This window comes from Roseixanthobacter finlandensis, assembly GCF_043195105.2.
Lineage (GTDB): Bacteria > Pseudomonadota > Alphaproteobacteria > Rhizobiales > Xanthobacteraceae > NCEH01.
On the sequence record NZ_CM195536.1, the window covers coordinates 3,347,936 to 3,463,278 of the forward strand.

The 115,343-nt window shown below is 66.6% G+C and carries 93 protein-coding genes and 2 pseudogenes (2 of these 95 running past the window's edge); 52 read left to right on the plus strand and 43 right to left on the minus strand.

Features of this window, described 5'->3' with window-relative positions; all coding sequences use genetic code 11:
- Positions 1 to 381: the 5' portion of a hypothetical protein gene (locus V5G24_RS15945; protein WP_394081235.1), read on the minus strand. 99 nt of this gene lie to the left of the window's left edge; 381 of the gene's 480 nt are visible here — the first part of the coding sequence; it begins with the start codon at positions 379 to 381; the stop codon falls past the left edge of the window.
- 285 nt (positions 382 to 666) lie between these two features.
- Between V5G24_RS15945 and V5G24_RS15950 the strand changes: the two genes are divergently transcribed.
- Together V5G24_RS15950 and grxD are read left to right on the plus strand one after the other, a co-directional pair.
- Positions 667 to 900: a BolA/IbaG family iron-sulfur metabolism protein gene (locus V5G24_RS15950; protein WP_348844609.1), complete on the plus strand. Its 234-nt coding sequence runs from the start codon at positions 667 to 669 to the stop codon at positions 898 to 900.
- Positions 901 to 948: 48 nt separating this feature from the next.
- The gene (gene grxD, locus V5G24_RS15955; RefSeq protein WP_394081233.1) at positions 949 to 1,284 is read left to right on the plus strand and encodes a Grx4 family monothiol glutaredoxin; all 336 of its coding nucleotides are present in this window, start codon (positions 949 to 951) and stop codon (positions 1,282 to 1,284) included.
- A 60-nt stretch (positions 1,285 to 1,344) separates the two neighbouring features.
- On the opposite strand, the gene V5G24_RS15960 is transcribed toward grxD, so the two are convergent.
- The 4 genes from V5G24_RS15960 to V5G24_RS15975 all read right to left on the minus strand — a co-directional run bounded on the left by V5G24_RS15960 (position 1,345) and on the right by V5G24_RS15975 (position 4,636).
- Positions 1,345 to 2,058 (minus strand): ankyrin repeat domain-containing protein, encoded by a 714-nt coding sequence (locus tag V5G24_RS15960; protein ID WP_394082084.1) that lies wholly within the window; start codon positions 2,056 to 2,058, stop codon positions 1,345 to 1,347.
- A 68-nt stretch (positions 2,059 to 2,126) separates the two neighbouring features.
- Positions 2,127 to 3,758: a nitroreductase family protein gene (locus V5G24_RS15965; RefSeq protein WP_394081231.1), complete on the minus strand. Its 1,632-nt coding sequence runs from the start codon at positions 3,756 to 3,758 to the stop codon at positions 2,127 to 2,129.
- Positions 3,755 to 4,192 carry an ArsC/Spx/MgsR family protein gene (locus tag V5G24_RS15970; protein WP_394081229.1) on the minus strand — a complete coding sequence of 146 codons (438 nt, stop codon included), beginning with the start codon at positions 4,190 to 4,192 and terminating at the stop codon, positions 3,755 to 3,757. Before V5G24_RS15970 ends, V5G24_RS15965 begins: the two co-directional genes overlap by 4 nt.
- Positions 4,193 to 4,201: 9 nt before the next feature.
- Positions 4,202 to 4,636 (minus strand): response regulator, encoded by a 435-nt coding sequence (locus V5G24_RS15975; RefSeq protein ID WP_394081227.1) that lies wholly within the window; start codon positions 4,634 to 4,636, stop codon positions 4,202 to 4,204.
- Between the two features lie 422 nt (positions 4,637 to 5,058).
- Here V5G24_RS15975 and nifH point away from each other — a divergent pair, with 422 nt between their 5' ends.
- The 13 genes from nifH to V5G24_RS16040 all read left to right on the plus strand — a co-directional run bounded on the left by nifH (position 5,059) and on the right by V5G24_RS16040 (position 18,900).
- Entirely contained in the window at positions 5,059 to 5,949 is an 891-nt protein-coding gene (gene nifH / locus V5G24_RS15980; RefSeq protein WP_394081225.1) for a nitrogenase iron protein, read from the plus strand.
- Between the two features lie 199 nt (positions 5,950 to 6,148).
- Positions 6,149 to 6,841 (plus strand): nitrogen fixation protein NifQ, encoded by a 693-nt coding sequence (locus V5G24_RS15985; RefSeq protein WP_394082082.1) that lies wholly within the window; start codon positions 6,149 to 6,151, stop codon positions 6,839 to 6,841.
- A gap of 83 nt (positions 6,842 to 6,924) precedes the next feature.
- Positions 6,925 to 7,359 (plus strand): Fur family transcriptional regulator Irr, encoded by a 435-nt coding sequence (gene irr / locus V5G24_RS15990; protein WP_394082080.1) that lies wholly within the window; start codon positions 6,925 to 6,927, stop codon positions 7,357 to 7,359.
- Between the two features lie 209 nt (positions 7,360 to 7,568).
- Entirely contained in the window at positions 7,569 to 7,919 is a 351-nt protein-coding gene (gene nifW / locus V5G24_RS15995; RefSeq protein WP_394081223.1) for a nitrogenase stabilizing/protective protein NifW, read from the plus strand.
- Between the two features lie 335 nt (positions 7,920 to 8,254).
- Positions 8,255 to 9,100, plus strand: a complete 846-nt coding sequence (locus tag V5G24_RS16000; protein ID WP_394081221.1) for an electron transfer flavoprotein subunit beta/FixA family protein — start codon at positions 8,255 to 8,257, stop codon at positions 9,098 to 9,100.
- A 24-nt stretch (positions 9,101 to 9,124) separates the two neighbouring features.
- Positions 9,125 to 10,231 carry an electron transfer flavoprotein subunit alpha/FixB family protein gene (locus V5G24_RS16005; RefSeq protein ID WP_394081219.1) on the plus strand — a complete coding sequence of 369 codons (1,107 nt, stop codon included), beginning with the start codon at positions 9,125 to 9,127 and terminating at the stop codon, positions 10,229 to 10,231.
- A 14-nt stretch (positions 10,232 to 10,245) separates the two neighbouring features.
- A complete protein-coding gene (locus tag V5G24_RS16010) occupies positions 10,246 to 11,553 on the plus strand; it encodes an FAD-dependent oxidoreductase (protein ID WP_394041233.1) in 1,308 nt (435 codons plus the stop codon).
- Positions 11,554 to 11,643: 90 nt separating this feature from the next.
- Positions 11,644 to 11,937, plus strand: a complete 294-nt coding sequence (locus V5G24_RS16015; RefSeq protein ID WP_394066023.1) for a ferredoxin family protein — start codon at positions 11,644 to 11,646, stop codon at positions 11,935 to 11,937.
- Between the two features lie 750 nt (positions 11,938 to 12,687).
- On the plus strand, positions 12,688 to 13,161 hold the full coding sequence (locus V5G24_RS16020; protein WP_394081217.1) for a formate dehydrogenase subunit gamma: 474 nt from the start codon (positions 12,688 to 12,690) through the stop codon (positions 13,159 to 13,161).
- A complete protein-coding gene (locus tag V5G24_RS16025) occupies positions 13,158 to 14,720 on the plus strand; it encodes a formate dehydrogenase beta subunit (protein WP_394081215.1) in 1,563 nt (520 codons plus the stop codon). The genes V5G24_RS16020 and V5G24_RS16025 overlap by 4 nt, the downstream gene beginning before the upstream one ends.
- 10 nt (positions 14,721 to 14,730) lie before the next feature.
- Entirely contained in the window at positions 14,731 to 17,568 is a 2,838-nt protein-coding gene (fdhF, locus tag V5G24_RS16030; RefSeq protein ID WP_394081213.1) for a formate dehydrogenase subunit alpha, read from the plus strand.
- 248 nt (positions 17,569 to 17,816) lie between these two features.
- The gene (gene fdhD, locus V5G24_RS16035; protein WP_394081211.1) at positions 17,817 to 18,671 is read left to right on the plus strand and encodes a formate dehydrogenase accessory sulfurtransferase FdhD; all 855 of its coding nucleotides are present in this window, start codon (positions 17,817 to 17,819) and stop codon (positions 18,669 to 18,671) included.
- Positions 18,661 to 18,900, plus strand: a complete 240-nt coding sequence (locus tag V5G24_RS16040) for a formate dehydrogenase subunit delta (protein WP_394081209.1) — start codon at positions 18,661 to 18,663, stop codon at positions 18,898 to 18,900. The genes fdhD and V5G24_RS16040 overlap by 11 nt, the downstream gene beginning before the upstream one ends.
- Before the next feature lie 3 nt (positions 18,901 to 18,903).
- On the opposite strand, the gene V5G24_RS16045 is transcribed toward V5G24_RS16040, so the two are convergent.
- From V5G24_RS16045 to V5G24_RS16075, 7 genes are all read right to left on the minus strand, one after another.
- Positions 18,904 to 20,337, minus strand: coding sequence for an FAD-binding oxidoreductase (locus V5G24_RS16045; RefSeq protein WP_394081207.1), 1,434 nt, complete (start codon positions 20,335 to 20,337; stop codon positions 18,904 to 18,906).
- Between the two features lie 52 nt (positions 20,338 to 20,389).
- A complete protein-coding gene (locus V5G24_RS16050) occupies positions 20,390 to 21,592 on the minus strand; it encodes a cation diffusion facilitator family transporter (protein WP_394081205.1) in 1,203 nt (400 codons plus the stop codon).
- A 97-nt stretch (positions 21,593 to 21,689) separates the two neighbouring features.
- Positions 21,690 to 22,469 carry a 3-oxoadipate enol-lactonase gene (pcaD, locus tag V5G24_RS16055; RefSeq protein WP_394081203.1) on the minus strand — a complete coding sequence of 260 codons (780 nt, stop codon included), beginning with the start codon at positions 22,467 to 22,469 and terminating at the stop codon, positions 21,690 to 21,692.
- A gap of 170 nt (positions 22,470 to 22,639) precedes the next feature.
- Entirely contained in the window at positions 22,640 to 22,849 is a 210-nt protein-coding gene (locus V5G24_RS16060) for a DUF3126 family protein (RefSeq protein ID WP_348847713.1), read from the minus strand.
- Between the two features lie 78 nt (positions 22,850 to 22,927).
- Positions 22,928 to 23,797, minus strand: coding sequence for a serine O-acetyltransferase (cysE, locus tag V5G24_RS16065; protein WP_394081201.1), 870 nt, complete (start codon positions 23,795 to 23,797; stop codon positions 22,928 to 22,930).
- 76 nt (positions 23,798 to 23,873) lie between these two features.
- Positions 23,874 to 24,626, minus strand: coding sequence for an alpha/beta fold hydrolase (locus V5G24_RS16070; RefSeq protein ID WP_394081199.1), 753 nt, complete (start codon positions 24,624 to 24,626; stop codon positions 23,874 to 23,876).
- A gap of 149 nt (positions 24,627 to 24,775) precedes the next feature.
- Positions 24,776 to 25,984 (minus strand): hypothetical protein, encoded by a 1,209-nt coding sequence (locus V5G24_RS16075; RefSeq protein ID WP_394081197.1) that lies wholly within the window; start codon positions 25,982 to 25,984, stop codon positions 24,776 to 24,778.
- A 128-nt stretch (positions 25,985 to 26,112) separates the two neighbouring features.
- Between V5G24_RS16075 and V5G24_RS16080 the strand changes: the two genes are divergently transcribed.
- Positions 26,113 to 26,736, plus strand: a complete 624-nt coding sequence (locus V5G24_RS16080) for a DUF2239 family protein (protein ID WP_394081195.1) — start codon at positions 26,113 to 26,115, stop codon at positions 26,734 to 26,736.
- Positions 26,737 to 26,797: 61 nt separating this feature from the next.
- On the opposite strand, the gene V5G24_RS16085 is transcribed toward V5G24_RS16080, so the two are convergent.
- From V5G24_RS16085 to V5G24_RS16095, 3 genes are all read right to left on the minus strand, one after another.
- Positions 26,798 to 27,577: a TerC family protein gene (locus V5G24_RS16085; protein WP_394081193.1), complete on the minus strand. Its 780-nt coding sequence runs from the start codon at positions 27,575 to 27,577 to the stop codon at positions 26,798 to 26,800.
- Positions 27,578 to 28,094: 517 nt separating this feature from the next.
- Positions 28,095 to 29,117, minus strand: coding sequence for a Tim44 domain-containing protein (locus V5G24_RS16090; RefSeq protein WP_394081191.1), 1,023 nt, complete (start codon positions 29,115 to 29,117; stop codon positions 28,095 to 28,097).
- Positions 29,118 to 29,264: 147 nt separating this feature from the next.
- Positions 29,265 to 31,082: an ABC transporter ATP-binding protein gene (locus tag V5G24_RS16095; RefSeq protein ID WP_394081189.1), complete on the minus strand. Its 1,818-nt coding sequence runs from the start codon at positions 31,080 to 31,082 to the stop codon at positions 29,265 to 29,267.
- Positions 31,083 to 31,509: 427 nt separating this feature from the next.
- Here V5G24_RS16095 and V5G24_RS16100 point away from each other — a divergent pair, with 427 nt between their 5' ends.
- Together V5G24_RS16100 and V5G24_RS16105 are read left to right on the plus strand one after the other, a co-directional pair.
- Positions 31,510 to 31,761, plus strand: a complete 252-nt coding sequence (locus tag V5G24_RS16100) for a zinc-finger domain-containing protein (RefSeq protein WP_394081187.1) — start codon at positions 31,510 to 31,512, stop codon at positions 31,759 to 31,761.
- A 6-nt stretch (positions 31,762 to 31,767) separates the two neighbouring features.
- Positions 31,768 to 32,931 carry an FAD-dependent monooxygenase gene (locus V5G24_RS16105; protein WP_394081185.1) on the plus strand — a complete coding sequence of 388 codons (1,164 nt, stop codon included), beginning with the start codon at positions 31,768 to 31,770 and terminating at the stop codon, positions 32,929 to 32,931.
- On the opposite strand, the gene treZ is transcribed toward V5G24_RS16105, so the two are convergent.
- A complete protein-coding gene (gene treZ / locus V5G24_RS16110; protein WP_394081183.1) occupies positions 32,919 to 34,757 on the minus strand; it encodes a malto-oligosyltrehalose trehalohydrolase in 1,839 nt (612 codons plus the stop codon). The two genes, V5G24_RS16105 and treZ, sit on opposite strands and share 13 nt — an antisense overlap.
- Before the next feature lie 225 nt (positions 34,758 to 34,982).
- On the opposite strand from treZ, the gene V5G24_RS16115 reads away from it, so the two are divergent.
- Entirely contained in the window at positions 34,983 to 36,854 is a 1,872-nt protein-coding gene (locus tag V5G24_RS16115; protein ID WP_394081181.1) for an ABC-F family ATP-binding cassette domain-containing protein, read from the plus strand.
- 24 nt (positions 36,855 to 36,878) lie between these two features.
- On the opposite strand, the gene V5G24_RS16120 is transcribed toward V5G24_RS16115, so the two are convergent.
- The gene (locus V5G24_RS16120) at positions 36,879 to 38,519 is read right to left on the minus strand and encodes an alpha-amylase family glycosyl hydrolase (protein WP_394081179.1); all 1,641 of its coding nucleotides are present in this window, start codon (positions 38,517 to 38,519) and stop codon (positions 36,879 to 36,881) included.
- 290 nt (positions 38,520 to 38,809) lie between these two features.
- On the opposite strand from V5G24_RS16120, the gene V5G24_RS16125 reads away from it, so the two are divergent.
- From V5G24_RS16125 to V5G24_RS16155, 7 genes are all read left to right on the plus strand, one after another.
- Positions 38,810 to 42,094 carry a maltotransferase domain-containing protein gene (locus V5G24_RS16125; protein WP_509292325.1) on the plus strand — a complete coding sequence of 1,095 codons (3,285 nt, stop codon included), beginning with the start codon at positions 38,810 to 38,812 and terminating at the stop codon, positions 42,092 to 42,094.
- On the plus strand, positions 42,095 to 45,406 hold the full coding sequence (treS, locus tag V5G24_RS16130; protein ID WP_394081174.1) for a maltose alpha-D-glucosyltransferase: 3,312 nt from the start codon (positions 42,095 to 42,097) through the stop codon (positions 45,404 to 45,406). It abuts the gene before it with no gap.
- Positions 45,407 to 45,438: 32 nt separating this feature from the next.
- On the plus strand, positions 45,439 to 47,679 hold the full coding sequence (gene glgB / locus V5G24_RS16135; RefSeq protein WP_394081172.1) for a 1,4-alpha-glucan branching protein GlgB: 2,241 nt from the start codon (positions 45,439 to 45,441) through the stop codon (positions 47,677 to 47,679).
- The gene (gene glgX, locus V5G24_RS16140; protein ID WP_394081170.1) at positions 47,676 to 49,805 is read left to right on the plus strand and encodes a glycogen debranching protein GlgX; all 2,130 of its coding nucleotides are present in this window, start codon (positions 47,676 to 47,678) and stop codon (positions 49,803 to 49,805) included. The genes glgB and glgX overlap by 4 nt, the downstream gene beginning before the upstream one ends.
- 59 nt (positions 49,806 to 49,864) lie before the next feature.
- Positions 49,865 to 51,931: a 4-alpha-glucanotransferase gene (malQ, locus tag V5G24_RS16145; RefSeq protein ID WP_394081168.1), complete on the plus strand. Its 2,067-nt coding sequence runs from the start codon at positions 49,865 to 49,867 to the stop codon at positions 51,929 to 51,931.
- Positions 51,928 to 54,711: a malto-oligosyltrehalose synthase gene (treY, locus tag V5G24_RS16150; protein WP_394081166.1), complete on the plus strand. Its 2,784-nt coding sequence runs from the start codon at positions 51,928 to 51,930 to the stop codon at positions 54,709 to 54,711. The genes malQ and treY overlap by 4 nt, the downstream gene beginning before the upstream one ends.
- A gap of 108 nt (positions 54,712 to 54,819) precedes the next feature.
- On the plus strand, positions 54,820 to 55,122 hold the full coding sequence (locus tag V5G24_RS16155; protein WP_394081164.1) for a hypothetical protein: 303 nt from the start codon (positions 54,820 to 54,822) through the stop codon (positions 55,120 to 55,122).
- A 160-nt stretch (positions 55,123 to 55,282) separates the two neighbouring features.
- Here the strand turns inward: V5G24_RS16155 and V5G24_RS16160 are convergent, their stop codons facing one another.
- Complete coding sequence (locus V5G24_RS16160) at positions 55,283 to 55,663, minus strand: DUF6481 family protein (protein WP_394081162.1); 381 nt, start codon at positions 55,661 to 55,663, stop codon at positions 55,283 to 55,285.
- Positions 55,664 to 55,869: 206 nt separating this feature from the next.
- Between V5G24_RS16160 and V5G24_RS16165 the strand changes: the two genes are divergently transcribed.
- From V5G24_RS16165 to V5G24_RS16180, 4 genes are all read left to right on the plus strand, one after another.
- A complete protein-coding gene (locus tag V5G24_RS16165) occupies positions 55,870 to 59,490 on the plus strand; it encodes a response regulator (RefSeq protein ID WP_394081160.1) in 3,621 nt (1,206 codons plus the stop codon).
- Entirely contained in the window at positions 59,472 to 60,326 is an 855-nt protein-coding gene (locus tag V5G24_RS16170) for a CheR family methyltransferase (RefSeq protein WP_509292246.1), read from the plus strand. Before V5G24_RS16165 ends, V5G24_RS16170 begins: the two co-directional genes overlap by 19 nt.
- 65 nt (positions 60,327 to 60,391) lie before the next feature.
- Positions 60,392 to 60,895 (plus strand): chemotaxis protein CheB, encoded by a 504-nt coding sequence (locus V5G24_RS16175; RefSeq protein ID WP_509292247.1) that lies wholly within the window; start codon positions 60,392 to 60,394, stop codon positions 60,893 to 60,895.
- The gene (locus V5G24_RS16180) at positions 60,892 to 61,938 is read left to right on the plus strand and encodes a two-component system response regulator (RefSeq protein ID WP_394081154.1); all 1,047 of its coding nucleotides are present in this window, start codon (positions 60,892 to 60,894) and stop codon (positions 61,936 to 61,938) included. The genes V5G24_RS16175 and V5G24_RS16180 overlap by 4 nt, the downstream gene beginning before the upstream one ends.
- Positions 61,939 to 61,949: 11 nt before the next feature.
- Here V5G24_RS16180 and V5G24_RS16185 read toward each other — a convergent pair whose 3' ends face one another.
- The 4 genes from V5G24_RS16185 to V5G24_RS16200 form a co-directional block, all read right to left on the minus strand.
- Positions 61,950 to 62,198 (minus strand): hypothetical protein, encoded by a 249-nt coding sequence (locus V5G24_RS16185; protein ID WP_394081152.1) that lies wholly within the window; start codon positions 62,196 to 62,198, stop codon positions 61,950 to 61,952.
- Positions 62,199 to 62,219: 21 nt separating this feature from the next.
- On the minus strand, positions 62,220 to 62,936 hold the full coding sequence (locus V5G24_RS16190; RefSeq protein WP_394081150.1) for an adenosylcobinamide amidohydrolase: 717 nt from the start codon (positions 62,934 to 62,936) through the stop codon (positions 62,220 to 62,222).
- Between the two features lie 161 nt (positions 62,937 to 63,097).
- Positions 63,098 to 63,322 (minus strand): alkylphosphonate utilization protein, encoded by a 225-nt coding sequence (locus V5G24_RS16195; RefSeq protein WP_394066062.1) that lies wholly within the window; start codon positions 63,320 to 63,322, stop codon positions 63,098 to 63,100.
- Positions 63,323 to 63,595: 273 nt separating this feature from the next.
- A complete protein-coding gene (locus V5G24_RS16200) occupies positions 63,596 to 64,633 on the minus strand; it encodes a DUF4434 domain-containing protein (RefSeq protein WP_394081148.1) in 1,038 nt (345 codons plus the stop codon).
- A gap of 200 nt (positions 64,634 to 64,833) precedes the next feature.
- Here V5G24_RS16200 and wecB point away from each other — a divergent pair, with 200 nt between their 5' ends.
- From wecB to V5G24_RS16215, 3 genes are all read left to right on the plus strand, one after another.
- Positions 64,834 to 65,922: a non-hydrolyzing UDP-N-acetylglucosamine 2-epimerase gene (gene wecB / locus V5G24_RS16205; protein ID WP_509292248.1), complete on the plus strand. Its 1,089-nt coding sequence runs from the start codon at positions 64,834 to 64,836 to the stop codon at positions 65,920 to 65,922.
- A gap of 168 nt (positions 65,923 to 66,090) precedes the next feature.
- A complete protein-coding gene (locus tag V5G24_RS16210; protein ID WP_394081144.1) occupies positions 66,091 to 68,364 on the plus strand; it encodes a hypothetical protein in 2,274 nt (757 codons plus the stop codon).
- Between the two features lie 598 nt (positions 68,365 to 68,962).
- Positions 68,963 to 71,278 (plus strand): Tex family protein, encoded by a 2,316-nt coding sequence (locus tag V5G24_RS16215; RefSeq protein ID WP_394081142.1) that lies wholly within the window; start codon positions 68,963 to 68,965, stop codon positions 71,276 to 71,278.
- Between the two features lie 410 nt (positions 71,279 to 71,688).
- Here the strand turns inward: V5G24_RS16215 and V5G24_RS16220 are convergent, their stop codons facing one another.
- Entirely contained in the window at positions 71,689 to 72,630 is a 942-nt protein-coding gene (locus V5G24_RS16220; protein WP_394081140.1) for a LysR substrate-binding domain-containing protein, read from the minus strand.
- A gap of 116 nt (positions 72,631 to 72,746) precedes the next feature.
- On the opposite strand from V5G24_RS16220, the gene V5G24_RS16225 reads away from it, so the two are divergent.
- Positions 72,747 to 73,763 carry an aldo/keto reductase gene (locus V5G24_RS16225; protein WP_394081138.1) on the plus strand — a complete coding sequence of 339 codons (1,017 nt, stop codon included), beginning with the start codon at positions 72,747 to 72,749 and terminating at the stop codon, positions 73,761 to 73,763.
- Positions 73,764 to 73,805: 42 nt separating this feature from the next.
- Positions 73,806 to 74,708 (plus strand): annotated as a pseudogene (locus tag V5G24_RS16230) (NAD(P)-dependent oxidoreductase); the annotation flags it as partial.
- Between the two features lie 314 nt (positions 74,709 to 75,022).
- Here V5G24_RS16230 and V5G24_RS16235 read toward each other — a convergent pair.
- Positions 75,023 to 76,990 (minus strand): endonuclease NucS domain-containing protein, encoded by a 1,968-nt coding sequence (locus V5G24_RS16235; RefSeq protein WP_394081136.1) that lies wholly within the window; start codon positions 76,988 to 76,990, stop codon positions 75,023 to 75,025.
- A gap of 260 nt (positions 76,991 to 77,250) precedes the next feature.
- Between V5G24_RS16235 and V5G24_RS16240 the strand changes: the two are divergent.
- Positions 77,251 to 77,424 (plus strand): annotated as a pseudogene (locus V5G24_RS16240) (transposase); the annotation flags it as partial.
- A 196-nt stretch (positions 77,425 to 77,620) separates the two neighbouring features.
- Here the strand turns inward: V5G24_RS16240 and V5G24_RS16245 are convergent.
- Positions 77,621 to 81,133, minus strand: coding sequence for a Calx-beta domain-containing protein (locus V5G24_RS16245; RefSeq protein ID WP_394081134.1), 3,513 nt, complete (start codon positions 81,131 to 81,133; stop codon positions 77,621 to 77,623).
- Positions 81,134 to 81,372: 239 nt separating this feature from the next.
- Here V5G24_RS16245 and V5G24_RS16250 point away from each other — a divergent pair, with 239 nt between their 5' ends.
- Both V5G24_RS16250 and V5G24_RS16255 read left to right on the plus strand, forming a co-directional pair.
- Positions 81,373 to 82,482, plus strand: coding sequence for a sensor histidine kinase (locus tag V5G24_RS16250; RefSeq protein WP_394081132.1), 1,110 nt, complete (start codon positions 81,373 to 81,375; stop codon positions 82,480 to 82,482).
- Positions 82,476 to 83,252 (plus strand): LytR/AlgR family response regulator transcription factor, encoded by a 777-nt coding sequence (locus V5G24_RS16255; protein WP_394081130.1) that lies wholly within the window; start codon positions 82,476 to 82,478, stop codon positions 83,250 to 83,252. Before V5G24_RS16250 ends, V5G24_RS16255 begins: the two co-directional genes overlap by 7 nt.
- Positions 83,253 to 83,261: 9 nt before the next feature.
- On the opposite strand, the gene ugpE is transcribed toward V5G24_RS16255, so the two are convergent.
- From ugpE to V5G24_RS16270, 3 genes are all read right to left on the minus strand, one after another.
- Positions 83,262 to 84,113, minus strand: a complete 852-nt coding sequence (gene ugpE / locus V5G24_RS16260; RefSeq protein ID WP_394081128.1) for a sn-glycerol-3-phosphate ABC transporter permease UgpE — start codon at positions 84,111 to 84,113, stop codon at positions 83,262 to 83,264.
- Positions 84,113 to 84,997: a sn-glycerol-3-phosphate ABC transporter permease UgpA gene (gene ugpA / locus V5G24_RS16265; protein ID WP_394081126.1), complete on the minus strand. Its 885-nt coding sequence runs from the start codon at positions 84,995 to 84,997 to the stop codon at positions 84,113 to 84,115. Before ugpA ends, ugpE begins: the two co-directional genes overlap by 1 nt.
- Before the next feature lie 142 nt (positions 84,998 to 85,139).
- Positions 85,140 to 86,390 carry an Hsp70 family protein gene (locus tag V5G24_RS16270; RefSeq protein WP_394081124.1) on the minus strand — a complete coding sequence of 417 codons (1,251 nt, stop codon included), beginning with the start codon at positions 86,388 to 86,390 and terminating at the stop codon, positions 85,140 to 85,142.
- A gap of 253 nt (positions 86,391 to 86,643) precedes the next feature.
- On the opposite strand from V5G24_RS16270, the gene V5G24_RS16275 reads away from it, so the two are divergent.
- Positions 86,644 to 88,383: a hypothetical protein gene (locus V5G24_RS16275; protein WP_394081122.1), complete on the plus strand. Its 1,740-nt coding sequence runs from the start codon at positions 86,644 to 86,646 to the stop codon at positions 88,381 to 88,383.
- Positions 88,384 to 88,399: 16 nt separating this feature from the next.
- Here the strand turns inward: V5G24_RS16275 and V5G24_RS16280 are convergent, their stop codons facing one another.
- Positions 88,400 to 89,029: a YcgN family cysteine cluster protein gene (locus tag V5G24_RS16280; protein ID WP_394081120.1), complete on the minus strand. Its 630-nt coding sequence runs from the start codon at positions 89,027 to 89,029 to the stop codon at positions 88,400 to 88,402.
- A gap of 297 nt (positions 89,030 to 89,326) precedes the next feature.
- Between V5G24_RS16280 and V5G24_RS16285 the strand changes: the two genes are divergently transcribed.
- The 3 genes from V5G24_RS16285 to V5G24_RS16295 all read left to right on the plus strand — a co-directional run bounded on the left by V5G24_RS16285 (position 89,327) and on the right by V5G24_RS16295 (position 92,836).
- Positions 89,327 to 91,507, plus strand: coding sequence for a transglycosylase domain-containing protein (locus V5G24_RS16285; protein ID WP_394081118.1), 2,181 nt, complete (start codon positions 89,327 to 89,329; stop codon positions 91,505 to 91,507).
- 109 nt (positions 91,508 to 91,616) lie between these two features.
- Positions 91,617 to 92,192, plus strand: a complete 576-nt coding sequence (locus V5G24_RS16290; RefSeq protein WP_394081116.1) for a DUF1214 domain-containing protein — start codon at positions 91,617 to 91,619, stop codon at positions 92,190 to 92,192.
- Between the two features lie 134 nt (positions 92,193 to 92,326).
- Positions 92,327 to 92,836: a DUF1254 domain-containing protein gene (locus V5G24_RS16295; RefSeq protein ID WP_394082078.1), complete on the plus strand. Its 510-nt coding sequence runs from the start codon at positions 92,327 to 92,329 to the stop codon at positions 92,834 to 92,836.
- Between the two features lie 277 nt (positions 92,837 to 93,113).
- Here V5G24_RS16295 and V5G24_RS16300 read toward each other — a convergent pair whose 3' ends face one another.
- On the minus strand, positions 93,114 to 93,335 hold the full coding sequence (locus V5G24_RS16300; RefSeq protein ID WP_394081114.1) for a hypothetical protein: 222 nt from the start codon (positions 93,333 to 93,335) through the stop codon (positions 93,114 to 93,116).
- A gap of 192 nt (positions 93,336 to 93,527) precedes the next feature.
- Between V5G24_RS16300 and V5G24_RS16305 the strand changes: the two genes are divergently transcribed.
- Complete coding sequence (locus V5G24_RS16305) at positions 93,528 to 94,277, plus strand: sulfotransferase (RefSeq protein ID WP_394081112.1); 750 nt, start codon at positions 93,528 to 93,530, stop codon at positions 94,275 to 94,277.
- 51 nt (positions 94,278 to 94,328) lie between these two features.
- Here the strand turns inward: V5G24_RS16305 and V5G24_RS16310 are convergent, their stop codons facing one another.
- Genes V5G24_RS16310 through V5G24_RS16320 form a run of 3 tightly spaced genes read right to left on the minus strand, consistent with a single transcriptional unit; the run spans position 94,329 to position 96,926 of the window.
- Positions 94,329 to 94,673: a DUF1491 family protein gene (locus V5G24_RS16310; RefSeq protein ID WP_394081110.1), complete on the minus strand. Its 345-nt coding sequence runs from the start codon at positions 94,671 to 94,673 to the stop codon at positions 94,329 to 94,331.
- Position 94,674: 1 nt separating this feature from the next.
- Positions 94,675 to 95,499 carry a peptidoglycan-binding domain-containing protein gene (locus V5G24_RS16315; RefSeq protein ID WP_394081108.1) on the minus strand — a complete coding sequence of 275 codons (825 nt, stop codon included), beginning with the start codon at positions 95,497 to 95,499 and terminating at the stop codon, positions 94,675 to 94,677.
- Positions 95,496 to 96,926 (minus strand): sensor histidine kinase, encoded by a 1,431-nt coding sequence (locus tag V5G24_RS16320; RefSeq protein WP_394081106.1) that lies wholly within the window; start codon positions 96,924 to 96,926, stop codon positions 95,496 to 95,498. The genes V5G24_RS16315 and V5G24_RS16320 overlap by 4 nt, the downstream gene beginning before the upstream one ends.
- A 299-nt stretch (positions 96,927 to 97,225) precedes the next feature.
- Here V5G24_RS16320 and V5G24_RS16325 point away from each other — a divergent pair, with 299 nt between their 5' ends.
- Positions 97,226 to 97,621 (plus strand): DUF5330 domain-containing protein, encoded by a 396-nt coding sequence (locus tag V5G24_RS16325; RefSeq protein ID WP_394081104.1) that lies wholly within the window; start codon positions 97,226 to 97,228, stop codon positions 97,619 to 97,621.
- 191 nt (positions 97,622 to 97,812) lie between these two features.
- Positions 97,813 to 98,247 carry a SufE family protein gene (locus tag V5G24_RS16330; RefSeq protein ID WP_394081102.1) on the plus strand — a complete coding sequence of 145 codons (435 nt, stop codon included), beginning with the start codon at positions 97,813 to 97,815 and terminating at the stop codon, positions 98,245 to 98,247.
- Between the two features lie 34 nt (positions 98,248 to 98,281).
- Here the strand turns inward: V5G24_RS16330 and V5G24_RS16335 are convergent, their stop codons facing one another.
- The 3 genes from V5G24_RS16335 to V5G24_RS16345 form a co-directional block, all read right to left on the minus strand.
- A complete protein-coding gene (locus V5G24_RS16335) occupies positions 98,282 to 98,719 on the minus strand; it encodes a DUF805 domain-containing protein (RefSeq protein WP_394081100.1) in 438 nt (145 codons plus the stop codon).
- A gap of 202 nt (positions 98,720 to 98,921) precedes the next feature.
- Positions 98,922 to 99,515 carry a DUF6456 domain-containing protein gene (locus V5G24_RS16340; RefSeq protein WP_394081098.1) on the minus strand — a complete coding sequence of 198 codons (594 nt, stop codon included), beginning with the start codon at positions 99,513 to 99,515 and terminating at the stop codon, positions 98,922 to 98,924.
- Positions 99,512 to 99,910: a helix-turn-helix domain-containing protein gene (locus V5G24_RS16345; protein WP_394081096.1), complete on the minus strand. Its 399-nt coding sequence runs from the start codon at positions 99,908 to 99,910 to the stop codon at positions 99,512 to 99,514. Before V5G24_RS16345 ends, V5G24_RS16340 begins: the two co-directional genes overlap by 4 nt.
- 296 nt (positions 99,911 to 100,206) lie before the next feature.
- On the opposite strand from V5G24_RS16345, the gene V5G24_RS16350 reads away from it, so the two are divergent.
- Positions 100,207 to 100,560 carry a hypothetical protein gene (locus tag V5G24_RS16350; RefSeq protein WP_509292249.1) on the plus strand — a complete coding sequence of 118 codons (354 nt, stop codon included), beginning with the start codon at positions 100,207 to 100,209 and terminating at the stop codon, positions 100,558 to 100,560.
- Positions 100,561 to 100,741: 181 nt separating this feature from the next.
- Here the strand turns inward: V5G24_RS16350 and V5G24_RS16355 are convergent, their stop codons facing one another.
- Positions 100,742 to 101,158 (minus strand): Ros/MucR family transcriptional regulator, encoded by a 417-nt coding sequence (locus V5G24_RS16355; protein ID WP_394066120.1) that lies wholly within the window; start codon positions 101,156 to 101,158, stop codon positions 100,742 to 100,744.
- A 412-nt stretch (positions 101,159 to 101,570) separates the two neighbouring features.
- Between V5G24_RS16355 and msrB the strand changes: the two genes are divergently transcribed.
- Together msrB and V5G24_RS16365 are read left to right on the plus strand one after the other, a co-directional pair.
- Positions 101,571 to 102,005, plus strand: a complete 435-nt coding sequence (gene msrB / locus V5G24_RS16360; RefSeq protein WP_394082076.1) for a peptide-methionine (R)-S-oxide reductase MsrB — start codon at positions 101,571 to 101,573, stop codon at positions 102,003 to 102,005.
- On the plus strand, positions 101,995 to 104,094 hold the full coding sequence (locus tag V5G24_RS16365) for a S9 family peptidase (protein WP_394081092.1): 2,100 nt from the start codon (positions 101,995 to 101,997) through the stop codon (positions 104,092 to 104,094). The genes msrB and V5G24_RS16365 overlap by 11 nt, the downstream gene beginning before the upstream one ends.
- An 81-nt stretch (positions 104,095 to 104,175) precedes the next feature.
- On the opposite strand, the gene V5G24_RS16370 is transcribed toward V5G24_RS16365, so the two are convergent.
- Positions 104,176 to 104,919, minus strand: a complete 744-nt coding sequence (locus tag V5G24_RS16370) for a carbonic anhydrase (protein ID WP_394081090.1) — start codon at positions 104,917 to 104,919, stop codon at positions 104,176 to 104,178.
- A 305-nt stretch (positions 104,920 to 105,224) separates the two neighbouring features.
- Complete coding sequence (locus V5G24_RS16375; RefSeq protein ID WP_394081088.1) at positions 105,225 to 106,463, minus strand: hypothetical protein; 1,239 nt, start codon at positions 106,461 to 106,463, stop codon at positions 105,225 to 105,227.
- A gap of 193 nt (positions 106,464 to 106,656) precedes the next feature.
- Between V5G24_RS16375 and V5G24_RS16380 the strand changes: the two genes are divergently transcribed.
- Together V5G24_RS16380 and V5G24_RS16385 are read left to right on the plus strand one after the other, a co-directional pair.
- Positions 106,657 to 107,253, plus strand: a complete 597-nt coding sequence (locus V5G24_RS16380; RefSeq protein ID WP_394081086.1) for a superoxide dismutase — start codon at positions 106,657 to 106,659, stop codon at positions 107,251 to 107,253.
- A gap of 394 nt (positions 107,254 to 107,647) precedes the next feature.
- Positions 107,648 to 109,228 (plus strand): ArnT family glycosyltransferase, encoded by a 1,581-nt coding sequence (locus tag V5G24_RS16385; protein ID WP_394081084.1) that lies wholly within the window; start codon positions 107,648 to 107,650, stop codon positions 109,226 to 109,228.
- A 201-nt stretch (positions 109,229 to 109,429) separates the two neighbouring features.
- Here V5G24_RS16385 and V5G24_RS16390 read toward each other — a convergent pair whose 3' ends face one another.
- From V5G24_RS16390 to V5G24_RS16405, 4 genes are all read right to left on the minus strand, one after another.
- Positions 109,430 to 110,413 (minus strand): zinc transporter ZntB, encoded by a 984-nt coding sequence (locus tag V5G24_RS16390; protein WP_394081082.1) that lies wholly within the window; start codon positions 110,411 to 110,413, stop codon positions 109,430 to 109,432.
- Between the two features lie 70 nt (positions 110,414 to 110,483).
- Complete coding sequence (locus V5G24_RS16395; RefSeq protein WP_394081080.1) at positions 110,484 to 111,866, minus strand: M20/M25/M40 family metallo-hydrolase; 1,383 nt, start codon at positions 111,864 to 111,866, stop codon at positions 110,484 to 110,486.
- 246 nt (positions 111,867 to 112,112) lie between these two features.
- Positions 112,113 to 112,550: an ANTAR domain-containing protein gene (locus tag V5G24_RS16400; protein WP_394081078.1), complete on the minus strand. Its 438-nt coding sequence runs from the start codon at positions 112,548 to 112,550 to the stop codon at positions 112,113 to 112,115.
- Positions 112,551 to 112,697: 147 nt separating this feature from the next.
- The gene (locus V5G24_RS16405) at positions 112,698 to 114,269 is read right to left on the minus strand and encodes a helicase HerA-like domain-containing protein (RefSeq protein ID WP_394081076.1); all 1,572 of its coding nucleotides are present in this window, start codon (positions 114,267 to 114,269) and stop codon (positions 112,698 to 112,700) included.
- A 152-nt stretch (positions 114,270 to 114,421) separates the two neighbouring features.
- Between V5G24_RS16405 and V5G24_RS16410 the strand changes: the two genes are divergently transcribed.
- Positions 114,422 to 114,802, plus strand: coding sequence for a DUF2267 domain-containing protein (locus V5G24_RS16410; protein ID WP_394081074.1), 381 nt, complete (start codon positions 114,422 to 114,424; stop codon positions 114,800 to 114,802).
- A gap of 38 nt (positions 114,803 to 114,840) precedes the next feature.
- Positions 114,841 to 115,343 carry the 5' portion of a dihydropteroate synthase gene (gene folP / locus V5G24_RS16415; protein WP_394081072.1) on the plus strand. The gene runs 337 nt beyond the window's last position, so only the first 503 of its 840 coding nucleotides appear in the window; the start codon lies at positions 114,841 to 114,843; its stop codon lies beyond the right edge, outside the window.

Below are 115,343 nucleotides of genomic sequence, written 5' to 3' on the forward strand. Positions count from 1 at the left end.
CGGCTGGTTCTGCCGCAGATGGATGAAGGCGAGCGCCTTCAGCGTATAGAGCGCGAACCGGCCGGCGCCCTCGGGCAGGTTCTGCTGGGGCCGCCATCGGCGCCAGTCGGCATCCCATCCCGCCTGCCGCGCCGCCTCGCGCAATCCGATCTCGGCCACGGCCTGGGCCTCGTCCAGGTTTCCTTGATAGGTGTGGATCTTGTAGAGGCAGAAATAGATCGGCAATTCGCCGGGCGCCGCCGCAAGAGCCTGGCGGAACAGGCCATCGGCCCGCGCATGATCCTGCCGATACGCGGCGACGCCCTGCTGGAGCAGGGCATTGATCTCCGCCGGCAGGTCGCCGAAATTGATGGGGTCGGGGTCTCGGAAAAGCTCGATCATCGGCGGCTCGCTCAAGCGGACGTGACCGGATCGCCCAGCCGATGCCCGCACAGGTTCCTCCCTCCAAGCAAGAGCCGGGCCGTCGCCGAACCATGCCGGCCCTTGATTTGGACGCCGCGTGCCCCTGTCGGCAATGCGACATGGCCCACACATTCTGTCCGCCGCGCGCCAGAGCCGCTTCGCTACTCGGCCGGAAATCGAAGTATTTCTGGGCCCGCCTCAGGTTTCGCGCGGGTGGTTTGAACCTTGCAGAGGCAAGGCGGTGACATCTGGAGAGCGACGACGATGGCAATGGTCGGGTCCGACATCGAGCGCCTCATCAAGGAGGCATTTCCCGAAGCGCAGGTCATCATCGTTGACCTCGCGGGCGACGGCGATCATTTCGCCGCCCGCGTGACGAGCGAGACCTTCCGGGGAAAGAGCCGGGTGCAGCAACACAAGATGGTCTACGACGCGCTTCAGGGGCATATGGGCGGAACGCTGCATGCGCTCGCCCTCGAAACCATCGTGCCCGCCTGACGCGCCTGCAGGGCGGTTCAATTCATCTGATCGTGAAGGGGAAAAGTGATGGCAAGTTCCACCGCAGAGCGCATCGCCGGCATCGTCGCCGCAAACGATGTGGTGCTTTTCATGAAGGGCATTCCGGCCGCGCCCCAATGCGGCTTCTCGGCCACCGTGGTACAGATCCTCGCGCGGCTTGAAGTGCCGTTCGAGAGCGTGGACGTGCTGGCGGATTTCGAGATCCGCGAAGGCATCAAGGCCTTCTCCAGCTGGCCGACGATCCCCCAGCTCTACGTCAAGGGCGAGTTCATCGGCGGCTGCGACATCGTCCGCGAAATGTTCCAGGCCGGCGAACTTTCCACGGTTCTGACCGAAAAGGGCGTGGCCGTCGCCGCGCTCTGAGGGCATACGGGTTTGCGCCCCGCCGCGTCCACGCGGCGGGGCGCAAACCGTTCCAAAGACTCATGCCACCACAGCCTGCCTCCGGCTCACCCGGCGCAGCAGGGTGAGGCATTCGACATTTCCCGCAAGATCCAGCGCCGTGAAGCCGTCCAGGGTCTCGGGGCGGATATCCGCCCCGCGCTCCAGCAGGCGCGCCACCACATCGGCGAGCCCGGCGGACGAGGCATACATCAGCGCGGTGGCGCCATTGTCGTTGGCGGTGTCGAGATCGATCCCGCCCTCCACCAGCAGGTCGATCATGTCGAAGTGCCGACCGACGCAGGCGAGCCAGAGGGCGGTGTTGCCGTCGGCATTGCGGGCATTGAGCCGCGCCCCCGCTGCGATCAGCGCCCCCGCCATGGCCAGTGCACCCGTGTGGGCCGCTTTCATAAGGGGAGTCGTGCCATTGGCGATGGCGCCTTCCACCGCGCCGGGCGCAAATCCTTGCGCCTGGAGCCATGCGTCCAGCACGGCCGGAAGCGCTGGTGCGCCGGCCGGACGCCGCCGCCACGCCTCGAACCCGCCGTCGAGGCTATAGATCTGCGAGAAGCCGAAATCGGAGAAGGCCTGCGCATATTCCTGACTGGCATTGCCGTGATAGCAATAAATCAGGATCGGCTGATCTTTCGGTGTGCCGGCGAGCGTCGGGCCGAGATCGGAAAACGAAACCCGCACCGCGCCATCGATCCGGGCCTCCCCAAAGGACGTCGGATCGCGCGTGTCCAGGATCAGCAGATTGCCACCCAGCAGGGCCTCGGCCTCTTCGATGCCGATGCGGCGGAACGGAACGCGCTGTCGCATATCTATCCTCGTGCGGAAAGCATCGGCCGGCCTTCATAGGCGGGCAAGGTGGAGATCCGGTCGTCGCTGAGCGGGCGCCCGACGGTGAAATGGTAAAGGGTCTGGAATTCCAGCGACGCGAGGCCCAGCAGCTCGTGCAGGGCGTCGTCGAAAAAGCAGCCTATGCCGGTGCCGCGCAGCCCCGCGGCCTCCGCTTCCAGATAAAGCACATGGCCCAGTAGGCCGGCTTCCCAATGCAGCTGGCGATACCGCGCGGGATCGGCCCGGATCGGCGCTTCGAATTGTACCAGCATGCTCATGGCAAAACAGCTGTCGCTGGCGATGGCCTGGTGACAGCTGAGGGTGCGCGCGACGCCCCGGCAATCGGTCTGCACCAGACGCACGAGAGGTAGGTGCGCGGGCGCGCCTTCCACCGGCTCCCATGCGAAATCGGCCCGCAATGCCGCCCGCAGCACCGAGCCGGCGGTCTCGCAGCGCGGAAGGGCATAGAGGCCCGGCGCCAACCCCTCAACCCGATGGACGAACAGGACGGGGTGCAGGCCCGGCATACGTTCCCAGATATCCCACGGCGCGGCGGCGCGGGGCAGCAGTGCGTCCAGCATCCTGAAAAAGGCGGCGCGCGGCATTTCAAACCGGCTGTCGAAGCGCTGGGCGCTGCGCCGTCCGATCAGGATCTCGGCCGCCCGCCCTTCGCCGCTGCCAGCCAGGGCGGGAAGCGGGGGCAAAGCCGCGGGTGCGAATGGAGCCGCCGTCGTCCGCGTCGCCCGGCTCACTTCGGCGATGATCGGCCAGCGATACAGCGGGTGCGGGTCCAGCAGGCTCGCGCGGCCCGTCCATTCACCCTCCGCAAGGTCGCGGGGGATGAGGTCTTCGGCATCAAGACGCGGCATCGTGCCCGGCTCGATGGCCACGAGCACGTCCGCGTCTTCCTGTTCCACGCCGGAGAAATCCGCTGGACGGTCGAGCCCCATCAGCGCCGCCAATGTCGCGGCATCGCAGCCTTCCACGACGCGGGCGCTCCAGCCGAGCGCGCCCGCCGCATAGCGCAGCGCGCCGAGGGCGTGGCCGATGTCGAGCTGACAATAGCGGAAGGCGCGCTCACCATATTTCCACGCCTCGCGCCAATGGACGGAACTGAGGCCGATCCACAGACGCGGCGCATCGCCGGGCCGCGTCGGCGCCCGGCAACGCTGCTCCAGCACATGATCGCGGCTGACATAATGATGAACCCCGTCGGCAAGGCCCGCCACTTGGGCGGTGAGCGCATAGACCTCGGTCGGGTGAAGATTGCCGCTGGAGGGATTGCAGCGCAACGCCCAGCGATCCGGCCCCAACTCCTTCCAGGCCGCGAGCCCGAACGACAATTCCAGCAGCAGCGCGAGGCCGTCCGCGTTCAGGATGGCGGGGCGCGGCGGGCCATCGTGGATCTGGGCGAAGCGCGTTTCCAGCTTGTGCGCGGCGAGCGGCAGAGCCACGCGCGGGGCGCCTGCGAACACGCGAAACGGATCCGGCTGGGCATCCCAATCCAATGTTTCCGGCCCCGGCGCATAACGCGCCAGGGTGTGCTTGGTCCGCGCATGATAGGCGAGGACCGTATCGACGGCGCTCAGGGCCTCCGGGGCGGCGATATTCATGCCTCGGCAGCCGGCGGTTCCGGCGCCGGACACCCCCCTGGCGCCTCCGGCCGGGTGCAGCCCTGGACGGCCTTCAGCGCATCCCCATCGCGCAGCCAGGAGGTGACGGGCTCGCGATCGAACCCCGCGCAGCGCGCGGTGCCGCGCTCCACCAGCGGCCGGCGGATCAGCAGCGGATCGGCGATCATCAGCGCCAGCGCGGATACCGCATCCAGCCGTTCCGGCAAGATCTCGCCGGACTTCACCCGCGGCGCCGCGGGGTTGAACCAGTTCGTGACCGGCGTATCGCCGAAGAAGCCGAGCAGGCGCTCGGGCGTCCAGGGCTCGCTCAACAGGTTGCGCGCGTCCACGCGATAGCCCGCGCGCTCCAGCATCGCGATCTGGCGCGCATTGGTGCCGCAGCCCGGCTTTTGAAAGAACACGATCGCGGTCAAGACCGCCCCCTATCGCATGAAGCCGAGCTGTACGATCGGCTGCGCCCCGCCCCGCCCGAGGATCGTGTCCACCTTCTTGCGCACAGCCTCCAGCGTCAGCGGCTTGACCAGCGCGCCATGGGCGCCGGCCTTGATGCCGTCCACCGCCGTGGCTTCCTGCGCCTTTTCGCAGACGATGAGAATGCGCACCCCGGGAAATTTGGCATTGAGATCGTCCACGAGCTTCGTGCCGCGCTCGCTGAGAAAGGAAACGCCGAGCAGCACCACGTCTGGCTTCAGCCAGCCGACGCCTTTCTCATAAGCTTCTTCGGGAGTGGCGAGTTCATGCGTCTCGATTTCATCGTGCAGCATGAATTGCAGGGCGGCGCGCGTGATTTCATCCTGATCGACAACAAACACGCGCCGCTGATCCACGGCCTTTGATGTTTCGACACCAATCTGCATGTCACCCTCGCTGGCGTGTCGCGGTACTCTGCCCGTCCGCGCTCCATAGCGCTCGAAGCAAGTTCCGTTCCGCGCGCGAAACGCAAGTATTGGCGAGGGTTCGCACAGGTTTTGCGGACCGGCGCCGCCCCTGCCCGCTTGTTTCGTTTGTGACAGCGCAGCGCCCGCTGTCCGATTCAAGACACAGCGACCGACAAGCAAAACGCGAGATTTTTCGTTTATAAATCAGCGAATTACTGAATATCGCAATCTGGCACGCGGTTTGCTGAAGAAATCCTGCACGGCGAGTGAGGGCTGAGTGCACGCAGACGCGACGACGAGCGATGCGCTCCTTCCCGTAACCGGCGAGCCTGTTTGTGAGCGAGGAACATTCACGCCCTGCGCGTGGTGGTCATTGGCAATCGGTTCGAAGGAAACCAATCATGTCGTCACTACGACAAATCGCATTTTACGGTAAGGGGGGTATCGGCAAGTCGACCACCTCCCAGAATACGCTGGCGGCCTTGGCCGAGATGGGACATCGCATCCTCATCGTCGGTTGCGATCCCAAGGCGGATTCCACGCGTCTGATCCTGCACGCCAAGGCGCAGGACACCATCCTCAGCCTCGCGGCCGCCGCCGGCAGCGTCGAGGATCTGGAACTCGAAGAAGTGATGAAGGTCGGCTACCGCGACATCCGTTGCGTCGAGTCCGGCGGTCCCGAGCCCGGCGTCGGCTGCGCCGGCCGCGGCGTCATCACCTCCATCAACTTCCTGGAAGAAAACGGCGCCTACGAGGACATCGACTATGTGTCCTACGACGTGCTCGGCGACGTGGTGTGCGGCGGTTTCGCCATGCCCATCCGCGAGAACAAGGCCCAGGAAATCTACATCGTCATGTCCGGCGAGATGATGGCCATGTATGCGGCCAACAACATCTCCAAGGGCATTCTCAAATACGCCAATTCCGGCGGCGTGCGGTTGGGCGGGCTCGTCTGCAACGAGCGCCAGACCGACAAGGAGCTGGAACTGGCGGAAGCCATGGCGAAGAAGCTCGGCACCCACCTGATCTACTTCGTGCCGCGCGACAACATCGTGCAGCACGCCGAGCTGCGCCGCATGACCGTGCTCGAATACGCTCCGGAGTCGGTGCAGGCGGGCCATTACCGCTCGCTGGCGACCAAGATCCATGCGAACGGCGGCAAGGGCATCATCCCGACCCCGATCACCATGGACGAGTTGGAAGACATGCTCATGGAGCACGGCATCATGAAGGCCGTCGACGAGACCGTCGTCGGCAAGACTGCCGCCGAACTGGCCGCGATGTCCGCCTGAGGCCAGAACGTCTTAGCGAATACGATGCCGGCCCACGGGCCGGCATCTCCCCTAAATATCATGAGCCGGCGAAAACAATCGCCGCAACCGGGCCGGAGACAACCACAGGCGGGCTGCACGACGGCCTTTGGAGCGCAACGTGACCCTGACCGCGACACGAGAGGATAGGATCGACCCGGCCCTCAGCTTCCTGCGGCCCCTGTCGCAGCTTGGGAGGGCGCGCGATCAGGCCGAACATCCCGGAATCGCGGCGTACCGTGTGCTCACCGGTGTTACCCCCGACACGGTCGTGGCCGACGAGGACATCGCCTTCGACCGGCACGTGTTGGCGTCGATCCTGGCGGTGGCCGCAATGGAGGGCACGCCGGTCGCGGAACGGGTGGGCCTTACGCCGTGTGAGCTCTCCGAACTCATCGACCAATGGTTTCCGCTGGCGCGCGCGCAAACCGCGACCTGGATCGCGCAGGCCGCAACGCCCGTCGAGGAGGAGGTTGCCATGGTGCGCGACCTCCTGCGCGCCAAATGCTCCTCGCACGGAGACACTGGCCGCTGGCTTGCCGCCATGATCGCCCGCCGGGCCATGGAGCCGAACCATCTTTGGGAAGACCTCGGGCTGCGCGAGCGCGCCGAACTCTCCCGCCTCATCGCCCGTCATTTCGCCCCGCTCGCCGCGCGCAACACCAACAACATGCGCTGGAAGCGACTGTTCTATCGCATGCTGTGCGAAGACGACGGCTTCGTGATGTGTTCCACCCCGGTCTGCACCCAATGCAATGATTTCGCCCTCTGCTTCGGCGACGAGAGCGGCGAAAGCCGGATGGCCGACCGGCGCCGCACGCTGGCCCTCGGGGCCGCATCCGAAGGCGATCTCGCCTCCCCACAACCCTCCTGATCATGGTGCGCCCGATGGAAGACATGCACGCTCACCAGTCCTTTGAACCCGCTGACGCCGACCTGGACCTGGAACTCCGGTTGATGTGGCGGCGGAGCAAGCAGGAAGATCGGAACTGGGTCGATTGCGGCGGCATGCTGCGTCGCGCCGGCCTGCGGCCCACCCGCCAGCGGATCGTGCTCGGCCGCCTGCTGTTCTCCAAGGGCCACCGGCACATCACCGCCGGCATCCTGCACGAAGAGACACAGAAGGCCCGCGTGCCCATGTCTCTCGCCACCGTCTACAACACGCTGAACCATTTCACCGAAGCCGGCCTGCTGCGCCGGATCGGCATCGACGGCGCCACCGCCTTCTACGATACCAACCCGAGCCAGCATCACCATTTCTATATCGAGGACGAGAACATGCTGTGCGACATCCCCGCGGACAGCGTGGTGATCGACCGGCTGCCGGAGATTCCGGAAGGATTTGAAGTGTCCGGTATCGATGTGGTGGTGCGGCTACGCCGCCGGTTGTGAGCGCGGCCGTGTTCGGCCGACACGGCCGGACGGGTCGGCATTGTCGCAAGCCCGACATCGCACGACGTTTTGAAAACTTCTAAAAATCATGGACTTGCGCGACCCTGGCCGAATGGCACGCCGGTTGCCTTTTCAACCCCGGCACCGAGCGCCCCGGCGGGGCGCCGCCACCGCGCCGCGATGGCTCAACACGTGCGAAGGAGACAGCGATGAGCAGTTCCGCAGGATCGGCGAGCAATGCGCCGCGCGTGCTCGAACAATTGAACAAGGCGTCTTCCGCCGAAGATTTCTTCACGCTGCTCGGGGTCGAATATGATCCGCTGGTGGTCAATGTGGCGCGCCTGCACATTCTGCGCCGCATGGGGCAATATCTCGTCAGCGAGGATTTCTCCGGCCTGGGCGAGGAGGCCGTGACGGAGCGCTGCAAGGCGGTGCTCGAACAGGCCTATGCGGACTTCGTCTCCTCCTCCCCCATCGATCAGCGGGTGTTCAAGGTGCTGAAGGATGCGGTCGCGCCGGCCAAGCCGAAGGCCATGGTTCAGCTGAACGTGCTCAAGTAATCGAATCCTCCAATACCGTTTCCACGAGTATCGGCCGGCCACCTCCTCCGCATAAGGGATGGGGCGGCCGTTTGCATATCCATGACCACCAAGGCCGCTCCGGCGCATCGGGTCAAATTGGCGATCCCACACTTGTCGTCCGGTCTCGCCGCCGGGCTGTCGCATTCCCGACGCGTTCGGCCTGCTTTTGTCAGCGCGGAGGGATCGGCGCCGGGCCGCGCACACATCCCGACCAGCAACCATCTGAATTCGATCGACAATTTATTTCTTTTCCCACTTGGTACGACACTTGCGTTTGTCTTCTTCGAGCTGTCAGACATGCTCGGAGCAACCGAATGCACATCGTCGTCTGCATCAAGCAGGTCCCCGACTCGGCGCAGATCCGCGTCCACCCCGTGACGAACACGATCATGCGTCAGGGCGTGCCGACCATCATCAATCCCTACGATCTGTTCGCGCTCGAAGCGGCGCTCGCCCTGCGCGATCAGTTCGGCGGCGAGGTGACCGTCCTCACCATGGGCCCGCCCTCGGCGGAAGACAGCCTGCGCAAGGCGCTCACCTTCGGCGCGGACCGCGCCGTGCTGCTGACCGACCGCTTCTTCGCCGGCGCCGATACGCTCGCCACCACCTATGCGCTAGCGACCGCCGTGCGCAAGATCGGCGAAACCTTCGCCGCGCCCGACCTGATCTTCACCGGCAAGCAGACCATCGACGGCGACACCGCCCAGGTCGGCCCCGGCATCGCCAAGCGGCTCGGGCTGTTGCAACTCACCTATGTGGCGAAGATCAATACGCTGGATCTGGACGCCCGCACGATCGAGGCCGAGCGGCGCTCGGAAGGCGGCGTGCAGGTGCTGAAGACCCGGCTGCCGTGCCTCATCACCATGCTGGAAGCGACCAACGAAATCCGGCGCGGCGGCATGGAAGACGCCCTGCGGGCGGCCCGCGCCACCATCGTGAAATGGAGCGCGCAGGATGCCGGCGTGGAAGACATCACCAAGTGTGGCCTGCGCGGCTCGCCGACCATCGTGAAGCGCGTGTTCGCCCCCCCGCCGCGCGCGGAAAAGGTGGCGATGGTGGACGTATCCAGCCGCCCGCCCGCGGAAGCCCTGATCGAGGACATCTTCAAGCGTCAGCCCAAGCTCGAAGCCGAGCTTGCGACCTTGGCGCGCGGCTATTGAGCGAAGGACGAGGGAACCAAGGCGATGAGCGAACCAACCAAAGCGCCCGCCCCGGCCGCAGGCCGCGCGGCAACCAAGAAGGAGCTCCCCGAGCACTTCAAGGCCTATAAGCATGTGTGGGTGTTCATCGAGCAGGAGCGCGGCGTCGTCCATCCGGTCTCCTGGGAATTGCTGGGCGCGGGCCGCATTCTCGCCGATAAGCTCAAGGTCGAGCTGGCGGCGGTGGTGATCGGTCCCGAGGGCGAGGCCACCCGCAACGCCGCCGCGGAATCCTTCTGCTACGGCGCCGACCTCGCCTATGTGGTGGCGGACGACCTCCTCGCCGATTATCGCAACGAGGCCTATACCAAGGCGCTCACCGATGTGGTGAACACCTATAAGCCGGAAATTCTGCTGCTGGGCGCGACCACGCTCGGCCGCGACCTCGCCGGCTCGGTGGCGACCACGCTGCTCACCGGCCTCACCGCCGACTGCACCGACTTGGACGTGGACACCGACGGCTCGCTCGCCGCGACCCGGCCGACGTTCGGCGGCTCGCTGCTGTGCACCATCTATACCCTCAATTATCGCCCGCAGATGGCGACGATCCGCCCGCGCGTCATGTCCATGCCGGAGCGCGTGGAGAAGATGGCGGGCCGCATCATTTCCCACCCCCTGGGCATGATCGAGGACGACATCGTCACCAAGGTCCTCGCCTTCATGCCGGACCGCGATTCCGCGAAATCCAACCTCGCCTATGCGGACGTGGTGGTGGCGGGCGGGCTCGGCCTGGGCTCGCCGGAGAATTTCCAGCTGGTGCGCCAGCTCGCCGGTGTGCTCGGGGCGGAATATGGCTGCTCGCGCCCGCTGGTGCAGAAGGGTTGGGTTACCTCCGACCGGCAGATCGGCCAGACCGGCAAGACCATCCGGCCGAAGCTCTATATCGCCGCCGGGATTTCCGGCGCGATCCAGCATCGCGTCGGCGTGGAGGGTGCGGACATGATCGTCGCCATTAACACCGACCCCAACGCGCCGATCTTCCAATTCGCCCATGTGGGCATCGTCACCGACGCGATCCGGCTCCTGCCGGCGCTGACCGAGGCCTTTCGTGCCCGCCTGTCGCCCCATTCGCGCGACCGGATCGCAAGCTGAAGGAGGAGCGTGCCATGATCGAGGAAAAATTTGACGCGATCGTCGTTGGCGCGGGCATGGCGGGCAATGCCGCCGCCCTCACCCTCGCCCAGCGTGGATTGAAGGTGCTGCAACTGGAGCGCGGGGAATATTCCGGCTCCAAGAATGTACAGGGCGCCATTCTCTATGCGGATATGCTGGAGAAGCTGATCCCGGAATTCCGCGAGGAAGCACCGCTGGAGCGCCACCTGGTGGAACAGCGCTTCTGGATGATGGACGACCGCTCGCACACCGGCCTTCACTACAAGTCGGACGAGTTCAACGAGGAAAAGCCGAACCGCTACACCATCATCCGCGCCCAGTTCGACAAATGGTTCTCCTCCAAGGTGAAGGAGGCCGGCGCCGTCGTGCTGTGTGAGACCACGGTGACGGAGCTGGTCCAGGATGCCTATGGCAAGGTGATCGGCGTGCGCACCGACCGGAAGGGCGGGCAGATCCATGCCGACGTGGTGGTGCTGGCCGAGGGCGTGAACGGCCTGCTCGGCACGCGCTCCGGCCTGCGCGAGCGTCCCAAGCCCGACAATGTTGCGCTTGCAGTGAAGGAAATGCACTTCCTGCCGCGCGAGACCATCGAGGCGCGCTTCAACCTGAAGGGCGACGAAGGCACGGTGATCGAGGCCGTCGGCACGATTTCCCGCGGCATGACGGGCATGGGCTTCATCTATGCCAACAAGGAATGCGTCTCGCTGGGCATCGGATGCCTGGTGGCGGATTTCCAGAAATCCGGCGAGACGCCCTACGGCCTTCTGGAGCGCTTCAAGAGCCATCCCTCGGTGGCACCGCTGATCGAGGGGTCGGAAGTGAAGGAATATTCCGCCCATCTCATTCCCGAGGGCGGATACAAGGCGATTCCGAAGCTCTATGGCGACGGCTGGGTGGTGGTGGGCGATGCGGCCCAGCTCAACAACGCCATCCATCGCGAAGGCTCGAACCTCGCCATGACCTCGGGCCGCATCGCGGCGGAAGCGATCTTCCAGATCAAGTCGCGACGCGAGCCCATGACGGCGAAGAACCTCGCGCTCTACAAGACGCTTCTGGATGATTCCTTCGTCATCAAGGATCTGAAAAAGTACAAGGACATGCCGGCGCTGATGCATGTCCAGTCGCAGAACTTCTTCCTCACCTATCCCCAGCTCGTCTCGAAAGCGATGCAGAACTTCGTGCGCGTCGATGGCACGCCGAAGATCGAGAAGGAAAAGATGACGCTGCGCTCGTTCGTGGCGGCCCGCTCCTGGGCCGGCCTGTTCGGCGACGCGTTCCGCTTCGCCCGCGCCTGGCGCTGAAGATTGCGGCACGGGGCGGGGGCATTCTGGCCCGCGCCCCATGCCCGGCCTCAAACCGCACCGACACCCTCAAACCTCGGAGTTGGAACGATGAGCGATCCGTCCGTCCGCGTCGAAGACAAGCTGTTCTACAATCGCTATCTGGTGGATGCTGGCCGCGCCCATATCAAGGTGCGTCCCCATACCGTGCCGCCGGCGCCGCTGCTGGCCCTGCTGAAGGCCTGCCCGGCGCGCTGCTATGACCTCACCGAAAGCGGCCAAGTGGAAGTGACCGTGGACGGTTGCGTGGAATGCGGCACCTGCCGCGTCATCGCCGAGCCCACCGGCGATATCGAATGGAGCTATCCGCGCGGTGGCTACGGGGTTCTGTTCAAGTTCGGCTGAAGCGCCTTGGCCCGTCGCGCAGGCATTTAACCGGCCGCACCTGCACGCGGCCGGCGCGGAAGGACATGGACCGTTGCTCCGACGGCTTTGGTTGCAGTCGGGTCAGCGGGTTTCGGCGCCGCTTGTGTCGGCGACAAGATCAGCCGAAATGGGTGATCTTGATCGTGACGTTGCCGAGCGCGCCGCAGTTGAGATTGGCGCCGGTCGGCTGGCGGGACGTCCGTTGCCCCGAGACAGCCAGACATTCAGTGCCGGCTTGAACTCAGGCCGCGTTTGCCTGGCCTCGTGCAAATCCCGGACATACGCCCGCGGTCGCCAGGCGCGGAAGAGGCCTTTGCTGCCGCACCAATCCGCATCGTCCAAATAAAATAATGCAAATTCAGTTCGTTAGGCCGTTCCTCGGATGTCAGGAAACGGGGAGACGCGCCAATTGCGGGCATCTCGCCGGCGCCGCACAGGTCATTCCTGTCATGCTGCATCGCACCACACCCGCCCCCAGCCGGCGGCGCGTCACTGGCTTAAGATAGAGAACTGCAATCAATATACCAAAAACAAACCGGCTCTGCGGACGGAAGCGCGAGTCATAATTGAGCGTTTGCAACATCCCGCCGGTTTTCACAGGGCGCCGACGATAGAGATGTTCTATCGCAACATCCCACAGCTCGCTTGATATGCCGCGACAACGTGCCATTCTTTCTGGAATCGTAACAAGGAAACCGCCTCCAGCGGACCAGGGAAGGGTATTTGCCGATGGTCGGCTACGAATCGTGGAGCGCGGAACGCGCGTCCGAGATCATCTCCTCGCACCGGCATATGGACGGCGCCGCCATGCCCATCCTGCATGCCATTCAGGAGACGTTCGGCTTCGTGCCCGAGCCCGTCGTTCCGATGATCGCGGAAAGCCTGAACCTCTCGCGCGCCGAAGTGCACGGCGTCGTCACCTTCTATCATGATTTTCGCCGTGAGCCGCCGGGCCGCCATGTGATCAAGCTCTGCGCGGCGGAAGCCTGCCAGTCCATGGGCTCGGACAAGCTCGCCGAATATGCCCAGGAACGCCTCGGTGTCGCCATGGGCGAAACCTCGCCCGACGGCCGCGTGACGCTGGAGCCGATCTATTGCCTCGGCCTGTGCGCCTGCGCGCCCTCGGCCGTGATCGACGGCCGCCTTGTGGGCCGCCTCGACCGCGAAACCATTGACGAACTGGTCGCGGAGACCGACCGATGAGCAGCCCCCGCATTTTCGTCCCCAACGACGCCACCGCAATCGCCTGCGGCGCCGACCGCATCGCCCGTAAGCTGCAGGACGCCTTCGCGGCGCGCGGCCTCTCGGTGGAGATCGTGCGCAACGGCTCGCGCGGCCTGTTCTGGCTGGAGCCCCTGCTGGAGGTGGAGACCCCCGCCGGCCGCGTCGGCTATGGCCCGGTGAAGCCGTCCGAGGTGGAAGCCTTGCTGGATGCCGGCCTGCTCGAGGGCGCCGCCCACCCGCTCAATTTGGGGCTGGTGGAAGAGATTCCCTATCTCAAGAAGCAGACCCGCCTCACCTTCGCCCGCTGCGGCATCATCGATCCGCTCTCGCTGGAGGATTACAAGGCCCACGGCGGCTATCGCGGCTTGGCTCGGGCGGCGGAGATCGGGCCGTCCGCGACGGTGGAGGAAGTCTTCCTCTCCGGCCTGCGCGGGCGCGGCGGTGCCGGCTTCCCCACCGGCATCAAATGGCGCACGGTCGCCGCGGCCCCGGCCGACCAGCGCTATATCGTCTGTAATGCGGACGAGGGCGACAGCGGCACCTTCGCCGACCGCCTGATCATGGAAGCCGACCCCTTCTGCCTGATCGAGGGCATGACCATCGCCGGCCTCGCCGTGGGCGCCACGAAGGGCTTCGTCTATTGCCGTTCGGAATATCCGCTGTCGCTGGTGGTGATGGAGAAGGCCATCGCCATCGCCCGCGCCAACGGGCTGCTCGGCAAGAATGTCGCCGGATCGGGATATGATTTCGACATGGAAATGCGCATGGGCGCCGGTGCCTATGTGTGCGGCGAGGAAACTGCGCTGCTGGACAGCCTGGAAGGCAAGCGCGGCGTGGTGCGTGCCAAGCCGCCGCTGCCGGCCCACAAGGGCCTGTTCGGCAAGCCCACCGTCATCAACAATCTGATCTCGCTCGCCACCGTCCCGGTGATCCTGGACAAGGGCGGCCAGTTCTATCGCGACTTCGGAATGGGCCGCTCGCGCGGCACGATGCCGATCCAGCTCGCGGGCAACATCAAGTTCGGCGGCATCTTCGAGACCGCGTTCGGCATCTCGCTCGGCGAATTGGTGAACGACATCGGCGGCGGCACGGCCTCGGGACGTCCGGTGCGCGCGGTGCAGGCGGGCGGCCCGCTCGGCGCCTATATGCCGGTGTCGCAGTTCGACACGCCGTTCGACTATGAAGCCTTCGCGGCCAAGGATGCATTGATCGGCCATGGCGGCATCGTGGTGTTCGACGACACGGTGGACATGGCCCACATGGCGAAGTTCGCCATGGAATTCTGCTCGCACGAGAGCTGCGGCAAGTGCACGCCCTGCCGCATCGGCTCGACGCGCGGCGTGGAGACCCTCGACAAGATCATCAAGGGCGACCGGCGCGACGCCAATCTCGCCATTCTGACCGACCTTTGCCACACGATGAAGCTCGGCTCGCTCTGCGCCCTCGGCGGGTTCACGCCCTATCCCGTGATCAGCGCGCTCACCCATTTCCCGGAAGATTTCGGCGTGTCGCCGAAATTGCCCGCGGCTGCGGAATAGGAGGAACTCAATGTCCCTCGTGCATGAAATCGACTACGGCACGCCCCGGTCCAAGTCCGAGAAGCTGGTTTCGCTCGTCATCGACGGCATGAAGGTGGAAGTGCCGGAAGGCACCTCCATCATGCGCGCCGCGATGGAGATCGGGAACCAGATCCCCAAGCTCTGCGCCACCGACATGCTGGACGCCTTCGGCTCCTGCCGGCTCTGCCTGGTGGAGATCGAGGGCCGCAACGGCACCCCCGCTTCCTGCACCACGCCGGTGGCGGAAGGCATCGTGGTGAAGACCCAGACCGAGCGGCTGAAGCAGATCCGCAAGGGCGTGATGGAGCTCTATATCTCCGACCATCCGCTGGACTGCCTGACCTGCTCCGCCAATGGCGATTGCGAGCTGCAGGACATGGCCGGCGTGGTCGGCCTGCGCGACGTGCGCTACGGCTATGAGGGCGAGAACCACACCAAGCTAGGCAAGGACGAGTCCAACCCCTATTTCACCTACGAACAGTCGAAGTGCATCGTCTGCAACCGCTGCGTGCGCGCCTGCGAGGAAGTGCAGGGTACGTTCGCGCTGACGATTTCCGGCCGCGGCTTCGGTTCGCGCGTGTCGCCGGGCATGAACGAGACCTTCCTTTCGTCCGAGTGCGTGTCGTGCGGCGCCTGCGTGCAGGCCTGCCCCACCGCGACGCTGAACGAAAAAGCCATGTACGACATCGGCACCCCCGAGCATTCGCTGGTGACGACCTGCGCCTATTGCGGTGTCGGCTGCACCTTCAAGGCGGAGATGCGCGGCGACGAGCTGGTGCGCATGGTGCCCTATAAGGACGGCAAGGCGAACCGCGGCCATTCCTGCGTGAAGGGCCGTTTCGCTTATGGCTATGCGACCCACAAGGAACGCATCCTTAAGCCCATGATCCGGTCCTCCATCCACGAGCCGTGGAAGGAAGTCAGCTATGAGGAGGCGATCGCCTACACCGCCTCCGAGTTCAAGCGCATCCAGGAGAAGTACGGCCGCCGCTCGGTGGGCGGCATCACCTCCTCGCGCTGCACCAATGAAGAGACCTATCTGGTCCAGAAGCTGATCCGCGGCGCTTTCGGCAACAACAATGTCGACACCTGCGCCCGCGTCTGCCACTCGCCCACGGGCTATGGCCTCTCCCAGACCTACGGCACCTCCGCCGGCACGCAGGACTTCGATTCCATCGAAGAGACCGACGTGATCCTGGTGATCGGCGCCAACCCGACCGACGGCCACCCGGTGTTCGGCTCGCGCATGAAGAAGCGCTTGCGCGAGGGTGCCAAGCTGATCATCGCCGACCCGCGCAAGATCGACCTCGTCCGCACCCCGCATGTGGAGGCGGACTATCATCTGCCGCTGCGCCCGGGCACGAACGTCGCCTTGGTCACCGCGCTGGCCCATGTGGTGGTCACCGAAGGGCTGATGGACGAAAACTTCATCCGCGAGCGCTGCGACTGGGACGAGTTCCAGGAATGGGCGGCTTTCGTCGCCGATGAGCGCCACAGCCCCGAGGCGGTGGCCAAGTACACTGGCGTCGACCCGCAGGACGTGCGCAAGGCGGCGCGCCTCTATGCCACCGGCGGCAATGCGGCGATCTATTACGGCCTCGGCGTGACCGAGCATTCCCAGGGCTCCACCACCGTGATGGCGATCGCCAATCTCGCCATGGCGACCGGCAATGTCGGCCGCAACGGCGTGGGCGTGAACCCGCTGCGCGGCCAGAACAACGTGCAGGGCGCCTGCGACATGGGCTCCTTCCCCCATGAGCTGTCCGGCTATCGCCACGTCTCCGACGACGCCACCCGCGCCCTGTTCGAGAGCCTGTGGGGCGTGAAGCTGGACGCCGAACCCGGCCTGCGCATCCCCAACATGTTCGACGCCGCCGTCGATGGTACCTTCAAGGGCATGTATGTGCAGGGCGAGGACATTCTTCAGTCCGACCCCGACACGCGCCATGTCTCGGCCGGCCTCGGCGCTCTGGAATGCCTCGTGGTGCAGGACCTGTTCCTCAACGAGACGGCGAACTATGCGCACGTCTTCCTGCCCGGCTGCTCGTTCCTGGAGAAGGACGGTACATTCACCAATGCGGAGCGCCGCATCCAGCGCATCCGCAAGGTGATGGCCCCCAAGAACGGCTATGCCGACTGGGAAGTCACCGTCATGCTGTCCGAGGCGCTGGGCTATCCCATGGACTACAGCCATCCTGGCGAGATCATGGACGAGATCGCCCGCCTCACGCCCACCTTCACGGGCGTCAGCTATAAGAAGCTGGACGAGTTGGGCTCGGTGCAGTGGCCGTGCAATGACAAGGCGCCGGAAGGCACCCCCATCATGCACATCGGCGGCTTCGTGCGCGGCAAGGGCAAGTTCGTGCTCACCGAATACGTGCCCACCGACGAGCGCACCGGCCCGCTATTCCCGCTGCTGCTCACCACCGGCCGCATCCTGTCGCAATACAATGTCGGCGCGCAGACCCGCCGCACGGAGAATGTCGCCTGGCATCCGGAAGACGTGCTGGAGATCCACCCGCACGACGCAGAGAACCGCGGCATCCGCGACGGCGACTTCGTGAAGCTGGAAAGCCGCGCGGGCGGCACCTCCCTGCGCGCGGTGATCAGCGAGCGCATGCAGCCCGGCGTGGTCTACACCACCTTCCACCATCCGGTGACGCAGGCGAACGTGGTGACCACGGACTTCTCCGACTGGGCCACCAATTGCCCGGAATACAAGGTGACGGCCGTGCAGGTCGCCCCCTCCAACGGGCCGAGCGCGTGGCAGGAAGAGTATGAAGAGCTCTCCCGCCAGAGCCGCCGCATCGCCGAAGCGGCGGAGTGAGATGAAGGCCGGCGCCGCGACGCGCCCGCCCCGCCTGGACCCAGGCCCCTCTCCCGCATGCGGGAGAGGGCCGGGAAAGGGGACATCGGGTGTGGGGTTCGGGGCGTTAGCAGCGTCTTGCGCGTTTGCCGGCCTTTCCTTCCTTGCTCTCCGCGACAGCCGGGAAAAGCAGCCCATCGCACGCCCGCACTTGAATGCGGGCGCGTTCGGCACAACCTTGGTGGCAGCAACACCCGGTGGCGCGCATCATGGATGAGACGTCCGAAATCCCCGATTTTCCCGAGCCGGTGCGGCGCGTCAGCCGCGACGTGTGGCGCCTGGATGGCGTCACCGTCTCCGAACGCGCGGTGCCGGAAGAAACGCCGGTCGCCCTCACCTATAATGGCACCACCCATGCCGTGATGATGGCAAGTCCCATCGACATCGCCGATTTCGCCCTCGGCTTCTCCCTCACCGAGGGGATCATCTCCAGCCCGACGGATATCCTCAGCCTCGATGTGATCGCGGTGGAGGATGGCATCGAGGCGCGGATGTGGATCGCCGAGGAGAAGGCGGCCGTGCTCGGCGCCCGCCGTCGCGCCATGGCCGGGCCCACCGGCTGCGGCCTGTGCGGGGTGGAAAGCCTTGCCGAGGCCATCAAGCCCGCCGCGCAGGTCACCGCACGGCCGGTGTTTCCCGCTTCCCTCATATTAGAAGCCATGGCCACGCTGGCGCCCGCACAGACCCTCAACCACGAGACCCGCGCGGTGCATGCCGCCGGCTATTTCGAGCCGGGACGCGGCCTGCTCGCGGTGTGCGAGGATGTCGGCCGCCACAATGCCTTGGACAAGCTGGTGGGCAAGGTGGTGAAGCTCGACGCCGATCCCGCCCGCGGCATGGTTTTGCTCACAAGCCGCGTGTCCATCGAGATGGTGCAGAAGGCCGCCGTGCTGGGCACCCCGCTCATCGCCGCCGTCTCGGCCCCCACATCCCTCGCCATCCGTACCGCGCAGGCGGCCGGCATCACGCTGGCCGCGATCGTGCGCGGCGACGGATTTGAACTCTTCACCCATCCCGAGCGCATCGACCTCGGGTCATCCCCACGGCACGCACATGTCGCATAGCACCAGCACCAACGACCGCCTCGTCTATATGGCGAACCAGATCGCGACCGCCTTTTCCACCCAGCAACATGCGGCGGCGATCGCCTCCACGCGCGAGCACATCCACAAATTCTGGGATCCGCGCATGCGCTCGAAGATTTTCGAGCATCTGGACCATGGCGGCGAAGGCCTCTCCCCCATCGCTAAGGAAGCCCTGGAAGGCCTGCGCGGCACGTCCGTCGCGGCCTGAGCCTCAGGCCGAAGGGTCCCGCGCGGGATCGACCATGGCGCCGGCATTCATCAGGCCGGCAGGGTCGAAAGCGGCCTTCACCCGGCCCATGAGTGCACGGCGGACAGGGTCGCCATAGCGCTCCAGCAGGTCCCGCTTCAGCCGTCCGATACCATATTCGGCGCTGAAACTGCCGCCGAGCGTGGCGGCGATGGCATAAAGCTCATGGGCAAGACCCGCCTCGATGCGGCGGGTGAAGCCGAGCCGGTCCTCGCCCGGCGGCACCACGATATTGTAGTGAATGTTGCCGTCGCCCACATGGCCGTACACCGACAGCATAAGCGCGGGATCATAGGCCGCCACCGCCGCCCCGCCCTGCTCCAGGAACGCATCGAGGGCGGAGATCGGCACCGAGATATCGTGCTTCACCGATCCGCCGGCGTGCTTCTCGCCCTCGGGAACGGTCTCGCGCACCGCCCACATGTCGGCGCGCTGGCGCTCGGACTGGGCGAGCAGCGCATCCTCCACCCACCCCTTCTCCATCAAGGCTTCGAGCGTCCCCATGAGGATCTCGTCCAGCGGCACCCGGTGCGATGAGGCGGAGACCTCCAGCAGCACCGCCCCGCCGCTGCCGGTGGTCAGATTAACCTCGCCCGGCTTCAGCGCCGCCACCAGCGCCACCGAATTGGCGGTGATGAACTCGAACGAGGAGACGAGGTCCGCCGTTTCGCGCCGCACCTGGGCGAGCATCTGCGGCAGCGGCGCGCCCTTGGCCAGTTGCAGCCAGGCGGTGGCGGTCAGCACCTGTTCAGGACACAGCTTCAGCACCACGCCGGTGACGATGCCGAGCGTGCCCTCGCCGCCGATGAACATCTGCTTGAGATCGTAGCCCACATTATTCTTGCGCAGGGCGCGCATGTCGCCGAGCAGGCTGCCGTCGGGCAGCACCGCTTCGAGCCCCAGCACCAGATCGCGCGTCATGCCATAGCGCAGCACGGAAAGGCCGCCGGCATTGGTGCCGATATTGCCGCCGAGCCGGCAGCTGCCCTCCGAACCGAGGCTGAGCGGCAGCATGAGGCCCACGGCTTGAGCCGCCGCCTGCGCATCGGCGAGGATCACGCCCGCGTCGGCGGAGAGGGTGAAGCCGAGCGGGTCCACGGCCCGAATGCGGTTCATGCGCTCCAGGCTCACCACCAATTGGCGGCCGCTTTCGTCCGGCGTCGCCCCGCCCACATAGCTGGTGTTCCCGCCCTGAGGGACGAGGCCGAAGCCGAACTGCGCGGCAAGGCGCACCACGCCTTGCACCTCTTGCGTGGAGCGCGGCCGCAGTACAGCGGGCGTGGTGCCGCGGATCAGCTGGCGATGATCCACCACATAGGGCGCGATGAAATCCGGCGCGGTCATCACGCCGGCTTCACCGAGCAGCGCGCGGAATGCGGCGAGCGCATCACTGGTCATGGGTCCGCCTTTCCGGCTGGTCTTGTCGATCCGCCCTCCCCGAGAGGCGGGCTCAGATCACGTGGGCAGGAGCGAGGGCGCAGGGAACGGTGCCGTTCTCCACCTGGATTGCCGCATGGCCGATCTTGAAGCGCGCCTTCAGCGCGGCGCAGGTCTCCGCGAGGAAGGCATCGTCCAGCGGGGCGCCGGGGCGCACCAGATGAACGGTGAGGGCGGAATCGGTGGTGCTAAGCGCCCAGATGTGCAGGTCATGCACCTCGCTGACACCGGGGCGCGCCGCGAGGAAGGCGGCCACGGCGTCATGGTCGATGCCGCTCGGCACCACATCCATAGCGAGGTTCACGCTGTCGCGCAGCAGGGCCCAGGTGCCGGCGATGATCGCGGCCGCGATGACAAGGCTCACCACCGGATCCAGCCACAGCCAACCGGTCACCGCGATCACCGCCGCCGCGAGAACCACGCCCAGCGACACCGCCGCATCCGCGATCAGATGCACGAAGGCGCCGCGCACGTTCAGGTCATTCTTGCGGTCGGCCATGAACAGCAAAGCGGTGCCGAAATTCACCCCGATGCCGACCAGCGCGACGATCATGACCACACCGGTCTGGATCGGGGCGGGATCGCCGAAGCGTCCGATCGCCTCGATGATGATGCCGCCGGTGCCCAGCAGCAGGATCATGGCATTGGCGAGCGCCGCGAGGATCGAGGAGCGGCCATAGCCGAAGGTGCGGCGCGGGCTCGGCGCGCGGCGCGAGAGCCATGCGGCGCCCCACGCCAGGAGCAGGCCGAGCACGTCGGAAAGATTGTGGCCGGCATCGGCCAGCAAAGCGAGCGAACCCGACAGCAAGCCGAAGACCGCCTCGATGATCACGAAGCCGAAATTGACCGAGGCGCCGATGGCGAACGCCCGCAGCGAGCTCGGCACCGCGTGGGCATGATTGTGCCCGCCATGGCCGTGCCCGGAATGATCGTGGCCCGAATGATCGTGGCCGGAATGACTGCCCTCGGCCTCGCCATGGTCGTGGTCATCATGGCCATGGTCGTCATGCGGCGCGTGGTCGTCATGCGCACTTTCCGCACGCTTCGCCGCCGGCGTGGCATGGGCATGGCCGGTGCCATGGTCGTGGCCGGCATGATTGTGGCTGGCGTGATTGTGGTTTTCGTGCCCGGGTGGGAAGGCGGGTTGGGATGCCCCTTCCGATGCCGCGTCCGGAGCGGGTTTGCCGTCGTGCTGGTCGTGCCCCTGTGCCGCCATGGTGGGCTCCTTGCCGCGATCGCGAAACTGACGGCCGCCTAGATACCATCGCGCGGCATTTCGCGCGCGTCCCGCAGGGGAAAAATCGCGTCGGGCGTCAGCTGAAGAAGCCGAGCACCTCGCGCGCGAAATCCGCCGGCAGCTCGATGGCGGACATATGCCCCGCATCGAGCTTCACCAGCTCCGCGCCAGGGATATGGGCTGCGATCAGCTCGCCCCATTCGGGCGGGGTGGAGCGATCCTGAAGGCCGACGATCACCAGGCAGGGCGTCTTGATGTGCGGCAGGCCATGGCGGAAATCCATGTCGCGCATGGCGCAGCTCGTGCCCATGTAGCCGCCGGGCGCGGTGCGCACGATCATCTCGCGCACTTTCGCGACCTGGTCGGGATGGGCGGCGCGGAATTTCGGCGTGAACCAGCTGTCGATCACGGCATCGGCGATGGGCGCAGTGCCGGCGCGGCGCACGGCCTTGATGCGCCCTTCCCACATGCGATGGGGGCCGGCATGGGCGGTGGTGTTGGCGAGCACGGCGCGCTTCAGGCGCTGCGGGGCGTTGAGCGCCAGCCATTGGCCGAGCATGCCGCCGAGCGAAAGGCCGCAATAATCCACCGGGCCGGAAATGCCGAGACGGTCGAGAATATTGAGCAGATCGCGGCCGAAATCGCCCATGGAATAGACCGCATCCGGCGCGCTGGACTGGCCGTGGCCGCGCGCGTCATAGCGGATGACGCGAAAATGGGGCGTGAGATGGGGCATCAGCGCGTCCCACATCTCCAGCGTGGTGCCCAGCGAATGGGCGAGGACCAGGGGCGGCGCGCCCTCCTTGCCCTCCACCTGAACCCGGAAATGCTCACCTGCAATGTCGAGGATGGACACGTGACCCCCGGTCGGCATTCTGTATACGACGCCGGTTTAAAGCCTTGCCGGCAATTGGCAAGATCGATCGGCGGGAAAGTGCCCGGATCGCGCCGGAAACACCCTCCAGCCGGGCCGGAGGGTGGCAGAACCGATCTCAAGGGATCGGCCGGACAGATCCGCGCAAAAAATCAGTCGAGGTCGGCTTCCAGGATGGCCATCTGGAAATTGTAGGAGAGGTCGCCGTCCTCCTCGTCCTTGAACAGGACGCCGATGAATTCCTCGCCAAGATAGACTTCGGCCGAATCGGTCTTCTTCGGGCGCGCTGTCACCTTGATCTGCGGATTGCCGAACAGGGTGCGCATGTAGCGCTGCACGCGCTCGAGTTCCGTTTTATCCAAGTGTTGTCCTCCAAGGGTCGAATGGCCGCCCGCGGACGGCCACGAAAGCGCGGAATGCGCGTGAAGTCGAAGGGCGGCTCAGATGTCCGCACCGGCGAAAATATTGTCGTCGAACATCTGGTCCATGGCGCGCGAGGGCTCCGCGCAGCCGGCCTCGCCCACCACCTTGGCCGGCACGCCGGCCACCGTGGTCTTGGGCGGCACCGGCTTCAGCACCACCGATCCGGCGGCGACGCGGGCGCAATGGCCGACCTCGATATTGCCCAGCACCTTGGCGCCGGCGCCCAGCAACACGCCGCGGCGGATCTTGGGATGCCGATCGCCGGTCTCCTTGCCCGTGCCGCCCAGCGTGACGCCCTGGAGGATGGAGACGTCATCCTCGATCACCGCCGTCGCGCCGATCACGATGCCGGTGGCATGGTCGAGGAAGATGCCGCGGCCCACCGGCACCGCCGGATGGATGTCCACGGCGAACACCGAGGACGCGCGGCTTTGCAGGTAGAGCGCGAAGTCGCGCTGGCTGTGGGTCCACAGCCAATGGGACAGACGGTGCGTCTGGAGCGCGTGGAAGCCCTTGAAATAAAGCACCGGCTCCAGCGCGCGGGTGGTTGCGGGGTCGCGGTCCACCACCGCCATGATGTCGGCGCGCACCGCCTGGGCGATGGTGCGGTCCTGCGACACGGCCTCATGATAGGCGGCGCGGATCGCCGAGCCGGGAAGCTCCGCATGGTCGAGGCGGGCGGCGATGCGCTCGCCGATCACGGCTTCCAGGCTGCCCTGCCCCAGCACGGCCCCGATGAGAAAGCCGGCCAGCAGCGGCTCGCGCTCGGCGGCGAGGTCCGCTTCATTGCGGATGCGCGCCCAGACCGGATCGACCACGTCCTGGAAGCGTTCCGTATTGATGCGCGCCAGCGGCTGATGCGGCGCCTTGAACAAAGACTGGGGCATTCCTGCCTCCCGGTGGATCACGTTTCGACGCATTTCTAGCACAAGCCGGCCGCCGTTCCGAGCCGGCTCGCGCACATCACCCATGCCGGGCGAAGAAGTCGAGCGCGCCCTGCTTGAACACCTTGTCGCCAACCGCGGGATTGTGATCGCGGCCGGGGATGTCCAGCACCTCGCCCCGGGGCAGAAGCGCCGCCAATTCCTGGGCGCTGCCCGCGATCAGATCGCGCGTGCCCACGGCCACTAGGGCCGGCTGGTCGATATCGGCCACCTGCTGGCGCGTCAGGGTCTGCCGCGAGCCGCGGATGCACGCCGCGAGCGCTTTCAGATCCGCCTTGTTGGCATCGGCGAAGGCGCGGAACATGCGGCCGAGGGGGTCGGTCACATCGGCCAGGCTCGGCGCCTCCAGCGCCGCCGCCACCTCTTGCGGCAGGCCGTCGCCTTCCACCAGATGGATGCCGAGCCCGCCCATGATGAGGCTGTTGAGCCGGTCGCGCTCGGCGAGGGCGAATTGCGCGGCCACCCGCGCGCCCATGGAATAGCCGATGATGTCGATGCGCGGAATGCCGAGATGGTCCAGCAAGCGCCGCGCGTCCTGCGCCATCAGGCGGGTGTCGTAGAGCTCGGCATCATACAGCTTGCTGGAGGCGCCGTGCCCGCGATGATCGAAGGCGATCACGCGATATCCGGCCTCCATGAGTGTCTTGAACCAGCCGGTATGGACCCAGTTGATCTCCTTGGTGGAACCGAAGCCGTGGATCAGCAGGATCGGCGCGCCGGAACCCTCGTCCAGATAAGCGATGTCCAGGCCGTCGGCGGAAAGGAGGGGCATAAGCGGATCCCGAAGCGATGTTTCGGGCCGGACCCTAATTCGCCCCGGCGCGGAGCGGAAGCGAAAGCTTCCACCGCCCGCGCCGCCTCAGCTCAAGCCACTGGACGGAAACGGTCTTCTTCCTGTTGACGGCAGGCAGGCCACGCCACTCAGACGGGGGAGAGTGCGGTCGCCTCCCGCGCCGCCCGCTCGAAACGGGCGATGACCTGCGCCGCGTCGGACGCATTATTATAGGCGCCAGGGTGCTCGATTTGCTCGCGGCGGGCGGATACGGGCGGCAGCGGCGCACGGCCAGGACCGGCGGCCGGCGCCTTGCGCCCGCGCACCCGCTTGCGGCGCCAGATGGGCCGTACCAGCTCCACGCAGAAGCGGTTGAAGGAGGCGACAAGGCCGAACAGCCAGAGCACCGCAACCAATCCCCACCATACCAATTTGAGCAGCGCAGACCCCATCACCAGCGCGCCGCGCCCCAGCGTCTTCAGAATTGCCAGCGTCTGCCCGCCCTTGGCTTCGGCAAGCCGCGCGAGGCGAGAGAGGTCCTTGCCGTTCTCCGCCACCGAAAGCCCGGCGACCGCGGCGCGCGAGCCGGCCTTGGCCTGCACCGTGCCGAGATCGCCCATCAGCCGAGCAAGCGGTTTCAGGCCATCGGCGCGCACCACGCCTTTCAGGGCGGTGGCATCCAGGCTCGCGCCGGCCCGGCGCAGGGCCGCGAAGTCCACGGTCTCGTTAACCGCGCGGGTCAGCAGGCGGACCATCCCCACCGAGAGGCGACCGGTGCGCTTGGCGATCTTCACCGCGCTCACCCCGGCCCGCACCGGCAGGCCGGCGCCGAACGTGGCATAGGTGCCGGCGGTGAGCGCCAGCCCGGCCACCGAAAGGCCTAGGATCAGCGGGTCCACCGCTTCCCCATTGGCATATTTCCAGCCCTCGCGGCTCGCATCGCGCAAATCGCCCCAGGCGGTGAGATCGCCAGCAGCGGCCCCCGCAAATCCCGCCAGATCCTCCGGCGTGCCAGTGAAGAAGCCGTAGCCGAAATGCTTCGCGGAGCGCCAGGCGGCCGCCACGCCATCGTTGGCCGCGCGGACACGGGCGCGCAGGGTCGCGGGAAGCGCAAGCCCGCGCGCATCGGCGAGTTCGAGATAGGAGGCGGCGAGTTCCCCATCATCATCCGCCAGCGCGCGCTCGATCTCCCGGCCGGCATCGGCGGCGGTGAAGGATTGCAGCGCGAGGTCGGAGAGCAGGGCGGGATCGTCCCGCGCTTCGATCAGGCGCACGCCCCCCTTCGCCAAGGGCGCCGCCCAGGGCAAAACACCCGCGAAGGCCGCCAGAAGGCCAAACAGGGCAAGAATGCGCGCCATTTTCTTCTCCATCCAGAGAAGTAAACGCCGTTTGTGGCGAACCGGTGCCCGTGGGAGAGGGTTTTTATCCGGATTTAATTGACGCACTAATTATATCCGGGTATTAAGCGGCAAGAAAGGACTTCGCCATGACCCCACAAGCCGTGCCGCCTGCTTCGACCTCCACCCCCGCCCTGCCCTTCCCCGGCCCATTCATCGCCTTTGCCGGGCCGCGCCGACTCGCGGAAGGCGCCGCCGCCGAGGTCGCGGCCGCGGTCAGGCGCATGCTGATCGAGGACGAGACGCAGCAGGTGCTGGTGTTCGATCTGGAGAGCGCGCATCCGGTGGATTTCGATCTGCGCGGCACGCCGGAGGAGGTCGCGGCGCGCTATGCCTCAGCTCCGCCCGCACCGCCGGAAGCGGAGCCGGCGCGTGGGCCCGGTCGCCCCAAGCTCGGGGTCGTGGCGCGCGAGGTCACTTTGCTGCCGCGCCATTGGGACTGGCTCGCGGCCCAACCCGGCGGCGCTTCCGTCGCGCTGCGCAAGCTGGTGGAAGCCGCCCGGCGCGACCAGAGCGCGCCCGCCCGCCGCCGCGCGGCCCAGGAGGCCGCCTATCGCTTCATGAGCGCGCTGGCGGGCAATCTCACGGCCTTCGAGGAGGCGTTGCGCGCCTTTTACGCGGGCGATGCGGCGGGCTTCGCCAAGCTGACCGCCGCCTGGCCGGAGGATATCCGCGCCCATGCCCACCGCCTGGCGGCACCGGCGTTCGAATGAATGCGGCGGCCCGCCTCCTCAGAGAGCCGGGCCGCCCTGCTTTCGCGCCGATCGGCGCCGATCAATGGCGGCTCACGCCGCCTTCGGCGTGGCCGTTGTCGGCCCCGTTTGACTTCGTCTTGGCGCGCCGGGCGAGCATGTTCAACGCCTCCACGCCGGTGGAAAAGGCCATGGCGGCGTAGACATAGCCCTTGGGCACGTGGGCGCCGAAGCCGTCCGCGATCAGCGTCATGCCGATCATGATGAGGAAGCCCAGGGCCAGCATCACAACCGTGGGGTTGGCCTCGATGAAATGGGCCAGCGGGTCGGCCGCGAGCATCATCACGCTCACCGCCACGATCACCGCGATGATCATGATGGGGATATGGTCGGTCATGCCCACCGCCGTGATGATGCTATCGACGGAGAACACGATGTCGAGAATCAGGATCTGCGCGATGGCGGCGGCGAACCCGATGCTCGCCTTGCTGGTGCCGAACATGTCGTCATGGGGCGCAGGATCGACCGTGTGATGGATCTCCTTGGTCGCCTTCCACACCAGGAACAGGCCACCGGCGATCAGGATCATGTCGCGCCAGGAAAAGCCCTGGCCGAAGACCGAGAATACCGGCTCGGTCAGCTGCACGATGATCGCCACCGTCCCCAGCAAGGCGAGGCGCAGCACCAGGGCAAGGCTGATGCCGATGCGCCTGGCCTTGGAGCGGTGCACCTCCGGCAGCTTGTTGGTGAGGATGGAGATGAAGACCAGATTGTCGATGCCGAGCACGACTTCCATCGCCACCAGGGTGATGAGGGCCACCCAGGCCGCGGGGTCGGCTGCCAGTTGCGCGAGATAGTCCATGGATCACTCACCTGCCTTCGACGGATGAAAAATGCGGGGCGGCGCGCCGCGAAGGGCGACGACGCTTGCGAACGGGGAAACAACGCATTCGCGCACCGAGGCGCCGGCACGGGCGGACATAGCGCAAGACAAAGCCGCCCCGTGCCCGCGGCGATGTGGATCGCGGCAGGCGGGAGCGGCGGCGAAAATGCGCGCGCGAAAATGCGTCAGGGGGTCGATACAGGGCATTGGGCCTCTCGCCGGCAGAAATGTCGGAAGAGATCCGACATCACGCACGCATTTTCATGCACGCGCCAGAGGGGCCCGGATCGATAGGCTACAGCTAGGGAGCGGAATGCCGCAGAACCAGACCAGGGCATGCGCGGCAGGATGTCGCGGCGCCCGGCGCGGCACCGGAAAATATCGCGGACGCGGGTCTCTCAGATGAAACGGCCGGACAAGAAAAGGGCCCGGACATAGAAACGGCCGGGACTGGCCCGGCCGTTCGCCTTGATCTGAAGTGCGGAAGCGTGTGCCGTCACACGTCCTGGATCGCCGAGAGCTTCCATTGCCCGCCCTTGGGGCGCACGAAGGTCCACACCTCGGTGGTCTCGCTGACGGCATCGGTGCTGCCGGCGGCCAGCGCCCCGGTCGCGCGGTCGCGCATCAGGTCGCGGATCGCATAGCGCATGGCAACCGTCGCATATTCCAGATTGCCTTCGCGCCAGGCCTCGGAGAGGTCGCCCTGGAGCAGCTTCACGTCGCTCACCTCGTTGCGCACGCCGCGCGCCGCGTTGTCGCGCAATTCCTCGGAGAACACGGCGAGCACCTCAGGCGTCGCGCGATCGGCGAGCGCCCCATGATCCTCGCGGGAAAAGGCGGCCTGAATTTCGGTGAGCAGGTGCTCGAACGCGTCGAGATCCTGGGGGCCGATGCCGAGCTCGTCCTTGACGCGGCCGGCTGGGGCCGGCTGCTGCGGAACCGGGCCGGGCGCGCCGCCCGTTCCACCGAGACCGCCGAGCGCGCTGCGCCCGCCGGTCGGCGTGGCGGGAGACGACCCACCGCCGAACATGTTGTCACGCGACAGCGGACCGGGGAAAGGCGCACCTGCGCCCGCCGGCCGGGACTGCTGGCGGCGGCTCGCGAAGAAGCGCATGGCCAGGAACACGAGGCCGCCCACCAGGGCCACCTGGAGCAGCAGGCCAAGGAAGCCCGACAGGCCGCCGAGGCCGCCGCCAAACAGCATGCCCACGAGGCCGCCGATCAGCAGGCCACGCATCAGCGCGCCGCCGAAGCCGCTGCCGAACATGCCGCCTGGACGCGCTGCATTGGCCGCGCCAGCGGTGTTCATGCCGGGCTGGGGTTGCGGGGTCACGGAGCGCTGAATGGGCGCCGCGCCCGGTGCCGTATTGGTGCTGGCGGGCGCCTGATAGGTGCGTCCGCCCCGGCTGCCGAAGCCGCCGCCTTGGCGCGCGTCGGCATGATCCACCATGGTCAATGTCACCGCCGAGGCGAGGGCGAGAACGCCCATCAGAACCGGCATGCGCTTGAAAATCTTCATTTTCACCCTCGAAAGGAACCACCCGCATCCACCATGCCCCCTCCGCTTGCGCAAGAGGTGACCTAACGGCAGATAGGTGGGATATGGGGATAGATTTGTGGCTTTGTCAGGGGGTGGCGCGCGGCCACCCCGTTATTTTTGCCGTCCTCAGGCGGCCAGCCCCTTCACGAGGTCCAGCGCCTGACGTTCGAACAGCCGGCGATAAAGGCCGTTCTCGCGCGCGACGAGGGCATCATGGTCGCCCTCCTCCACGATCCGCCCCTTGTCGAACACCAGCAGCCGGTCGAGCGAACGCACCGTGGACAAACGGTGCGCGATCACCAGCGTGGTGCGCCCCACCATGAGGCGCTCCATCGCCTCCTGGATCAGCGCCTCGGATTCTGAATCGAGGCTGGAGGTGGCCTCGTCCAGGATCAGGATGCGCGCATCGGCGAGGAACGCGCGGGCGATGGCGATGCGCTGGCGCTCGCCGCCGGAGAGCTTCACGCCCCGCTCGCCCACCAACGTGCCATAGCCGCGCGGCAGGCGCTCGATGAAGCCGCTGGCATTGGCCAGGGCCGCCGCCCGCTCGATCTCGGCGCGCGTGGCGTCGGGCCGGCCATAGGCGATGTTCTCGGCCAGCGAGCGATGGAACAGGATCGGCTCCTGCGCCACCACCGCGATGGACCGCCGCAGCGAACCCTGCTGCACGTCGCGCACATCCTGCCCGTCCACCAGCACCCGCCCGCCGGTCACGTCGTGCAGCCGCTGGATGAGCTTCACGAACGTGGTCTTGCCGGAGCCGGAATGGCCCACGAGGCCCACCCGCTCACCCGCATCGATGGAGAGCGAGAGGTTGTCGTAGAGCGGCTTCTCATGGCCCTGGTAATGGAAGCGCACGGCCTCGAAGGCGATGGCGCCCCGCTCCACCCGCGCCGGCACCGCGCCCGGCTTGTCGGCGATGGCGATCGGAGTCTGATGCAATTCCACCAGTTCCTCCATCTCGTTGACGGAGCGCTGGAGATTGTGGACATGCATGCCCACCTCGCGCAGATAGCCGTGCACCACGAATTCGGTGGTCAGCACATAAGCGACGTCGCCGGGGCTCGCCTGTCCGTTCCACCACAGCAGCAGCGCGGTGCCGATGATGCCGGTCTGCAAGGCCAGCAGCGCGACCAGTTGCGCCGTGCCGCTCCAGGTGGCAGCACGCCAGGTGCGAGTGGTGCGGGCGTTCCATTTGGCGAGCACGCCGGCAAGCCGCGCGTCCTCGCGCGCCTCGGTGCCGAAGCCCTTCACCACCGCGTTGCAGCTCACCGCGTCGGCGAGCGTGCCGCCCACCTTGGTGTCCCAGGCATTGGACAGCCGCGCCGCCGGAGCGACATAAGCGGTGGAGAGCAGCAGCGTCATGGCCACATAGAGCACCGCCCCGGTGCCTACCAGCAGCCCCATCACTGGCCAATAGAGCCCAAGCACCAGCGCCGAGCCCGCCAGCACCACCAGCGAGGGCAGAAGCGCCATTACGATGGTGTCGTTCAGCAGGTCGAGCGACCACATGCCCCGCGAGATCTTCCGCACGGTCGAGCCGGCGAAGGCGTTGGCGTGCCAATCGGAGGAGAAGCGCTGCACGCGGGCAAAGGCGTCGGCGGCGATGTCCGGCATCATGCGCAGGGTCAGGGTGACAATGCCCATGAAGGCGAAATGGCGCACCAGCACCGTCACCGCGCCGAGCGCGAGGATCGCCAGAAATGCGTTCAGCGCCACGGCACGCGCGACGAGGCGCGCGGCCTCCGCTCCGCCCTGCGCGGTGGACAGGGCATCCACGAGGCGGCCGACGAAAATCGGCACCAGCACCTCGCCAAGGGTCGCCACCAGCATGCCCGTCATGATGGCGGCGAGCAGCGTCGGGCGGCGGCGCCAATGGCCCCAAAGAAATGCGAAGACGGTGCGGAAGGTATCCGCGCGCTTGTGCGAACCGAAAAACGACATGGCAGACTTCCGGCCGCGCGAGCGCGCAGGACCGGCCTCCGGTGAAAGCAAGGAATGGACGACATGCGCCGGCACGGGCGCATGTCGCAAAATCCGATGGGGAGAGGGGGCCCGCTGGCGGGCGGGGAAACGAGGCTAGCGGAACGAGGTCCGGGCGGTCGTTTCGGGGATCGGCGAACGGCGGCCGAGCGCAATAAACTGCTTCATTCTGGGCCTCCCTGTTCGCGGTTGAGCGAGTGCTACGCTAGAGAAGCGGCATAAAAAGGGCAAGGCTCGCACCTGTTTCACGGCCAGCGATACCTTAGCGGCAGCGCCGCAATTTGTGTCGCGCCGCCGCATCCAGCGCGCCCCTTTCCCCTTGGAGGGGCCGGGACGAAGCGCTAATGTCGCGCGGATTCAGGCCGGCGATGACGGACAAGGCACAGCCATGGCAGCCCATAGCATTCCCCATTTCTGCAACGATCTCGGCGTGACCGTGGTCGAGGTCGGCGCGAAAGAATTCATGTGCATCGGCGCCCGACCGCCGTTCGACCATCCCCATATCTTCATCGACATGGGCGATGAGACGGAAGCGGTGTGCTCCTATTGCTCCACCCTCTATCGCTATAATCCGGCGCTCCACGCCGACGAGGCCAAGCCCGAGGGCTGCGTATGGGAGCAGCGGCCGGTCGCCGCCTGATCGCCCATGACATCCCCTGTCGCGCGCAGCGCCATCATCGTCGGTGCAGGAATCGGCGGGCTGACCTGCGCCATTGCCTTGCGGCGCGCGGGGTTGTCCGTGCGCGTGCTGGAGCAGGCCGAAGTGCTGGAGGAAGTCGGCGCGGGCCTCCAGCTCACGCCCAATGCCACACGCGTCCTGCGCGATCTCGATCTGTTGCCGGCCCTGGAAGCGGTGGCGATCGCCCCCGATGCGCTGGAGGTGCGCGACGGGCGCAGCGATTCGGTCATCGCCCATTGTGCCTATGACGCCGCCACCGCCCGCTTCGGCGCGCCGTTCCTGGTGGTGCATCGCGCCGATTTGCACCGCGTGCTGAGCGAGGCCGCGCGCGCGGCCGGTGCCGAAATCCTGCTGGGGGCCCGGCTCGAAGGCGTGGAGGCCGGCGACAGCCAGGTTTCGGCGGTGGCGAACCGCGCCGGCGATCCGGTGCCGCTCGAAGCCGACCTGTTGGTGGGCGCGGATGGCATCCGCTCGGTGGTGCGGCCGCAGATCGGGCTTTCGGCGGTGCCCGTGTTTGCGCAGCGCGTGGCCTATCGGGCCACAGTGCCCGTGGAGCAGGGGCGCGCGCCGAACGTGGTGCAATTGTTCCTCGGCGCCGAGGCCCACCTCGTCACCTATCCCGTGCGGTCCGGCCGCGCCATCAATGTGGTGGCGGTGGTGCAGGAATCGCGGCCGGTCACCCGCTGGAGCGAGGAAGGCGACGCGAGCCGCGTTCATGCCGCCTTCGCCGAATGGGCCGAGCCGGTGCGCCGGCTGCTCGCCGCCGCGCCCGCGTTCCGATGCTGGGGCCTGTATGATCTCGATCCCCTGCCGCGCTGGGGCTCAGGACGCGTCACGCTGCTGGGCGATGCCGCTCACGCCATGCTGCCGTTCCTCGCCCAGGGAGCCGCCCAGGCGATCGAGGATGCCGCCGCGCTCGCCGCCGAGTTGCACCGCGCCTCCAGCGTGGCCGCCGCGCTGCGCGCCTATGAGACCGCCCGCCAGCCGCGCACCGCGCGCATCCAGCGCGACGCGCGCACCAATGGCACGGTCTATCATCTCTCCGGCCCCGCCAAATTCGCCCGCGACGCGCTGCTGCGCATCACCGCGGATCGGCTCATCGACCATTATGGGTGGATCTACGGCGCCTGAACGCCCTCAACGTTCCAGCGCACGGACCAGGGCGCCGCGCGACCGTCCTCGAACGCGCCCTCGGTCCATAAAGCAAGACCCGCCTGGGGGCGGAAGCCGTCCTGCGCGTCGGCGGCGAGATTGGCGGCGAGGCACAGCCGGCGGCCATCCTCCAGGGTCCACGCCACCTCGACCGCCGCCGGGCCGACCACCCGCGTGGCGGACAGGCGCCCCGTCAAGAGCGGCAGGAGCGGCCACACGTGCTCGCGCCGCGCGGCGATGACGTGGCGATACCAGTCCAGCCAGTCCAGGTGCTCCGCGCGGTCGCGGTCCGACCATTCAAGCTTGGAGGCGAGAAAAGTGGATTGCGCGACCGGATCGGGAATGCGCGCGCGCATGTCCGGATCTTGGAAGGCGGGAAAGCGGGCGAACTCCGCCCGCCGCCCGGCGCGCACCGCCTCGGCCAGATCCCCCTCGAAGCCGCAGAAGAATAGGAACGGCTGGGCCGCCGCCCATTCCTCCCCCATGAACAACATGGGAATCTGCGGCCCGAGCAGATAGATCGCCGCCGCCGCCCGCACGGCTTCGCGCGGCGCCAAAGCAGTGATGCGCTCGCCGAATGCCCGGTTGCCGATCTGGTCGTGGTTCTGCAGGAACGCCACGAAGGCGATGGAGGCCAGGTGCGCGCTCGGCTCGCCCCGCGCGGCGCCGCGATAGGGCATGTGTTCGCCCTGGAAAACGAACCCCTCCGCCAGCGCCCGCCCGAGCTTTTCCGCATCGCCCGCATAATCGGCGTAATAGCCTTGCGCCTCGCCGGTGATGGCGACGTGCAGCGCATGGTGCAGATCATCGTTCCACTGGGCGGTGAAGCGGGTTGCCGGGTCGCCCTCCAGAAGATGGGCCTCGTTCGCCTCGTTCTCGACGATCAGATGCACCTGCCGGCCCTGGCAGGCGGCGCGCACGCGCCGTTCCAGTTCGTTCAGGAAGCGGTCGGTGCTGTCGTCCAAAATGGCGTGCACGGCGTCGAGTCGCAGCCCGTCCATATGGAATTCCTCAAGCCAATACAGGGCATTGTGGATCATGAAGTCGCGCACGACGGCACTGTTGGGACCGTCGAAATTCAGCCCGGCGCCCCAGGGCGTCTGGTGGCGGTCGGTGAAGAAGCACGGCGCATAGGCGTGCAGGTAATTTCCGTCCGGGCCGAAATGATTATAGACCACGTCCAGGATCACCATGAGCCCGCGGGCATGGGCGGCATCCACGAAGGCGCGCAGGTCCTCCGGCCGGCCATAGGAACTGTCCGGCGCATAGAGCAGCACGCCGTCATAGCCCCAATTGCGCCCACCGGGAAAATCCGCCACCGGCATGATCTCGACGGCAGTGACACCGAGTTCCACCAGATCGTCGAGCCGCTCCGTCGCGGCACGAAAAGTGCCCTCGGAGGTGAAGGCGCCGATGTGCAATTCGTAAAGGATCGCCTCGTGCCAGGGGCGGCCGTGCCAGTCCGTATCGCGCCAGCCGTAGCGCGCGGGGTCGATAACCTCGCTCGGGCCGTGAGCATCCTCCGGCTGGTGGCGGGAGGCGGGGTCCGGCACCAGCAGGCCATCTTCCAGCTGGAAGCGATAGCGCGTGCCCGCGCCGGCCGCGGGGGTCACGCATTGGTGCCAGCCGTCGGGGGTGCGATGCATCGGCAAGGCGCGGATTTCATCGAGCACCAGCGTCACACGCTGCTGCGCCGGCGCAAACAGGCGGAACCGCACCGCGCCCGCCTCGATCTGCGCGCCGAACGGCATGGCATGGCCGCGGGGGGCATCCGAAGCGACGTCTGGGGGAACGAAACTGTTCATGCTGGTCATACCCGGACGGTTCGGGAGGTTCTGCGGGCGCTGCACCCGCCTTGCCTGTTCAACCGTCGCCGCACGGCGAAGGTTCCGATCTACCGTGCCGCCACGGAGCACGATACCTGCCCGCACGCGGTTTTGCGCGGGTCGCTGCGTTTCCCTGGCGCTTTTTCGTGTTCTCCGGCGCTTTTTCTTGCCCTTCGCCTTCGCGCCTGCGAGAAGGCGGGCATCATGATCGTTCTTGACGATATTTCGCTCCGTGTCGCGGGGCGCCTGCTCATTGACCACGCGTCCGCGGCCATCCCCGAGAACGCGCGCGTGGGCGTGGTCGGCCGCAACGGCACGGGCAAGACCACCCTGTTCAAGGCGCTGGTCGGCGAGCTGGAGCTGGAGAGCGGCGTGGTGCGCCTGCCCAACCGCACCCGCATCGGCCGCGTGGCGCAGGAAGCCCCCTCCGGTCCCGACAGCCTGCTTGAGCGCGTGCTCGCCGCCGATATCGAGCGCGCCGCTTTGCTGGAAGAGAGCAAGACCGCCACCGACCCGCACCGGATCGCCGAAATCGAAATCCGCCTGGTGGATATCGACGCCCATTCCGCGCCGTCCCGCGCCGCGCGCATCCTGGCCGGCCTCGGCTTCGACGAGAGCGCGCAGGCGCGCCCCTGCTCGGAATTCTCCGGCGGCTGGCGCATGCGCGTCGCGCTCGCGGCGCTGCTGTTCACCGAGCCGGACCTGCTGCTGCTGGACGAGCCGACCAATTATCTCGATCTGGAAGGCACACTGTGGCTTCAGGATTATCTCGCGAATTATCCGCGCACGGTCATCCTCATCAGCCATGACCGCGACCTGCTCGACACCAGCGTCGATCACATCCTGCATTTCTTCAACGGCAAGCTGACGCTTTATCGCGGCGGCTTCACCTCGTTTGATCGCCAGCGCCGGGAACGGCTGCTGCTGGACCAGAAGGCCCGCAAGAAGCAGGAGGGCCAGCGCGCCCATATGGAAGCGTTCGTCGCCCGCTTCCGCGCCAAGGCCTCCAAGGCCAAGCAGGCGCAGTCGCGCATGAAGGCGCTCGCCAAGATGGAGCCGCTCGCCGCCGAAGTCGGCGAGACCCAGGCCGCCATCTCCATCCGCCATCCCGAGAAGCTGCTCTCCCCGCCGATCGTGGTGCTGGACCGGGTCGAGGTCGGCTATGTGGAAAACAAGCCGATCCTGCGCAATCTCGACCTGCGCATCGACGAGGACGACCGCATCGCGCTGCTCGGGCCGAACGGCAACGGCAAATCCACCTTCGCCAAGCTGCTGGCCGGCCGCCTCGCCCCCCAGAAGGGCAATGTGGTGCGCGCCGACAAGCTGGAGGTCGCCTATCTCGCCCAGCACCAGCTGGACGAGCTGATCCCCGGCGACAGCGCCGCCCAGCATGTGCGCAAGCTGATGCCCGACGCGCCGGAGGCGAGGGTGCGTGCGCGCGCCGCCGAAATGGGCTTTTCCGGCGCGGCGGCGGATACTAAGGTGTCATCGCTTTCGGGTGGCGAGAAGGCGCGCCTGCTGCTCGGCCTCGCGGCCTTCAACGGCCCGCACATGCTGATCCTCGACGAGCCCACCAACCATCTGGACATCCAGGCGCGCGAGGCGCTGATCAACGCCATCAACGATTTTCCCGGCGCCGTGATCCTGGTCTCGCACGACCGGCATCTGCTGGAAGCCTGCGCGGAACGGCTCTGGGTGGTCGGCGGCGGCACGGTGAAGCCCTATGATGGCGACCTTGACCAATATCGCCGTGAGGTTTTGAGCAAATCCAACGGCCGCATGACTGGCGACGGCAAGAAAGAGCGCATCGACGGCGAGGCGCCGGCCGAGGAAGCGGCGGAGCTTGGCCCCTTGCGCAAGCGCCTCAAGGATGTCGAAGCGCAGGTGGCGAAGATCGAAAAGGATATCGCCGCCGTGGACAAGCGCCTGGCTGATCCGAAAATCGAGAAATTCCCCAATGACGCCGCCCGCCTGAACAAGCAGCGCGGCGATCTGGTGGACGCCTTGGCGCAGGCGGAAGAGGAATGGATCGCCGTCAGCGCCGATCTGGAAGCCATGGCGCAGGCCGCGGAATAAGCGCGCTCGCGCCGCGCGGGGCTCTCACGCGGGTAGCACAGCCCCATCCGCCAGGGCCACCATCAATCCCTCATTGGCGCGCAGCGCGATTTCGCCGGATATCCGCTCCTCCTCGCGATCGCAGAAGGTGGAGAGCAACACCTCGCCCGCAAGACCCGGCAAGGTCGCGGCCAGCGGCTCCGCGCCGAGGTTCAGCGCCACCAGCACCCGCACCGCACCGTCGAGCGCGCGGACATAAAGCAGCAGATCGCCTTGCGCCGCGAGGGCGTGATAGGCGCCCAGCATCAGCTCCGCCCGCCCGCGCCGCACCTCGATGAGGCGCCGCACCAGGGTCAGCATGGAATGGCCATTGCCGCGCTGGGCGGCGACGTTCACCTCGGGAAAATCCGCCGCCAGGGGCAACCAGGGCTCGACGGTGGAGAAGCCGGCGAACGGGCCGTCGTCCCATTGCATGGGCGTGCGCACACCGTCGCGGCCAAGGCCGAGGCCCGGGACGTTTTTCTCATAAGGGTCCTGCACCCGCTCGGGCGGAATGGGCACGTTGGCCATGCCGATTTCATCGCCATAATAGAGCGTTGGCGTACCGCGCAGGGTCAAAAGCAGCATGGCCGCGACCCGCGCCTGGTCCGGCCCGACGCGGCTCGCGATGCGCGGGCGATCATGATTGCCCAGCACCCAATTGGGCCATCCGCCGGCCGGCAATGCGGCTTCATAATCGGCGATGAGCCGGTCCAGCGCCCGGGCATTCCAGGGCGTCTCGAGTAGTGCGAAATTGAACGGCAGGTGCACGCCCTTCAGCTCCGCCCCGTAATAGGCGACGAGCCGCGCAACGGGCAGATAGATTTCCCCGATCAGCAGCCGCTCGGGAAATTCATCCACGACGGCGCGCAGACCGGCGATCACATCCTGAACCTCGGAGAGGTCCGTGGTGTGCAGCGGCTGGAGGCGGGCATAGGGGTTCATTCCCGTGGCGAAGGCGGGGTTCTCCGGATTATCGCGGAATTCCAGGTCCTTCATCAGGTGCCAGATCACATCGACCCGAAAGCCGTCGACGCCGCGCCGCATCCAGATGCGCATGACGTCGTGGATCGCCGCGACCACCTGCGGATTGCGCCAGTTTAGATCCGGCTGGCGGTCCAGAAAGGCGTGGTAATAATATTGCCCGCTCGCCGCATCGAACGCCCAGGCGCTGCCGCCAAATTCGGACAGCCAATTGTTGGGCGGCCCGCCGTCGGGCGCCGGGTCGCGCCAGATGTACCAGTCGCGCTTGGGATTTTCGCGCGACGCGCGGGCCTCCTGAAACCAGGGATGCGCATCTGAGGTGTGATTGGGCACCAGATCCAGCAGCAGCTTCATGCCCCGCTCGTGCACCGCCGCCACCAGCCGGTCGAAATCCGCGAGGGTCCCGAACAGCGGGTCGATGCCCACGTAATCGCTGACGTCATAGCCGAAATCGGCCATGGGCGAGGGGAAGATGGGCGAAATCCAGATGGCATCGACGCCGAGGTCGGCGAGATAATCCAGCCGCGCGAGCAGGCCCGGCAGATCGCCCACGCCATCGCCCGAACCATCCTGGAACGAGCGCGGATAGACTTGGTAAATCACCGCCGTCTGCCACCAGGACGCCGGGGGCCGGAGCGCTCCGGTCTCTTTTTCCGCATCCATGGATGGTCCTTCCCCTGGCTTTTGGCGCCGCGTCGCAACCATTCAAGCAGCCCGGCGCGACCAGCGCATTACGCTTCGCCCCCGTCTGGCACGTGCGGCGGCGCGATCGTCATAACGGAAGGCGCGCCGCGCTGGTTCCCGCCCGCCCCTTCGGTTCGTCCTGCTTCGCCCCAATGGCCTGCGAAAGAAGGGGAACCGCCGCCGCTTTGGCGCGTTGCCTCCCTGACGGGCTCAGCCGGCCGTTCGCCGGACGAGAGCCGTTCGCCTTCTCCCGCCGCAGTGACGAGCCCATGCTGATCCTCTCCGAACCGCGCGCCAGCCATCAAAGTTCCGTTTCGGGCCGCCGGGCGCCCCGGCTGTATTTTCTCGATCCGATGCCGCAGCCGGCCTTTGCCCGGGCCTGCGTGCATGCGGGCGCCCTCGGGTTTGACGCCATCCTGCTCGCCCCCCCCTTCGCCACCGGCCGCGACAAAAACGTGTTCCTCAGCGCCGATCACGACCGGCTGAATGCGCGCTTCGACCGGCCCGGCGATGCGCTCGACGCCGTCGCGGCATTGGCCGATGAGGCGCGCCAGCAGGGGCTCGACCTGTTCCTGGACCTGGTGGTGGACCGCATGGCGCCGGACGGCCTGCTGCCGGCCATGGAACCCTCATGGTTCCTGCCCCGGGATGCCGAACCGACGGTTCCCGATCCCCGCCGCCCGCCGACGCGCGAAGGGGCGCAGGTGAATTTCACCGATGCAGGGGTCGCTGGCGCGGTCGCGGCCTATTTCGCCGATCTGGTCGGCGCCTTGGTGGATTGCGGCGTCGCCGGCTTTCGCTGCGATGCCCCACAGAGGGTGCCAACCGAGGTGTGGGGAAAAATCATCACCGCCGGGCGGGAAGCCGACGCCGCAGTCCGGTTTCTCGCCTGGACGCCGGGCCTCACACATGCGCAAATCGAAGCCTTGCTGCCGGCCGGCTTCAACGGCGGCTTTTCCTCGCTCGCATGGTGGGATGTCCGCAAGCCCTGGATCGCGCAAGAAATGGCGCTGCTGAACCGGCTCGGGCCTGTCATCGCATTTCCCGAGGCGCCCTTCGCCGCGCGACTGGCGCCCAGGCCGGATGTTGGCGATCCCTCCCGCGCCCATCGGCGGGCGCTCGCGCTCGCGGCCGCTCTGGGCGACGGGCTGCTGGTGCCGGCTGGCTTTGAATTCGGCGCGCGCGATCCCCTCGATCCCACGGGTGCGCTTGCCACCGATCTGACCCAATTAAGGGAGGCGGCCGCCTTCGATCTTTCGCCCGCCATCGCCGTGGCCAATGACGCCATGGCGCAGCGCGCCGTCCGTGGCGCAAGCGGCCCCTGGCGGCTGATCTCGCCGCCCGCCGCCCCGCTCGCCGTGCTGATCCGGGACTGCGAGGACGGGGATGTGGCGGACCTTGTGATCGCCAATGCCAGCCTTGAGCGCGAGAGCCACGCCAGCGGCGCCGCCTTGATGCCGCGCACCGACGGCTTCGCCCGGTTCGAGGAGCCGGACGGAACCGTCTTCGACACCACATCCAGCCTTTCCGTGCCGCCCGGCGGGGTGATGCGCCTGCACGGCCGGCGGCCCCAGCCCGTTCTGTTGGAAGAGCATGGCCGCAAGGGCGCCCTCAGTGCCGCGCGAGCCCAGCGCCTCGCCATCGAAGCGGTGAGCCCCGCCGTGGACGACGGCGCCTTTCCGGTGCGGCGCATGGTCGGCGAGCGCATTTCCGTCGAGGCGGATGTAGTGAGCGACGGGCATGATTCCATCGCGGTGGCCTTGCTCTGGCGGCCCGCCGACGATGCCGGCTGGCGCGAAGTGCGCATGGCGCCGCTCGACAATGATCGCTATCGCGCCGAATTCCCCCTGGAACGCCTGGGGCGTCATCTCTTCACCATCGAGGCGTGGCGCGACCCCTATGACAGCTTCCACCACGCCTTTTCCGCCAAGGTGAATGCGGGGCTCGACGTGGCGCTGGAGATCGAGGAAGGCCGGACCCTGGTGGCCAGCGCCTCCGGCACCGGGGAGGCCGGCGCCCGCATCGCCGAACTCGGCTTGGCGCTGGCGCGGGCGGACGCGACGGCGGCGCGCGACCTGCTTTTGAGCCCGCGGACGCAGGAGATTCTCGCGGAAAGCGACGTGCGGCCGTTTGCGGTGCGCCATCCGCGCCTGTTCCCGGTGGATGCCGAGCGTGAGCGCGCCGCCTTCGCCGCCTGGTATGAAATTTTCCCCCGTTCCACCTCGGGCGATGCGACCCGCCACGGCACCTTCGACGACGTGATCGCCGATTTGCCCCGCATCCGCGACATGGGGTTCGACGTGCTCTATTTCCCGCCGATCCATCCCATCGGCGAGAAGAACCGCAAGGGGCGGGACAACACCCTCACCCCCGGCCCGGACGATCCCGGAAGCCCCTATGCCATCGGCTCGCACGAGGGCGGGCACGATGCGGTGCACCCCCAATTGGGCACGCCCGCCGACTTCCGCCGCATGCTGGCAGCCGCGAAGGACCATGGGCTTGAGATCGCGCTGGATTTCGCCATCCAGTGCGCCCCCGACCATCCCTGGCTCGCCGCGCATCCCGGCTGGTTCGACTGGCGGCCCGACGGCAGCATCAAATATGCGGAAAATCCGCCGAAGAAATATCAGGACATCGTCAATGTGGACTTCTTCGCGAAGGATGCCGTGCCCGACCTGTGGCTGGCCCTGCGCGACGTGGTGCTGCACTGGATTGACCAGGGGGTGCGCCTGTTCCGGGTGGACAATCCCCACACCAAGCCTTTCCCCTTCTGGGAATGGCTGATCAGCGACATCCGCGCGCAGCATCCCGACGCGGTGTTCCTGGCAGAGGCCTTCACCCGGCCGAAAATCATGCACCGGCTGGCGAAGATCGGCTTTTCGCAATCCTATACCTATTTCACTTGGCGCAACACGAAGGCGGAACTCATTGAATACATGACCGAGCTGACGGCTCCGCCGGTCAGCGAGTTTTATCGGCCGCATTTCTTCGTCAATACGCCCGACATCAATCCCTATTACCTCCAGACCTCGGGCCGCCCCGGCTTCCTGGCCCGCGCCGCCCTCGCCGCCACCCTCTCCGGGCTGTGGGGCATGTTCTCCGGCTTCGAATTGTGCGAGGCTGACCCGGTTCCGGGTAAGGAGGAATACAAGTCCTCCGACAAATATGAGATTCGGGCCCGAAATTACGGTTCAGAGGGCGGCATAGGTGCTGAGATCACCCTTCTCAACCGCATTCGTCGGGAGAACCCGGCGCTACGCACGCATCTCGGCCTGCTGTTCCTCAATGCCTGGAACGACCAGGTGCTGGCGTTTGCTAAATTCACCCCCGACCGTGACAACCTTTTGGTAATCCTCGTGAATCTTGATCCGTACGCGGCCCAGGGGTGTGACTTCGAGATTCCGCTGTGGGAACTCGGCCTGCCCGACCATGCCACCCTCCATGTGGAAAATCTCATTCATGATCAATCTTTTAGCTGGAGCGGCAAGATCCAGCACCAGCATCTCGACCCGGCCCTTCCGTTTGCGATCTACCGCCTGTCCGGGGAGGCCTGAATGAGCGAACCGGCCGTCGGCAATCCTAATCCTTATTGGTACAAAGATGCTGTTATTTATCAAGTCCATGTAAAATCATTCTTCGATTCCAACAATGATGGAATCGGAGATTTCCCGGGATTGCTCTCAAAGCTGGATTATATTGCGGATCTCGGCGTGGATACGATATGGCTCCTGCCATTCTATCCCTCTCCACGACGCGATGACGGCTATGATATCTCGCTATACGAAGGCGTTTCACCCGATTACGGGACGATGGAGGATGCCCGCCGTTTCATAGAGGCGGCTCACGCACGCGGTATCCGCGTCATCACGGAACTGGTCATCAACCATACTTCCGATCAACACCCCTGGTTTCAGGCCGCAAGATCCGCACCGAAAGGATCGCCTGAGCGTAATTATTATGTATGGGCAGATGATGACCACGGATATTCCGGAACACGCATCATCTTTCTTGACACCGAAAAATCAAATTGGACTTACGATCCCGTTGCAGGTCAATATTTTTGGCACCGATTTTATTCGCATCAACCCGATTTGAACTTCGATAATCCGGAGGTCCTGGAGCGGGTTCTCTCTGTCATGCGCTTCTGGCTGGACATGGGAGTGGACGGGCTGCGGCTTGATGCCGTCCCCTATCTGATCGAGCGTGAGGGAACGTCAAACGAAAATTTGGACGAGACCCACACCATTCTCAAGAATATCCGCGCCCACCTCGATGAGAATTACACCGGGCGCATGCTGCTCGCCGAAGCTAATATGTGGCCGGAAGATACCCAGCAATATTTCGGAGCGGAGGGAGATGAATGCCATATGGCCTTCCACTTCCCGCTCATGCCGCGCATGTACATGGCGATTGCCAAGGAGGACCGCTTCCCGATAACCGATATCTTACGGCAAACGCCGGCGATTCCTGAAAACTGCCAATGGGCGATTTTCCTGCGCAACCACGATGAGCTGACGCTGGAAATGGTGACGGATTCCGAGCGCGACTATCTCTGGAGCGTATACGCCGCCGACCGCCGCGCCCGCATCAATCTGGGAATTCGTCGCCGTCTTGCGCCCTTGCTTGAGCGCGACCGCCGACGCATCGAATTGATGAATGCGTTATTGTTCACTATGCCGGGAACGCCAGTCATTTACTATGGTGACGAAATCGGAATGGGGGACAATATTCACCTCGGCGACCGCGACGGCGTGCGCACGCCCATGCAATGGTCGCCGGACCGCAACGGCGGCTTCTCCCGCGCCGACCCGGAAAGCCTTGTCCTGCCGCCAATTCAGGATCCGCTGTATGGCTATTATGCGCTGAATGTGGAAGCGCAATTGCGTGACCCCCATTCGCTGCTGAACTGGACGCGGCGCGTGCTGGCAATCCGCAAACGGCACAGCGCATTTGGCCGCGGCACCTTCCGCCTGCTCTATCCTGGAAACCGAAAAATACTTGCGTACCTGCGTGAATACCAGGATGAGACCATAGTGTGCGTGGCGAATTTGTCGCAGACATTGCAGGCGGTCGAGCTTGATATTGTGGAGTTCGAACATCGCGTCCCGGTCGAGATGGTGGGCGGAACGCCCTTTCCCCCCGTCGGCCGCCTGCCCTATCTGCTCACTTTGCCAGCTTACGGCTTTTATGCCTTTTACCTCTCGAAGGAGGTCGCGGAGCCCAGTTGGCACGCACCGCCGCCCGAGCAACTGCCTGAATTCGTTACGCTGGTGCTCCGCTCGGGCTTGCCGGAGGTCGGCCGAGACCGCCACAAGGCGCTGTTGGAGAGCGAGGCTTTGCCCGCCTATATCGGCCGCCGCCGCTGGTTCGCCTCCAAGAATGAGAAGCTTGGCGCGGTCCGCATCGCCTGGTCCCTGCCGCTTCCGGCCGGCGCCGACCGTTCGGAACTGCTGCTTGCCGCCATCGATGTGGAGGTGGGCGGGCGCACCGAGCAATATATGATGCCGCTCGCCATTGCGTGGGAAGACCAGCAGCCCGCGCCGCTGGTCACCCAGCTCGCCCTCTCACGGGTGCGCCAGGGCCGCCGGGTGGGGTATCTCACCGACGCACTGACCCTTGACGTCATGCCCCACGCGGTGATCGCCGCGCTGCGCAAGGAAATCGCCCTGCCCATCCCCGATGGCGGGGACCTGCGCTTCGTGCCGACCGCGCGGCTCGCCGCGATGGAGATCCCGCCCGAAACGCCGGTGCTGCGCATCGCGGCAGAACAGTCCAACTCCACCATCATCATCGAGGATCTGGCGGTGTTGAAGGTGGTGCGTCGCACGGTGTTCGGCATACACCCGGAATCCGAGATGGCGCGTCACCTCACCGAACAGGATTATGCCAACACGGCGCCACTGCTCGGGGAAGTGGTGCGCTTCGATGGCGAGAGCCGGCCCGCGGTGGTCGCGCTGCTGCTGGGCCATGTGCGCAACCAGGGCGACGGCTGGACCTGGATGATCGAGCAATTGCGGCGCGCGCTCGGTGCCACGACCCCGGCCGACGAAGAAAAGGGCGCGGCGTTCGACGAGCAGATCAACGGCCTCACCCCGTTCATCCGGGCCACCGGGCGCAGGCTGGCCGAGCTGCACGCGGTCCTGGCCCGCCCGAGCGACGACCCCGCCTTCGCCCCGTCCATCGCTGAAGCCGAGGATGTCGCCGCATGGGGCAGGCAGGCGGAGGCGGAGCTTTCCCACGCTCTGGATATCCTGGCCGCGCACGGCCCGTTCGAGGATGCGGAGACAGACGCGCGCGTGCGCGCCCTTCTCGATAGTCGCACCGCTTTGCTGCGGGCGGTGGATGCCCTCGCGCAGACCTCCGTGGGGGCGTTGATGACGCGCATTCACGGGGATTTCCATCTCGGGCAGATCCTGGTGTCCGGCGGCGATGCCTATATCATCGATTTCGAGGGCGAGCCCCGGCGTACCATCGCCGAACGTCGCGCCAAGACCAGTCCGTGGCGCGACGTGGCGGGCCTCATGCGCTCGCTGGATTACGTGCGCGCCGCCATCGATGCGCCCGCAAGCGAAATCCGCGCATGGGAAACCGCGGCGGAGCGCCAGGCCCTTCTGGAGCGCTTCCGAAGCCGAGCCGAACGCAGCTTCCTCGGTGGTTATACCGAAGGTGGTGGGCCCTCCGCGAGCATAGACCGGCGGCTACTCGATCTCTTCCTGCTGGAAAAAGCCGCTTACGAGGTGGCGTACGAGGCGGCCAACCGGCCGGCCTGGATCGGCTTCGCGGTGCGCGGCCTGCATGACCTTGCCGTGCGGCTCGCCGGTGCGGCCGAAGTGGAACGCGAACCAAGCCTGGAGGATGCCCATTGAACATTCTCCCGCGCCAGCCAGGAGGACCTGCGATGACCATCGCTGAGCGCATCGAGACCGACCTGACGCTCGACCCCGCCGCCGTTGAGGCATTGGTTGAGGGGCGCGACGGTGATCCCTTCGCCTTGCTCGGTCCCCATCGGATCGGGCAGGATGTCGTGCTGCGGACCTTTCAGCCGGGGGCCCGCGAGGTGGAGGCCGTGGACCCGGTCACCGGCGCACCCCTCGCCACGCTCTCGCAGGTGCATCCCGCCGGGCTGTTTTCCGGCAAACTCGCATCGGCCGATGGTTCGCGCGACGGGGACGCGCCGCGCTACCGTTTGCGGATCCGCTGGGGCGACGGCGACATGCAGGAGAGCGAAGACCCCTACGCCTTTCCACCTTTGCTGGGCGATCTCGACCTCTATTTGCTGGGCGAAGGCACCCACCTCGATCTCTCCGACGTGCTGGGCGCCCATGTGGCGAGCGTGGATGGCATCAGCGGCGTGCGATTTGCGGTTTGGGCGCCCAACGCGCGCCGGGCGTCGGTGGTGGGCGATTTCAACGGCTGGGACGGGCGCCGCAATCCCATGCGACTGCGCCATTCCGCCGGCATCTGGGAGATCTTCATCCCCCGTCTCGGCGCCGGGGCGCGCTACAAGTTCGAACTGCTGGGGGCGGATGGCAACCTTTTGCCGCTGAAGGCGGATCCGGTGGCGCGCGCGGCGGAACTGGCGCCCGCAACCGCCTCCATCGTCGCCGATCCCGCGCCGTTCCACTGGTCCGACACCGACTGGATGGAGCAGCGCCACGCACGCCAGGATGCGCAGGCGCCGATCTCCATCTACGAGCTGCATCCGGGCTCCTGGATGCGCCATCTGGACGACGGCGGAAGCTTCACCTGGGAGGAACTGGGGGACCGCCTCATTCCCTACGTGGCCGACATGGGCTTTTCCCATATCGAGCTGATGCCGGTGATGGAGCATCCTTTCGGCGGCTCATGGGGATACCAGCCCCTGGGGCTGTTCGCGCCAACCGCGCGCTTCGGCCCGCCCCATGCCTTTGCCCGCTTCGTGGATCGCTGCCATGCCGCCGGCATCGGCGTGCTGCTGGACTGGGTGCCAGCGCATTTTCCGAGTGACGCCCACGGCCTCGCCCGGTTTGACGGTACCGCGCTCTATGAGCATGCCGATCCGCGCGAGGGGTTCCATCACGACTGGAACACGCTGATCTATAATTTCGGCCGCTCGGAAGTCTCCGGCTTCCTCGTCGCCAGCGCGCTCGAATGGCTGCGGCACTTCCATGTGGATGGGCTGCGCGTCGATGCGGTGGCCTCCATGCTGTACCGCGACTATTCCCGCAAGCCGGGCGAATGGGTGCCCAACATCCATGGCGGACGGGAGAATCTGGAAGCGGTCGCCTTCCTGCGGCGGCTGAACGAGACGGTGCACGCCGAGGCGCCCGGCGCCATCATGGTGGCCGAGGAATCCACCGCGTGGCCGGGCGTCACCGCGCCCGTGGCGCTGGGCGGGCTCGGCTTCGATTTCAAATGGAACATGGGGTGGATGCACGACACCCTGCGCTATATCGGCCATGCGCCGATCCACCGGCGCTACCACCATCACGACATGACGTTCGCGCTCGTCTATGCCTTCTCGGAGCGCTTCGTCCTGCCGATTTCCCATGACGAAGTGGTGCACGGCAAGGGGTCCCTGCTCGGCCGCATGCCGGGCGATACATGGCAGCGCATGGCCAATCTGCGGGCCTATCTCGGCTTCATGTTCGGCCATCCCGGCAAGAAGCTTCTGTTCATGGGCTGCGAGTTTGGCCAGACGGGCGAGTGGAACCATGATGCGGAGCTGCCCTGGTCTCTCCTGGACGATCCGTTCCATCGCGGCGTGCAGAAGCTGGTGCGCGATCTGAACGCGCTCTATCGCGCCGTGCCTGCCCTGCATGCCCGCGATACCACACCGGACGGCTTCGCCTGGATCGTTGGGGACGACGTGGATAATTCGGTATTCGCCTTCTTCCGCTTCGCCGATAGCGGCGGGCCGGTCCTGGTGGTCGCGAACATGACGCCGGTCCCGCGCCACGGGTATCGGATCGGCGTGCCGCAGGGCGGTCCATGGGAGGAGATGCTGAATACGGATGCCACCGAATACGGCGGCTCCGGCATCGGCAATCTCGGTGCGGTCGAGGCGGTGGGCGGCGAGAGCCACGGCCAGCCCTTTTCGGTGAGCCTCAGCCTTCCGCCGCTCGGCGCGTTGTTCCTGCGGCCGAAGGAAACGCCATGACGCTGCCGCCGCTCCCCGATCGTCTCGAGGCGGGGCGGCCCTATCCCCTTGGCGCGGTGCCGAATGGCCTCGGCACCAATTTCGCCGTGTTTTCCGCCAATGCGGAAAAGGTGGAACTGTGCCTGTTCGAGCCGTCCGGCCGGCGCGAGGTGGCCCGCTTCACCCTGCCCGAATGCACGGACGAGGTCTGGCACGGCTATCTTCCGGGCGCCTTCGAGGGTCTGGTCTACGGCTATCGCGCCCACGGCCCGTTCGATCCCGCACGGGGGCATCGCTTCAATCCCGCCAAGCTGCTGCTCGATCCCTATGCACGGCAGATCACCGGTGCCCTGCGCTGGTCGGACGCCCTGTTCGGCTATCGCATCCATGGCGGGCGGGCCGACCTTTCGCTAGACCGCCGCGACAGTGCGGCCGCCATGCCGAAAGCCGTCGTCGTGGGCGAGGCGACGGACTGGGGCGACGAGCGCGCGCCCAATGTGCCGTGGGAAGACACGGTCATCTATGAAGCCCATGTGCGCGGCCTTTCCATGGGGCGCACCGACATTCGCGCGCACGAGCGCGGCACCTTCGCGGCCCTGACCCATCCGCGCTTTATCGAGCATCTGCAAAGGCTCGGCATTACCGCGATCGAGCTGATGCCGGTCCACGCCTTCCTTCAGGACCGCTTTCTGCTGGAACGGGGGCTACGCAATTACTGGGGCTATTCCACCCTCGCCTTCTTCGCGCCGGAACCAAGCTTCCTGTCCACCGGCTCGCTGCATGAGATGCGCGCCGCCATCCGCCGCCTGCATGCAGCGGGCATCGAGGTGATCCTCGACGTGGTGTATAACCACACCTGCGAGGGCAACGAGCTTGGCCCGACCCTCTCGTTCCGCGGCCTCGACAATGCCAGCTATTACCGTCTCGTGCCCGGCGACGAGCGCTATTACATCAACGACACCGGCTGCGGAAACACGGTCAATCTCAGCCATCCACGCGTGCTGCAAATGGTGATGGATTCGCTGCGCTATTGGGCCACCGCCTTCCGCATCGACGGCTTCCGCTTTGATCTCGGGGTCACCCTGGGGCGTGAGGGCACGGGGTTCGATCCCGGCTCCGGCTTCTTCGATGCGGTGCGGCAGGATCCGATACTCGCGCGCTGCAAGCTGATCGCCGAGCCCTGGGACATCGGGCCGGACGGCTACCAGCTCGGCTGCATGCCGCCGGGCTTCGCGGAATGGAACGATGCCTTCCGGGACGGCGTGCGGCGGTTCTGGAGCCGCGAGCCGGGACGGCGCGGCGATCTCGCGGCACGCGTCTCCGGCTCCGGCGACACCTTCGACCGCCGCTTCCGCAAGCCCTCGGCCTCGATCAATTACGTCGCCTCCCACGACGGCTTCACCCTCGCGGATCTCGTGTCCTACGCACGCAAGCACAATGCCGCCAATGGCGAGGACCAGCGGGACGGACACGACGCCAACCACAGCGCCAATTGGGGCGTGGAGGGGCCGACCGTCGATCCCGCAATCCTGGAAACCCGGGCGCGGGTGATGCGGGCCATGCTGGCGACGGTGATGTTCGCACAGGGCACGCCCATGCTGCTGGCCGGCGACGAGTTCGGCCGCAGCCAGAAAGGCAATAATAATGCCTATTGCCAAGACAACGAGGTGTCCTGGATCGATTGGGAGCGCGCTCGCGCGCCCGACGGCCGGGCGCTCACCGCCTTCTTTGCGCGCCTCGCCGAGATCCGCCGCCGTTTCGCCATCCTGCGTGCCCCCCATTTCCTGCATGGGCTGGCGGAACTCGCGCCGGGCCTTCGGGATATCGGCTGGTTCGACGAGACCGGCGCCGAACTGCATGGCGATGCGTGGCATGCGGACGGCGGACACACGCTCGCCCTGCGGCGGGCGGGACCCGCGACGGTCGTGGGCGATGTACCGCCCGGCCGGCTCGACGTGCTTCTGCTGCTGATGAACGCCCAGGACCGCCCGGTGGTGTTCCGCCTGCCCGCGCCCGCGGTGACATGGCGCACGCTGGTGGACAGCGCCGCCGGTCTGGTCTCCGAGCAGCGCCCGGTGGAAGATGAAACGCTAGTTTCCGCGCTCAGCATTCGCCTGCTTGCCGCCCATCTGGACCCGCAGTCATGAGCCTGCCGGCCCATTCCGCGCGAGCTGCCGCGCACATTTTTTTCTGAAGGCCATTTTTCATGGACGATGCCCTGCTCGATCTCGCCCGGCTTGCTGGGATCTCGCCGTTCTGGACCGACGCCTTCGGCCGGCCCCAGGCGGTGCCCCATGAGGTTCTGCGCGCCCTGCTGCGGGCGCTCGATCTGCCCGCCGATACGCCCGGCGACATCGCCGACAGCCGCGCGCGCCAGCGCGGCGGCACGGTGGATGGCCTTGCGCCCCTCCTGACATTGGATGCGGGCTGCGCGATCCGCATTCCAGCCGCCAAAGGGGCGCTGCGCATGCGCTATCGGGTGACGCTGGAAGGCGGCGGCCTGGTGGAGGGCGAAGCGGACGTGGAGGATGGTGCTATTGCCCTTCCGGCGATCGACATGCCCGGCTACCACCGGCTGGAGCTGGGGGACGCCCAAACAACCCTTGCGGTGGCGCCGGCTCGTGCGTTCGCGCTCGCAGATGTGACGGGGCGGGAAGACCCGCGCCTTTGGGGCCTCGCGGTGCAACTCTACGCGCTGCGGCGCGACGGCGATGGCGGCATCGGCGATTTCTCGGCGCTCGCCCAATTGTCGGTGAAAGCCGCCAATGCCGGCGCCTCGGCCTTGGTGCTGAGCCCGGTTCATGCGCCATTCGCCGCCGATCCCGCCCATTTCAGCCCTTACTCTCCCTCAAGCCGCCTGTTCCTCAATCCGCTGCATGCCGACCCGGCGCTGATTTTCGGCGGCCCGGCCGTGGATGCGGCGGTGGCCGCGCTCGATCTTGGCCCGCTGCGCACCTCGCTTGAAGCCTCCGATCTGGTGCAATGGGACAAGGCCGGCGCGGCCAAGATCGCGCTGCTGCGCCATCTGTTCGAGACCGTCCTGCCGCACGAGCCGGAGTTGATGGCCGCGTTCCAGGCGTTCCGCGCCGCGGGCGGGCAAAATCTGGCGGACCATGCGGTGTTCGAGGCCCTCCACCAGCGCCAGTTCGGCGAGGGGCGCGGGCAATGGAACTGGCGCGGCTGGCCGGAAGGGTTTCGCGAGTCGCGCGGCGCCGCCGTCGCAGGCTTTGCCCGCCGCCACCCGCAGGAGGTGAGCTTTCACGCCTTCCTGCAATGGGTCGCCGACAAGGGATTGGCGCAGGCGCAGGATTCCGCCCGTTCCGCCGGCATGGGCATCGGCCTCATCTCCGACCTGGCCGTGGGCGCGGATGGGGGTGGAAGCCAGGCGTGGAGCCGCCAGGACGAGATGCTCATCGGCTGCTCCATAGGTGCGCCGCCGGACCTTTTGAATTCGGTCGGCCAGACCTGGGGGCTCACGGCCTTCTCGCCGCGCGCCTTCGCCGCCAGCGGCTTCGCAAGCTTTCTCGACATGCTCCGCGCAGCGATGGCCCATGCGGGCGGCGTGCGCATCGATCACATCATGGGCCTGTCGCGCCTATGGATGGTGCCGGATGGCGCGCCCCCCGCGCACGGCGCCTATCTCACCTATCCGTTCGACGATCTGGCGCGGCTCGTGACGCTGGAATCCCACCGCCACCGTGCCATCGTCATCGGCGAGGATCTCGGCACCGTGCCCGAAGGCTTCCGCGAACGCCTCGCCGCGCGCGGCATTCTCGGCATGCGGGTCTTGTGGTTCGAGCGCGAGGGCGCGCAGTTCAAGCCGGCCGGCGCCTATTCCCCCGATGCCATCGCCGTCACCGGAACGCACGATTTGCCCACGGTGACCGGCTGGTGGAGCGGGCGCGACATCGATTGGCGCAGCCCCGCCGGCCTATTGGCGGAAGGCAATACCGAGGAGACCGAGCGCAGTGGCCGCGCCGAGGATCGCGCGCATCTGTGGGCCGCCATCGGCGAGGACGGCCTTCCACCACCCGACCAAAGCGAAGCCGTATTGGATGCCGCCTTGCGGTTTCTGGCTGGCACGCCGAGCCCGCTGGTGGTGGTGCCGATGGAAGATGCGCTCGCTTTGCCCGAGCAACCCAACCTGCCCGGCACGGTGGAAGAGCATCCCAACTGGCGCCGGCGCCTCGCTGCCCAGGCGGCTCACATATTGGAGGAGCCGGCCGTACAGCGGCGGCTTCATCTGCTGGACACCGCAAGGAGCAAGGGATGACCGCGCCGCGCGCCACCGTGCGCCTCCAGTTCCATCGCGAATTCCCGCTCGATGCTGCGATCCCGCTGGTGGATTATTTCGCCGATCTCGGCATCAGCCACATCTATTCCTCCCCGCTCCTCACCTCTCGGCCCGGCTCGCGCCACGGCTATGACACGGTCGACCACGGCACGCTCGATCCCGAACTGGGCGGGGAAGCGGCCCTGCGCCGGCTCGTGGCGGCGCTGCGGGCGCGGAGCATGGGGCTGATCCTCGATATCGTGCCCAACCACATGGGCGTCGGCGGGGCCGATAATCCGGTCTGGCTCGACGTGCTCGAATGGGGACGCGAAAGCAGCTATCGCGAGTTCTTCGACATCGACTGGACCCCGGCGGACACGCGGCTTTCGGGAAAAGTCATGGCGCCCTTCCTCGACCGCCCCTATGGCGAGGCACTGAAGGCCGGCGCCATCCGCCTCGGCCATGATGCCGCGCGCGGCACCTTCCATTTTAGCCACCATGATCACGTCTTCCCCCTGTGCCCCCGCCACTATGGGGACGTGCTTGGTGCGGCGAGCCGGGATATCGGCGGCATTCTCGGCACCGACCTCGCCACGTTGGAAGACCCCGCGACGGCAAAAGTCGACGTCCAGGCGGCGAAGGAGCGCCTTGCGCTGGCATTGACGCGCGAGGGCGCGCAGATCGTCGCCGACGCGCTCGATGCCTTCGATCCAGGCGGCGAAGACGGGCCGGCGCGGCTGCATGCGCTGCTGGAGAAGCAGAATTTTCGCCTCACCTGGTGGCGCGCGGCGAACGACGAGCTCAATTGGCGCCGCTTCTTCGATATCACCGGCCTCGCGGGCGTGAAGGTAGAGCGCCGCGAGGTGTTCGACACCGTGCACGCCCTCGTCTTCCAGCTCTACGCCGACGGGCTCATCGACGGGCTGCGGATCGACCATGTGGACGGCATCGCCGATCCCGGCGCCTATTGCCGCCAACTTCGGCGCAAGCTTGGGACGCTGGATATCCAACGGCCGCCGGATACGCCCGCGGGCGGCTATGTGGTGGTGGAGAAGATCCTCCATGCCGGCGAGACGATGCCCGCCGCCTGGCAGATGGACGGGACCACCGGCTATGACTTCATGGACGAGGTGTCATCGGTGCTCCACGACGGCAGCGCCGACGATGCGCTGGAAAAAATCTGGAGCCAGGCCACCCAGGACGCCAGCACCTATGCCGTCCAAATGGAGGCCGCGCGACGCCAGATCCTGCGCGAAGGCTTCGGCACCGAGATGAACACTGCCGCCCGCGCCCTGCATGACGTGGCGCAGCAGGATCTTGATACCCGCGACATCACCCTTGCCTCCATCCGCCGGTCCCTGAGGGAGCTGGTGGTGGCCTTTCCAGTCTATCGTACCTATGTCGATGCGAGCGGGCGCTCGGCGCAGGACTGGACCTATTTTTCTCAAGCTCTCGCCCAGGCCCGGCGACGCCTTGCCCCCATCGACCATCCGGTCCTCGATCTTTTGGACCGCTGGCTCGGCGGGGAAGCGCCGCGTGCGCTCGGTGGCGACATGGAGCATGCCGGCACCCGCGCCTATGCCATCGCGAAATTCCAGCAGCTTACCGCACCCATCGCCGCGAAGGCGGTGGAGGATACCGTATTCTATCGCTACGGACGGCTGCTCTCGCGCAATGAGGTCGGCTCCGATCCGGGGCAACTGGCTTTGCCGGTGCGCGCCTTCCACGCGCTGGCGGAGGCACGCGGCGCGCAGTTTCCCGACGCCATGCTCGCCACCGCCACCCACGACCATAAGCGCGGCGAGGACAGCCGCATGCGGCTCGCGGTGCTCAGCGAAATTCCGCAGGAATGGTCGGTGGCGCTGGCGGACCTCCTGGCGGCGGCACAGCCTCTGCGCGAGGCGCTGGGCGCCCTGCCCCCGCCAACCCCCGCCGACGAAGTAATGCTCTATCAAACCCTGATCGGCGCCTGGCCGCTGGATCTCGGCCCGGAAGACGGCGGGCGCCTGCACGGCCTGCTGGAACGCGTCGCCTCCTGGCAGATCAAGGCGTTGAGGGAAGCCAAGCGACATACCAACTGGGTTTTTCCCAATACCGACTATGAGGCGGGCTGCGACAGCTTTCTGCGCCTGACCCTTAGCGACGGGCGGGGCAAGGCGGTACGGGCGGCCCTCGCCGCGCTCGTGCAGCGCCTCGCCCCCGCCGGCGCGCTGAATGCGCTGGCACAGATCACGCTCAAATATACCGTTCCCGGCGTGCCGGATCTCTATCAAGGCACGGAGTTCTGGGACTTCAGCCTGGTGGACCCGGACAATCGCCGGCCCGTGGATTATCGTGTCCACGCTGCCGCCCTTACGCACCTCGGCGCGCCGGCCGAATGCCTGCCCCACTGGCGCGACGGGCGGATGAAGCAGAGCCTGATCGCGACACTTCTGCAGGCGCGGGCGGCCCATCCGGACCTGTTCGCGCACGGCAGCTATCTGCCGCTGGAGGTGAGCGGGCCGGCGGCCAATCAGGCGATCGCCTTCGCCCGCCAGCATGGCGAACTCAAGCTGGTGGTGGTGGCAAACCGTCTGTGCGCCGGATTGATGGATCCGGCCGCCGACCAGCCGCTGGTTCCCGGCGTAAAGCTCAAGGGTACCGGGCTCCTGGTGCCAGCTGAGCTTACGGGCGCCTATTTCGATCTTGCGGCCGGGCGCACCGTCTCGCTCGCGGAGACCACGCCGCTCGCGACCCTCCTGGAGCACATGCCGGTCGCGGTGTTGCTGACGGCGCCCTGAGGAACCAGAATCGCCGCTGACGCGTTGTGCTTGAGCGTAACTACGGCGAGGGGTGCTCCGTCGTCGACGGAGTGACACCGGCGGCGGTATCAAGCGATGGAGGCGAACATGGGCAAGCCGACCGGCGCGGGCCAGGGCCCGCAGACCGACAAGAAGCTGGATCAAGCCCTCGAAGACAGCTTCCCGGCCAGCGATCCACCCGCTGTCGCAGGCCCGCGCGGCATCACCGGCGCCAAAGCCGCCGCTGCGCCGCCGGAGACCGAGGCCGAATGCCAGGCGGAATCCGACGCCCTCGATGAGGCGCTGGAGGAGAGCTTTCCCGCCAGCGACCCGCCAGCTCAGAATGTGAAGCGCGGTGCCGATGATGCGGCGCCGGAAGAGCTGTGCCCTCCGACGCCGGCCAAGCGCTGAAGCAACGGGACGCGAGTTGCGTCCCGCAGCCCCGAGCGCGCCTGCATGTCCCCGGACACCGTCCGGCGGAGCTGCGCTTTCCTCGGAGCAGTGGCTTCTTAGCGCGCGCTTTTCTGGCGCGCGTTTCCTGGTTCAGCGCTCCCGGCTCAGCGCTCCCGGCTCAGCGCTTCTTGGCCTTGCGCGCCGCATAGCGTGCATCCCGCGCGGCCTTCTGTTCGGCCCGCAGCCGCTCTTCCTCAGCTTCCGCTTCCGCCTTCAGGCGCTCGGCTTCCGCTTCGGCTTCCGCTTCGGCGCGAATGCGCTCGGCCTCGCGCTGTTCCTTCTCACGCGCGTCCTGCTCCGCGCGGGCCGCCTGCTCACGCTCGCGCTCCGCAGCGCGGGCCGCACGGGCCGCCGCCTGCTCCGCGCGGGCGGCGCGCCGCGCCACCGCTTCGGGGTCGTCTTCCTTCGCACGGGCACTGAACTTCTCAAGCATCGCCGCGCGCGCCTTCGCCTGCGCTTCCAACCGATCGTTCAACCCGGCCTTCTTCACACCCTTCATGTCCCATCCATCGTCTTGCGGTCCAACGCCCCCCTCATATAGGCAAATCGTCATCCGCGCAGCACGACGCGGAGCCGGCGCGCCAATTTATCCGCGAAACGCTTGAAATGGGCACCGGCAGGGGTCCGAGGCCCGACGTCCGAATATGAAAATTCATCAATTGGCTCTATGTATTTCACCATTGGGATGGTGCGCAGGGGGAGCCCATGGCGGGGGCACAGTCAAAAAGCGGATGGCTGCAAAATCTGTCCGTCCAAAGTAAAATCGTAGGCATCATCGCCCTGCTGCTGGCGTGTTTCCTGGTTTCGCTCGGCGTCACCCGCATGACGGTGTGGCGGATCGACGAGCAGCGGGCCAGCGCTGAACAGCTGAACGCGTTCATCAAGGAGGTCAACGCCAGCGCCCGGGCCATCAATCGCCGCCAGATCGCATTGATGCGCGCTGCCTTTTCACCCACCGAGCTCAATCTCAAACATTACCATACCACCGACGAAGCCTTCTCCGAACAGCTGCAACAGGTGAGGAAGCTGGCGGGCAAGGACCCGATCCTTGTCGGCCAGTTCGAGCGCGTGCATCTCCTCAATACCTCCTGGAAAGAGCAGGTCGCGGGCCCCGTGGTGGCGATTGTGTCACGCTCCCTCGGCTCCTCCCTTCCCGGCGCGGAACTGAACAGCGCGCTCGGGAGCTTCCTGTCGACCGAAGTCACCGATGTCGGCAGCCGAGCCATCGCGGCCGGCCTAGACCAGATGCTGGCGACCTCCTCCGCACGCCTGGAAGCGGCGCAGGACAACCTTGAGAGTGGCGAGCGGCTGCTCGGGGTCATCAATCTGTCTGCACTTCTCGCAGCGTGTTGCACGGCGGCGGGGGCGATCTTCATGATGTCCCGCCTGCTGTCGACGCCCCTGCGGCAGGTGGCGCTGCTCATGGAACGTCTCGCGGCCCATGATCATTCGATCGTCGTCACGTATCTCGACCGGCGCGACGAGGTAGGCACCATCAGCCGCGCCCTTCAAGTCTTCAAGGCGATGGCAATCGAGACCTACGATAACAATTGGGTCAAGACGGAACTCGCCGGCCTTTCGCGCAAGCTCCAGGAGGCAAAAGAGTCGCAGGAGTTCGCGCAGACCTTGGTCAGCGCGGTGTCGGGCCTTGTCGGCGCCGGCGTCGGGGTATTCTACAGCTTCGATCCGGACAACGGCCTGCTCAGATTACGCGGCAGCTATGGCTATAAGGATCGCCGCCATGTCAGTCCGGAATATCGGCTCGGCGAGGGGCTGGTGGGCCAGTGCGCGCTGGAGCGCAGCACCATCATCCTGAGCCCGGTGCCAGAGGATTATGTCCGCATCCACTCCGGTACGGGCGAGGCTTCGCCGCGTGCAGTCATTGTTCTGCCCATCGTCTCAAAGGACCAGTTACTGGGCGTGCTGGAACTCGCCAGCTTCGAGCCGTTGGAAGGCCGTCGTCTCGCCCTCGTGGAGGAATTGGCGCCGCTCGCGGCCATCAGCTTCGACAATCTGGTGCGCGCCCGCCGCACCCTCGCCCTGCTGAAGCAGACCCAGGAACAGACCGCGGAACTGCGCGCCGCCGAAGAGGAATTGCGCAGCCAGCAGGAAGAATTGCGCACCACCAACGAGCAGATTCACGCCCAGTCCCAGCGCCTCGTCGCCTCCGAGGAGGAATTGCGGGTCCAGGCGCAGGAATTGCAGCAGGCCAACGATATTCTGCGGCGCAATGCCGAGGAACTGGAAAAGCAGAAATCCCACCTCGCCGAGCTCCAGGCGGAAACCCAGACCAAGGCGGACGATCTTTCGCGCGCCAATCAATACAAGTCGCAATTCCTCGCCAACATGTCGCACGAGCTGCGCACGCCGCTGAACTCCCTGCTGATCCTCGCCCAAGATCTGGCGGAAAACCGCGGCGGCAATCTGGACGAGGACCAGATCGAGGCGGTGTCCATCATTCACGACAGCGGCGCCAACCTGCTGCGGCTCATCAATGAGATTCTCGACCTGTCCAAGGTCGAAGCCGGCAAGATGGAGCTGGTGCGCGAGCCGCTGCGGGTGGCCGATTTTGCGCGCCGCATGGAGCGCAATTTCCGTCACATGGCGGACGAGAAAGGGCTTGCCTTCACCATCGACGTGGCGCCGGACGTGCCCCCCGTCATTGTCACCGACGACGGCAAGCTGGAACAGATCACCAACAATCTGCTGGGCAACGCCTTCAAATTCACCGCCAGCGGCAGCGTCACGGTGGCATTCACCGCCTGCGCGGACCTGGCGGGCGGCGGCTTGGCAATCGAGGTCACCGATTCCGGCATCGGCATCCCGCCGCACAAGCTCGACGCCATTTTCGAGGCGTTCGAACAGGTGGATGCCAGCACCCGCCGGCAATATGGCGGCACCGGCCTCGGCCTTGCCATCTCTCGCCGGCTGGCGGTGCTGCTGGGCGGCGATGTGACGGTGCGCAGCACGGAGGGCGCCGGCAGCACCTTCCGCCTGATCCTGCCCGTGGCCGCCGATGCGGAAGGACAGGCCGCCGCCGCACGCGAAGCCAGTTCCCCGAGGTCGAGCGTCGCGGCTCCGGCCGCTCCCCCGATCGCCGGCACGCCCGAGCGCCCCGCTTATATTGCGCGCACCCAGCCGTTCCTTGCGGACGACCGCAATGTGATCGCATCCGGCGACAAGGTTGTACTCATCGTCGAGGACGATGCCGCCTTCTGCCGCTCGCTCATGGGAATCGTGCGGCGCAAGGGCTATCGGGTGGTTGCCGCCGGCGACGGCGAAACCGGACTCGCCTTCGCGCGCACCTACAATCCCACCGGTATCCTGCTGGATGTCATGCTCCCCGGTATGGATGGCTGGCAGGTGATCGAGGCGCTGAAAAAGGACCCCGCAACCCGCCATATCCCGGTCCACTTCGTTTCGGCGCTGGAAGAGGCGCCGCGAGCGCGCGAGGCCGGCGCCGTCGGCTTCCTCACCAAGCCGGTCGGCCAGGCGGACCTGAACGGCGCCTTGGAGCGGCTGATGCATTTCGCCGCCGACCGGCGGCGCCAGGTCCTGGTGGTAGACGACGATCCGACCGCGCGCTTTTCGGTGCGCAAGCTGGTCGCGAGCGCCAGCATCGAGGTCCACGAGGCCGAATCCGCCGAGGACGCGCTGGCGTTCCTGGGCCAGCACGATGTGGATTGCATCGTGCTCGACCTCGGCCTGCCGGGCATGTCCGGCTTCCAATTCGTGGAAGAGCTGGCCGCGCGCGGTAGCATCGTGCCGGTGGTAATCTATTCCGCGCGTGACCTGACGCCGGAGGAGAGCTTGCGGCTGCGGGCCTATACCGACAGCATCGTCATCAAGGGCGCCCGCTCTCCCGAGCGGCTCCTGGATGAAGTGAGCCTGTTCCTGCACAGCGTCCGCCATGCGCCGGACGCCATCCCCGCCGAGCCCGACGGCGATCTTGCCGGCCGCAGGCTGCTGCTGGTGGACGACGACATGCGCAACATCTTCGCGCTCTCCAAGGTGCTGCGCGGTAAGGGGATCAACGTCATTCTCGCCTCGGACGGCACCAAGGCGCTGGCGCAGCTCGCCGACCATCCGGATACGGAAATCGTGCTGATGGACATCATGATGCCGGTGATGGACGGCTATGAGGCCATGGGCGAAATCCGCAAGAACCCGGCCTTCGCCAAGCTGCCCATCATCGCCCTCACCGCCAAGGCGATGACCGGCGACCGGGAAAAATGCATCGCCGCCGGCGCCAGCGATTATCTTTCCAAACCCATCGACGTGCCGAAGCTGCTGTCGATGATCCGCGTGTGGCTGGCACGGTCATGACCGGGGAAGGCGCCGAGGACATCGAGGCGATCGAGGTCGATCTGTTCGTCGAGGCGTTGCGTCGACGGTATGGCTATGATTTCCGCCAATATAATCGGGCATCCCTGACGCGGCGCATCCGCAATCTGGTCACGACCTTCGGCACCGGCACCATTGGCCAGCTGACCGACACGTTGCTGCATGACGCGGCTCGCCTGCCGGAGGTGATCTCCGGCCTGTCGGTGCCGGTATCGGAATTCTTTCGGGATCCGGCAAGCTTTGCCTGTCTGCGTCGCGACGTGTTCCCGGCCCTGGTCTCCTATCCCCAGGTCAACATCTGGCAAGCGGGATGCGCGCGCGGCGAAGAGGTCTACAGCCTCGCCATCCTGCTCACAGAGGCCGGGCTATACGAGCGCACGCGGATCTATGCCACGGACATTTCACCGGACTCGCTCAGCCGCGCCGCGGCAGGTATCTTCCCCGCCCGCGACCTGCGCGATTCCGCCGAGAGGTATAGAAATGCTGGCGGAACGCACAGTCTGTCGGACTATTATCACTCGCGCTATGAATTTTCAAAAATTGATACACAACTTATGCGGAATATTACTTTCGCAGAGCACAACCTCGTCACGGACGGCGTATTTTGCGAAGCGCATCTGATTCTTTGCCGTAATGTTTTGATCTATTTCACCAATCCGCTCCAAAATCGGGCGATTGGCATGTTTGCGGACAGCCTCGTGCGCACCGGCTTTCTGTGTCTCGGCGCGCGGGAAAATCTCGAATTCTCGCCCGAGCGCCAACGCTTCCAAATTGTCAACGCTGCGACGCAGCTGTATCGCTTGAAGCCAATCTATTGAGAGGAGCGATGGAGGCCATTGTGATCGGCGCTTCAGCAGGCGGTCCCGCCGCCCTCCAGACGATCATGGCGGGCCTGCACGCCGATATTCACGTCGCCGTCATTCTGGTGGTTCATGTGAGGGCCGACACGGAGGATCTGATGTCGCCCTTGCTGGACCGATCTAGCAAATGGCCGGTCACCACCGCACGCGAACGCACCCGCATCGAGCCGGGGCATGCCTATGTCGCGCCACCGGGCTACCATCTGCTGATTGAACGGGATCGCCGCTTCTCCCTGTCTGTGGATAAGCGCATCTCCTTTTCCCGTCCCTCGATCGATGTCCTGTTCGAAAGCGCGGCCGACGCTTATGGAGCCAACCTCGTAGGCGTGCTGCTCACGGGGGCCAATGCCGACGGCGCGGCCGGGATGAAGCGCATCCGGGAAGCCGGCGGCACCGCCCTCATCCAGGATCCCGCCGACGCCGCTGTTCCCATCATGCCGCAAGCCGCCCTCGACATGGCTGGCGCGGACCTGTGTGCCCCGCTGCCCGAACTCGTCGCGGCGCTCAACCGAATGTGCCGGACATGACAGATATCGCCCGCCCGAAAATCCTCGTCGTCGATGACGTGACAGCCAATCTCGTGGCCATGCGCCATCTGCTCTATTCGGTGCGGGCGGATATTTTCGAGGCGCATTCCGGCAATGAAGCCCTCGCCCTGTGTCTGGAGCATACGTTCGCCCTGATCCTGCTGGACGTCCAGATGCCGGACATGGACGGCTTCGAAGTGGCGTCCCATCTCAGCAACGATCCCACCACCTGCGACATTCCGGTGGTGTTCGTCACCGCGACCTATCTCGACGATATCAACCGCCTGAAGGGCTACACGTTCGGCGCGGTCGATTACATCGCCAAGCCGATCAACGATGCCATCCTGTTGTCGAAGGTCACGGTGTTCCTCGACCTCCACGTCAGCAAGCTGAAGCTCAAGGCGGCGTTGAGCGAACTTGCCGAACGCAACCGCCAGCTGGAAGACGAGATCGACGAACGCCGCCGGGTCGAGAAGCAGGTGCGCCACATGGCAACCCACGATGCGTTGACCGGGCTCGGCAACCGCATCCTGTTTCTCGATCGTCTGGACCGCGCGCTCGCCCAGGCCGCCATGCGGCATGCCCAGTTCGCCTTGCTCTATCTCGACATCGACGGGTTCAAGGGGGTGAATGACAGCTACGGCCACGGCGTGGGCGATCGCCTCCTGTGCGCCATCGCCGACCGGCTGCGCAACGGCGTGCGGCGCGAGGACATCGCGGCTCGCCTGAGCGGCGATGAATTCGCTGTCATCATGGACGGCATCGTCGATGCTGAAGTCGCGCTCTCACAGGCCAACCGCCTGTGCGCGGCGCTCCAGCAGCCATATGTCCTGGCCGACCAGGAGGCAACGGTGACGGTGGAGGTGAGCGCGAGCATCGGCGTCGCACTTTACCCGGACCACAGCATGACCGGCATTGATCTGATGCGCTCGGCGGATCGGGCCATGTACCAGGTCAAGCTGGCAGGGAAGCGCGGCGTCGCCATGGCCCATACCACCCTTCTCGACTTGCCGCGGGACACCAACGCGCCGCCGCCCAAATAGGCCGTCTGGGCTCAGGCCTGCTCTTTGGTGCGCACGGTGCGACGCGCCTTTTCGCGGATGGCGCTGCGCTGTGTCGCCTCGGCGGCCTCGCGCGCTTCCCGCAGCGCCTTCAGCTTGGCCATCTTGGCGCGGGCGGCGTCGGCGTCCTTCTCATATTCGGGCGCGGCGGCGGCTTCCGGCTCACCGGTGCGGCCCTGCAACTTCTCAAACGTCTTCTCGGCCTGCGCGCGGGACAAGCTGCCCTTCATTGCTGCCGTCATTTCAAAACTCCCATGATCGCTTCAAGCGTCCGTGGTTACGCTGTTCTGGACGAGCCATTGGTTCAGGGCGGCGTCCGTGGCGCGGAGAATCGCCGCGCCCACTGCTTCGCCCACGGCAGTGTGCATACCCGCGAACCGTTCGGAAGAGTGTCCCGGCGGCGAACTGAGAACCACGCAGTCCGTCCCCGTCCCGGTCACGGCCTCACGCATCCCCGCCCGCCGGTATCCTGCACCAATTATCGCGACCGTGCGAGCCTGCGTGACGAGGCTCGCCGCTTCCAGCAAAGCGGCGTCATGCAGCGGCACCGAGACATCGCAGAGAATATTGATCGTGCCCGGACCGACCCACGGTGTGGTGACGCGCTGCCCGATGCGCTCGCCATTGTTGAGGCCGAGCGTGACGAGGCATTCGGCCCGCACCCCCTCCACGCTGGCGCTGGCGTGATGGTGGAAGGCGACGTTGCGCGCCGTCATCATGCCCACAGCATCCTCATGCCCCGCCTCCGCCAGGCGATCGGCAAACCAGCGCGCGGGATCGAGATTGGGCGTCAGATCGGCGTTGTGCACTTCCAGCCAGACCACCTTTTGCGCATCCACGATGCCCGGCCGGTTGAGCGACCAGCTCACCATGCGCCGCGGCCCGGCGAAGTGCGCCACCAGCCAGGGCCGCGCACAGGCGATCGTGAACGGGCGCGTTCCATCGGCATCGCCGGAAGCGCAGGCGGCCGGCACGCTCATGCGGCGCGCGACCTCAAGCGAAGCTCATCAGATAAGCCATGACACAGACGATCAGGATGATCGCGACGAGAATCCAATGCCGGGCGGCGAAGTTATGCAGAATCATGCAGGAACTCTAAGCACAAGCCGGCCGTAGCGGAAGAGCGTGGACGCAGCGCGCCTCACGCTTTCTTCAGAAAGCAGGTTTTCAGCACCAGATCCTTGATTTTCTCCGCGTGGCACTCGATCTCCTCGGCATTGTCGGTCAGGCGGATGTTCTTGATCAGCGTGCCGCGCTTCAGCACAGAGGACGAGCCCTTCACTTTTAGGTCCTTGATGACATGAACGCTGTCGCCATCCTTCAGGCGCGCACCATTGCTGTCCTTGACCACCAGTTCATCGCTCATGCCGCATCCTCGCGGGCGCCGCGCGCAGAAGCACGCGCGAATACCGCCCGCGAGCGGTCTCTTCCAATTCTTGGGCCGGTGCAAGGGGGATGGCGGCGCGGCACGCGAGGGAAAGCGTCGCAGGGCACCCGATACCGGACCGTCGTCGGCACACCCTGTAGGAACGAGCACTTTGCGCGCAGCAGACAGCGACCAAACGCTCTTCAGAGCCGGCTAATGCAGATACTTTCAACTGGCAACAAAATGTGCTGCATCCGTGTATCTCTTAAAGTATTAAATATCCCTTAATTTGTCGAGCGCGCGACCGGCAAAACTCATCGCGTGAGATGGGCCCAGCACGGCACGATCGTAAGCCGCTCCGAGCGCCTGGGCCTTCGGGTCAGCGCCCGCCATATATGGATAGACTGCGAAGGCGAGGATCCGCGCCGGGGCGACCCGCGCGGCTGCCTCCAGTTGCGCCTGCACCCGCTCGAATTGCGCCGGCACGAGGCGCAGATCCTCCGCAGTGGCGCCCGGCAATTGGGTAAAGACCTCCAGCACCAGATCGAATGTGGCATTGCGCTGCTTCAGCAATGCGAACAAAGGGGCGAGGCGCTCGTAATTGACCATGCCATACACACCCACCCCGTCCTGCACCATCAGCCGGATCGCGCCGGCGTCCAGCACGTCGGACCACACATCCGTAAGGTAGCCCGCTCCCTCCAGCTGGCTGAAGAATGTCGAGATGGAGAGCGGCGCCCCCTTCGTACCGAGGGTGTCGCGCAAGCGTAAAAGATAGTTTTTCAGATGTGTGCGATCTTCCGCTTTTCTCCAGCTGTATTGATCTATCTCATAAGGCACATACCATCCGGCAAAAGCCGGATGAGACGAATACGGCGTATTTGAAATAAATCTCGCGCCCGCCTCCGCCATTTCAGACATGAACGGCGCCAAGCCGATCTGCTCTTGGCCCATCAGCACTTTCCAATAGCGATGATCGTAAGGTAGCCCTACGGTCACGCGTAAGCCTGCCGCATAGGCGAGATCCATGAAAGCGAGAACGCTTTCATCCGACATCCGGTATTCATCACCGAAGCTTGTCCATTGCAGGACCACGTCATGGCATTGTAGTGCACGCAGTGTAGCGACTTTTTCAGCCCATTGGGTTTGGGAGAGCTTGAGATCGTCTTTCCAGATTTGCAGGAAACTGCCATCAAGACGGGTCGGGGCCGGCCCCGGAATCAGGGCCGACGACACCAGCGGGATCGCCGCTCCACCGAGCAACACATATAACGCAGTGCGGCGCGTAAAGAATTGAGTAGTCTTTTTCATGCGAATTGCGTTCTGCGTTTCGGGGCTGGAGCGGTAACCATCGTTTCCAGCCGAAATGTGAGTGCGAGCGTCGCTTCCTTGTAGCGGGATGCGACGCATCTGACACGGCATTCCCACCCGATCCGCCGATCGCGTTCGAAAACCTAGGGCAGCAGATGCGGATATTGAGCGTTTTTGGGACCCGGCCGGAAGCCATCAAGATGGCCCCGCTGGTCTCGGCCATTGCGGCGGAACCGTCGCTGACCTCGCTCGTGTGCGTCACCGGGCAGCATCGCGCCATGCTCGATCAGGTGCTGGGCCTGTTCCGCATCACCCCCGATTACGATCTCGACGTGATGAGGCCCGACCAGACGCTGAACGCCTTGTGTGCCCGCGTGATCGCGGCCCTCGACCCGGTGCTGGACGAGGCGCGGCCCGACCGTGTGTTGGTCCATGGCGATACCACCACGGCGCTGGCGGCGGCACTGGCCGCGTTCAACCGGGGCATCAAGGTGGGGCATGTCGAAGCGGGTCTGCGCACCTATGATCTCGCGCGCCCCTGGCCCGAGGAAATGAACCGGCAAGTGGTGGATCGCCTGTGCGATCAGCTGTTCGCGCCCACCGCCGCGGCTGCCGCCAATCTCGCGTCGGAGCACGTGCAGGGCCACGTCACGGTGACCGGCAACACCGGCATCGACGCCCTGTTCCTGACCCTCGCGCGCATCGATTCCGATGCCGCTCTGCACCAGGAGCTGGATGCGCGGTTCGCTGACCTCGACCCCGCGCGACGACTCATACTGGTGACCGGGCATCGGCGCGAGAATTTCGGCGCCGGCTTCGTCGCCATCTGCGATGCGCTGGCGCGCCTGGCCCGGCGCGGCGACGTGGACATCGTCTATCCCGTCCACCTGAACCCCAATGTGCGCGGCCCGGTGATGGAGCGGCTCGGCGATTGCCCCAATATGCACCTCATCGCGCCCCTGGATTACGTGCCGTTCCTTTATCTCATGCGCCGTGCCGCCCTTGTGCTGACCGATTCCGGCGGCGTGCAGGAGGAGGCACCCTCGCTCGGCAAGCCGGTGCTGGTGATGCGTGATGTCACCGAGCGGCCGGAAGCGGTTATCGCCGGCACGGTGGAACTGGTCGGCACGGACCCGGCCCGCATCGTTTCGGCGGTGGCGCGCCTGCTGGATGATCCGGCCCATTACGCAAGGTTCGCCCAGCGCCTGAACCCCTATGGCGACGGCAAGGCGTCCGGCCGCATCGTTGATACATTGTGTGCGCGTGGAACATCGACTTTCGCCGCCTGAGCCCTCGCCGCCCGGCCTCTGGCCCAGCCATCTCGCCCGACGACGCGATTTTATTGCCGGGACTGGCCTTGAAACCGGTCTGTGTTATCACTTTGGTGACTGACGGGCGGCAATTAGGTAATACGCGCGGAAGTGTATGCGCGCGGTTTTGAGTGAAAGGACGCGGGGATGGCGGGACGAGGCGCGAAGGGATACCTCGCGACGAAGGGCTGGAGGCTCGCCCTCGCGTTGGCCCTGCCCTTGAGCGGTATCTGCGCCGCCGGCCTGCCGGCCCTGGCGCAGGACAGCGCCCCCGCCGCTCTGACGCCCGCGCCTACCGATCCCGTCGCCTATGCCATGCAACGGATTGCCGGCGACGGCTCCGTCACCGTTTCGCTGACCCTGGCCGATCTCGGCATCCTCCAGCCGATCGGCTTGTCGGGGCTCGATGCGCGGCGGTCCGTGTTCTTCCCGGTTCCCGCCAACCTGCCGCTGAACAGCGCCCGGCTGAATTTCCAGGGCCGCTATCTGCGCGGCGACGGCGGGCGCACCACTTATCTCGTCTCCATCGACGGCACGCCGCAGGTGGCGCAGCAGGTGAAGGGCGAGAAAAGCGCGGTGCTGTTCGAGATCCCGGTGGCGACCACTGCCCGGCGCACCGGCTTCCTCGATCTCAACGTGGCCTGGGCCTCGGTGGTGGCCGAGCAATTGTGTGCGGACGAGCGGGCGATCGGCAATATTTTCGAGATCGGCCCCGACACCCGCCTGACCTATACCTACGACCGCAATGCGGTGACCGACATCACCACCGCCTGGAGCGCCCTGCCGCCCCATCCGATCCTGCTGATGCCGCCGGCGCCGCTCTCGCGCAATGCCTTCGACGCCGCCTGGCGCATTGCCGCCGTGCTGGAGCGGGCGGGCCGGCGCGCCCGCATGGTGTCCCTGCCCCAGGTCGGCGACGAGGTGGACCTGACCGGCCTCGATGTTCCGCCGGGCTTTGCCGGCGTGCCCGCCTTCGCCGCCATCTCCGGCAAGGACAAGCATCGCATCGCCAATGAGGCGGAGATCGGCGCGCTGCTGGTGGTGAGCGGCCCCGGCGCCATCGCCGCGGACATCGCGATCGTGGACGAAAACCTTTCCGGCGCCGTCGCCAACGCGCTTGCCGCCCTGCGGGACCAGATCCGCACCGCGAGCCCAAGCGCCGGCGAGGCCTATGACAAATGGACCAATGCCGGCTCCGGCGTTTCCGAGCCCGGCGCGGACCAGAATGTCAGCCTCGCCAGGCTTGCCGGGCGGCCGGTGATCACGGTTGCCGCCAATGCCGGCGCGCCGGCGGCGGGCATTCTTGCCGATCTGTGGCGGCGCATGCTGGTGGTGCCGCGGGTGCGGGCCATCACCGCGGCGAGCCCCGATCTCGTCAATGCCGCCGAGGTGCCGCTGTCGCGCCTTGGCGGAACCCCCGGATCGTTCGACGTGCTGGCGCGCGGCGACTGGAGCGCGGGCTTCGACCTTGCGACCGTGGTCACCGGCGGGCGCGTGCCGGCGGCGTTCGCGGTGGATGTCTCGGCCGCCCCCGGCGCCGGCGATACCGCGCCCATCGCCTCGGTTTTCCTCAATGATTACTTGCTCGGGGCGCGCAATCTGACCGCCAACGGCCAGCCGGAAACCATCAAGGTGGCGGTGCCGGACTATGCGCTGACGGCCCGCAACGTGCTGCGCGTCTCGTTCCAGCGCCAGCCCATGAGCGACCGGTGCCGCGAGACGCCACAATCCTTCCCGGTCGCGGTTCTTCCCTCCAGCCGGGTCATGCTGGAGCCGGCGCCGAAGACCGAGGATTTCGTCGGCATCGTGCCTTATCTCGCGGAAAAAGCGGAGATTTTCGTACCTCAGGCCTATTTGCAGGCCGGCGCGTTGCGGCTGCCGCAGATGGTTGCCATCGCCGCCGCCGCCGGCATTTCGCCGGAGCGCGCCAAGCTCACCGTGGTCGCCAATGACACCGAGGCGCGGCCGGAAGGCACGTTCCTCGCGCTCGACACCAATGTGGCCGGCGCCACCAGCAAGGTGACCATTGCCGAGGACCGGCTGATCCTGCGCGAGCGGCCGAGCGAGGTTCTGCTCAATGTCTCCGGCGTCACCGGGGCGGGCGTGGCCCAGGCGGTGGTTGCCAACGGCCAGCGCGGCATCATGTATCGCACCCTCGGCGCCGCTGCGCCGGATCTCGACCGGCCGTTCCAGTTCGGCCGCGGCGATCTCACGGTGCTGACCTCCGACGGCCCGATCGTCCAGCTCGATACCCGCGCGCCGATCACCCAGGAGGTGGGCGAGCGCACCGACACGCTCGGCCGGGTGCTGCGCATCGCCAGCAATTGGGGCACGGTACTGGCGGTGATCTCCATCCTGCTGTTCGTCTTCCTGATCCTGCGGGCGCGCTGGGTGCGCAGCCATCGGCCACCGCGCCAATAGAGCGCGATCGACATTCATGGCTTGACGCCGTTGCAGCAGAGCATCGTCATGCACGGGCTCGTCCCGTGCATCCACGCGGCACCGCAGGCACCAGATTTTCAAGGCCCGGGCCGGCGGCCCGGCGTAGATGGCCGGGACACGCCCGGCCATGACGAACGGTGGAAGAAAGACATTCGCGCGCACCTGCCGCAAGGCGCCTCGACGATGCGCCACGCCGCTGACTGTCGGTCGGACCTAGCGCGATCCGATCAGCCCGCCCGCCCCGTCTTTCGCGCAAAATGTTTCACGTGAAACAATGGCTTAGCGCGGACGAACTGGGGTTTCGTGAGGCTTCTCCGCGCCTTGGCGGCACACCAAACCGGCTTTTCGGGCGAATGTTCGCCCCACATGAATCTGGCGGCACGTTCAGCGCAAATTCCGCATCGCCGATCCCCCATCGCCGATCCCGCAGACGCACCCCCGGTCCGCCCGATCCGCCACCCCGCCCCCGACACGCTTCGCAAGAGGCGCTGACTCTGCGACCATAGGCCGGCCCGATTTGGCGTGCAGTCCAGAATCAGCCCACAAGGGCGCCCCGAAAAACGCCGCAGGAGACCCCATGGCCGCCACCTCCGACCAGATCGCCCAAATCATCGCCCGCGAGATCGCGGCGCGGCCCGCGCAGGTGAATGCGGCGGTGGGGCTGCTGGACGAAGGCGCGACCGTTCCCTTCATCGCCCGCTACCGCAAGGAGGCCACCGGCGGCCTCGATGACACCCAATTGCGCACGCTGGAAGAGCGCCTCTCCTATCTGCGCGAATTGGAGCAGCGGCGCGAGAGCGTGCTGAAGTCCATCTCCGCCCAGGGCAAGCTCACCGACGAGCTCTCCTCGAAGATCGCCGCTGCCACCACCAAGGCGGAGCTGGAGGACCTCTACCTCCCCTATAAGACCAAGCGCCGCACCAAGGCGGAGATCGCCCGCGAGCGCGGGCTCGGCCCGCTCGCCGAAGCCATTCTGGCCGATCGCGCCAGCATTCCCGCCGAGCTCGCCGCGCGCTTCCTCAGCGCCGATGTGCCCGACACCAAGGCGGCGCTGGATGGCGCGCGCGACATATTGGTGGAGACCTTCGCCGAGAATGCCGACCTCATCGGCCGCCTGCGCGCCCATATGCAGGCCAATGCGGTGCTGAAGGCGAAGGTGATCGAGGGCAAGGAAGAGGCGGGCGCCAAGTTCCGCGATTATTTCGACCATTCCGAGCGCTGGGCCAATGTGCCGAGCCATCGCGCGCTCGCCATGCTGCGCGGGCGCAACGAAGAGGTGCTCTCGCTCGACCTCGACGTGGATGCCGACGATCCCGCCCCCATCAAGCCGGTGGAGCGCATGATCGCGCAAGCCTACGCCATTTCCGCCGCCGGCGGGCCGGGCGATGCCTTCTTGCGCGATGTGGCGCGCTGGGCTTGGCGGGTGAAGCTCTCGCTGCATCTCTCCATCGATCTCATGACTTCCATGACCGAGCGGGCCGAGGAAGAGGCGATCCGCGTGTTCGCGCGCAATCTGAAGGATTTGCTGCTCGCCGCCCCGGCCGGCGCGCGCGCCACCATGGGGCTCGATCCCGGCATCCGCACCGGCGTGAAGGTGGCCGTGGTGGACCAGACCGGAAAGCTGATCGCCACCTCGACCATCTATCCCTTCCAGCCGCGCAACGACATTACCGGCGCCAGCGCGGAACTGGCCCACCTCATCCGCAAGCACAATGTGGAGCTGATCGCCATCGGCAACGGCACCGCGAGCCGCGAGACCGAGAAGCTGGCCACCGATGTCCTTTCCGCCTTGCCCGCGCCGAAGCCCAAGACGGTGGTGGTGAGCGAGGCCGGCGCCTCGGTCTATTCCGCCTCCGCCACGGCCGCCGCCGAGATGCCGGATGTGGACGTCTCGCTGCGCGGCGCAGTCTCCATCGCCCGCCGCCTGCAAGACCCGCTGGCGGAATTGGTGAAGATCGAGCCGAAATCCATCGGGGTCGGCCAATACCAGCATGATGTGGACCAGAGCCGCCTCGCCAAAGCCCTGGACGCGGTGGTGGAAGATGCGGTGAACGCGGTCGGCGTCGATCTCAACACCGCCTCGCCCTCCCTGCTGGCGCGCATTTCCGGGCTCGGCACGGCGCTGGCCGAAGCCATCGTTGCGCATCGCAACGCGGTGGGCGCGTTCAAGAGCCGCAAGCAATTGCTGGACGTGGCCCGGCTCGGCCCGCGCACGTTCGAATTGTCCGCCGGGTTTTTGCGCATCACCAACGGCACCGAGCCGCTGGATGCCTCCTCGGTGCATCCCGAGGCCTATGGGCTGGCGAAGAAGATCATCGCCTCCTGCGGGCGCGACGTGCGTTCGCTCATGGGCGATAGCGCGGCGCTGAAGGCGCTCGATCCGAAGCTGTTCGTGGACGAGCGCTTCGGCCTGCCCACCGTGAAGGACATTCTCGCCGAGCTGGAGAAGCCAGCCCGCGACCCGCGCCCGGAATTCAAGACCGCCACGTTCGCGGACGGCGTCAACGATATGAAGGACCTCGTGCCCGGCATGCTGCTGGAAGGCGTGGTGACCAATGTCGCCGCCTTCGGCGCGTTCGTGGACATCGGCGTCCATCAGGACGGGCTGGTGCACGTCTCGGCGCTGGCGGACCGGTTCGTGAAGGACCCGCACGAGGTGGTCAAAGCCGGCGACGTGGTGAAGGTGCGGGTGGTGGAGGTGGATGTGAAGCGCAAGCGCATCGCCCTCACCATGCGCAAGGACGACGGCGCCGCCCGCCCCTCCGGCCCGCGCCCGCCGCAATCGGGCGCCTCGCCCGCCGACGTGCGCCGCGCGACCCAGGCGAAGCCCTCAAAGCCCGCCGACGGCGCGCTGGCCGCCGCCTTGGCAGAGGCGATGCGCCGGCAGAAATAGGAACGAGCCGCCCCTGCGCTCCCTCTCCCCCACGGGGAGAGGTCTGGGGTGAGGGGCCGAGCGCCCAACCGACCGCACCCCCTCACCCGTCCGCTGCGCGGCCGACCTCTCCCCGGCGGGGAGAGGTGAATCCAGGCGGAACGTGCACGCTTCCTGCCCCATACGCCCCCTCGCCGCTCCACGCGCCCCCTCTCCCCCACGGGGAGAGGGCTGGGGTGAGGGGCCGATCGCCCGACCGACCGCACCCCCTCACCCGTCCGCTGCGCGGCCGACCTCTCCCCGGCGGGGAGAGGTGAATCCCGGCGGAGACAGAACGCTTCCCGCCCCACACGCCTCTCGCCACCCACGCGCCCCCTCTCCCCCACGGGGAGAGGGCCGGGGTGAGGGGGCGCGGCACGGTGAAAACGCGGTCAGGAGACGGGGGCGAGGGCCGGGGCCGGACGCATTTCGCACGGGTCGGTCCCGTCGCCGGAGGCGCCGAGCAGATCGAGGAAGGCACGCGCCGCAGGATTGGCGTGGGCCTGGCCGGGCGTCTCCACATGGGCCACCACCAGTTCCCAGCAGATTTCCGGCCCCGCCAGATGGGCGATGCCGACGGTGGGGTGATGGCCGCGCGCGATCGCCTCCGGCACCAGCGCCACGCCCAGCCCCTGCGCCACCAGATCCAGCAGCGTGCCCAATTCGTTCACCTCGAAGGCGATGCGGCGCTGGATATTGGCCTGGGCGAAGATCTGGTCCACCTGCCGCCGCGTGCCCCAGCCGCGCTCGAAATCCACGAACGGCACGCGGGCGAGTTCCACCGGCTGCACATCCGTCCGTCCGGCGAGCGCATGGCGCGGCCCGCAGGCGAGCACCATTTCCTCGCACGCGATCATGCGCGTGACCACATCGCCCGCATCCTCGCCAAGCGGGAAGAAGGCAAGATCGAGCCGCCCCTCGCGCAGGCAATCGAGCATATGATTGGCGCTGCCCTGGGTCAGGCGGATCTCGATCTTCGGATGCTGGGCATGGAAGCGCGCGAGCAGGGCCGGAAGATCCAGGAACGGCGGCAGGCTCTGCATGGTGCCGACCGAAAGCTTGCCGCTTTCCAGATTCTGCACTTCCACCACCGCCGCCCGCGCCGCGCCCACCGCCTCCAGGATCAGCCGCGCCTTGTCGAGCAGCACGCCGCCGGCGACGGTCAGGCGCACCTGGCGCGTGCTCCTCACGAAAAGTTGCGCGCCCAATTCCCCTTCCAGCGCGCGAATGGAGGCCGAGAGCGCGGACTGGACGATGTTCACCCGCCCCGCCGCGCGGGTAAAATGGCCTTCCTCGGCCACGGCGATGAAGTGCTGAAGCTGACGCAATTCCATGGCGGTTTCCGATTAAGCGATCGAGCAGCTATATCGCATCTCAAAAATCCATTGGAATGATTGAACGACGCGACCCATCTACGCCTCACACGGCCCGCCTGCCAATGGAGCGCATCATGCCAAAAACAAGCCTGCCCACCCGTCCCTTCGGCCGCACCGGCATGGACATCACCCGCGTCGGCTTCGGCGCCTGGGCCATCGGCGGCCCGGATTGGGCGGTCGGCTGGGGCAGCCAGGACGACAGCGAATCCGTCGCCGCCATCCGCCATGCGGTGGAGCGCGGCATCAATTGGATCGACACCGCCGCAGTCTACGGCCTCGGCCATTCCGAAGAGATCGTCCGCGCGGCGCTGAAGGACATGCCCGCCGCCGAGCGGCCCTATGTCTTCACCAAATGCGGCCTCGTATGGGACGCGGCCGACCGCGCCGCCGAACCCAAGCGGATCGGCGCACCCGAAAGCATCAAGCGCGAGGTCGAGGCTTCGCTGAAGCGCCTCGGCGTGGACCGCATCGACCTTTATCAGATGCATTGGCCGGCCAATGACGGCACCGAGATCGAAGTTTATTGGCAGGCGCTGCTGGACCTGAAGGCGGCGGGCAAGGTCGGCGCCGTCGGCTTGTCGAACCACAATACTGCGCAATTGGCGCGGGCCGAGGCGCTCGGCCATGTGGATACGCTCCAGCCGCCCTTCTCGGCCATCCGCCGCGATGTGGCGAGCGCCGAATTGCCCTGGTGCGCGGCGCACGATACGGGCGTCATCGTCTACAGCCCCATGCAATCGGGCCTGCTGAGCGGCCGCTTCACCGCGGAGCGCGCCGCCGCTCTGCCGAAGGACGACTGGCGCTCGCGCAATGCCCAATACTCCGGCGAAAATCTCATCCGCAACCTCAAGCTCGCCGATGCGCTGAAGCCCATCGCGGAGGCGCACAATACCAGTGTCGCCGCCGTGGCGGTGGCCTGGACGCTGGCCTGGCCCGGCGTCACCAGCGCCATCGTCGGCGCCCGCAGCCCGGCCCAGGTGGACGGCTGGCTCGACGCGGCGCGCCTGGAACTGACGCCGGCCGATCTCGAAGCCATCGCCGCGGCCATCGAAGCCACCGGCGCCGGCACCGGCCCGGTGCGCCCGGCCTGACGCCCCGCACGCCCCGGCCGCACCCGTGCGGCCGGGCATCATGAAAGGACCAAAGCCATGAAAGTGGGTTTCATCGGGCTCGGCCGCATGGGCGAAGCCATGGCCGCGAATTTGCTCAAGGCTGGCCATGAGGTCAGCGTCTACAACCGTTCGCCCGCAAAGGCCGATGCGCTGGTGGCCGCGGGTGCCGTGCGCGCCGCCAGCATCGCCGAGGCCTGCCAAAGCGAAGCGGTGCTGACCATGCTGGCGGACGACACGGCAGTGGAAAGCGTCGTGCTCGGCGATGGCGCCATCCTCGAGAGCCAGCCCAAAGGCGCGCTGCACATCTCCCACAGCACCATTTCCGTCGCCTTGTCGGAGCGCCTCGCCAAGGCCCATGGGGAGGCCGGCCAGGATTATGTGGCGGCGCCCGTGTTCGGTCGGCCGGATGCGGCGGCGGCGGGCAAGCTGTTCATCGTCGCCGGCGGCGCGCCGGACAGCATCGCGCGCTGCGCGCCCCTGTTCGAGGCCATGGGCCAGCGCACCTTCGCGCTTTCGGAAAAACCCGAAGCCGCCAATGTGGTGAAGCTGAGCGGCAATTTCCTCATCGCCTCGGTCATCGAGGCGCTGGGCGAGGCCATGGCCCTGGTGGGCAAGGCCGGCATCGACAAGAACCAGTATCTCGACCTGCTGACCTCCACCTTGTTCGGCGCGCCGGTCTATCGCACCTATGGCAATCTCATTGCCAACGAAGCGTTCTCGCCCGCCGGTTTCGCCGCGCCGCTGGGGCTGAAGGACGTGAGCCTCGCGCTGGCGGCCGGCGAAGCGCTGCGCGTGCCGCTGCCGCTGGCGAGCCTTCTGCGCGACCGCTTCCTCTCGCTGCTGGCGCAAGGGGGCGAGGATCTGGATTGGTCCGCCGTCGGCGGCCTCGCACTGCGCGATTCCGGCCAGGGGAAGAGGGGGTAGGTCTTTATCATTGCCGCAGGCGCGACCTGCCCCCTCCCCCCTTGAGGGGGAGGGTTGGGGTGGGGGGTATGGTGTCGCAAGCACCCCACTCGCCCGGACAAGCGGAGAGACACCCCCCTCCCATCCCTCCCCCGCAAGGGGGGAGGGCCGCCGCTGATTCTCAGGCCTCAGATCAGCAGGTCGATGTGCGCGGCGTCACGCGGCATCGTTCCAAGTCGGTCGTGACCCATAAACCGGGAATGACGGAGATGGGGTGGTTTACAGACTATCCGCTTTTGGATGGTAGTACGAAGAAGCGGCCATTCCGGCTAGTGTCAGACGTTTTCGTCGCCCTCTTCATCTGACAAGCCGCCGACCATGAGCCACCTGCCGTCGCTCTCCTTCCGGTACAACTGGCCGGTGCCCCATCCAATGCCTGCTCCATGATAGACGCTGCAGTCCGCACACATATTGGCCCATGCCGGATTATCTTGCAGGCGCCCATCGGAGAAAAACGTCTCTCGGGCAAGAGGGATTGAGCAGATGTCGCAATGCTCGGGCGCATCGGGATGATGCCTACCCTTCGCGACGGTAACCGGATCGATCAAATCTTCAAGCTGGCGATCTGCAGAGCTTCCATCACATATGCCACCGCCAATGCGTGGAGAGAGCTTATTGACGATGATACGCAGCAGCCTCTCGTTCTTTTCGAGATAGTTGCCGAATTCCGCGTATGGAACAATCTGCCCGACACTGCGCCACCGATTGTTTTTCATTCTAGAGAATTCGCGCTCTTCACCCTCGATGTTGCAGCGGAATGAGCCGTAGATCAGGCCGAGCTCTTCCAGCATATCAATGTCGCGCGCTTCATATCCTCCCCACGTCATGCTCATGACTAGAGAGCCAAGGTCTCCGCTATAGTAATTCATTAAAATGTCAAGGAATGCCTCAGGCGGCTGTACCGCGTCATCCGCTGCTAGGAGCTCCCCGACATAGGCACGGCAAACGTCCGCGTCATTACGGATCAGTATCGTGTAGCTGGGGACGTAATTGATCCCCGATTCCTGCGTTTTGGCGAAGAAAAGCGTCATCAGTCCGGTTGACGGCGCAAATATCGAAGTTTCGGCAGTTCCATCCGGGAAATCCGTGCGTGCCTCCTCCAACTGGGCACGGACCATTCCCGCCCAGACAGGATTGTTCGGAAGGGTCTCATTGACATCTTTCAGGAGTTGCCCGTATTCGGCCCTGTCGGATAGCTTAATGGTGCGTTTCAGGCGCTGACCGGATGTGCCGGCATCACCCTCTATCTCACCTAGAATGGTTTCGTCGGTAAGGACAGCGTTGCGGGCGAAGGCGCCACGGCGATGGATCTTCGTGATGCTCCACGCTTCATCGGCCAAGAGCTTGCTTCGAAACTTTGCCGGATATCCGATCTCGAAATAATCGCGATCAACCTTCGGGCTGGCGTCCAGAGCATATTCCTGAAGAGAACACAGAAGCTCATCCCCTTCCATGTGATCTGGAAATTCCTTCGCCTCTTCGTACTGCTCCGGGTCTGCCCGGATCATTTCGAGGTACTCTTCTGCCGTCTGAAGCTGCGGAACGAAATAGATCATATGATCGAGCCGGTCCATCTTGCCCGCCACATCGGCGATTTCTTCTTCCGTAAGTTCTCCGGTATCGCCCCGAATCCCATGTAGTTGAGCGGCCGTAGCCACAACCGAGGATTCATAAAATCCTTCCGGGGCTTTCAGCTCTACCATTATGTAGTCATTGATGCCTTTGGCCTTGCAGCTCGCATCGTAGCTTGCGATGCCTTCTGCAAGTCGCTCTTCACTGGTATACAAGCTTATCTCATGCCACGGAGAAAGAACCCGGCCAGAGGTCAGCTCCAGCGGTTGAACAGACTCTTTGGTAATGGCTCTGTCCGGTTCATTTACCGATATTTTCACCCCCGAAACGGATATGGATGTGTCGTGAACGAAACGGGAGAAGGGGACCAGCAGCTCTTTCCATTCGGTCGAAACGATAATGGCCCGTATCTCGTCATCGCGCGCCCCAAGATGGCCTTTTACAGCCTCAACGTACTTGTAGATTTCGTGAATGGCTTCGCGGCTGGCGGCATCGCTTCTTTTAAGCTCGATAAGAACCCAGCGCCCTCGCACGTCCTTGGCCAGTATATCGATGAAGCTTCGTGTCCCGATCCTGCTAGGGATGTATGCCTCGGCATTCAAAACAACTAGCCCTTCTTCAAGGGCAGTTATCTGGGATGCGAGAAGATCACGGAGGGCCGATTCAAACAATTTTTAATTCTCCTTGACCTACCTTGCTGGCACTGTGCGGTAATATCACTTAATAGCGCGAATGGCACAGGGTAGCTAACTCAAACAAGCGACCCAATAGTCCCGTTGAAAAACGGACGGAATGGCGTGAGGCTGCAACCCGTAGCCTGAAATTAAATGTCTGCTTTCGGGGATTTTCACAAACGGCGACGATGTCGGAAACGGGCTCGATAGCTGCCTGGCCGCTTCCGGAGTTCGCCAAATGCTGTTTCAGCATCGGCATGAGCCAATATGACCTGACCGACTTCGAGTGGCGCGCGATCGGGCCGCGGCTGCCCAACACGCCACGAGGCGTGCCGCGCGTCGATGACCGGCCCGTGCTAAATGGCATCTTCCGGGTGCTGCGATCCGGTGCGCCACGGCGAGGCCTGCCCAAGTGTTATGGCCCGCGCACCTTCCCCACACACGCGCCCTCCCCCCTCCCCCCTTGCGGGGGAGGGTTGGGGTGGGGGGTATGGTGTCGCAAACACCCTCGCCCGGACAAGCGGAGAGACACCCCCCTCCCATCCCTCCCCCGCAAGGGGGGAGGGCAGGCCCTGCACGTGCGAAGGCTGGATTGGGGCGAACGCTCGATAAGGGACCCCATAAACCTCAAATCAGCAAATCGATGTGCGCGGCGTCGAGCTGGCCCTTGCCGATGAAGCCGAAGCTCACACTGGCGTCGTGGGCGATGTCGCCGTTCCAGGCAGCGTTGCGGATCACGTAGCCGTCGGCATCGTGGGAGACGATCTCGGCGTTCCAGATGTTCTCGATCTCGTAGGGCATGTTGATCTCGAGCTGCCAGCCATGGGCCGCCGTCGCGCCGTCATTGTGGATCGCGATCGAGGCATTGAAGCCGCCGCCCCAGGAATCCGCGCTGGAGAACAGCGCCTGGAGGTCGGTGTCGTGCACCGGCTCGCTCGGCGTGGTCGGGTCGGTGGGGGTCGGCTCGGTCGGCGTGGTGGGCGCCGCGCCGTCGTCATTGACGATGGTGCCGATGCCGGTGGCATGGGCCAGCGTCGCGCCGGTGGGATTGGAGAGCACCAGCGAGAAATGCTCGTCCGCCTCCGCCACCCGGTCGGCGGTGATGGGGACGGCAATGATCTTGGTCTGCTCGCCCGCGGCGAAGGTGAGCGTGCCGCTGACCGCGGTGAAATCCGTCGCGGCGGCGGTATCCGCCACGGTGTGGAAATCGAGCGTCACCGGCCCGCTCGCCGCCTCGCTCAGCGTAACGGTGAACAAGGCATGCGCCTGCGCGCCCGCCCCCGTGCCGCCGCTGCCGGCCTCGCCGAAATCATATTCGATGCCTTCAAGATAGGAGAGCTTGTTGGTGTTCACGCTCGTCCAGTCATCCTTCAGGATGCCGCCGGTATCGCCGGAATTGGGGTTCCACGACCAATAGGTCCAGCTCACGCCCTTGTCGCCGGCCGCGATGTCGGTGGTGCCGTTATTGTCCAGATCCCCGCCAAGATAGGAGGTGATCGCCTCCAGCCAGGGCGCATCCTTCGGGTCGGTGAGCTTGGTGCCGAACTCGCCGATGTACACCGGGGCGATGTTCTCCTTGTAGATATAGCCCCACATCTGGTCGAACTTCTCCGGCAGATTGGCCGGATAGCTCGGATCGCTGAACCAGGGCTGGGGATAGATCGAGTTCGGATAATCGTGGGCGGAATAGACCAGCTTGTTCTCGACATCGAGTTCGATGGGGCGGTCGCGCACGCCCATCAGATTGCCGCCCCACCAATAATTATTGCCCTCGTACGTGCCGATGCCCTCGACGAAGATCAGCCAGTTGGAATTCACGTCGCCGATGGCATTGCCGGCGCGCTCGGCGGCCGCCGCCCAATCGTTCGCGCCGCCGCCGCCCCAGGTGCCGTTATAGGGCTCGTTGTGCAGGTCGGCGCCGATCACCGCGCTGTCGCCGGCATAGCGCTGCGCCAGCATCTGCCAGTCGGCGACCCATTGCGCCTCGCTGTGGCTCGCATCGTACCAGAGCCCGTTGGCGGAGGTGCCCGCGCCGGCATCGCTGCGGTGATGATCGAGGATGATCTTCATGCCGATCTCGTCGGCATACTCAACGATCTTGTCCATCACCTGGAGCGGGGTCAGGCCCGCGAGGTCAGGGTTCTTGGAATAGTCGATGCCGTTTGCCTGACTGGTCGCATGCAGCATGTCGGAGGAGAACGGCAGGCGGATCGTGTTGAAGCCCAGATCCTCCATCTGGTTCATCATGTCCTTGTAGCCGCGCGTCCACAGGCCGTGGGGCGACATGGTGTCGGATTCAAAGCCGAACCAGTTCACCCCGCCGATCTGCACCGAATTGCCATTGGCATCGACGATCTGGTTGCCGGAGGTGGAGAGCCAGCCATCCAGGCCGCCGCCGCTCGAACCGGGATTGCCCTCCACCACGGAGGCATCGCTGACCGAGATTTCCGGCACAGGGGCCGGCGGGGCGGTGTCGTCATTGAGGATGGTGCCGGTCGCGGTGGCCTGGCCGAGGCTCGCGCCGGTGGGGGCGGAGAGCTTCAGCGTGAAGGTCTCGTTTCCCTCCACCAGAGTGTCGCCCGTGACCTGGATATGCACGACCTTCGAGGTCTCGCCGGCCGCGAAGGTGAGCGTGCCGGTCTGGGCGGCATAATCCGAGCCCGCGCTCGCGATGCCGTTGGCGGTGGCATATTGCACGCTCACCAGGCCGGTCGCCGCCTTGTCCAGGGTCACGGTGAAGGCGAAGTCGCTCGTGCCGGCATTGCCTTCCGCCAGCGTGGCGTCGGCGATCGACACCACGGGCGGCACGGGCGCCACATCGTCATTGAGAATGGTGCCGGTGGCACTGGCGTCGGCAAGCGTCGCGCCGGTGGGATTGGCGAGGTTCAGCGAGAGGGTCTCGTTGGTTTCCACCGCCGTATCGCCGGTCACCTGCACATGCACCAGCTTCGAGGTCTCTCCGGGCGCGAAGGTGAGCGTGCCGGTGAGCGCGGCATAGTCGGCACCGGCGCTCGCCGTGCCGTTGGCGGTGGCATAGGTAACGGTGACGGGGGTCGCGGAGGCCGCCGAAAGCGAGACCGTGAAGGCGAGATCGCTGGTGCCGGCATTGCCTTCTGTCACCGTGGCGTCCGCCACCGCAAGCGTGGGCAGCACCGGGGCCGGATCGCCGCCCACCGGCGCGCCATTGACCAGGAAGCCCGTCGCCGACGTGCCGCCCGCCCCCGCGCTCGCCTGGAAGCCGAACGCGACCTCCTTGCCGGCACCCACGGTGCCGTTCCACGCCGCATTGCGCACCACATAATGGGTGCCGACGTGGCTGACGATCTCGGCGTTCCAGATATTGGTGATGGTGAAGGCGGAATCGAATTCCACCGTCCAGCCGTTGAGCGCCGAGGGGCCGGCCTCCACCGTCATGCTGGCGACGAAGCCGGAGCCCCAATCGTCTTTCACTGCGTAATCAAGGCCCGCGGAGCCCGCCGGCGGGGTTACGACATCGTTATTGGTAATGGTGCCTGTGGCGCTGGCATGCGCGAGCGTCGCGCCCGCGGGCGCCGAGAGGGTCAGCGAGAGGGTCTCGTTCGCCTCCACCGCCATGTCGCCGGCAACCGGCACATGCACCACCTTGGAGGTTTCGCCGGGCGCGAAGGTCAGCGTGCCCGTGGCGGCGGTGAAATCGCTGCCGGCGGTGGCGGTGCCGCCGGCGGTGGAATAGCTCACCGTCACCGGCGTCGCGGAGGGCGCGGAGAGGCTCACCGTGAAAGCGAGGTCGCTGGTGCCGCTATCGCCTTCCGCCACCGCCGCATCCGCCACCGACAAGGCGGGCAGGACGGGGGCCGGATCGCCGCCCGCCCCGTTCAGGGTGAAGCCGCTGGCGCTGGTTGCGGCGCTGCCCGGCGCGGCCTGGAAGCCGAACGAGGCGCTCGCGTTCGCCGGCACGCTGGCGTTCCAGGGCAGGTTGCGGATGACATAATGATCGCCCACATGGCTGACGATCTCGGCGCCCCAGATGTTGGAGATGTCGAAGGCGGCATCGAATTCCACCGTCCACCCGTTGAGACCTGCCGACCCGGCGGGCACCGTCATGGCGCCGACGAAGCCCGAACCCCAATTGTCGGCAACAGCGTAATTCACATTCGCCATCTGTCATTGCTCCAGAATTGCGAGCCCATCCGGGACACCACATCTGGATCTCACGAAGCGTCACCTTTAGCTTTTTGAAGTCGATGAACCGGGCGGAAAAATCGATCATGCCGGCGCCTTCCGCGGTGCACACAGCCGATTGCCGCCCGCGCGCCTTGCCGCAGGGGCGCAAATCGCCTTTCCTGCGACGGGGGACGCAGGCCCGGCAAACGGGCGGTGCGCGGTGGGGAGCCGGGATCTTGACGAGGCAGGACGCGGTCTTGGCGCAAAATCCGCTCGCCGCCTGGTGGGCGCGGCGCCCCGCGTTCCTGCGCGCCCAGGTCACGGGATGGAGCCTGTTTTCCATCGTCGATTTGACCAATCGCTGGGTCTCTTATGAGAATTTCGGCATCTCGCTCGGCCTGACCTTGATCGCCCTGCCGCTGCTGATCCTCGTCACCACCGCCATGCGCGCGGCTTATCTGAAGGTGGGGCTTGATGCCGCCATCACCGTGCGCGCCCTGCTGTGGATCGCCGTGCTGTCGTTCGCGGCGGCGGCCTTCCTGGTGGGCTGCATCAGCGTGGTGCGCGATTATTTCGGCTGGCCGATCCCCAATTGGCGGCCGGAACAGCAGGTGCTGGCGCCCCTGATTTATTATTTCTTCACCATGATGGGCTGGAGCCTCGCCTTCTTCTGGGTGCGGGCGGAAATCGGCGCGCGCAGCGACCGCCAGCGGGTCGCCCTCGCGCAGGCCGAGGCCCTGCGGGCCGAATTGCGCGAATTGCGGCTCCAGCTCGATCCGCACTTCCTATTCAACGCGCTCAATGGCGTCGGCGAGGAAATCCTCGACGATCCCGACGCCGCCCATGTGATGGTGCGCGAGCTCTCCGATTATCTGCGCCATTCGCTCGCCACCCACGACCAGCCGGTGGCGAGCGTGGCGGCGGAGGCGGCGAGCCTTGCCGCCTATCTGCGCATCCAGGAAGCGCGCTTCGGCGACCAATTGGTGGCGACCCTCGACGTGGCGCCCGAGGCCGCCGATCGTCCCATCGCCAGCTTCCTGCTCCAGCCGCTGGTGGAAAACGCCATCAAGCACGGCACCCGCCGCAATGGGCTGCGCATCGACATCGCGATCCAGGCGGAGGGCGCGGGGCTGCGCATCCGCATCGGCAATACCGGCACGCTCGCCCCCTCCGCCAAGCGGCCGCGCCGGGGCGGGGTGGGCCTTGCCAATGTGCGGCGGCGCCTCGCCCTGCACTATCCCGGCCGGCATTATTTCACCTTGCACGAAGCCGCGCCGCCGGGCAGTACCGGCGCCGCCGGGCGCCGCGTGGTGGCCGAGCTGATCCTGGAGGGCGCGCCGTGCTGAGCGCCGTGATCGTGGATGACGAGGTCCGCGCCCGCCGCGCCATCGCCCGCCTGCTGGAGGCGCACCCGCAGGTGCGCATCGCGGGCGAGGCCGATTGCGTGGAAGATGCGCTCGATTTGCTGGTGCGCGAGGCCCCGGATCTGGTGTTCCTCGACATCGAGCTGGGCGACGGCAGCGGCTTCGAGCTGATCCAGGCGCTGGAAGACCCACCGCGTGTGATCTTCGTCACCGCCCACGCCGAGCACGCGGCGGAAGCCTTCGCCGTGGATGCGGTGGATTATCTGCTGAAGCCGGTCTCGCCCGAGCGCCTCGCCGACGCCCTGCGCCGCGCCATGCGCCGGATCCGCCCCGACGCCGCTTCCCCTGAAGCTGCCGCCCCCGGCACGGCGCCAGTCGCGGAACCTTCGCCCCCGGCGCTTGCCCCGGGCGCGACGCTGGAGCTGCGCACGCCCCATCGCACCGTGTTCGCGCCGCCATCCGAGATCGTGGCGCTGCGGGCGGACGGCGATTTCACCCGCGTGTTCCTCGCCGGCCAGCCGCCCCTGATGATGCTGCGCACGCTCGGCACCTTCGAGACCCTGTTGCCGCGCCCGCCGTTCCTGCGCCTCGGCCGCTCGCTGATGGTGAATTGCGACCGCCTGCGCAGCATCGAGACCCCCTCGCGCGACCGGGCGCATGTGGCGCTGGAGGGCCTGCCGGCGCCCCTCATCCTCGGCCGCGCCGCCACCAGCCGCCTGCGCGAGGCCCTGGCGGACAAGGGCAGGCTCTGAGCGGAGCGGCTATTTCTCGGTTTCCGTGAGCCCGCGCACGAACAGGTTCTGCATCAGCGCGATCACCAGGATCGGCGGCAGCATGGCGAGGATGGCTGTCGCCATCACCAGATGCCACACGGGATCGGCCTCCACCGCCGCCGCCGCGAGCCGCTGGATGCCCATGACGATGGTGTAATAGCGCGTGTCCGTGGTCACCAGCAGCGGCCACAGATACTGGTTCCAGCCATAGATGAAGAGGATCACGAACAGGGCCGCGATATTGGTGCGCGAGAGCGGCAGCAGCACGTGCCAGAAAAACCGCAGCGGCCCGGCGCCGTCGATCAGGGCTGCCTCCGTCAATTCGTCGGGAATGGTCATGAACACCTGCCGGAACAGGAAGGTGGCGGTGGCGCTGGCGATCAGCGGCAAGGTGAGGCCGCCATAGGAATTCAGCAGCGAAAGGTCCGCCACCACCTGGAAGGTGGGCAGGATGCGGACCTCCACCGGCAGCATCAGCGTGATGAAGATCAGCCAGAACGCCGTTTGCCGCAGCGGAAAGCGGAAATAGCAGACCGCGAACGCCGACAGCAGCGAGATGGCGATCTTCCCGAGCGCGATCGCCATGGCCATGATGAAGCTGTTCAGCAGCATCGGCCCCACGGGGGGAAAGCCCTGGGTGCTGGAGCCGGTGAACAGAGCGGTGCGGTAATTCTCCAGGAACAGGCTTCCGGGCAAAAGCCCGATGCGGCCGGAGAGGAAATCGCCGCCCGAATGGGTGGAGGCGATGAAGGCGAGATAGACCGGCAGCACCATCACCACCACGCCGAGGATCAGCGCGAGATGGGCCAGCAGGCTGAGCAGGCGTCCGGAACCGGCCATCAATATTGCACCCGGCGTTCGATATGGCGGAACTGCACCGCGGTGAGCGCGATCACGATGGCCAGCAGCACCACCGATTGTGCCGCCGAGCCGCCGAGATCGAGCCCGCCGAAGCCGTCGCGGAACACCTTGTAGACCAGGATCGTGGTCGCCTGCCCCGGCCCGCCGCCGGTGGTGGCGTGGATGATGCCGAAGGTGTCGAAAAAGGCATAGGTGAGGTTCACCACCAGCAGGAAGAAACTGGTGGGCGCCAGCAGCGGCCACACCACGAAGCGGAACCGGCGCACCGGCCCGGCGCCGTCCAGGGCGGCGGCTTCCATCAGGCTTGCGGGGATGGCCTGGAGGCCGGCGAGGAAGAACAGGAAATTATAGCTCACCTGCTTCCAGGCGGCGGCCAGGATCACCATGGTCAGCGCCTGCTCGCCATTGAGGAAGTGGTTCCAGCTGATGCCCATGGCGTCGAGCGCGCGGGCGAGGATGCCGATGGTGGGGTTGAACATGAACCACCACAGGATGCCCGCCACCGCCGGCGCCACCGCATAAGGCCACACCAGCAGCACGCGATAGGGCCCTGCCCTTTTGCCGATCCGGTCCGCCGCGAGCGCCAAGCCCAGCGCCAGCACCATGGCGAGACAGGTGACGCAGGCGGAAAACACCGCCGTCACCTGGAATGCGTTGAGATAGGTGGGATCGCGCAGCAGCGCGGCGAAATTGGCGAGCCCCACAAAGGCGCGCGACAGGCCGAAGGCATCCTCCGCAAACAGCGAGGAGACCACCGCCTGCCCCGCCGGCCAGATGAAGAACACCAGCGTGATGGCAAGCTGCGGCGCCAGCAGCAGATAGGGCGTCAGGGAGCGTGGAAAGGTGACGCGCTTGGCCTGCATGTCCGGGTCCGCATCGCCGCGCGGGATGCGGCAGGAGAAAATAGCCTTTTCCCGCGTCGGGGATACGACAAAGCGGGCGGGCCGTCGCGCTTCCCGTGCGGCGCCCGGAAACGGATGGGACCGGCGGGAAAGCGCGCCCGGCCTAACGCCCGTAGCGCCGCCCCGCCTCCACCGCGAGCCCGGTACCCACGGAGCCGAAGGTATCGCCCGCCACGATCCGCGCCTGCGGCGCCATGGCGACGATGGCGGAGCGCACATGGGCAAGACGGGTGGAGCCGCCGGTGAGGAACAGCGCGTCGATGTCGCTCGCCTTCACCCCCGCCGCCTTCAGGCATTGGGTGATGCGCCGCGCGATCCGCCCGGAGAGGCTGTCGGTATGGGTCACAAGGTCATCATGCACGATGCCGACCGCGAGCGCGGGTTCGAGCCACGCGAGGTCGATGGCGGTGCGCCCATCCTCCGAGACCGCGATCTTCGCGTCCTCGGCCGCCATGGCGAGCGTGTGGCCGCGCTCCTCGCTCACCACATGGGCGAGGCGGCGGATCAGTTCGGGACGGGCGGATTCGCGCTCCATCTCGCGGATCGAGCGCTGCACGCGCGGATCATACAGGCGGTTGATGGAGGACCAGGTCGCGAGATCCTGGAACAGGCTGGCGGGAGCCGAGAGGCCCTGGCGTTTCATGGGGCTGCCATGGCCGAGCAGCGGCATCACCATGCCGAGGCTGAGCGCGCGGTCGAAATCCGTGCCGCCGATGCGCACGCCGTCATTGGCGAGAATGTCGTCCGCCCGGTCCGGCTTGTCGCGCCGCTCGGGGCCGATGCGCACGATGGAAAAATCCGAGGTGCCGCCGCCGATATCGGCGATCAGCGCAAGCTCTTCCCCATTTACCTGCCGCTCGTAATCGAGCGCGGCGGCGATCGGCTCGAACTGGAACGAGATATCGGAAAAGCCGATCTCGCGCGCCACATCGCCCAGCACGTCCTGCGCGCGCGCGTCGCCCGCCGCGTCGCCATCGACGAAATGCACCGGGCGGCCGAGCACCACCTGATCCAGCGGCGCATCGGCCTTCATCTCGCCACGCCGCTTCACCTCGGCGATATAGGCGCCGATCACCTTGCGAAAGGTGACGCGGGTGCGGCCGACCGCCGTGGTCTCGTCCACCAGCGCGCTGCCGAGCACGGATTTCAGCGCCCGCATCAGGCGCCCCTGCTCGCCGCTCACATAAGCGGCCATGGCCGCGCGGCCGATCACCGGCGCTGTGATGCGCGGATAGAAAATCGCGCTCGGCACCGTCACCGCATCGCCCTCGACGGGCGCCAGATGCGGCCCGGCCGGGCCGTTGAGACCGAGGGTGGTGTTGGACGTGCCGAAATCGAGGCCGCAGGCCGCCATGGTGGGTTCCCGAAAACGGAGCGATAAGGGCGTGCGCTGCAACATAGCGCAGAAGGGCGCGCTCGGTACCCCTTCGGCGCGCCAAGATCAAGCCCCAGGCGATGACATCCGCGCGCGTTGCCGCCGCCAGTGCTTGGTTTTGGCCTGCGGCGGCAGCTTCAACGCGGCGGCGCGGACGGGTATAGACGGTGCGCGTTCGCGAGAGTCACGGGTTCGCACGGCGCCCTGCCGGAGCTCCAGAGGTTTCCCCACGATGGACACGAATTACGGCTGGGTGTGTCTCTCCTCCCTGCTCATTGTGACCCTGCTGGTGGTTCCCGGCCTGTGGTGGAACGCGCGCGCCGCGGCCGCGCGCCGCCTGCCCTCGGCCTTCGTGCCGGTGCCAGGCCTGCTCGCCCTCGCCGCCACCGGCCTGCTGCTGTGGATCATCCATCCCGCGAACCATCTCATGGTGACACTGCTCTATGGCGGGGCGAGCTTCGTCCTCGCGCTGGATGTGGCGCGGCGGTGGTGGCGAGCGGGCGCGTGGCGGGCTTCGCTCGGCGACCAGGGTCCGGGCGTGTTCGCGCTCTGGGGGGCGATGATCGCCATGGCCATGGCGGTTGGCCTCAATCCTTTGCCCGTGGCTCAGGAATCTTATCCGGGCACGGCGATCCCCGGGCGCATGGTGGCCTCGCCGCCGGACAGCATCGTCCCCTACTTCACCGCAGCCTATATGTTCCACGGCAAGGACGGCATCGAGCGCAGCAAGGATTATTTCGGCGATTGGTCGGTGGCCGCGCGTGGCCCGCTGATCCCGCTCGCCACCAATACGCTGCTCTATCTCTTCGACACCGCGCCCCACGACTCGCCGAACGTCGAGCGCAAGCCCTGGCCCGGCACCACCGACGGCGCCTATCTCGCCCGCCTGCTCGGCTGGATCGCGAACGCCATGGTGGTGCTCGGCGCCGGCCACCTGCTGCTGGCGCTCGGGATCAAGCCCGCCAGCCGTCCCTGGATGCTCGGCTGCCTCTGGGTGGCGCTGGCGCCCGCGATGCTGATCAATACCGTTTTCCTCTGGCCGAAGGTGCTGGCCGGCTTCTTCATCCTGCTCGCCCTGGCCGCGCTCCTGCGCGGGCGCTGGGGTGTCGCGGCGGGATGCGGCGTCCTTGCCTGGCTGAGCCACCCGGTGGGGCTGCTGTTCCTGCCGCCGCTCGGGCTGATCGCCCTGTGGACGGCGTTCGGCGCCGCCGGATCGAGGCGGGAGAAATGGAGCGCCGCCGTGCGCGCGGGCCTCGTGTTCGGGCTCGTCACGGTGGTGCTGATGGCGCCCTGGCTTGCCTATAAGGTCTGGCTCGGCGGCCACGACATGTTCATGGATTATCTGCGCGGCGACGGGCACGGCACCGCTCCGGCGAAATCGGTTCTGTCCTGGCTGACGACCCGCTGGGAGAATTTCTGGATGACCTTGAGCCCGGTGGTCTATTTTTATTCCCGCAACATGCAGATCTGGATCGACGGTGCGGTCAGCGAGCCGCTGCGCTGGACCGTGCAATATGCCAAGACCCTGCCCGCCGGCCTTGGCTTCTGCCTGTTCTTCCCGGCCTATATGGCCCTGGCGCGGCCCGGCGTGGACGTACGCCTGCGCCAGTTGTGCACCGTCATCCTCGCGGCCTTCGCCCTGATGCTGCTGGTCTGGGGATTCAGCCGCGACGGGCTCGGGCGCAATTCCCTCGAACCGCTGATCCCGCTGATGGTCGTGCTGTGCGCCGCGCAGGCGAAGGCCGGCCCGGTCTGGCTGATCGGGCTCGCCGGGATCTATCTCGAAGGGCGGTGGGTGGAATTCACCGGGTTCGTGCTGGAGAAATCCTTCAGCTGGGCGAACGTGCCGCTCGATGCCTGGGCGTGCTGGAGCATCAGCAGCCTCGTGGGGCTGGGCCTGTTGACGGCCGGCTATGTGGTACTGGTGCGCGAACCGGAACCGGCCCGCCGCCCTGGTCCGGCACCGGCCTGAAGGCCGCGCGGGCGCGTCAGAGGCCGGGGGCGCCGGCGGGCGGCTTGCGCGGACGGACGCCAGCGCGGGTGCGGCTTCCCGGCAAACCGGATCCCCGCGATACGGTTCCGCGCGATCCTTTGGGCCAGCGCAGCGGCCAGGACACGAGATGGTCCACGAGTTCGAACAGGCCGAACATCTGTTCGCCGCCCGCCACCTTGCCGCGCACGGAGATTCCCGCCTCGTGGACCGTCTCGGCCGAGCCGGAAACCAGCGGATGCCACCAGGGCAGGTCCTTGCCCTCGTCCAGAAGGCGATAGGCGCAGGTGGGCGGCAACCAGGACAATTCCGCCACCGCCTCCGGCGTCAGGCGCACGCAATCGCTCACCTGCTCCTGCCGGTTGGGATAATCCGAGCAATGGCAGGAATGGGTCTCGAACAGCCGGCACACCACGTCGGTATAGGCGATGTCGCCACTGTCCTCGTCCTCCAGCTTCACGAGGCAGCAGCGCCCGCAGCCGTCGCACAGGCTTTCCCACTCGGCCGGGCTCATGAGCGCCAGCCCCTTCGCGCGCCAGAACGGCACCGCCGCGCCGGGGGTGCCGGCGTCCGGCGCGACGTCGGGGAAAGCGGTGGGCACAAGATCGGAGGGCGCGCGGTCTGGCATGGTTCTCCTTACCACGAAGCCGCGCGCGGCTTGAACCGCGGGGCGAAAATTTACCCCGTCCTCACGTCTGCTTGCGCCGCGTCACGTGGCACTCGCGGCGATCCGCGCCGCGGGTTATAGACAAGGCTGCCCGCCCGGCCGCCGTGTTTTTGACACGTGGCTGCACGAGCTAAGGATGAGGGCGGCATTGGCGACAGCGCCGCTTCGCAAGGGCGGCATTGGCAAGGGTGATGTTTGGCAAGGGCGCGCGGGGCGCGGCGCGGCTCTGGCCAGACCGGCGATGAGAAGCATCAAGCGGTGAGCGAAGGTCCAAAATCCTCCTTCAAAACCCGGCTGCGCAACGCGCTGCTGGATTTCGACGCGCGCATCGACAGCACCCTGTTCCAGCTGGGCGTCTTCACCCGGCGGGTCACCGGCGGCTATTCCGCCTTCATGGAGCATTTCTCGCTCTCCGGCGTGCCGCGCTTCCTGGTCGGCATGGCCTCGGAGGGCTTCACCCTGGGCGCGGCGGGCTCGGTGGTCGTGCTCGCGCTCGCGCTGCCGGCGTTCCACGAGACCTCGGACGACTGGCTGAAGCGCACCGAGCTGGCCGTGACCTTCCTCGACCGCTACGGCAACGTCCTGGGCGAACGCGGCGTGCGCCAGAACGACACCGTGCCGCTGGCCGATTTCCCCGATTATCTGCTGAAGGCGGTGCTCGCCACCGAGGATCGGCGCTTCTACGAACATTTCGGCATCGATGTCGCCGGCACGTTCCGCGCGATGGTCACCAATGCCAAGGCCGGCGGCGTGCGACAGGGCGGCTCCTCGCTCACCCAGCAACTGGCCAAGAACCTGTTCCTCTCGAACGAGCGCACCATCGAGCGCAAGATCAAGGAAGCGTTCCTGGCGCTGTGGCTGGAAAGCCGGCTCACCAAGAGCCAGATCTTCAAGCTCTATCTCGACCGCGCCTATCTCGGCGGCGGCGCCTATGGGGTGGACGCGGCGGCGCAATATTATTTCGGCAAGTCGGTGCGCGAGGTGAACCTCGCCGAGGCCGCCATGCTCGCCGGCCTGTTCAAGGCGCCGAGCAAATACGCGCCCCACGTCAATCTGCCGGCGGCGCGCGCGCGCGCCTCGACCGTGCTCGACAATCTGGTCGATGCCGGCTTCATGACCGAGGGACAAGTGTTCGGCGCCCGCCGTAATCCGGCGACCCCGGTGGACCGCAGCGACATGGCGGTGCCGGACTATTATCTCGACTATGCCTTCGCCGAGGTGCGCAAGCTGGTTGACGCGCTGCCCAAGTCCATCACCGAGCGCAACTTCGTGGTGCGCACCGGGCTCGATCCCAATATCCAGAAGGTGGCCGAAGCCGCGCTCGACCAGGCGCTGCGCCAATACGGCAAGGATTATAAAGTGGGCCAGGGCGCAATGGTGATCATGGAGCCCAACGGCACGGTGCGGACCATGGTGGGCGGGCGCGATTACGGCGAGAGCCAGTTCAACCGCGCCACCGACGCCCTGCGCCAGCCCGGCTCCTCGTTCAAGCCGTTCGTCTATACCGTGGCGCTGATGAACGGCTACAAGCCCACCACCATCGTGCAGGATGCGCCGATCTGCCTCGGCAATTGGTGCCCGCAGAATTACGGCCGCTCCTACATGGGCTCGGTCACGCTGCAGACCGCGCTTCAGCATTCGCTGAACACGGTGGCGGTGCGGCTCGCGGAGAAGTTCGGCCGCGCCAAGATCATCAATCTCGCGCACAAGATGGGAATCACCTCCCCCCTCGCGCCGAGCGCCCCGCTGCCGCTCGGCGCGGCCGAGGTGACGGCCATCGACATGGTGACCGCCTACAGCGTGTTCGCCAATGGCGGACACAGCGTCTATCCCCACGCGGTGGTCGAGATGCGCGTCTCCAACGGCGAGGTGGTGTGGCGCTTCGACCGCGATGCGCCCAAACCGGTGGAGATCATCCCACCGAGCGTGATCGACATGATCAACCCCATGCTGAACAACGTGGTCGAGAACGGCACCGGGCGGCGGGCGCGGCTGGAAAACATCAAGGTGGCGGGCAAGACCGGCACCACGAATGCCTATCGCGACGCCTGGTTCATGGGCTTCACCGGCAATTATGTGGGCGCGGTCTGGTTCGGCAACGACGATTACACCTCGATGAACAGGATGACCGGCGGCACCTTGCCGGCGATGACCTGGCAGAAGGTGATGGCCTATGCCCACCAGGGGGTGGAGCGCAAATTCATCCCCGGCGTCGGCGACCAGCCCGCCCCCAAGCTGGAAGACAAGCCGTCCCCCATCGAGGTGCCGGAACTGGATTCCATCCAGCGCCCGATCACCCTGTCGCCGCGCAGCACTGAGCGCCTGATCCGCCTGGAGCAGATCTTCCGCACCGCGCCGCCCTTGCCGCCCTTGCCCGGCCCGACCGCCATGGGAACGCCCGCGGCCGGCGCCCCCGCGGCGCCGACGCGCACCAATTGACCGGAATCCAAGCTTTGACCGGAACCCAAGACGTGAGCGGAACCCAAGACGTGAGCGGAACCCTGGACTTCAGCGGAACCTTGGACTTCAGCCGAACCTTGGACCTGCCGTGCGCCTCGTGACCCTCGCCACCACCCTCGCCGCGGCGGCGGCGATCGGCCTCGGGGCCACCTATTTCGCCGTCACCCATTCGCGTGGCATGGATATCGTGCGCCTCGGCGCATGGCAGGGCTGGCCGCGCTCGGGCACCACCCAGGCCGATCCCTATGCGACCGCCGCCTTCGCGCGCACCGGCGAACTGCCGCTGGAGCTGGCCGACGGGCTGCTGTTCCTCGCCGACCACGACACAGTCGGCGCGCCGCTGGACGGGCGCTGCGACATCCGCATCTCAGGCCCCCTGCCCCAGTCGCGCCTGTGGACGCTGACTCTCACCGACGACAAGGGCGCCCTGGTGCCGAACGCGGCGCAGCGCCACGGCTTCACCAGCGCCGAATTGGTCTATGAGCCGGACGGAAGCATCAATGTGGCGCTCTCCCCGCGAGCGCGGGCGGGAAACTGGCTGCCGACCGGCGCGCGCGGACGCCTTCAGGTGGCGCTGCGCCTCTATGATGCCCCGTTCAGCTTCGCCTCGGGCGCGCAGGACGAGGGGCAATTGCCGCGCATCGTCACGGAGCGATGCCCATGAGCTTCGCGTCCCTGTTCCGCCGCTCCCGCCCGGCCTATCGCTCCACCGCCCGCGCGCCGGGCCCGGTGGAGCGGCTCGCCGCGATTTTCCAGGCGGTACCCGCGGCCCCGCGTCTGCTGCTGCTGCCGCTCGCCATGGCGCTGGTGCTGGGGGGCATCGTGCATCTGGTTTCGGTGCTGGCCATGCCCCGGCTCGCCCAGGCGTCCGCCTATCAGCGGCTGGCCGCGCTGGCACCCTCGAACCGGCTGGTGCTGCTGCCGGAGACCGGAGACGGCGTGCTCCCCATGACCGATCCGGCCTTCGTCAGCGCGGTATGCCGCTATGATCTGCGCGAACGGCCGCTGAAGGTGCGGGTGCCGCAGACCGGCGACTACACCTCGGTCTCATTCTACACGAATCGCGGGCTCGCCTTCTATGCGCTGAATGATCAGGCCGCCGGGCGGGTGATCGAACTTGACCTGCTCTCGCCCGCCCAGCGCGCGGCGCTGCCGGAGGATGAGGAAATCACGGCGGCGGATCGGCTGGTGGTGGAATCGCCGAGCACGACCGGCATCGTGCTCATTCGCGCGTTCGCCCGCTATGGCGACGTCCGCGACGCCGTGCGCAAGCAGCTCGAGGCGGCGAGCTGCACCGTCACGCAATAGCGACGGGAAAGTATTGGGGCGGGAGAGCCTGGGGACGAGGGAGCCTGGGGACGAGGGAGCCAGCACCGGCGATGCCTTCAGCCCGCGCAATGCCTCGACTGGCGCGATGCCTCGGCTGGCGCAATGCCTCGGCTCGAGCGGTGCGCCACCCGCTCGGTGCGTCGGGGTGGCACGCAAAGTCGGGGTGGCCCGCGGGCTGACGCGTCTCGCGTTTCGCCGTCCGACCTTTCCTCGCTTCAACTTTTCACCGCTCGGCCATATCACCGCGCGGACCCGCTTACGCCTGGCGCTGGGACGGTCCCTGCGGCGGCCGCAGCTTCGGTGCCGGGGCCTGCGCCACCGGGACATCGCCATGGCGCTCGATACGCACCACCGGCAAAATATAAATCTGCGCGCTGCCCGGCCGTTGCTCGGTTCGAGCCGCTTCCCCATCCGCATGGGCGCGTGCTTTTCGCGCCCGCACTCCCCGCGTCGCGGAGAACGATAAAACCGTTCCCATTTCGCTTCTCCTCAAGGGCCACCGTAACCCCCACAACGCAGATAGGCTCCGAAAGTTTCCCCAGGCTGTGCAATAAACGCGATTGCACATAGATGATAATACCTCTCAAGGGTTGCGTTCGCGCGCCGGTGTGTTCTGATCATATGCGAGCCGGCTTCGTTGCGGCTCGCGTGACGCGGAAAACGCCCCGGAATGTCCCTTCGTGCCCCGGCTTGTCCCCCTCCCTTCCTCCTGCTCGGCGCGGGACGGGGGGGAACATCGCTTCTGGCCGGCTGCCTCGAGCGCCATCCCGCTTTGATGATTCGCGCCGAATTCGGCGGCATCGCCATTCTCATGGGAGGCGACGAGGCGCAGGTGCCGCCGCCCTCCATGGCGCGGCTGCTGGACTATCGCCTCGCCCGCTTTCGCGCCCATTGCGAGGACGACCGCAAGGCCAATCCCGAGCGCATCTGGGGCAACAAGATCACCACCGAGCAGGTGCTCGGGCTAAACGACCACAATCTCTACAACCTCGCTCAGGAGCCGGTTCTGGACCGCTTCGTGGCGGCCATGACGGGATACCGTTTCCTGTTCATCGTGCGCGATGGGCGCAGTTGCGTGGACTCGAAGGTGCGGCGCACCGGGCAGAGCCATGTGGACGCGGCCCGGCGCTGGTGTGCCTCGGTGCGGGTGCTGGAGCATCTCGGCGCGCGCGGGGTGCTGGCGGGCAGCTTCCGCTATGAGGATCTGGTGACCGAACCGGAGGCCACCTTGCGCAAGGTGGCGGCCTGCGTCGGCGTCGCGTTCGATCCGCTGATGCTGGAGGGTGCGTGCAGCCCGCTCCTGCCGCCGGACTATCGCCACGGCCGGTTCGTCGACGAGAAAGCCGCCGAGCATCCCCGCCTGCCGCGCGGCATCGAAACATTGATCCGGCCGGACCTCGACCGGCTCGGCTACGCCTGAAGCTTTTCGGCCTGAAGCTTTTCGGCCTGAACCGGCTCAACCCGGGTCCGCTCAGCCGGAGGTGACCTCGATGAAGGCGCGGCCGGCCTTGTCCTCGATCTCCAGCAGCCAGAGGTCCGGGTCGAAGCGCATTTCCTTGACCATCCGCGCCTCGCTGGCCTCGTCCGGCGAACCGGGCGGCACCAGCACCGCGAACAGGCGCGCGCCGGAGGTCTCCGCGTCGAACGCGCTCTGCGGCGCCGGGCCGTAAAGCGCCGCGCAGCCGTCCAGCGTCGCCACTTTCACGAACACCGCGCCGGCCTCCTCGGAGCCGCGCCGGCGCACCGCCGCGAACGCGCCCGCGCCATTGGCGGTGCGCACGATGGCGGCGGCGAATATGGCGCTTTTCAGCCGCATGTCAGTTGATCACCGTGCCAGAGACCGCGATCAGCTCCCTCACCACCCGGTCGGAAATCTCCCCGTCGGGCGGCAGGTTGCGGTCGCGCTCGAAGCGCTGAACAGCAAGGCGCGTTTCCAGGCCCGGCTTGCCGTCGAGCTTCAGCGGGCCATAGCCGAGCTTGGCCAGGGTCTTCTGCACGCCGAGAATGCGCGCGGACGGCGCCAGTTCCGCTGGCGGGCGCACCGAGCCTGTCACCGTGTCGGCCCCCGAAACGGCAAGGCCGGGCACGCGCGCGGGCGGGCGCGGCGCGGCTCCGGTGCGGGCGCTGCCGGTCCCGCCAGGTACCGGAGCCGGCGGCATGAGAATGGCGGCGGCGGCGGCCGCGGCCGCGCTCTGGGCGGGAGCTGCGGCGCGTGTCGGAGCGATGTTCAGCGGCGCTCCCGGGGCAGCGGGCGCGGCGGGCGCATTGGTGTCGCCGGAAATATTGATCGTGCCCAGGATACCGCCGGCCGGGGCGGTAACGATGGGAACCGCCGTGTTCGCCATGGGGGTCGGCGAAAGCGCGGCCTCCGGCACATGGGTGCCCGCCACCCCATTGGCGGCCTGTGGCTTGGGCGTCGGCACCGGGGCGATGGGCACGGCGGTGCCGCCCGGTACCGGGCCAGGGCGCGTGCCGCTCTGCATCACGAACACATTGGCCAGCACCGCGCCGGTCAGCGCCACGCCCACCAGGGCCGCAAGCCCATCCGCGAACCGCAGCCCAAGCCGGCCGCGCGGGGCTTCCGCGAACGGCAGCTCGCCCGGCGCGCCGGGCAGGTGGCTTTCCCCATAATCTATTCTCATGCGCGCCGCCGCTCCCCGTCCGGTTGGGCGGCCGCGGGCCGGGCGAACGGCGCCACGACCACGGCGGGGCGGGTCAGCGGCAGGCTGAGCGTCACCGTTGTGCCGCGCCCGAGCACGCTCGCGACGTCGAACGCCCCGTCGTGCAGGCGCACCAGCGCCCGCACTACCGCGAGGCCGAGGCCGCTGCCGGTGCGCCGGCGCTCCATGTCACCGGTCTGGAAGAACGGCTCGCCGAGCCGCGCCACATCGGCCGGCGACATGCCCGGCCCCTGGTCCACGACCGCGATCAGAAGATTGCCGCCCTCGACCCGCGCCGATACCTCCACCCGCGTGCCCGGCGCGCTGACCTTGAGCGCATTGGACAAAAGGTTCAGCAGCATCTGCTTCAAGGCGCGCTGATCAGCGAGGATCGGCGGCACCCGGCTCGACAGGTTGAGGGTGATGCGCACGTCGCGCCGCACCGCCTCAATCGCCATCATGTCGTGGCAGGCCTGGGCGAGGCGGCGCACGTCCACCGGCTCGACCAGGAGCTCATAGGCGCCGGCCTCGACCCGCGACAGGTCGAGAATGTCGTTCACCACGCCCAGCAGGTGCTGGCCGCTGTCATGGATGATGCGGGCATATTCGGTGCGCTTCTCCCCGTCCATGCGGCCGGCCGCGTCGCCCAGCAGCATTTCCGAAAAGCCGAGAATGGTGTTCAGCGGGGTGCGCAGCTCGTGGCTCATGGCGGCGAGAAACTGGCTCTTGGCCGCATTGGCGCGCTCGGCCTCCTGGCGGGCGGCGGCTTCCTGCTCGGCTTGGGCCTTCTGGGCGCCGATGTCGCGCCAGCAGGCGCGCACGCGCCCGCCCTCCAGCGGAAACGCGCGCATCTCCATCCACACGAATTCCGGCGAGAGGCCGTCGGCCTCGCACCGCAGCCGCACCTCGCAGCGCAGGTCATGGGCGTCCTGCGTCAGCCCCGCCGCGCCCGAGACGGCGGCGAGGAAGGCCGGCCGATCCGCCACCAGGATGCGCTCGAACAGGCCGTGTCCCACCAGCTGCGCGCCCGGAAGCGCCGCGAAAGGGAATTGCGCATGGGCGATGGTGATGACCTCGCCGGAGCGCAGGTGATGGGTGACAAGCGCGAGGTCGGCGTCCCGCCCGGCGCCGCGCAAGCGCACCGCCGTGCGCGACAGCCCGCCGGACACTCCCGCGAGCGCCGCCGAAACAAGCCCGCAGGCCAGCAGCCACAAGCCCTCCGAAGCGCTGCCCGAGGCGAGGCCTGAGGCTTCCGCCACCAGCACCGCACCGCCCGCACCGGCGCACAGCAGCGACAGCGCCCCCAGCGCTCGGGTGCTGCGTCGCGCCAGCAGGCCGATGTCGGCAAGGCTGCCCCGGGGATCGGACGCATACGCCGCACGCGCATCCGGCCCAAGCTTGTGTCTCATCACATTCGCGACACGCAATGGCTGCCCACAGCGCCTTGCGGCGCCCCCTCGTTCATCCCAGGCAAGCTTGCACGGCGCCCTTAAACGAACTGCTAAGGCCCGCTCGCCGGCCCGGCCAGCGTTAACGATGTCTTGAAAAGTCGGGGGGCGGCAGGCGGCGCGGGCGCTGCGGCAGGGCCCGCGTTCTGGTATCTATGGTTATCCAAAGGTTGAGGCCGGCCGATGCCGGTTTCGCCGCGGAAATGGTCCAGGCCCGCCGGTTCGGGGGCCGCCCGGGGGAGCTTGAAGCGAGGCGCTCCATGTTCTTTTTGATCCGCATGACGTTCTGGCTTGGCCTGATCCTGCTGCTGCTGCCCATCGGCACGTCCAGCGACGGGCGCGAGGTCGGCCCGTGGCAGGCGTTCGTGGCCGTGCAATCGGCGGTGGCGGACGCGCGCGGCTTCTGCCAGCGCCAGCCGGACGCCTGCGCCGTGGGCGGCGACATGCTCGTGAACCTGACGGAAAAGGCCCAGGTCGGCATCAAATGGGTGGCCGACGCGCTGGGCCATGCGCGCACCGACGCCGCCGCGCCCGGCGGATCGGCCGCCAGCCACGGCCTGACCCCGCAGGATCTCGTTCCCGGCTGGGGCGGCGAGCCCGCCGGAACCCCGGCCGCAACGCCCGGCATCCCCACGCCGCTGAAGCGCCCGGCCTGACCGCGGCCCGCCTGAACGCCTTTCGCTGGATCGCGATCGGCGCTTTTTCCCGCGAAAATCGCACCGCCGCACCCGCGCGCGGCGCATTTTTTGCTTGTCTCGACTTTTGCCGGGGCTGCGCGCAGCCTATATGGCGCAGAACCGACCAATGACGCCGAGACGGCGTCGGCGGCGTCTTACGGGCAGGTGCGATGACAGCGGATCAGGATATCGAGGCCCTGGTGGCCGATTTCGAGCTTCTCGACGATTGGGAAGACCGCTACCGCTTCGTCATCGAGCTGGGCCGCGCCCTGCCGCCCTTCCCCGAGGCTGAGCGCACCGAGGCCAACAAGGTGCAGGGCTGCACCAGCCAAGTGTGGCTGGTGAGCGGGCGCCGTGACGGGCCGAACGGGCCGGTGCTGGAATTCAAGGGCGATTCCGACGCCCACATCGTGCGCGGCCTGGTGGCGGTGCTGCTTTCCATCCTCTCCGGCAAGGGCGCGCGCGAGATTTTGGAAGCCGATCCGCTGGCGGTGTTCCGCCGCATCGGCCTTGAGGGCCATCTGACGCCGCAGCGCTCCAACGGCCTGCGCTCCATGGTGGAGCGCATCCGCGCCGACGCCCGCGCCGCCCTCGCCGAAGCCTGAGCCTCGCCGAAGCCTGAGCGCGGCCGCGCGATCGCTACCGGCCGGGCTGGATGGTGCCCGTGGGCGCCGGCGCGACGGGCGCGCCATAAGCGAGCGGATCGGGACCGAACCGGTTCGGTCCGCGCGTGCCGGCCAGAAGGTTGAAGATCAGGATCACCAGCGCGCCGATGCCGGTAAGTTCCAACAGCAGCCACCAGCCGGTGCGATCCGTGTCGTGAAGCCGACGCACGCTGACCGCGAGGCCGGGCACGAAGTGCACGAGATGCACGATGCCGATCAAAATGCCGTAGCTCTCGAACTCCACCATGCCGTCGCCGCTCGCAACCTCGCCGCCGAACAGCACCAGATCCAGCGCCTGCGCCACGATGCTCAGCAGGATGACCGCGAGGACATAGAACCAGAAATCCTTGCGGCTGGTGCGGCCCGTAAAGGTCGCATACTGGCGCATCGCCTTCAGATAGGAATTGATCATCCCGCCACCCCATTGCGCCCGGCGCGCACGCACCGCCCCGGCCATTTGAGGGGATGCCGGCGCCGGGTCAAGGGCGATCCGGCCATCTGGGCGAAGGGGGAGGCACGGTCCGCCCGTAACCCCTGCCCTGCGCCGCTGGTCCCGTTCCCGTTCCCCCCTGCTCGAACGCGCCCCAGCTGACGCCCGGTGCTTGCCCTGCCGCTCACTCCGTCCCGCCGGGCGCCGCACGCCAGGTCCGTCCCGGCACATGGGCGCGGCCCTGGGCGGCGCGGGCAAGGCCGTAATGGGCGGCGAGGCGGTCGAGGGCGAGCGCCAGCACCACCTTGGCGGTGCGCAACGGCCAGCCGCGCTCGCTTTCCACGCTCTCCAGCCCTTTGAGAAAACAGCACACATCCAGCAGCACGCCGGACAACTCCGGCCCGACGGCCTCAACCGCCCGATCCACGCGGCACTTGGCCGCAAGCACCGCATCGCTGAAGGCTTCCGGCCCTGTGCCGCCGCCACCGCCGGTCGCGCTCCAATTGGTGGTGACGCGCGGGGTGAGCTGGGCGCGCGTGAAATCCGCCCGCAGCCGCTCCCCCGCCAGAGCCTGCACCGGGTCGATGAGCGGCCGCCCATCCTTGCCCTTGCGGCGCGCGAGCCAGGCCAGCGGGCTTTCCTCCAGATGCAGCGCCACATCCTGTTCGCGCCCGTCCACCAGGATGCGATGGACCGCCACGCGCGCGCTCGACTGGCGCACACTTGTCCCGCGCGGCGAGGCGCCGCGCCGGGCGGGGGGTTGCGGATTTGCGGTCATGCCAAACCTCCGGAAACGGGATGGGCGGCGCCCTCGGCGCTGTGCATCGGGACGGGGACGCCCTGCGCGATCGCATGCGCCGCGCAGGCTTCGAGCGCGGACAAGGCGCGATCGAAGTCCGGCGCCTCCCGGCGCTGCTCCATGCGCGCGCAGGCATAGGCGATGGACGTGCGATCGCGCCCGAAATGGTCGGCAACGGCGCCGCGCGGCACGCCCAGCGTCACATGGGCCACATAGAGCGCCACATGCCGCGCCAGCGTCACCGGCGCGCGGCCGCGCGTGCCCTCCAGATCCTGCGGCGGCACATGGACGAAGGCGGCCGCGAGTAGCCGCGCCGCACGGCACCGCGCCAGCGCGTCATCCGGCGGCAAAGGCACGTTGGGCGGCAAAGGCACGCTTGGGCTGGGGGGACGGGACGCGCACACGGGCGGCGCGGGGGGACAGGCTTGGCCTCGGCGGGACTTGGGACGCATCGCGCTCTCCGATTGGAGTATTTATTCCTATATCGAGAGGCTTAAGAAATCAAGGTGGGAAAGTTTTTTGCCAGTCGACGCCTGTCGCGAATATTTTTAATTAATTTATTTCAAAAGCTTACTTCATATTATCTGCGATTTTTCGGCCTCAAATTTTAGGAAATTATCCCCACATTCAAAAGCTGAGTCATGCTGTGATTTCAGCCGCAGGAGGCATCATGGCGCACACTCCCCACATGCAGAACATCCGCCGCTCCCGCTCGCGCAGGCGGGCCGCACCGTCCCAGGCGGCTGCCAAGCCGCGCGCGCGGGGCATCCGCGCGTTTCGCAGCACGGACAAGGAAGAGTCGATTAACGCACGGCTCGAAGGATTGACCTTATTGACCGCAAATAATCGCGCGGCGGCGCAAAGTGCATTGCGTGCCGCGCGACGCTCCGCCCGCAGCGGCCAATGTTATGATCCCATCCGGCATGCGGCTCTGCGGCGGCTGGTGACAGCCCATTGCGACGCTGGCGCGGATGGCGGGGACAAGATTTTGCCGCGCCCCCGGCCGCCCGCGGGTGGCGCGTGAGGGGCGGCGCAGGGTATGGGCGAGCAATCTGCAAATAAAAACGCCGCCCATCGGGGCGGCGTTGCTTGTAACCGTTTTCTTGCTGCCGAAGCCCGCGTCATCCGACGCCACCTTCAGGCCCGATCCCGCCGCCGAGCAAAGCTCGGCCCGGGGTCAGATCCTGTGCGCCGGACTATACAAATCAGCGACGACGACGCCGCTGCTGGCCAAGACCCATCTGCTTGGCAAGTTCGGAGCGCGCGGCGGCATAATTGGGGGCGACCATGGGATAATCGGCCGGCAGCGACCACTTCTCGCGATACTGCTCCGGGCTCATATTGTACTGCGTGCGCAGGTGCCGCTTGAGCGACTTGAACTTCTTGCCGTCTTCCAGGCAGATGATGAAATCAGGCGTCACCGACTTCTTCACGGGCACGGCGGGCTTCAGCGGCTCTGGCGCGGCCTCGACCTCGCCCTTGGACACGCGTTGCAGCGCGGAATGCACTTCATTGATCAAGGCGGGCAGTTCGGCGGCTGACACGGAATTATTGCTGACGTAGGCAGAGACGATATCCGCCGCCAGCTCGATGTAAGTTGTCGATTCCGATGCTTCGCTCATGGGACTTTCTTCTGGTTTGAAACGGAAATCGAATTAGCATGCGGAACCGGCGAAGCCGTTGCCTCACCAACGCTGTCTTCGGCCCGCGAAGCGACGCTTGCATCGACTCGACGATGGCACCGCCATAGCTAGTTATGTTGAAGGGCAACGAATTGCAAGTTCATTCTCGCGAAAAGTACAACTCTTCTTCCTCGCTATTACGCGATCGTGCACGAACCCCTGCCCTCCACTAGCCCAGCCCAAGACCTCTTGCACATTGTCTCGTCATATCAAACGCTTCCCCCAACGCTCCGGCGGAACGGCGCGGCGCGGGCGGTGACTTGCGAGGCGGCGGGGGAATGCCTACTTCGAGGGAGCGAAATACTGGGAGACTGCCGTGAGCACAGAAGCCAAAGCCCCGACATCCAGCGCGATCCCGGCCGGTGACAAGGTGGTGAAGAGCGAGGCCGAATGGCGCGCGGAGCTGTCCCCCGCCCAATACCGCGTGCTGCGCCAGCAGGGCACCGAACACGCCTTCACCGGCCCCTATTGGGACGAGAAGCGCGCCGGCACCTATCTGTGCGCCGCCTGCGGCACGCCGCTGTTCAGTTCGCAGACCAAGTTCGATTCTGGCACCGGCTGGCCGAGCTTCTATGCCCCGGTGGACCCCGCCGCCGTCAGCAATCACGAGGACCGCGCCCACGGCATGGTGCGCGTGGAAAGCCGCTGCGCGCGCTGCGACAGCCATCTCGGCCATGTCTTCCCCGATGGCCCCAAGCCCACCGGCCTGCGGTTCTGCATGAACGGGACCGCGCTCGCGCTCAAGCTGGACGAGACGCCCGCTTCCGATACGTCAGATGCAGGTTGATCCCCCGCGGGCGGACCGCCGCCCCACCGAGCGGGTCGTCCACGGCCTCACCCTCACCGACGATTACGCCTGGCTGCGCGCCGACAATTGGCGCCACGTCATGCGCGATCCGTCGGTTCTGGCGCCGGATATCCGCGCCTATCTGGAGGCGGAGAATGCCCATTCCGCCGCCTTCTTCGCCCCCCATGAGGCGCTGAAGACCCAGCTGGTGGCGGAGATGCGCGCGCGCATCAAGGAGGATGATTCCTCCGTGCCCGCCCCGGATGGCGCGTTCGCTTATTATTCGCGCCACCGCGCGGGCGGGCAGCATCGCCTGCTGTGCCGCGTTCCGCTGCCCGAGGGCCCGGAACAGCTGATGCTGGATGGCGACAAGGAGGCGCAGGGCAAGCCGAATTTCCGCCTCTATCTCGACAGCCACACCCGCGACCACCGCCGCCTCGCCTGGGCGGCGGACGAGCAGGGCTCGGAACTGTTCACCATCCGGGTGCGCGACCTTGCGACCGGCGCGGACCTGCCGGATCGCCTGGAGGGCGCCACCGGCGACATCCTATGGTCCAACGATGGCGAATATCTCTATTATATCAAACGCGATGCCGAGCATCGGCCGGCCTTTGTCCATCGCCACCGCATCGGCACCGACCCCGCCGGCGACGCGCTGGTCTATGAGGAGAAGGACAAGGGCTTCTTCGTGTCGCTGGGGAAGACCCAGTCGCACGCCTTCGGCCTGATCGCCTGCGGGGATCACGAGACCTCGGAAGTCCATCTGCTGGACCTCGCCTTACCGGAACCTGAGCCCCATTGCGTGGCGCCGCGCGAAACCGGCGTGCGCTATGACGTGGAGCACCATCCCGATCTCGACGGCAATGACAGCCTGGTCATCCTCACCAATGCCGACGGGGCGGAGGATTTCAAGCTGGTCACCGCCCCGAGCCACGGCACCGGCCGCGCGTGCTGGGTGGATCTGGTGCCGCACCGGCCGGGCCGGATGATCCTGAGCCATGTGGCCTATCGCGGCTTCATCGTGCGCCTGGAGCGGGAAAACGGCCTGCCGCGCATCGTTGTCCGCGCGGTCTTCTCCAGCGAGGAGCATGCCGTCGCCTTCGACGAGGAGGCCTATGCCCTCGGCCTCAACGGCGGCTACCTGTTCGATACCACCGAATTGCGCTTCACCTATGCCTCCATGACCACGCCCGCGGAGGTGTGGTCCTATGACATGCACGCGCGCGGCCGCGCGTTGCTGAAGCGCCAGGAGGTGCCGAGCGGGCATGATCCCTTAGCCTATGTCACCCGCCGCATCTTCGCCCCGGCCCCGGATGGGGAGAGCATTCCCATCTCCCTGCTCTACCGGACCGACACCCCGCTCGACGGCTCCGCCCCCTGCCTTCTGTATGGCTATGGGGCCTATGGCATCACCATTCCCGCCGGCTTTGCCACCAATCGCCTGTCGCTGGTGGATCGCGGCTTCGTCTATGCCATCGCCCATGTGCGCGGCGGCACGGACAAGGGGTGGCATTGGTATGCCGACGGCAAGCTCGACAAGAAGACCAACACCTTCACCGATTTCATCGCCACCGCCGAACATCTGGTCGCTTCCGGCTTCACCCGGCCCGAGCGCATCGTCGCGCAGGGTGGCTCGGCGGGCGGCATGCTGATGGGCGCCATCGCCAATATGCGGCCGGACCTGTTCAAGGGCATCGTCGCGGAAGTGCCGTTCGTGGATGTGCTGGCCACCATGCTGGACGACAGCTTGCCGCTGACCCCGCCGGAATGGCCCGAATGGGGCAATCCCATCGCCTCCATGACGGCGTTCGAGCGTATCCGCGCCTATTCGCCGGTCGATAATGTGTCGGCGCAGGATTATCCCGCCATCTTCGCCCTGGCCGGCGTCACCGATCCGCGCGTGACCTATTGGGAGCCGGCAAAATGGGTGGCGCGGCTGCGCGCCCTCGCCACCTCCGGCGCGCCGCTGCTGCTGCGCACCAATATGGAGGCCGGACACGGCGGCGCCGCCGGCCGGTTCGATCGGCTGGACGAAGTGGCGCTCACCTATGTCTTCGCCTTGTCGCTGACGGACCGGGCGCGCGCTTAAAGCGCGTGCTTAAGCTGAACCGCACACCCCGGTCCGGGGCGGCGCGACCCGAAAGGCCGCGCCCGCCCCGTGCACCGGCCCTCAGAGCAAATTCACCCGGCCGGTGGAGATGTCATAGACGGCGCCGACCACCTTCACTTTGCCCGCGCCCACCATCTCGCCAATGATCGGCTTCGCCTCGGCGAGCCGGCGGGTGTTGTAGCGCACGTTCTCGGCCGTAGCCTCGGCCAGCAGATCCTTCGGCTTACGGGCGATCGCCGCCTCGATACCGGGCTTCATGGCGCCGACCAGTTCCGGCAGGTGCCCGGGCAGCGTCACGCCCTCCTGGATCACCTTGATGGTGGCGGAAACCGCACCGCAGCCGGAATGGCCGAGCACCATGATCAGCGGCACGCCCAAAACCTTCACGCCATATTCCAGGCTCGCCAGGCCATCGTCATTGACGAAATTGCCGGCGACGCGGACCACGAACAGCCGGCCCGGCCCCTGGTCGAAGGTGAGTTCCGGTGCGACGCGCGAATCCGCGCAGCTCAAAATCGCGGCAATGGGATATTGCGCCCGCGCGCGTTCCACGCGACCGGCGGAATAATCCTTGTTGATGCGGGTGTTGGCGGCATAGCGGGCATTCCCCTTCATGATCCGCCCGAGCGCCTCATCGGGCGAAATGGAATTGGGCGCGGGGGCGGTCGGATCGGGGGCGGCGGCTTGCGCGAAGGCCGTGCCGAACAGCGGCGCGGTCGCGGCAAGCCCCGCCAGCGCGAGCCCACCGCTCAGCAGATGGCGGCGAGAAGGATTCAGACGAGCGTCGATACAATTCTGGCACATGGCGTTTCTCCCTGGAACGCGGGGCGAAAGGACCCCGCCTCGGGGGGCGCCGCGCGCTGTGCACGTGTGCGGTGCCCCCCGATGGGGACAGCATAAGCCTTCCCGCCTTCAGGTATACGACGGCGCTTCCCCTTGGGCACCGCAGCGCGATCCGGTCGACGAGGGTTCCGGCAGCGTTGCGGGGCAGGCGGAAGGGGCGGCGGAAGGGCGGGAAGACGGCGGCGAGGGCATAAAAATCCCGGAGCGCTGGGCGATCCGGGATCCTGTTCGGGTCCGCGATGTCGATCCGTGCCGGGTCCGCCCGGTCAGTTCGCGGGCGGCGTCTTGGAAACGTGGTCGCGCAATTCCTGGAGCGAGGAGAAGCGCAGCACGCCGTCGGGCAGCTCCGCCTGGATCGAGCCGTCGGAATAGAGCGTATAGGCCATGCCGCCGACGATGCCAGATTTGAGAACGGTCGGTTCCGCCATTTCGGTGCGGCGCGGCGGCGGGGCGCCGTAGGGGCGGTTCGGCACCGGCAGGGGCGGCGCGGCGGCCGGCTCGGCGGGCGGCAGATCCGCCGGACGCTCCGGCGCCCGCTCGGGCATCACGCGCTCGGGCAGCAGGTCCGACCCGATGCGCGGACGCGGCGCACGCTCCTGGGGGGCGCGCTCCTGGGGCGCGCGTTCCTGCGGGGCGCGCTCCTGTGGTGCGCGTTCCGGCGGGAAGCGATCCTGCGGCGAACGTGGCGCCGGGCCGCGCTCGGCAGGCGCCCGCTCCTGAGGCGAACGATCTTGCGGCGCACGCGGCTGCGGCATCCGCTCCGGCGGGGCCGCGCGTTCGGGCAGGAGGGGATCCGGCGTTCCACCCAGCGGCATGCGATCGGCGGGGATACGCTCGAAGGGGTTGCGATCCAGAGGGTTGCGATCGAGCGGGTTGCGCTCGGCTGCACGTTCCTGAGGCAGGCGCTCCTGAGGCACACGATCTTGCGCCGGGCGGTCCAGGGGATTGCGCGCCGCCGGCGCGGGGCGTTCGAAGGCGGGGCGCTCGGCGCGCTCCGGCATCTGCTCCACCGCCCGTTCCAGCGAGCGGTCGAGCGCCCGTTCCATGCCGGCCCGGTCAAGCGCCACGCGATCCGGCACCGGCTCCTCGGCGCGTTCCTGCGTGCGATCCAGCACGCGGCCGCGCCGCTGGTCAGCCGCGGGAACGCCATCGCCGAACGGCAGGCGCGCCCGCGCGGGCGGCAGTTGCGCCGGCGGCTCATAGTCCTCGAGCGGCGTGTAATCGGCCTCGTGGGCCTCGCGCTCGGCATGCTCGTCGGCGAGCGCCAGGGGCGCGGTGCCGCCGGGAGCGTGGCCCTCCAGGACGTCGAAGCGCGCGTTAAGGCGCGCCACCTCCTTCAGAACCAGGGCAATGCAGATCACGACGATGCCGCCGCTGACGCTCACCGCCCCGGTGGCGATCAGCGCATTGCCGAAATTGGAAACGAAGATCGCCGCCCCGAGCGCCAGGGCCAGAAGGCCGACCGCCACGAGGAGCCCACCGAGAGCCACCAGGATTCGCCACATTCTCTCAACTCCACGCACGACCGGCGTGCCCCGGTCTCATACATTAGAAAGAGAAAGAAACAATTCAGCCCGATGTGCTGTTGTCCCTCGCCCCAGCCCGGCCTATCTAGGTCCCAGTTCAGGCGCCCGCCCCTGCCCGGTCACCGGCGGGGGGGTCGTAGAACTCCTCCCGGACCGAACGCGGAGACGCCAGATGTCTTTCACGCTTCCCGAACTGCCTTATTCTTACGACGCCCTCGCACCCTACATGTCCCGCGAGACGCTCGAATATCATCACGACAAGCATCATCTTGCGTATGTCAATAACGGTAATAATCTCCTAAAGGGAACAGAATTCGAAGGAAAATCCCTCGAGGAGGTCGTGAAGGGGTCGTTCGGCAAGAATGCCGGCCTCTTCAACAACGCCGCCCAGCATTACAACCATCTGCATTTCTGGCAGTGGCTCAAGCCCAATGGCGGCGGCGCCATTCCCGGCGAGATTGAAAAGAAGATCATCGCGGACATTGGTTCCGTGGAGAAATTCCGGGAAGACTTTACCGCCGCCGGCATCGGCCAGTTCGGCTCCGGCTGGGCCTGGCTCGCGCTGGTGGACGGCAAGTTCGTCATCACCAAGACCCCGAACGGCGAAAACCCGCTGGTTCACGGCGGTACGCCCCTGCTCGGCGTCGATGTGTGGGAGCATTCCTATTATATCGACTACCGCAATCGCCGCCCCGACTATCTGAAGGCCTTCCTCGATCACATGGTCAATTGGGACTATGTGGCCGAGCTGTACAGCAAGGCCGCCTGAGCATCGCAGGGTCCGGCGTTTCGGACCGACGCCGCCAGGACGCAAAATAATACCGCCATACGAGGCCGGAGCAATGTTTGCTCCGGCCTTTCTTATATCCGGCTAACTTCTGCCGCGAATGCACAAGATCCGCGCAAGCTTTTGCCTTCAAGCTGATTTACGCAGCACAATCTTGACGAGCAGTGATAATTGCTGCATCGCAATGCATAAACTTCTTGCATCGCTCACGCTCGCCAGAAATAGTCTTTCGCTCACGGTTACGTGATTGTTGGCGCAGGCCAAGCTGCCCTGCGACGGTCATGTTTTCGGAGCTGGTGCACAGCGTAAGAGTTGGATGCTTCCTTCCATGCGAGTCGCAAGTCTCTTTCGTCTGCCCGCGTCCAGCGTAGATCGCGTGGCATTGGCCCTCATTGCGGCCGTGTTCCTGCTCGCCGTCTTTACCTTCGGGGATTACGGACTGGGATGGGACGACTTCACCCACTCCCAATACGGCGACCTGCTGTACAAATATTTCGATTCCCGCTTGACGCAGGATAAGGTGTTCTCCTTCGTCAACCTCTATTATTATGGCGGCGGCTTCGACCTGATCGCGGCGGCCATTCACAAATGGCTGCCGGCGGTCGATATTTTCAGCATCCGCCGCCTTCTGGGCGCGATTGTCGGTGTGATCGGCTTTGCCATCGTGTGGCGCACCGGGCGCCGGCTCGGCGGCCCGGTCTGCGGCCTCGTCGCGCTGTGCCTGCTGCTGATCTGCCCGCTCTATTACGGCCATATGTTCATGAATGCGAAGGATGCGCCCTTCGCCGTGGCGGTGGCTGGCCTGCTCTATGTCATCGTGCGGGCGCTGGACGAATATCCCAAGCCAACCTGCCGCACCGTCACATTGTTTGGGCTCTGCCTCGGTCTTGCGGTTGGGACCCGCGTGCTGGGCCTGATCGCGGTCGCCTATGCCGGGCTCGCCTTCCTCCTGCTGCTGGCGATCGAATGGCGCCAAATGGGCTTCAGGGCGATGCTGAAACGCTCCGCCGGCTTCGTCGGCCTGATCGCGCTCGGCCTGCCGCTCGCCTATCTGGTGCTCGGCCTGATCTGGCCCTGGGCCGTGGTCGAACCGCTCAACCCCCTGCGGGCGCTGGCTTATTATTCCAATTTCTGGGAAGTGCCCTGGCGCGAGCTGTATGAGGGCAGGCCCGTGCTCGTGCCTGACATGCCGCGCACCTATGTGCCGACCCTGTTCGCGGTGCAGATGCCCGAACTGTTCCTCGCCCTCTCGCTGTCCGGCGCCGCTGGCGCCCTCGTGGCCGCTTTCTTCGGCAAGGCCAGCAGCACGCGCCGCGCCGGCCTGCTGCTGATGTTCTTGGCGGCCGCGTTCCCGATCCTGCTGACCGTGGTGACCCGGCCTGTGATGTACAATGGCATCCGCCATTTCGTGTTCGTCACCCCCGCCCTGGCGCTGCTCGGCGGACTTGCCGGCAATTGGATCTGGCAATGGGCGGTCAAGTTCAGCCGGCCGGCACGCGCGGCGGTGGCCGGCCTCTTCATGATCGGGCTGGCTTTCCCGGCGGTGGAATTCGCCGAGATCCACCCTTATCAATATACCTATTACAATCATCTGGTGGGCGGTGTGCGCGGCGCCGACAGTCAGTTCATGCTGGATTACTGGGGCCTCGCCTTCAAGCAGGCCTCCGCGCAGCTGGATGAATATGTGGACGAGCACCGCCGCTCGCTGCCCCAGGGGCGCAAGTTCAAGGTGGCGGTCTGCGGGCCGCACCATGCGGCGGCGGTGGAGCTCGGCCCACGCTTCGAGACCACTTATAATACCCAGGGCGCGGATTTCGCGCTGATGCTGGGCGAATTCTATTGCGCCCAGGTTCAGGCGCCGGTGCTGGTGCAGGTGGAGCGCGAGGGCGTAATCTATGCCCGCGTCTATGACGTGCGCGGCCGCACCTTCCCGAGCGTGTTTGCCGGCGGCAAGTGAGCCCGCCGCGGGACTGAGCGCGCGGCGGAACTGAGCGCGCGGCGAGAACGGAGCGCCCGGAACGAGCGAAACGCGAGAAACGAAAAACCACCGGGCCGGTCCTCCGCCCGGTGGTTTTCTATTTCGGCGCCGAGGCCTGCCGGACTCGCTTTCGAGGCAAGTCGCGCGGCGCGCCGCGCCGTCAAACGCGCCGGGACGGCCTCAGATCCATTTGAGGCGGCGGAACAGCACCACGAGGCCGGCGGCGAACATCACCAGGATCACCGAGATCACCCAGAAGGAATCCGGATCCTGCGTGCCGGGAATGCCCCCCACATTCATGCCGAACAGGCCGGAAATCAGCGTCAGCGGCGCGAACACCACGGTCACCACCGCCAGCACCAGCATGGATTGGTTCATCTGCTCCGCCCGCCGGTCCACCAATTGGTCGCGGATCAAGGATGCGCGCTCGCGGATGGAATCCAGCTCTTCGGTGAAGCGCGCCACCCGGTCGCCGGCATCCCGCAAGCGGTTGCGGTCTTTCGGGCCGATCCAGGGATCATCCTCCAGCGAGAAATGATTGAGCGCCTCGCGCTGCGGCGCGATGTGCCGGCGCAGCTTGATGGAGACGCGCCGCAGCACCGCGAGCTTGGGCAGCATCTCCCCGGCGCCGGTGGCGGGCACGAGGTCTTCCAACTCGTCCGCCTCGTCCATGAGGCTCGCCACCACGGCGTCGAGCCGGTCCACGAGACGCATGGCGACTTCCGCCACCATCTCGCCCTGGGTGTGGGCGCAATGCCGCCGGCTCAAGGAATCGGCATAATCAGCAAGCGCGGAAATCGGCTCGTGATGGAACGAGATCACCCGCTTGGCATCGACCCAGAAATAGACCGAGAGCGGGTCTTCCGGCAGGGCATTGCGATGCAGGTTGATGCCCCGCAGCACCAGCATGGCGCCATCCGCGAACATGGAGCAGCGCGGGCGCGATTCATCATCCAGCATTGCATCGAGGATCGAGGTGTCAAGCCCCGCCCGGGTGCGCAGCCATTCCTGCGGACGCCGCTGAACGTGACGGAAATTCAGCCATACAAAGCCACCCTCCGGAAATGTGCCGGCCGCCACATCCTCCCAGCTGAGCTTGCTGGCGTGCCCCTTGCCATCGAACGCCCACGCATCGACCAGGCCCTCGGCTTCCGCATCCGTCATGGCTTCACCCCGCCTCGGCTTCGCCCGTTACCTGCCAGAAATGGCGCAAGGGGGGAAGGCGGGCGCGGTCTTATTCGGCCGCCAATGCGCTGAGAATTCGGGCCCAACTGCGGGTGCCCTGCCGAAAGCAGCGCACGTCGTATTTCTCATTCGGCGAATGAATGCGATCATCGTCCAGCGCAAAGCCGATGAGCAGCGTGTCCATGCCGAGCGCGGCCTTGAACTGGCCGACGATGGGAATGGAGCCGCCGCTGCCGATGGTCACGGGGGCAACGCCCCATTCCGCTTTCAGCGCCGCCGCCGCCTTGGCGAGATCGGCGCTGTCCGGCGGCACCATCACCGCCGGGCTGCCCTCGCCGAGCATGAGGTCGAGCTTGCAGTCGGCGGGAATGCGCGCCTTCACGAACGCCTCGAAGGCGGCGCGGATCGCCTTCGGATCCTGGTCCGCCACCAGGCGGAAGGTGACCTTGGCGGTGGCCTTGGCGGGAATGATGGTCTTGGTGCCCTGCCCCATATAGCCGCCGAACAGGCCGTTCACCTCAAACGTGGGCCGCGACTGGATCTGCTCGATCAGCAGCCGGTCCGCCTCGCCGGTGGAAATGGAGAGGCCCACCGGCCCGAGAAACGCCTCGGCGGTGAGGCCGAGCCCCTCCCATTGCGCGCGCACGGCGGGCGCGGGCTCGCGCACGTCGTCATAGAAGCCGGGAATGGTCACCCGGCCCTTGGCGTCGTGCACGTCTGCGATCAGGCGAGCGAGTACATGCAGCGGGTTGCGCGCCGCGCCGCCGAACAGGCCGGAATGCAGGTCGCGGCTCGCCCCGGTCACGGTGATCTCGGCATGCAGCATGCCGCGCAGCGAGGTGGTGATGGCGGGGGTGTCGCGATCCCACATGCCGGTGTCGCAGACCAGGGCCACATCGGCGCCAAGTTCCGCGCCATGGGCTTTCAGGAACGCCGGCATGCTGGGCGAGCCGCACTCCTCCTCCCCCTCCAGCATCACGGTCACATCCACCGGCAGAGCGCCGGTGACGTCGCGATGGGCGCGCAAGGCTTCGAGGAAGGTGAAGACCTGGCCCTTGTCGTCGCTGGCCCCGCGCGCGACGATCTGCTGCCGTCCGTCCGGGCTGGTGCGAATTTGCGGCTCGAACGGCGGGCTGTCCCACAGCTCCAGCGGGTCGACCGGCTGCACATCGTAATGGCCGTAAAACAGCACCCGGCGGGCGGCGCCGGTGTCCGTACGACCCACAACGACGGGATGGCCGGTGGTTTCGTGAACCTGCGCCGAAAAGCCGAGTTCAACCAGGGAATCGGCGGCGAATTTCGCAGCCCGGCGGCATTCGTCCGCGAACGCCGGGTCGGTGGAAATGCTCTCGATGCGCAGGAAATCGCTAAGCCGGGCCAGGCTCGCGTCGAGCTCACCGTCGATCCGATCGAGAATCCGGTCCAGCGCCATCTGCCTCTCCTCCTCCGCCCCAGGGCCGGACGGCCGAGGGAATCGGGCTCGATGCTGGGCCGCGCCGGGCTTTGAGGCAAGATGGGTCGGGCAATGGAACGGCCAATGGAATGCGGCGTCGCGACCGCGCGACCGCAGGTCACGCGCGTGCGGATACTCTTGTCCCGGCAGAGCCAAGCCGTTGAAATGGCAGGCGGCGATGCGCGTCCGCGAGAGGGGGCGAGGCCGCGGAACCGCGCGGCGACTTCAGCTTGCGGCAAGCAGCGGACTGCGCACCGTGGCGTCGTCATGGCTGGATAAGGCCGGCCTCTGGGCGCGGCGCGCCCGCTGGAGCACGGAACCGATGCGTCGATAGAGCAGGCGCGGCAGCAAGGGCATGGCCACCGCGGCGTCATAGCCGGCGCGACTTGCAAGACGCGCCAGAACGGTGGGCGCCCCCTCGGTCACGAGAATGCCGGGCACCGCATCCGGGCCTTCGCGGAAGGGATGATCAGGCACCAAGTCCATCGAGGCCGCCTGAACGACGATCACATCAAAAGCGCGCGGAGCGTTCAGCGCTTCGGCTATGGAGGCGACTTCAGTCACGGCCCCGACGCCCAGCGCCTTCAGACCGACACACGTGATTTCACGACGCGCCGAATCCGGATCGACAACGAGAATGCGGGCAGTTGGCAACACCTTCATGGGGCGCTCCCATTTGGAAGCGCACCGGCCACTGCACGGCCGGGGCGCTGGTTAAGCAGCTCCGGCCGAACGCAACCCCGCAATCACGTTCGACACGACTATATTAATACCACATCGCACCGTGGACGCAACTGTGGCCCGGTCCGGTCAGCGGCTGATGCTGCCGAGAATGCCACGCAAAATCGCTTTGCCGAGCTGGGTTCCAACCTGCGACGCAACGGAACGCGCCACTTGTCGCACCACAACTTCCGTCGTGGACATCCGGCTTGAGGCTGGGGCGCGGGACGACGGGCGTGTCGGTGCCGTACCGGTCGGCGGCACGGTCGCGCGGCCCCATGGCCCCGTCGATGGCCCGGTCGGGCCGGCGCGCTCGGGCAAATTTTTACCGGGGCCGCCCCTTTCCGGCGCGCTTTTCTCGGCGGCCCGCTGCTGAAGAATCTCGAACGCCGATTCCCGATCCAAAGGCGTGTCATAGAGATGGCCCACCGGGCTCTGCCGCACGATGTCCTGGCGTTCCGCCACGCTTACCGGGCCGATCCGGCCGGAGGGCGGGCGGATCAGCGTGCGCTCCACCATGGTGGGCGTGCCGTTGCCTTCGAGCGTCGAGACCAGAGCCTCGCCCTTGCCCAGTTCCATGATCACTTGCGCGGTGTCGAGCTTGGGATTGGGACGGAAGGTCTCGGCCGCCGCCTTCACCGCCTTCTGGTCGCGCGGAGTGAAGGCGCGCAGCGCGTGCTGCACCCGGTTGCCCAATTGAGCGAGGACGCTTTCGGGAACGTCGAGCGGATTTTGCGTGACGAAATAGACCCCGACCCCCTTCGAGCGGATCAGCCGCACAACCTGTTCCACCTTCTCCAGCAGCGCCTTCGGTGCCTCGTTGAACAGAAGGTGCGCCTCGTCGAAGAAAAACACGAGCTTGGGCTTTTCCACGTCGCCGACTTCCGGCAATTGCTCGAACAGTTCGGACAGCAGCCACAGCAGGAAGCAGGAATACAGCCGCGGCGCGCTCATCAGCTTGTCGGCGGCGAGAATGGATATGGTTCCATAGCCCGAGCGGTCCAGCCGCATCAGATCCTTGATATCGAGCGCCGGCTCGCCGAAGAATTGGTCACCGCCCTGGTTCTCGAGCATCAGCAATTGGCGCTGGATCGCACCGACGCTGGCGGCGGAGACATTGCCATATTGCGCGGACAGGCTTTTGGCATTCTCCGAGACCCACACCAGCATGGCCCGGAGGTCTTTCAGATCCAGCAGCAACAGGCCTTGCTCGTCGGCGACGCGGAAGGCGATGTTGAGCACGCCTTCCTGGGTCTCGTTCAGGCCCATCAGGCGGGCCAGCAGCAGCGGCCCCATCTCGGACACCGTGGCGCGGATGGGGTGGCCCTGTTCGCCGAACATGTCCCAGAAGATCACCGGGAAAGTGTCGGCCTCATAGGCGATCCCCACCTCCTTCGCGCGCTGGAGCAGGAAATCCTTGCCCTCACCCTTGGCCGCGACGCCGGAGAGGTCGCCCTTGATATCGGCCGCGAACACCGGCACCCCGGCGCGGGAGAAGCCTTCCGCCATCGCCTGGAGCGTCACCGTCTTGCCGGTGCCCGTGGCGCCGGTGACGAGGCCGTGGCGATTGGCCAGCCGCAAGGTGAGATACTGGGGATGCACGCTCTTTCCCGCCACGCTCGCGCCGAGAAAGATCTTGCCGTCCGAATCGGGGCTCGCCATGCCGTCCTCCCAAACTTCGCTGTCCGCTTTGTCGCGCGGGCAACACCGTGCGGGCAAGTGGCGTCGAGCGCTTTTGCGCGCTTGCGCCCCTGGTGCGGCGCAGTCAATATCCCGCCGCGCCGGCCCGACGAAACCGCGAGAAGGAGTTGCCCATGGATGAGTTGACCGCTCGACTCATGGACAAGGTCGGGGTGAGCGAGCAGACCGCGCGCGCCGCCATTGAAATGGTGCTGTCGTTTCTCTCGCGGGAGGCGCCGCCGGCCGCCATCGCCGAGCTCATCGCCGCCATCCCGGACCTGAAGGGCGAATTGCAGATGCCGCCCGACGAAGCCGCATTTCCCGCCGCCACCGGCCATTTCGGCGGCATGGCGCGGTTGATGCGGATCGCCGACCAGATGATGGAAGCCGGCATGACCATGCCGCAGGTGCAGGATGCCACCCGCGAAGTGGTGGCATTCGCGCGCGAAAAGGCGGGGTCGGACCTAGTGGACCGCATCGTCGCCGCCGTCCCGGGTTTGCGACAGGTGGCGTGAGCCGGCGGACCCGCGTCGGCATCGGAGTTGATGCAAAGATGACCTCTCCCGCTGCTCCCCGCATGCTCCAGGCGCGCGGCCGCGCCTTGCCGCTCGGCCCGCGCACCCTGGTCATGGGCATATTGAACGTGACGCCGGATTCCTTTTCCGACGGCGGTCGCAGCCTCGCGGTGGAAGACGCGCTCGCCACCGCCCGGCGCCTCACCAGCGAAGGGGCGGACATTCTCGACATCGGCGGGGAATCCACCCGGCCGGGGCATGTGCCGGTGGCGGCGGACGAGGAATGGGCGCGCGTCGCGCCGGTGCTGGAGGCTTTGCAGGCGGAAACCGGCGTGCCGATTTCCATCGACACCTCCAAGGCCGAGGTCGCCCGCCGCGCCATCGCCGCCGGGGCGGTGATCGTCAATGACGTGTGGGGCTTCACCCGCGACGGCGAGATGGCACAGGTGGTGGCGGACAGCGAGGCTGCCGCCGTGCTCATGCACAATCGCGCCGAGGTGGATGCCAGCCTCGATATCATCGACGAATTGCTGGCCTTCTT

Bases quoted from the DNA above. Each gene is read 5' to 3' on its own strand.
- V5G24_RS15950 (WP_348844609.1), top strand. From the start codon at position 667: ATGGCAATGGTCGGGTCCGACATCGAGCGCCTCATCAAGGAGGCATTT.
- grxD (WP_394081233.1), top strand. From the start codon at position 949: ATGGCAAGTTCCACCGCAGAGCGCATCGCCGGCATCGTCGCCGCAAAC.
- V5G24_RS15965 (WP_394081231.1), bottom strand. From the start codon at position 3,758: ATGAATATCGCCGCCCCGGAGGCCCTGAGCGCCGTCGATACGGTCCTC.
- V5G24_RS15975 (WP_394081227.1), bottom strand. From the start codon at position 4,636: ATGCAGATTGGTGTCGAAACATCAAAGGCCGTGGATCAGCGGCGCGTG.
- nifH (WP_394081225.1), top strand. From the start codon at position 5,059: ATGTCGTCACTACGACAAATCGCATTTTACGGTAAGGGGGGTATCGGC.
- irr (WP_394082080.1), top strand. From the start codon at position 6,925: ATGTGGCGGCGGAGCAAGCAGGAAGATCGGAACTGGGTCGATTGCGGC.
- nifW (WP_394081223.1), top strand. From the start codon at position 7,569: ATGAGCAGTTCCGCAGGATCGGCGAGCAATGCGCCGCGCGTGCTCGAA.
- V5G24_RS16000 (WP_394081221.1), top strand. From the start codon at position 8,255: ATGCACATCGTCGTCTGCATCAAGCAGGTCCCCGACTCGGCGCAGATC.
- V5G24_RS16005 (WP_394081219.1), top strand. From the start codon at position 9,125: ATGAGCGAACCAACCAAAGCGCCCGCCCCGGCCGCAGGCCGCGCGGCA.
- V5G24_RS16010 (WP_394041233.1), top strand. From the start codon at position 10,246: ATGATCGAGGAAAAATTTGACGCGATCGTCGTTGGCGCGGGCATGGCG.
- V5G24_RS16015 (WP_394066023.1), top strand. From the start codon at position 11,644: ATGAGCGATCCGTCCGTCCGCGTCGAAGACAAGCTGTTCTACAATCGC.
- V5G24_RS16020 (WP_394081217.1), top strand. From the start codon at position 12,688: ATGGTCGGCTACGAATCGTGGAGCGCGGAACGCGCGTCCGAGATCATC.
- V5G24_RS16025 (WP_394081215.1), top strand. From the start codon at position 13,158: ATGAGCAGCCCCCGCATTTTCGTCCCCAACGACGCCACCGCAATCGCC.
- fdhF (WP_394081213.1), top strand. From the start codon at position 14,731: ATGTCCCTCGTGCATGAAATCGACTACGGCACGCCCCGGTCCAAGTCC.
- fdhD (WP_394081211.1), top strand. From the start codon at position 17,817: ATGGATGAGACGTCCGAAATCCCCGATTTTCCCGAGCCGGTGCGGCGC.
- V5G24_RS16040 (WP_394081209.1), top strand. From the start codon at position 18,661: ATGTCGCATAGCACCAGCACCAACGACCGCCTCGTCTATATGGCGAAC.
- V5G24_RS16045 (WP_394081207.1), bottom strand. From the start codon at position 20,337: ATGACCAGTGATGCGCTCGCCGCATTCCGCGCGCTGCTCGGTGAAGCC.
- V5G24_RS16050 (WP_394081205.1), bottom strand. From the start codon at position 21,592: ATGGCGGCACAGGGGCACGACCAGCACGACGGCAAACCCGCTCCGGAC.
- cysE (WP_394081201.1), bottom strand. From the start codon at position 23,797: ATGCCCCAGTCTTTGTTCAAGGCGCCGCATCAGCCGCTGGCGCGCATC.
- V5G24_RS16070 (WP_394081199.1), bottom strand. From the start codon at position 24,626: ATGCCCCTCCTTTCCGCCGACGGCCTGGACATCGCTTATCTGGACGAG.
- V5G24_RS16075 (WP_394081197.1), bottom strand. From the start codon at position 25,984: ATGGCGCGCATTCTTGCCCTGTTTGGCCTTCTGGCGGCCTTCGCGGGT.
- V5G24_RS16080 (WP_394081195.1), top strand. From the start codon at position 26,113: ATGACCCCACAAGCCGTGCCGCCTGCTTCGACCTCCACCCCCGCCCTG.
- V5G24_RS16085 (WP_394081193.1), bottom strand. From the start codon at position 27,577: ATGGACTATCTCGCGCAACTGGCAGCCGACCCCGCGGCCTGGGTGGCC.
- V5G24_RS16090 (WP_394081191.1), bottom strand. From the start codon at position 29,117: ATGAAGATTTTCAAGCGCATGCCGGTTCTGATGGGCGTTCTCGCCCTC.
- V5G24_RS16095 (WP_394081189.1), bottom strand. From the start codon at position 31,082: ATGTCGTTTTTCGGTTCGCACAAGCGCGCGGATACCTTCCGCACCGTC.
- V5G24_RS16100 (WP_394081187.1), top strand. From the start codon at position 31,510: ATGGCAGCCCATAGCATTCCCCATTTCTGCAACGATCTCGGCGTGACC.
- V5G24_RS16105 (WP_394081185.1), top strand. From the start codon at position 31,768: ATGACATCCCCTGTCGCGCGCAGCGCCATCATCGTCGGTGCAGGAATC.
- treZ (WP_394081183.1), bottom strand. From the start codon at position 34,757: ATGAACAGTTTCGTTCCCCCAGACGTCGCTTCGGATGCCCCCCGCGGC.
- V5G24_RS16115 (WP_394081181.1), top strand. From the start codon at position 34,983: ATGATCGTTCTTGACGATATTTCGCTCCGTGTCGCGGGGCGCCTGCTC.
- V5G24_RS16120 (WP_394081179.1), bottom strand. From the start codon at position 38,519: ATGGATGCGGAAAAAGAGACCGGAGCGCTCCGGCCCCCGGCGTCCTGG.
- V5G24_RS16125 (WP_509292325.1), top strand. From the start codon at position 38,810: ATGCTGATCCTCTCCGAACCGCGCGCCAGCCATCAAAGTTCCGTTTCG.
- treS (WP_394081174.1), top strand. From the start codon at position 42,095: ATGAGCGAACCGGCCGTCGGCAATCCTAATCCTTATTGGTACAAAGAT.
- glgB (WP_394081172.1), top strand. From the start codon at position 45,439: ATGACCATCGCTGAGCGCATCGAGACCGACCTGACGCTCGACCCCGCC.
- glgX (WP_394081170.1), top strand. From the start codon at position 47,676: ATGACGCTGCCGCCGCTCCCCGATCGTCTCGAGGCGGGGCGGCCCTAT.
- malQ (WP_394081168.1), top strand. From the start codon at position 49,865: ATGGACGATGCCCTGCTCGATCTCGCCCGGCTTGCTGGGATCTCGCCG.
- treY (WP_394081166.1), top strand. From the start codon at position 51,928: ATGACCGCGCCGCGCGCCACCGTGCGCCTCCAGTTCCATCGCGAATTC.
- V5G24_RS16155 (WP_394081164.1), top strand. From the start codon at position 54,820: ATGGGCAAGCCGACCGGCGCGGGCCAGGGCCCGCAGACCGACAAGAAG.
- V5G24_RS16160 (WP_394081162.1), bottom strand. From the start codon at position 55,663: ATGAAGGGTGTGAAGAAGGCCGGGTTGAACGATCGGTTGGAAGCGCAG.
- V5G24_RS16165 (WP_394081160.1), top strand. From the start codon at position 55,870: ATGGCGGGGGCACAGTCAAAAAGCGGATGGCTGCAAAATCTGTCCGTC.
- V5G24_RS16175 (WP_509292247.1), top strand. From the start codon at position 60,392: ATGGCGGGCCTGCACGCCGATATTCACGTCGCCGTCATTCTGGTGGTT.
- V5G24_RS16180 (WP_394081154.1), top strand. From the start codon at position 60,892: ATGACAGATATCGCCCGCCCGAAAATCCTCGTCGTCGATGACGTGACA.
- V5G24_RS16185 (WP_394081152.1), bottom strand. From the start codon at position 62,198: ATGACGGCAGCAATGAAGGGCAGCTTGTCCCGCGCGCAGGCCGAGAAG.
- V5G24_RS16190 (WP_394081150.1), bottom strand. From the start codon at position 62,936: ATGAGCGTGCCGGCCGCCTGCGCTTCCGGCGATGCCGATGGAACGCGC.
- V5G24_RS16195 (WP_394066062.1), bottom strand. From the start codon at position 63,322: ATGAGCGATGAACTGGTGGTCAAGGACAGCAATGGTGCGCGCCTGAAG.
- V5G24_RS16200 (WP_394081148.1), bottom strand. From the start codon at position 64,633: ATGAAAAAGACTACTCAATTCTTTACGCGCCGCACTGCGTTATATGTG.
- wecB (WP_509292248.1), top strand. From the start codon at position 64,834: ATGGCCCCGCTGGTCTCGGCCATTGCGGCGGAACCGTCGCTGACCTCG.
- V5G24_RS16210 (WP_394081144.1), top strand. From the start codon at position 66,091: ATGGCGGGACGAGGCGCGAAGGGATACCTCGCGACGAAGGGCTGGAGG.
- V5G24_RS16215 (WP_394081142.1), top strand. From the start codon at position 68,963: ATGGCCGCCACCTCCGACCAGATCGCCCAAATCATCGCCCGCGAGATC.
- V5G24_RS16220 (WP_394081140.1), bottom strand. From the start codon at position 72,630: ATGGAATTGCGTCAGCTTCAGCACTTCATCGCCGTGGCCGAGGAAGGC.
- V5G24_RS16225 (WP_394081138.1), top strand. From the start codon at position 72,747: ATGCCAAAAACAAGCCTGCCCACCCGTCCCTTCGGCCGCACCGGCATG.
- V5G24_RS16245 (WP_394081134.1), bottom strand. From the start codon at position 81,133: ATGGCGAATGTGAATTACGCTGTTGCCGACAATTGGGGTTCGGGCTTC.
- ugpE (WP_394081128.1), bottom strand. From the start codon at position 84,113: ATGGCCGGTTCCGGACGCCTGCTCAGCCTGCTGGCCCATCTCGCGCTG.
- ugpA (WP_394081126.1), bottom strand. From the start codon at position 84,997: ATGCAGGCCAAGCGCGTCACCTTTCCACGCTCCCTGACGCCCTATCTG.
- V5G24_RS16270 (WP_394081124.1), bottom strand. From the start codon at position 86,390: ATGGCGGCCTGCGGCCTCGATTTCGGCACGTCCAACACCACCCTCGGT.
- V5G24_RS16275 (WP_394081122.1), top strand. From the start codon at position 86,644: ATGGACACGAATTACGGCTGGGTGTGTCTCTCCTCCCTGCTCATTGTG.
- V5G24_RS16280 (WP_394081120.1), bottom strand. From the start codon at position 89,029: ATGCCAGACCGCGCGCCCTCCGATCTTGTGCCCACCGCTTTCCCCGAC.
- V5G24_RS16295 (WP_394082078.1), top strand. From the start codon at position 92,327: ATGGCGCTGGTGCTGGGGGGCATCGTGCATCTGGTTTCGGTGCTGGCC.
- V5G24_RS16300 (WP_394081114.1), bottom strand. From the start codon at position 93,335: ATGGGAACGGTTTTATCGTTCTCCGCGACGCGGGGAGTGCGGGCGCGA.
- V5G24_RS16305 (WP_394081112.1), top strand. From the start codon at position 93,528: ATGTCCCTTCGTGCCCCGGCTTGTCCCCCTCCCTTCCTCCTGCTCGGC.
- V5G24_RS16310 (WP_394081110.1), bottom strand. From the start codon at position 94,673: ATGCGGCTGAAAAGCGCCATATTCGCCGCCGCCATCGTGCGCACCGCC.
- V5G24_RS16315 (WP_394081108.1), bottom strand. From the start codon at position 95,499: ATGAGAATAGATTATGGGGAAAGCCACCTGCCCGGCGCGCCGGGCGAG.
- V5G24_RS16320 (WP_394081106.1), bottom strand. From the start codon at position 96,926: ATGAGACACAAGCTTGGGCCGGATGCGCGTGCGGCGTATGCGTCCGAT.
- V5G24_RS16325 (WP_394081104.1), top strand. From the start codon at position 97,226: ATGTTCTTTTTGATCCGCATGACGTTCTGGCTTGGCCTGATCCTGCTG.
- V5G24_RS16330 (WP_394081102.1), top strand. From the start codon at position 97,813: ATGACAGCGGATCAGGATATCGAGGCCCTGGTGGCCGATTTCGAGCTT.
- V5G24_RS16335 (WP_394081100.1), bottom strand. From the start codon at position 98,719: ATGATCAATTCCTATCTGAAGGCGATGCGCCAGTATGCGACCTTTACG.
- V5G24_RS16340 (WP_394081098.1), bottom strand. From the start codon at position 99,515: ATGACCGCAAATCCGCAACCCCCCGCCCGGCGCGGCGCCTCGCCGCGC.
- V5G24_RS16350 (WP_509292249.1), top strand. From the start codon at position 100,207: ATGGCGCACACTCCCCACATGCAGAACATCCGCCGCTCCCGCTCGCGC.
- V5G24_RS16355 (WP_394066120.1), bottom strand. From the start codon at position 101,158: ATGAGCGAAGCATCGGAATCGACAACTTACATCGAGCTGGCGGCGGAT.
- V5G24_RS16365 (WP_394081092.1), top strand. From the start codon at position 101,995: ATGCAGGTTGATCCCCCGCGGGCGGACCGCCGCCCCACCGAGCGGGTC.
- V5G24_RS16370 (WP_394081090.1), bottom strand. From the start codon at position 104,919: ATGTGCCAGAATTGTATCGACGCTCGTCTGAATCCTTCTCGCCGCCAT.
- V5G24_RS16375 (WP_394081088.1), bottom strand. From the start codon at position 106,463: ATGTGGCGAATCCTGGTGGCTCTCGGTGGGCTCCTCGTGGCGGTCGGC.
- V5G24_RS16380 (WP_394081086.1), top strand. From the start codon at position 106,657: ATGTCTTTCACGCTTCCCGAACTGCCTTATTCTTACGACGCCCTCGCA.
- V5G24_RS16390 (WP_394081082.1), bottom strand. From the start codon at position 110,413: ATGACGGATGCGGAAGCCGAGGGCCTGGTCGATGCGTGGGCGTTCGAT.
- V5G24_RS16395 (WP_394081080.1), bottom strand. From the start codon at position 111,866: ATGGCGCTGGACCGGATTCTCGATCGGATCGACGGTGAGCTCGACGCG.
- V5G24_RS16400 (WP_394081078.1), bottom strand. From the start codon at position 112,550: ATGAAGGTGTTGCCAACTGCCCGCATTCTCGTTGTCGATCCGGATTCG.
- V5G24_RS16405 (WP_394081076.1), bottom strand. From the start codon at position 114,269: ATGGCGAGCCCCGATTCGGACGGCAAGATCTTTCTCGGCGCGAGCGTG.
- V5G24_RS16410 (WP_394081074.1), top strand. From the start codon at position 114,422: ATGGATGAGTTGACCGCTCGACTCATGGACAAGGTCGGGGTGAGCGAG.